Origin of the sequence: Granulicoccus phenolivorans DSM 17626 = NBRC 107789 = JCM 15570 (genome assembly GCF_000423085.1) — a bacterium.
GTDB classification, from domain to species: Bacteria; Actinomycetota; Actinomycetes; order Propionibacteriales; family Propionibacteriaceae; genus Granulicoccus; species Granulicoccus phenolivorans.
In genome coordinates this window covers 1-88652 of sequence record NZ_AUHH01000015.1, presented here as the reverse complement: position 1 = coordinate 88652, position 88652 = coordinate 1, and the positions used below count along the sequence as shown (strand labels likewise).

Below are 88652 nucleotides of genomic sequence, written 5' to 3'. Positions count from 1 at the left end.
CGCGGGTGTGGCCGGTGAGGGGGTCGCCGACCGGTTTCCCGGTGGCTGGGTCCCACAACCTCACTGTGTGGTCATCGCTGCCGGAGGCGAGCAGGGTCTGTCCGTTCGGGAGCGGTAGCACCGCCAACGCCTTCACCCTGTCACTGTGGCCGGGCAGGATCGCCTGGACGGGGTACCGCCGAGTCGCGGCCCACACGGGCCACCATGGCTGATCCAATGGGGCTTCAGTATCTGTGGGGTTCGCTGCGACTCGGAACATGGCCAGCCGTCGCACAGCAGCACGTTGCGACGGTGGTGTTGCCTGCAACTGCTCCGCCGCATAGATGCTTGCCGCGATGCGCGAGGGAAGGGGCCCCCACCCGAATAGGGAGCGCATGGCATCCTGTGCTACTGCACGAGGGGCGAGGGCATCCAGGGCGGGTGCCCGGTCGAGTTGCTCCCAGGCCGACCGTCCGGCGGCGACGCAGTGTGCAGATGTGTAATGCTGCCAGTACGGATTTGTCGGTGTCGCCGGATCGACTTCGATGATTGCCCGCCCGACAATCTGGGCATGTCGCACCGCGGTCTCGTCCGGATTCGCGGTGAGGTGTTCGGCGAAGGTGCGATGAGCCAGGCGATACACGGTTTGCTCATGCTCGACGTCGAGCGCCAGGTAGGGCGCAGCCACGTCGATCAGCCGATGGACACTCTCGTCCGTTATGGCGCTGGATTCGCCGACCGACGATGCCACGGCAGCCCAGACACCCTCCCGAATAGGCAGACCACGCCCCTGCGCCAACGCAAGAGCCAGCAGGAGCGACCGGAACTGGGGATCCTGATTCGCGAACCGGGCCACCGCACCAGCGAAAACCGAACGATGGTCCAGGCCGAGGCGGGAGACCAGGTCAGGAGCGACGACCAGCTCGGGCCGCTGCAGGAGTTCGTAGGTGGCCAGTCGTGCATACAGGACTTCCTGATCGACTCCTGCGATCGCCTGCGCAGCACTGGTGACTTGCTCATCCGTCACGGTCTGCTCAGCAACGAGAGAATTCAGTCGGCGCTTCACGTACTTGACGATCAGATCCGGATCACGCTCCACCCGAATCGTGTGCTCGTCGGTGACACCGAGCGTGTTGAGGAGATTCCGGTCCATTGGGTCAGGTTGGTCGGGGCCTTCTCGGGTTGACCTGCGGGTGCCTACGACGAGCGTGACTCGGGGGCTTGCTCCGATGCGGCGTAACGCGGCACCCACGTCCAGGGGGGCCACCGCCTCGTCCAGGGCATCGACCACGATCCGGACATTCTGGGGCAGGGTGCTCAACGCCTTGAGAAACTCGTCGAGTTGCATCGTCAGCGGCAGCGTCGGGGATGGGGCCATGAAACCGAGTGCGCCGCACAGGCGCACCAGCACTTCACCCAGGCCCAACCCGGTGAGCTGCAGGGCAGCATCCACGTGGGGTACCTCACCGACGATGTCGTCGAGGAGTCTATGCCTGCGTAGAACCGCGGCTACCGCGGGACGACTCCGCACGACCAGGTCGCCGAGCAGTGCCGACTTTCCGGAGCCGGCGCGTCCGGTCACCACCACCAGACCACCAGCGGACATGCGGGTCAGCAGATCCCGGCGTTCGGCGTCGCGGCCGGTGAAGTGCCACGTGATCTCGCCGAGCGTGTCGGCACCCAGTTCGCCGCCCTGAGCTTTGGTCACGAAATGCCGGCGCTCATCCTCCGGAAGGTCGGCCAGGACCAAAGCCAGTTCGTTGCGTGCGTCCAGGGGCCCGGTGAATCCCTCCGCCAACGGGACCGCGCGTCGCAGCACGGTCTCCGGCTTGAGCTCAAGCACCCGCCGCGCGCCGCCGGTCGCGGACCACAGCTCGTCAACCAGCTGTGTCAGCGGAATCGCCGCGTTACCGGCGAAGTTGTGTTGGAGAGTCACCGCTAGGTGACGGGTGAATTCGCCCAAGTTGGTGCTGGATGCTGCGGACGTGCCCAGGATGGCAATGCGTCGGGGGCCGGCGCGATCATCCAATGCGCTGCTGAGGAGCTCCACGAACCGAGCCGATTTGCAGGCGTCGATAATCACCCAGAGCCAGGTGGTCTCGGGAGTCCTGGCCTCCCAATCGGTAATAGCGGCCGCCATCTTGGCGGGACTGATGCCGCTCTCGCCCACGACTTCCGGACTCCGGGCATGCGCGAGGGCCGCCTTGCGGCTAGTAGCCCAGCCATGACCGACCCAGTAGAGGACCGTGGGCCCCGAGCTGGCCTCCGCACCTGACCACTGGTGGAACCGCGCCTCGACCGCGTCCGCACCGCGGTCCGTCATCGGGCCCTCCCAGGGCCTGAGCTGCTCAACGCCGAAATCGGCCAGCAGTCGGGCCACCTCCGTGACCTCGGCTGTCGCGTCCAGCTTGCCGAAGTGGTCGAATTCTCCGAAATCGAACGCGAACAGTTCCACCCGCTCCGTCACGAGAAGACCGCCCCAGAGGGCATTGTCGAATCCTTCGGGCTTGCTCCCCGCGCACCTGGCTTGTGCCGCACCGACAATGCCATCAGAGTCATGGGCACATCGTAAGTGGTCAGTCATCTATGGGCGCCGGAATCGCGGCAGGGTGCACAGGGAACCCAGCCCTCGGTGGCGTCCGGGTCCCTGATAGAGGATGTCGTGACGAGTCGGTCTCTGGTGGCTGCTGGTGAGGCTTCGCCCGCGAGCTGCCTGATGCGGGTCATCGGGATCGAGATCAATGACTCCCACGGAGAGAGGAGGGGACATGAACATGGGGACCACCGACTATGCCGTTGCTCCCGGCGAGTATCTGGAGGAGTGGATCGAGGATCAGGGTCTGTCCCAGCAGCGCGTCGCCGACCTTCTCGACGGCAGCCGCACGCAGGTCAGCGAGATCGTGCATGGTCGGGCGCCGATCACCAGTGAGACCGCCGTACGCCTCGAGCGCGTCGTCGGCATCCCGGCCGGGACCTGGCTCCGGTACGAAGCCCTGTACCGCGCCGACCTGGCCCGGCTCGCCGACGAGCCGGACCTGGCCCGCTGACGTCGAGGAGATCGAGCCGGCGGCAGCCGCCTCTCTTGCTGCCTGGGGGCGACGGAGGCCACCAAGCTCGGCAATGGATGGTGTCACCAGTGATACCATCGAGGCTATGGCCATGACGTTGCGTCTTTCGGACGCCGAAGCAGACGCCCTGCGGCGTCGGGCCGAGCAGGAGTCCCGGTCGATGCAGGACATCGCCCGGCAGGCGGTGCGCGAGTACATCGAGAACCACAGCCGCGCCGATCTGCTGGACCAGGTGCTCGACCAGGAATTGCCCCGCTACGCGGAAGCCTTGGAGCGGCTCGGTCAGTGATCTACCTGACGCTGCCCGAGCTGATCCACGTTGCTGAGCGCACCCTCGGCTCGCCGGTGCCCGTCCGAGATCCGGGCCTGTTGCAGTCGGCGTTGGCGCGGCCACAGGCCACGGCCTTCGGCGTGGACGCGTATGCCACGTTGGAGGAGAAGGCGGCTGCGTTGTTGCATTCGCTTGCTCGGAACCACGCGTTGGTGGATGGAAACAAGCGGCTCGCGCTGGCGGGCACGATCGCGTTCCTCGGTGTCAACGGGCATCGGCTCACGCTGACCAACGATGAGGCGTACGACCTCGTGATGGCCGTGGCGACGGGGGAGCTCGACGAGATCCCGGCCCTGGCGAACCGGCTCAGGAGCGGAAGCCGACCCTGGTAGGCCTCCCCCGGAGACGGGGAAGGAAAGTCAGGACTGCGGCACCGCTGCGAGGGAAGCGCGTCGACCGCCGCGAGATCACCGTGGACGGGTCGGAGGCTGCGAACCCCGCCCTGCGACTGCGGCCACGGGGGACACGGGTCCCTGATAAGTGCGCTTATCAGGGCATGGAAGCACCTGGGTGTCGCGTGACATGAACCTCACTGATGCGGCCACCCTGAGCCGGGGACCTGATCATCGGGACCTGATCAACGAGTACTGCGCAGGAGGGTCGCACTCCGCGCGCCTGCTCGGCCCGGGCACGCCGGAGGCATGACTGTCCCCGCTGCGCCCGCGCTCTGGTTGGACTGGTGTGCGGTCACCGGCACCGACCCCGCCTCCCGCGACACCGAGGTTCAGTCCCGGTTCGCCCGGCGGGTGAGTGCACCCCGGCGCGTCCTCAACCTGCTCCGCGCCCGGCACGAACCCGTGATGGCGCCGGCCTGGCCCGACGCACTCGACGGTCCCGAGGCGCTGCAGCGGGTGCTGGATCGCGGCGGCGCACTGGCCGGGCGCCGGGACACCGGTTGCATCGAGCGACTTCGCCTGCGACGCCTGCTCTTCGCCGCGGTGCTGCTGGCACCACCGGTCCAGGGCGGCCTCGGACTCACAAGGCAGACGGCGCTGGACCTGACCCCGGCCGGGTTGCACGCCCGTCCGGTCTCGCCTCGGGATCACTGCCGAGGCCACGTCCTGCCCACAGCTGCACTGTCTGGATGTGGCTGCACATCGTCGGCACCAATGCCGGCTGGACACATCGTTCGGTCCGGCTGCTGCTCCACGAACCCAGCCCGATAGCCAGTGGGGAGTGGACCATCTTCATAGCCGGCCCGACCCGAGCCCGGACTGGCAGACCTGTCCTGGCCTGCTGCCTTGCATCGACAGATGGGGCTACCTCGATCCGTACGCGTCCCTGCACCCGGCGTCGTTATCAGCGCTGATCCCGGCGATCACGGATCTGGGATCACCCGTTGTTGTGCGCACAAACCAACCTGTTTCGGTCCTCCGTCTCGAACCGCGAGCGGTCTCAGCAGAGGAGGAACAGGCCATTTTTTCGAACGCGCAGACGAGGTCAACGCACGGGTCAAAGCACCCCTTGATGGAGTTGGCCGAGCCGGACCGCGCTCAAATGACGTTGAGGGCAGGACTAGTCCCTAGCCTTGCGAGCGACGTCAAGGGCGTGGCGAACCTTGGTGACGTCTATTCCTGAGGCCTCGAACACCGATAGAACCTCATCGCCGTCGAGCCCAAGGTTGAGGGACTTGGAGAGTCCGAGCCGCAAGACCGGCACCAAGCGCTCGTCTTCACCAGAATGGACTAGCCAGAGGCATGCCATAATCCAAGCATCGGCTGTACAACCGAACCAAGCTCTAGCGAGATGGAACTTGACCGTACGCGGAGCTAGACCGAGCTTGATCCACAGCGGGCGCGAGATGGCGTCCTTGCCTCGCAGCAGTTTCCAAAGAGACTCATGGTCGAGGGTGGTCAAAGCGTCCCTGGGAACAGCGGATCTGGTCTGAACGGAAATGCAGAGATCCTCTACCAGAAAGCTGAGCGCTGCTTTCGCCACGAAGACTACGGATACCTCGTGATCGTCGGCAGGGGAGATCAGCGCCAGTTCGCCGAGCGATTCAGCGTAATTGCCTCCCCACATTAGCGAGTCGACCAGCCCGAAGCGGGGATGGTTGTGGTTCATCCCGAGCTGGATCGCTCTCCGATACCAGCCCGCCCCTCGGGGATCCCCGAGATTCCAATAGGCCTGACCAATGCGATATGCAGCCTCGGGGTCTGCTTCGAGACCCCCCGACGGGATCGAAACTTCGCCTTCCGCAAGCCGTGCCGCACCGACAAAGTCGCCCCTATAGAAATGCTCGCGCGTCGCACGAGTCAGCAGTCGGGCAGCTCCCACGGGGTCTCCAGCATCGATGAAGGATTGTGCGTTCATCTCTGCTCGCTGCACCTGCTCGGCGGCAGTCTTTGCATCCTCCGGCAGGACGCCCCTGCGGATTTCCTTCAAGGCTTGAGTAGACACCCCAGCGAAGTGCGCCTCCTTGAGGCGATCTAGTGCATCTGTTGTCATACCTACGGGCGAAGGTAACGTGTGCTGATTGATACTGAACTGCCACCGGTGTACCTGATCCAAATACTCCTCGTCCAACTCACCTGGCTCGAGCTTGATTTCGGTCCCTCCGGCGGTGATTTCCTGTGGCCACTGACCTGCGGCCGGTGGCCCTAAGCTGGCTGCGAGTTGGGCCATCTGGGGTGGAAGCTTCATCATAAGAAAAACCACCCCACCGGCGGCCAGTGACGCAACTGCGGAGTTCATACCGTGGAGGTCAGGCCTAAAAGACTCATCGTGCAGGATGAACGGCTCTATCTGTAGTCCGACCTCCGCCCAACGCGAGCTCGCACTGAAGACCCAGATCTGCATGCCCGCTGGCGGCACTCTGTTCAACCGCAAGTATTCATAGTCTTCTGGGGTAAAGGGGTTCCCCTGAGTGCCAAGGGTGACCGCATAGGCCATAAATGTCTTGGCCGCCCAAGCCGATAAGAGTCGCTGATCATCCCGGTCCAATCGGACTGGCCGATTATCGAAAATCAGTGGAGCCAGCAACGACTTCGCCTTCTCTTCAAGGCCGCTCATCCAGCCCCTGTTGCAGTCGGTACACACGAGGATCGTTACCTTCGGCAGAAACGGTGCTACGTCTGGTAGGAACTCGGGTGTCACCTCGTACGTATCGTCTTGGTTGAGGGTCACCCTCCCGCGTACATTCTTCAGCCGGTCCCCCGCATAGCCATCGAGAAGATTCTGGGCCGCAGGGGTTTTGTGCAACCACTGGGCCCACACGTGCTCCTTGCTTGCCCCACTCGTGGAACCACAGAAGGGGCATTCAAACCTTCGCCGGGCCGAAGGTGTTTCCGACGTTTGTGCTCGCTTTGTCGCCATCAAGGCGAAGTCTAGTGTTTAGCTACGCCTCCTCGGCTGCATTCATCACCGGCAGAATACGTGCCCACCGGGCCCAGCCCGCGCGGCCAAGAATCACGGCCATGGGAGTGCGCGATCGGTCAGTGGTTCCACGAGTCCTCGATTGATCGACCTTCCCGAGCCTCGATTGCCACTGAGCCTTTGCCTGACCCGGTTGATTCTCGCGTCATCCCTCCCGTCTCGACCGGTTCTCATAGGCGGTGAGGTGGGCGAGGGCATCGGCGAGGTCCGACCGAGCGAGTCGTGCGTAGAGGTTTGTGGTGCTCAGACTCGAGTGCCCGGCCATGTCCCGCACCGTCGACAACGGCAACCCCGAGCGAATCCAGTTCACGATCGCGGTCGCCCGCAGATCGTGGAAGTGCGTGCCTTCCAGGCCGAGCTCGGTCATCAGCTTCGGCCACCGGACTGCGTCAAGAAAGTTCGTGTGATACAGCCGGCCCCCGAGCTCACCGGTCAGCACCAGGGCCTGCCGCGGCCGTCCCGGCACCCGGCGCGACAGGATCTCCCACGCCTCGCCGACGATCACCACCTGACGACTGCGACCCCACTTCGGCGGCCCGAGTGTGCCGGCCGACCAGGCCTGTCGCACCGTCAGCACCTGTTGTTCCAGGTCGACATCCAGCACTCGCAGTGCCAGGAGCTCGCCGGCCCGCAGCCCGAGGCTGGCCGCCAACCGCACATAGTCCCCGTAGTACACCTTCACCGCGGCACACCGATCCGCGACCAGATCCACCTCCGCCGCCGTCAGCGTCGGTATCGCCCGTTCGGGATCGGGTCTCGGACGCTCCGCCGCCCGGACCGGATTCGCGTCCATCTGACGCCACTTGATCGCATGCCGGTAGAACCGTGACAAGCAGTTCAACGACCCTGACACCGACGAGGACGACACCCCGGTACTCGACCATTCCGCCGCAGCTGCCTCCACATGACCGGTATGAATCTGTGTCATCCGCCGATGCCCCAGGGACGGCAGTACGCGCTGCCGCAGATGCGACCGGTACGTTGCCGCCGTCGAGGGCGACAAGGTCGCCAGCACCTGGCCCTGGGTCCTTGTCACGAACTCGGCCAGCGTCTCAACGGTCACGGCGGGCTGGTCTCGTTCGGCCTTCTCCCACCTCGTCGCCTCGCGTTTGGTGGCGAAGGTCTTGGTGCGCTCCCGACCGTTCGGCAGGTAGATCCGCCCCCGCCACATCTTGCCCCGCTTGCTGGCCATCGTGCTTCCTCGGATGAAGACGTTCACGTCGGGGGTGAGCCGCCGCATCCGACAACTGGCTGCGACCGAGGTCAACGCACCTCCTCTCATCAAGACTGCCACGTGCCCGCGGCCACCCCCGGCATCTGCGCCTCCGGCACCAGCGCTCATCAACGGCGCCGGGAACTCCGTCGTCCGCTCGCTCCCGGTGGGACGATCAGGTCAGGTGCGGTGAGCGAGACTCGCGATTACCTGGGGGAGGGACGACCGCCCCCGCGCGGAGGCTGGCGGCGTTCCCATCCGACCCCGCAGTAGCGCTTCGACCACTGCCGGGCCCTGACGGGGTACGGGGCCCGGGCCTGACCGGCCAGCCGTCCGCGCGGCGGTGGCACCCTGGAGACATGACAGCGTCCGCGGCTCCCGCGCTCTGGCTGGACTGGTGCGCGGTCACCGGGACCGATCCCGCGTCCCGTGACGCCGTGGTCCTGTCCCGCTTCGCCGCCCAGGCCGGCGCGCCGCACCGGGTGCTCCGTCGGCTCCGTGCCGGACAGACGCGCCCCGTGGCCCCGAGCTGGCCGGCTGCTCTCCGGGATCCGCCCGCACTGCACCGGCTGCTCGAGCGCGGCACCGTCCTCGCCGGCCGTGGGGACACCGGCTGGATCACTCGGCTGCGCCTGTACCGGCTGATGTTCGCCGCGGTCCTGCTCGCACCGCCCGGCCAGGGCGGTCTCGGCTTCACCCGCCGGGCCGCCCTGGACCTGACACCCGCGACCCTCCGGGCGGCCCGCCCACGCGTTGGTACCACCGCGAGCGCCAGCTCCTGTCCTAGATGCACGGTGTGGTCCTGGCTGCACATCCTCGGCACGCACACCGGCTGGACACACCGCTCGGTCCGGATGCTGCTCCACGAACCCGAGCGCCTCAGCGGCGGAGGAGTGGGCCACCTGCACGCCCGGCCGGATCCGAGCCCGGACTGGACGACCAGCCCGGCCCTGCTGCCCGGCCTCGACCGCTGGGGCCATCTCGATCTGTACGCGTCCCTGCACCCGGCCTCGCTGTCGGCGCTGATCCCGGGCATGACCGATCTCGCCAGCGCGCCCGAGGCAGCGCCATCCGAGCCGCCCGAGCCGCGCCCGGTGCGCCACTTCTCGGCCGCGGAGGAACAGGCGGTGCTGGATCGTGCCGACGCGGTCAACGCCCGGATCGCCGCGCTGCTGAAGGACGACCACGCATCCGTCCTGGGAGGCTCCGGTCACACGTGAGTTGCTGATCCGGACCCGCGCCGATCACGGCCGGCCGGGGTTCCCTCGTGACCGGATGACTGCAGTTCTCCGCCGGTGGGCTGGGACGGTGAGCTCATGGATGGCCCGGGGACGTCCGGGTCGCGGCCTGCGGAGTGCCGCCCAACCCGTGGCCGACCGGGGCCGAGGCGTGGATCCGCTCCCCTCGGTCCGAAGGTCGCGATGTCCCGGTCAGGTCGCTCGGAGCGGAGCGGCGCCCGGGCCGGCACTCGGCGGGATCGGCAGGGACAGCGAGTCCAGCAGCGGTTTGAAGTGGGCCGAGTCTTCGAGGTGGTGGCCGATGTCGGCGGCGAGGGCGATCTTCACGAGGAACGCGCGGGCCAGAAAGTCGCGGATTTCGGGATAGCCGGCCCCGGTGCGCCGCAGCAGCCCGATGATCTCGTGCATCCCGGTGCGGACCGCAGCGCCGATCGCGGGGCTGTCGGCCGCCGCGAAGGCCTGGAGGACGATCATCAGTTCGGCCCGGTGGGTGGCCATCAGGTCCGGATACCGCTGATCGATCCGGCCGGCGTCGAACGACGGCTGGGTCAGGGCGGCGAGACATTCCGCGAGGTTGTGCAGGGCAGCCCGGTGTGCTTCGAGGAAGGCGTTCTCCTTGGTGCCGAACACCTGGCTGATCCGCGGCTGGGTCACCCGGGCCTCCGCGCCGATGTCGGCGAGCGTGGTGCCGCTGTAGCCCTTCACGCTGAAAGTACGGATCGCGGCCCGGACGTACTCCTGGTACCGCGCAGTCCGGGTTTCTGCCGCCTCCTCTGGTTCGCTCACCGGTTCACCCTAGAACGCATTCCTGCCCATACACAGGTGGATGCCCTGCATCATGAGGGCAGTCCCCGGGGGATCGTCAGCGGATTCTCCCGGCGAGGATGCCGAGGATCAGGTCGCGCCGTTCCGGACTGATCGGGGGAGCAGCGGCCGCGGCCTTCTTGGCCGCCGCGGTGAGTTCGGCGAAGGCCCGCTCGTCCGCTGAGTTCCGGCGCATCGCATCGAGGTCGCTGATCCGGACCACGTACTTGTTGCCGTCCTTGCGGTGCGGGAGCGTCCCGGCCCGGACCCGGCGACGCAGGGTGTCGATGGATCCGTACCGGCGGTTGCCGGCGCGATCGCGGATCTCCGAGGCCCGGGCCAGATCGATGGTGTCGGTGTCGAGGTGAGTGTCGGTGTCGAGCTGGGTGTCGGTGTCGAGCTGGGTGTCGGTGCGGGGGGCGGGGGAGTGCATGGCGATGTCCTTGCGACGAGCTTCCGTACACCCGATCTGCAGCTTCCGCAGGCTCCGCGGTATCCCGAGCTTGTGCGCGGGCCGAACTGGTCGCCCCGGCTCGGGGCCGCCTCACGTGTACGAATGAGGCAGTATCTATCCTAGGCGATCCGCTATCGATTGCCCAGATAAATACGTGATTCATTCATGCGATAGGCTCGGTGAGCCCTCACCGGAACCCGGGGTCCACCCGTTCGTGGTCGACACCCCGCCGCCCGCGCTTCCCCTCGCTGACCGGCATGATGCGCGGCGTCATCAACGCCCGGATCACCCGGCGCTGACCGGCCAACGGCAGGGCCTCCCAGGAGGAGCGGACGTCGTCGGACGCGGCGAGCTCGACCACCAGGGGATCAGTCGCCGCGAGCGTCTCGAGTCGCTTCTTCGCGGCGTCGATCAGGGGCTGGATCCGGTCCTCCTGGTCGAACAGGATGTCCATCCGCTTGCGTGCGGCGGCCTGTTCCCGCACTTTGGCGAGGTACGACCGGTGCTCCTCGATCTCCGCGAGCAGGGCGAGGCGCTCGGCATCCACCCCGTGATCCGCCCGGCCCGTGGTGGCCAGGAAGTCGGGGCGCTGGAGCCGCTGGAGGAGAAACTCGGTCACCACCTCATCCAGGTGATCCTTCTTCATCGCGACATGGAATCCCGTCCGGCCCGGGACACCGCTGCATACGTAGGTGTTGTAGTGCTTGCGCGGCAGCGCGGTGCCATCGGTGGCGAACTGCGGGCGTCCCTGGTTCTGTTTGCCGACGCGCGCGCCCGCACCACAGACCCCGCAGACCGCGATCCCGGCGAGCAGATGCCGGGCGGGCCAGTCGTTGGTCCGGCGCCGGGACTCGCTGTTCAGCTGGGGCAGCAGCTTCGTCTCCCACACCTCGGGATCGATCAACGGCGGCCACAGGGCATCGGAGACCACCTCGCCCCGGAACTGACGTTTTCCGGCGTAGGCGGGTTTCCCGATCATCTCCTTCACCGCCGGCGGCGTCCAGCCGTAGTGCCGGCGGCGTTCGGTGTGGGACGGCCGTCGCGGGGGAATGCCCCGCTCGTTGAAGTTCTTGGCGATCGCATAGAACGTCTCCCCGGCCAGAAAGCGCCGGGCCGCCTCCTGGACCACCGGGGCCTGCTCCGGGTGCGGCTCGATCCGGAGCAGTCGCCGGGTCGTCTCGTCGTAGACCCGTCGATAGCCGTAGAGGTTCTTGCCGTGGGGTCGGCCCTGCTCGGCCGCGGCCTTGACCGACCGGCGGATCCGCGCCGAGGTCTTGGCCGATTCGTACTCGGAATCGACCGCATCCTCCAGCAGGCTCTTCCGGTCGCGGGCAGTCGTGGGGTCGTATTCCCGGCCGTGGGTGGTCACGAAGATGACCACGGCGTGCTGCTCGCACAGACCGATCAGGCGGACCCATTCGTCGACCCGGCGCGAGCCGCGGCTGGACTCCCAGAGAACGAGGAGTCCGGCGTCGAAGCTCCCGGACTCGAGATCGGCGATCAACCGGTCGAACCCGGCACGCAGCTTCTTCGAGTAGCGGCTCGCACTGATGTCGTCGTCCCGGTAGGGGTCGGGATGCACGATCCAGCCGTGACGTCGCACGGCCTCGACGTTCTCGGCATGCTGCTCGTCCGGTGACTTTCCGCGCCCGTCGCGGTCCCGGGACACCCGAAGATATTCACGCGCCACTCTGGTGGAAATGCCTAGGCTGTCATCGTCTTCCCGCATACGGAACACCCACCTCCCTTGTAAACGATATCTGGGGCCAACCTCACGCTGCTGCTGGCCTTCGTGCTGGGAGTGTGCCGCTGGATCGGGGTTCGCGGCTGGTGGCTGCGACTGGTCGGGGGGCTGTGTGTCGTCGTCTTCATCGCGCTGTGTCGCACCGAGCCGAGCGTCCTGCGGGCCGCGGCCATGGGAGTGGTCTCCCTGGCCGCGCTCGGCGTACACGCCACCTCGGGCAAGGGCATGCGCCACCTGGCCGCCGCGATGGTCCTGCTGTTGCTGTTCGATCCCTGGCTGGCCCGCTCGATCGGGTTCACCCTGTCGGTGCTGGCCAGTGGCGGGATCATCTGGTGGTCCCGGCGGTGGACCGGCGCCCTGCACTGGCTCCCGCGCCCGCTCGCCGAAGCCATCACGGTTCCGCTCGCCGCGCAACTGGCCACCCAACCGGTGGTCACCGCGATCTCGGGCCAGGTGAGCATGGTGGGACTGCTGGCCAATGCGCTGGCCGGTCCGCTGGTCGGCCCGGCAACGGTGCTCGGCTTCGCCGCAGCGGGGCTGTCGCTCGTGCTGGCCCCGGCGGCTGCCCTGATCGGCTGGTGCGGCAGCTGGTTCGCGCAGGGGATCATCTGGATCTCCCACGCCGGAGCCGCCCTACCCGGAGCCAGTTGGCGCTGGCCGGCCGGCACCTGGCCGCTGATCCTGGTCGTGGTCGCGTGCCTGTTCCTGGCCCGGGTGATGCCGGTGCTGCTGGGGCGCCGCCTGGCCGTGCTCCTCCTCGCGGTGGGGGTGGTCGTCGCTGTGCTGCGTACGCCCACCCCACCGGGCTGGCCCGGCCCGTGGTCGGTGGTGATGTGTGATGTGGGGCAGGGTGACGCCCTCGTGCTGCGAGCCGGTGACCGGGCGGCGGTCGTGGTGGACACTGGCCCCGAGCCGCGGCCGGTGCAGGCCTGCCTGGATGCGCTGGGAATCATCGAGGTGCCCCTGCTGGTGCTCACCCACTACCACGACGACCACATCGGCGGACTCTCCGGCGTGTTGGCCGGGCGGCGGATCGGCAGTGTGCTGGTCAGCCCGCTGGAGTCTCCGGCGGCCTCGGTCGCCGCCGTACGACGATTGCTGCCGGTCGTGCCCGTCCCCGCCCAACCGGGAGCGGTGCTGCGGATCGGCGAGGTCACCTGGCACACCCTGGGGCCGGTCCGGGTCAGTACGCCGGTCGGCGGCGCGGGCGAGTCGGCGGAGGAGAACGACTCGAGCGTCGTCGCCATTGCGGCCACCGGTGGCATCCGGATTCTGCTCACCGGCGACGCCGAGCCCCAGGCGCAGCAGGCCGTCGCCCGCACCGCGGGCCCGGTGCCCGTCGACATCCTCAAAGTGGCCCACCACGGCTCCGGGCGTCAGGATCCGGCGCTGAATCGGGCCACCGGCGCGCGCATTGCCGCGGTGTCGGTGGGGGAGAAGAACTCCTACGGCCACCCCAGTCCGAAGACCGTGCACCTGCTGCAGAGCGCGGGCATGACCCTGGTGCGTACCGATCAGCAGGGCTCCCTCGCCTTCACCCGACCCCACCCCGACCAGCCCATCCGGATCATCGCTCAACGATAGGAAGCACCATGCTCACTCGCCCCCATCGCCTCGTCCCAGGTCCCCGCCGCGCCGGTCGGCTGGCCGGTCTCGCAACACTCGCCGTGCTCGGCACCGGTCTCGCCATCCAGCCGGGTGGTCCGGCGTACGCCGCCGACGGCGACGGCTTCGGGCCACACGGCATCCAGGTCACCACGAATACCGGCCGTACCGAGCTGGGGCAGTACCATCTGGGCGATCGGATGGTCTGGTGCATCGACCTGGATGCCCAGGGTCCCCGGCAGGCCTCGGGCTGGACGCAGCGCGACGGCGACATCCGCAAGCAGACCGGGTGGGGGTCCGATGCCGGGGCCGCCGCCATCAATGGGGCGACGTTGACACCTGAGGAACTGACCGAGTTGGCTGCGATTGTCGACTGGGCAACCACCGGGGTCACCGATCAGCTCAGCGCCGCCGCGGTGGATCACGCGGTCCGGCTGCGCACGGTGGGGGACCAGCGGCAGCGCGACCGGGAGGCCGAACGTTGGCGCGCCGCGGTGGCCCAGCATCCCAGCCTTGCCGACTCTCTGCGCCGGGTCGAGGACGTTGCCGACCGCGCCGGTACGCCCACCGCCACCCTTGTCGAGGTCACCGGCGACGTCATCGTGGTGGTGCTGGCCAGTCCCACCGGGCGCCCGCTGCCCCAGCAGGCCGTCCGGGCTGACGGCCAGGGCCGCGACCACGCCGCCAGCACCGACGACTCCGGACGGGTCCGGATTCCGGTGACCGCTCAGCCGGGCACCCAGAGCGTCCGGATCGCCGTCGAGACGGCCGCGGAACGTCCGCAGTTCTTTGTGCCGACCGACTACGAGCGGGCCGGTTCCGGCGACTCGCGGGTCCAGCGGCTGATCGCAAGGGGCGAACGGCGTCAGGTGTCCCTCGAGGTGGCCTTCGCGAATCCCACGCCGACCCCGACGCCGGCCCTGAGTCCTACGCCGACGCCGAGTCCCACGCCGATCCCGAGTCCGACTCCGACGCCGAGTCCCACGCCGATCCCGAGTCCTACGCCGACCCCGAGTCCGACTCCGACGCCGAGTCCCACGCCGATCCCGAGTCCGACCCCGACGCCGAGTCCGACGCCGACCTCGAATCCTGCTGCGCCTGCGCCGACCGCATCCGCGGAGACCACGGCATCGGTACCGGCCCCGGCACCGGCTACGGCGCCCGAGCCGTCGGTGATCGCGCCGACCTCGGCCAGTGTGGCCGCGCCACCGGTCCGCACGTCGGTCGCGCCGGAGGTCCGCGGCGCCGAGCCGGTCCCGATCAAGCAGACTGCGCCCGGCGGGAAGCTTGCTCGCACCGGTGCCTGATCGGCGGCCGCTCGGGGCGGGACTGCTCGGCGCAGGGCTGGTCGGGGTGGGACTGCTCGGCGCAGGGCTGGTCGGGCAGGGGCCGGTCGAGCAGTGCAGCCCGGAAGCACAGCGGCCCGCACCTGCAGCGCAGGTGCGGGCCGGGCCCCGGGGGTGGGTGTCAGTGGCCGGTCTTTGCCAGTTTGCCGCCGGTCTCGGTGTTCTTCTCGGTGGAGCGCCCGTCATCGGCGCGCACGCCCTTGTTGTCGGTGGTCCGGCTCTCGCCCGCGTCGGTACCGGTGGTGCCCTGGTTCTTCGGATCGACGCCGATGGTGTACCCGGCCGGGGAGCCGAAGACCTGGTGGCCGGAGTGGCTGGTCAGGGTCACCTCGGACTGGAAGCGTCCCGGGCCGTGGTAGGTGCAGGAGACGGTGACCTTCCCCGCCTCGGCGCCGGTGAATCGGACCGTGCCGCCGTCGACGGTCCCGCCATCGGCGGTGGCGGTGCAGGTGGCAGCACCACTGCCCGGAGCGGTCTCGAAGGTGACGGTGAAGTCGGACTTCTTCTTCTCGCCCTGGATCAGCACATCACGGCCGGCCTCGTTCTTGGTCTGGCTCATCCGCGCGCTGGTCACCTCGACGGTGTAGGTGTATCGCTCACCGGCGGCAACCCGACTCGGGGTGATTGCTGCCCCGGTGAACGCAATGCCATCAGTGAGCTGCACCTTCGGGTCGGCGGTTCCGGGGGATGCCGGGGCCCCGGGGGCGGGGGCACCGGTGGGGCCGGTGGTACCGCTCGGGGACGTGCTGGGCGCCGGGCTCACCGACGGAGTCGGGGCTGCGCTGGTGGTCTTGCTGGGGGCCGGGCTCGCGGTCTTGCTGGGGGCCGGGCTGGTGGTCTTGCTGGGGGCCGGGCTCGCGGTCTTGCTGGGGGCCGGGCTGGCGGACTTGCTGGGGGCCGGGCTGGCGGACTTGCTGGGGGCCGGGCTCGCGGACTTGCTCGGGTCCCCGGTCCCGGCACCGACAGTCAGGTCTTCCTGGTAGACCGGATTGTTCGGGTCCTTGGCGTTGACGAAGCGCAGCGGGTACTTCCCGGCGGGCACGTCGGTGCGCCAGTAGAGCAGCGCGGAGTTGGTGGAGGCCTTTACCACGCCGTTGTCCTTGCCGAGGATGGGGTCGGTGAGGTTGATCGTCTTCCAGTCATTGCCCACCTTGAGCTGGGCAAGATACTGGTCCCCGGGCAGGCCCTGGCTCAGCGTGGTGAGCATGTGATCGGTCTGCCGTACAGTCTTCGCATAGCGGGCCCGGGCGGAGTTCACCCCGAAGTACGAGACGCGATCACTCAGCGCCACCAACTTTCCCGGATCGGTGGTGTCGGCCGGCTGCACCACGAAGTGCTCTCCACCGGTCAACGGCACCGGGAGCTTCTTGATCGTCACCTGGGCTTCGGCCCGACCCGACTTGTCGGTGGTGATCTTCACCGGGTCGGACACCTTCACCAGCTTGGGCTTCTTCGCCGCGTCCTGGTCCACCTTGAAGGCGGCCAGCGAGATCGTCGTGTTCGGGCTGCCCATCACCAGCGCCTTCACCGCAGAACCCTCATTGATTCCGCCATGGGCTGCGCCGGCCGAGATCGGATAGCTGATATCGCAGCGGGCCGTGGCGCACAGCTTCTGCGCGTCCTTGGAGACCGCCGCCTCGGCCGGGGTGCTGAGCACCACGGCGGCGACCCCGACGGTGAGCGCCACGGTGGCAACGGCAGGAACCACCCTGCGCAGCATCTTCTTCGACATCACGGCCCTTTCGCCACGTCCGATTACACCGATCACGCTAGGCAGGAGCGGTCCGAACCACCCACTTCGAACCGGCGGAAAGATCCGGGCCTCGCGGCGGCCCGTCGCGGCGCAGCCGACCCGCAGCCGGCCCTGTCCTTGCCGCGCAGCCGGCCCTGTCCTTGCCGCGCAGCCGACCCTGTCCTCGCCGCGCAGCCGAACCAGTCCTCGCCGCGCGGCCAAAACCGGCCGTCGCCGGACAACCGGACCGGCCATCGCTGGCATGTCGTCCGGCCGCGTCAGTGGGCACTGGCATGCTTGGCACGTGGCAGCAACACGGACAGCCGGCAGGCGAACCCAGCAGACCTCGCCGTTCGGACAGGTGATTCTGGTGACCGGACCCGAGACGCTGCTGGCCGACCGTGCCGTGGCCGAGGCCCTTCAGCGCTGTCGCGCCGAGGACCCGGATGTCGACGTCAACCAGATCGACGCCATCGAACTGAACACCGGTCTGCTCGCCACCCTGACCGGGGCCTCCCTGTTCGCGGCGCGCAGTGCCCTGGTCGTGCGCGACGTGGGAGCCCTGCCGGCCGAGGTCCATCCCGCGATGATCGATCTCGCCGCCCACCCACTGCCCGATGCCGCCATCATCCTGGTGCACGGCGGGGGACAGAAGGGGCGCGGTCTGATCACCAACCTCAAGAAGGCGAAACCGACGGTGATCGACTGTCAGCCGTTGAAGCCGCGCGAGCTGGCCGATTTCGTCACCGGCGAGGTACGCCGCCATCGGTCCCGGATCGAACCCGATGCGGTTGCCCCGCTGCTGGAGTCGGTGGGCAGCGATCTGCGTACCATCGCGGCTGCGATCGACCAACTGATCGCGGATTCGGCGGAGGACCACATCAGCGTGGCACTGATCCGCCGCTATTTCGCCGGCCGGGCCGAGGTGACCAGCTTCAAGGTCGCCGACGCCGTCGTCGAGGGGCGTACCACCGAGGCGTTGGAGCAGCTGCGCTGGACGCTGTCGACCGGTACGGCACCGGTGCTCATCACCAGCGCCCTGGCCGCCGGCCTGCGTGGCCTCGGAAAGCTGATGGACAGCCCCGGCGGCCTCAGCGACAACGATCTGGCGCGCGATATCGGGGTTCCGCCGTGGAAGCTGAAATCCATGCGACGTCAGATCCGGCGCTGGGATCCGCGGACCCTGGCCACCGCCATTCGTGCGGTGACCCGGGCCGACGCCGACGTCAAGGGTGCGGCCGTGGATCCGGAGTATGCCCTGGAGCACTGTGTGATCGTGGTGTCGCAGCTGGCCGCCCGCACCTGAGCAGCACCGCCTGATCCGGACTCACCAGCGCGGATCCGGTCCCAGCACAGCGGATCCGGGCACAGCACAGCGCCCCGCCACCAGTGACCTGGCGGGGCGCCCACTGTGTATGGAGTTGTCGACCCGGCCCGCGAGCCGGCGCCCGCGGGTCAGGATCGGGTCGCGCAGATCAGAGCGCGGCGGCGGTGGTGGAGATGGCGGCCTTGCGGTTGGCGGCCTGGTTCTTGTGGATGACGCCCTTCGACGCGGCCTTGTCGAGCGCGCGGTTGGCGGCCTTGGCGTACGCCTGGGCCTTCTCGGTGTCCCCGGCGGCGACGGCGTCACGGAAGTGGCGCACCTGGGTACGCAGCGCCGACTTGACGGCCTTGTTCCGCTGACGCGCCTTCTCGTTGGTCTTGATCCGCTTCATCTGGGACTTGATGTTCGCCACTGGGCAAGCCTCTAACTGGTGAGTGAGTGAATATGGATGCGTACGGCGGTGAGCCAACGCGACGGTCCACGATACGCCGAAACCGCCGAGGAGACCAAATCCTCAGAATTCCCGCCCGCGCAGGCGATCCAGGGCCCGGCGGTCCTTCTTCGTCGGTCGTCCGGCACCGGGGTCGCGGCGGGCCATCGGAGCCGACAGGTACGCCGGCCGCTCGGGAGAGTGGTCGATGTAGCACGTCTGCGCGACCGGCGCCCCCACGCGCTTGGTGATCAACTGGGTCACCTCGAACTCCCTGGTCCAGCCCGGCAGCCGCCAGGTGATCCGGTCCCCGATCCGGACCTGCTGGGCCGGCTTCACCGGCGCATCGTTGACCCGGATATGGCCCCCCTTGCACGCGTTGGTGGCCAGCGATCGGGTCTTGAACAGCCGCACCGACCACAACCACACATCCAGCCGTGCCACCACGCCTCCCGCCCGATCGGGGATCGCTCCTGCGGCGTCCCGGGATCGTTCCAGTTAAGCACGGCGTCGGCTGCCGGCGGATCGGGTCCGCAGACGCCGCTCATGTGTCCGGATGGCGATCGCCGGACCCCGCAGCAGCAGGGCCCGGCGATCGGGCCGGCTTCCCGGCCGGTCGGCCGGACGCCGTGGCTCAGTCGAGGCCGTGCAGCGCCTTGTACTCCATGGCGTAGGCGATCTTGCCCGGCTTGGCATCCGCGTACGGCTTGCTCAGCTTGGCCCACTCGCCGCCGGTGGCCGGCTTCCCGTTGTTCCACTGGGTGTAGGTACCCAGCTGCTCGCGGGTGAAGCCGCCGTACACCTGCGCACCGGCCGGCAGCGCGACCTGGGTGCGGGTCACCTTCTCCACCGCGTTCAGGTAGCTGGCGGAGTCGTTGTTGTCCCAGTTGGCGAGCTCGGGATGCGACTCCCGCAGCCAGGCGCCCCAGTAGAACTCCTGGAACGGGATGGCGCCGTCGGTGCTGTAGCCGATGTCGCGGGAGAAGTACATCAGGCTGCGGTACTTGTCATTGGCGAAGTTGGCCAGGCCGACACTCTTCGGCAGCTTGTTGAAGTTGACGTCGTTGCCGTTGACGTCCTTCAGCCAGACCCACTTGCGGGCGACCATCTCGTCGCGGAACTTCGAGGTCGGGTAGCTGGACAGGTTGCCGGTGACCAGCAGCCGGATGTGAGCATCAGGGCCGCCGTCGGCCATCTCGGACAAGGAGGTGAGGGTGTGGTGGCCGTCGGTGAGCCACAGGCTGCCGCCGGGGCCGATCACCACGGTCTTCATCAGCGCCTTGCTCTCCGCGGTCTCCTGACCGGGCTGGAGCTCGCAGGTGAACGTGCTCGGGTCATCGAGGCGGGCGTTCGGCTGCGCCGCCGTGGCGTCGAGCAGGCCCGAGGCCTCGCACCAGTCGGCGAACTTCTTGTTCACCTTGTCCTTGCCCAGGGTGTAGCGGCCCAGCTTGTAGTACACCTCGTCGTAGCCGAGGGAGGGCTGGGTCGGGTGCACGTCGCCGATGCGGACGTCGACGATGTCACCGGCCTGCGCGCACAGGTAGTCCTGAACGGCAACCTTGCCCTGGTCATGCCCGCAGAAATCGGGCTTGAGCCCGGGCGCACCCGGGGCTGCGGGTGCGGCGACGCCCTGCAGGGCGAGCCCCAGGGTGACCACCAGGCCGGCGATCGCCGTGGAAACGCGGCGCAACTTCATCTGTTCTCCTTGTGAGATCGATCCGTCGGACGCCGCGCAGAAGTCACAGGCGTCCGCCCGTCAGCCCACAGGAGAAAGCGGAACAACAGGCGTCGACCGGATGAACACTCGGGGAGCGCTCGGGGTCACCTCGCGGACGACGCGCCGGGTGGCCGCCTCACCCGACCACGATCCGTACGCTCTGCTCCCCGCTGTTGACGGTGACCCGCGCCTCACCGGAGCCGCTGTCGGTGCTGGCCAGCACGGCGTACTCACCCGGGGTGGGCACCTCGACCCAGAAGGAACCGTCGTCATCGGTCAGCAGGGCGATGTCGGGCAGCGCGGCCGGGCCCGCCCCCAGCGCCACCCGGGCGCCGGGAACGGGCCGACCCTGCGCATCGACGACGACGCCCCGGATCCGCAGCGGGTCGTGGATGCGTGCAGGCATGCTCAGTTCTTCCAGTTCTGCAGGTTGGTGAAGACCCCCGAGGTGATCCGGGTGCCGGAGTTGCTGGTGGACCCACCGTACGCGTGGATCGCCACGCCGTAGCGGCTGCCGTTGTCGATCACGTACACCGCACTGCCGCTCTGGCCGCCGGCGGTGTCGATGGTGTAGTAGATCTTGCGCGCCCCCAGGGCGGCGATCCCGCTCCAGTGGTACCACTGGGTGCCGCTGGGCTTGTCCCCGGGATATCCGGAGATGTTGAGCGTACGGCCATTGAGGGTGGCGTCGGACCACGCGGCAAACCCGTACCAGCCGGTGGTGGAGCCAAGGTTGGTCGGCAGGATCATCGCGCCGTAGTCGTACTCCTGATTGGCGCTGTTGGTCCAGCCGGTGACGCTGCGCAGGTTCGACCGCGGCACCACGACCTTGCCGTAGGGCAGGGTGTTGCCGTTGCGGCCCGGCATCACCTCGATGCTTTTCACCCAGCCATGGCGGGTGGTGCCGGGGGCCTGGATGAACACGCAGTGGCCGGCGGTCACCATCGTCTTGGGGCCGATGAACCAGCCGGTGCCGAGCCACTTGCTGTTGTCGTTGGCGGTGATCAGCAGGGAGGCGTTGGCCCGCCAGGGGTAGTCGGCGGTGTTGTTGATCTGGATCCGGTTGTCCGGCAAGAACACCGTCTCGGCCGAGGCGCCGTAGGTCGCCTCACCGATCGGGCGCAGGGCGGAGGTGTCGGGGGCGGTGTCCTCGGCGGCAGCCATCTCGTACAGCGTGGCGGCGGCGGCCTCGACGTCGCCCGCGGTGGCGGCGGTCCCGCCGGCCCCCGTCTCGGGTGCGTCGGAGAGCTGGTCGACGGTGGTGTCCTCGGCGTCGGCCTCGGGCTGTACCGGTTCGTGGGGATTGGTGTTCTCGGTCATCTCAGATCCTTCGGGTGTGGCGGCATGGTGCCGCGGCAGGGGTCAGCAGCGCGTCGAGCGGTGCGCACATGAGGGGGACTGCGCCGGGCGTCGGGCCGGCGCGTCGTCGGCGGGGCCAACAGTGGCTGTCCCGGCCGTGGGGCGGCGTACGCCCGGACGGGGCCGGGGCGTGTCACCCGAGTGGTTGTGCCATCAAAATTAGGGGCTCGACCGGAGGTCTCGAAAGTCTGCGTAAAGGGTGCTTGTGCGAACCGGCGGGAGCAGGCAAAGTGAGAAGCCCCGCTGTCTTGAGGGCACTTTGCCCGGATTTCGCTGCGGAATCCGGGGCCACGCGGGCCCCGGCACCAACTCCGGCGTGAATCATCCGAGCGCACCCGACCGCCGGGTCTAGGCTGTGGTGTTGCGCTGGATCCATCTGCCGGCGTCGACGTCCGCGACGGTGCGGTTGATTCCGCCCTCCGGGCCGTACGCCTACTCCGGGAGAAGCCATGACCCAGCCGACCGGCGCCCCAGCCGTCCGTGCCACCCCGGGAGGGCTGCGCGAACTCACCATTCGCGGCATCGTGATCGGGGGCCTGATCACCCTCGTCTTCACCGCCGCGAACGTCTACCTCGGCCTGAAGGTCGGGCTCACCTTCGCCACCTCGATCCCGGCGGCGGTCATCTCGATGGGGATCCTGCGCAACTTCCGCAACCACACCATCACCGAGAACAACATCGTGCAGACGATCGCCTCGGCGGCCGGCACCCTGTCGGCAATCATCTTCGTGCTGCCCGGCCTGGTGATGATCGGCTGGTGGACCGGCTTCCCGTACTGGACCACCGTGGCGATCTGTGCGGTCGGCGGCGTCCTCGGGGTGATGTATTCGATCCCGTTGCGCCGGGCGCTGGTCACCGGTTCCGATCTGCCCTATCCCGAGGGTGTCGCCGCCGCCGAGGTGCTCAAGGTGGGTGACACCGCCGGCGGGGCCCAGGCCAACAAGCGCGGCCTGCACGTGATCGTGGCCGGTGGGCTCTCCTCGGCCGGCCTGGCGCTGCTGTCGGCGATGAAACTGGTGGCCGGCGGGGTCTCGACGGTCTTCCGGGTCGGCGCCGGGGGCACCATGTTCGGCGCCTCGCTCACGCTGGCTCTGGTGGGGGTCGGTCACCTGGTCGGGATCGCGGTCGGGATCGCCATGATCGTCGGGGTGCTCATCGCGTACGGCGTACTGCTGCCGATTCGGTCGGCCGGGGTCCCCGGACCGCTGGCGGACGTGGTCGCGAGCACCTTCTCCGGTGATGTCCGGTTCATCGGCGCCGGCGCGATCGGCATCGCCGCGATCTGGACCCTGATCAAGATCATCCGGCCGATCGCGACCGGGATCACCGAGGCTGCGGCCTCCGCCCGGCTGCGGCGCAGCGGACACCAGGTCGCGCTGACCGAACGCGACATCCCGATCCGCATCGTCGGGATCGTCATCCTGGCCTCGATGGTCCCGATCGGCCTGCTGCTGTGGAGCTTCCTGCGCGGTACGCCGCTGGCCGGCGACGCCACCTCGTTGATCACCGTCAGCATCATCTTCATCCTGCTGATCGGCCTGATCGTCGCTTCGGTGTGCGGCTACATGGCCGGCCTGATCGGCGCCTCGAACAGTCCGATCTCCGGTGTCGGCATCCTGGTGGTGCTGGCCGCCGCCGTGCTGTTGCGGGTGACCCACGGGGTCGGCACCGGGGACGAGGTGACCGCGATCGTGGCGTACACCCTGTTCACCGCGGCGGTGGTCTTCTCGGTGGCGACGATCTCCAATGACAACCTGCAGGACCTGAAGACCGGCCAGCTCGTCGGCGCGACCCCGTGGAAGCAGCAGGTCGCCCTGATCATCGGGGTGGTCTTCGGCTCGCTGGTGATCCCGCCGATTCTGGACCTGATGCAGACCGCCTTCGGCTTCCAGGGCGCCCCGGGAGCCGGACCGAACGCGCTCGCCGCACCGCAGGCAGGGCTGATCTCCGCCCTCGCCCAGGGGGTGTTCGGCGGCAGCCTGGACTGGGGACTGATCGGGCTCGGCGCCCTGATCGGGGCCGGCGTGATCACCGTCGACGAGGTGTTGCGCGCCGGCAGCAAGGGCCGGTTCAGCCTGCCCCCGCTGGCGGTCGGGATGGGCATGTACCTCCCGATCCAGCTGACCCTGACGATTCCGCTGGGCGCGCTGATCGGGCTGTTGTACAACCGCTGGGCCGAACGCACCGGCAAGAACGTGGAGGGCAAGAAGCGCACCGGCATCCTGCTGGCCACCGGACTGATCGTCGGGGAGAGCCTGTTCGGGGTGGTCCTGGCCGGCGTGGTCGCCGCCACCGGCAACGAGGCGCCGCTCGCGGTGGTCGGCAGCGGGTACCCCGAATGGCTCAGCTCGACGCTCGGGGTGCTGGTGTTCCTCGGGATCATCTGGGTGCTGTACCGCTGGATCCGTCGGATCACCGCCCGCGACGACGAACTCGACGCGGGCTGAGGAGCCGGGTCGGGTCAGTTCAGTCCGGCGTACGCGCTGAGCTTGCCGAGTGCCTGCGGCGCGTCCCGGGAGAGGCGCCGCAGGGCTGCCGCGACCTCGGGGCGCTCGCGATCCGCCGGCTGCAGCCGGGCAGGATTGAGCGACGTGGTCTGCGCCCACCGGGCAATGTCGGGTTGTGCCAGGAACGCCGCCGAGGCCCGGGCGCCGAGCACCTGCATCGCGCACCAGCTCGCCAGGGTGTCCGGCAGGGGCGACGGCGGACACAGCCGGTTCTTCTCCGCGTCGTCGTCGCGGGTGGCCTCGACATACCCGACCAGGGCGGCGCTGAAACACGGAAAACCGGCGCGGGAGGTCTGCAGCCGGATCACCTCGCCCCAGATCGGCACCAGCGGCGGGTACGCATGCCCGATCGCGGCACAGTGCACGATCAGGGCATCCTGCGGGATCGGCACCCGGGTGGACCCGAACTCCAGGAACCCCGGTGAGACACGCGTCAGATGGCCGTGCCGGACCACCCGCGGGATGGATCGCAGCAGGTCGAGTTCCCACTGGGCCAGCGTCGGAGACTTCGCCATGGTCGGCGTCGCCGCCGGGTCTATCCGGAGCATGATGCCGGCCGCCTCCAGGCGTACGAAGAAGTCGTCGACCGAGGTGGAGGCCGCCGCTGCCGTCCAGGTGTCGGCGGCCATGGTGAGCATGATTCCCGGATCGGGCTGGACCACGGCCCGGTTCAGCATCCACGGTTCCCGCGACCGCACCCAGGTGATCGCCTCCGGTGGCACCCCGTGGCGCAGCAGCCAGACGCAGGCGTCGGTGGCGGTCTTCCCGGCTCCGGCGATCACGTACGCCGGCAGCCGCGGACCCCGATCCGGCAGCGTGTTGACCGGCTCGACCCAGGCACCGGGAGCCACCTCGAACGGCGGCGGGGACGACGCGGGAATCGTCGCGGCCCGGTAGGTCGCATCCACCACGCGCGCCCCGTCCAGCGTGTGCTCGCGCCCGTCCGCGGTGCGGAACGCGGCCCCACCGGTCCAGGTCGCACCACCGTGGAACTCGACGCGTCCGCTCGCGCACAATCGATCCAGGGTGTCCTCGAAGTACCGGAGGACCTCGGCCCCGGTGGCCCGCTCGGCCAGCCCGATCTCGGGTCCTGCGGTCTGCAGCCGGCCGGTGCCCAACTCGGTGGAGGCGACGCCGTAGAAGCACGAGGCCTGGTGCAGCCGGACGAACGGGTACGCCGCGCGCCAGTGGCCGCCGGCCCCGGAGTGTTTGTCGATCAGCACGACCCGGGCGTCGCAGTGGTCCAGCAGGGCATCAGTGAACGCCAGGCCCGCTGCGCCGGCGCCGACGACCAAGTAGGTCACATACGCTCAAGCGTACGCCCGGGCGCCGGGCCCGGCTCAGACCAATTGGGCCTTCTTCTTGGCCCGCGAGTGCATGTACCACGCGGCCAGTCCGCCACCGATGGCACCGCCCAGGTGCGCCTGCCAGGAGACATTGCTGCCGACGCTGGGCATCACGCCCCACAGCACGCCGCCGTAGACCACCAGCACCACCACCGAGACGATGATCGACCTGACCTCGCGGGCGAAGACCCCGCGCAGAATCAGGTACACCAGCCAGCCGAAGACCACCCCGGAGGCGCCCACGATCACGTGATGGGCCGGGGTGAGGAACCAGGCGAACAGGCCGGAGAACAGCACCGAGAACGCGGTGGTGATCAGCAGCCGCCAGGACCCGCCGCGGCCGACCAGGATCAGGAACCCGAGCACGAGCAACGGCAACGAGTTCGCCGCCAGGTGCCCGAACCCGGCGTGCAGGAACGGGGCGAAGGGAATCCCCAACAGCCCCAACGGCTCCCAGGAGTGAATGCCGAACTGATCCAGCACCTCGGTGTTGCCGAACGGATTCAGAATCCTCGAGATGACGAAATCGATGATCTCGAGGACCCAGAGGAACAGCACGGCGCCGATCATGAAGAACAGGGCGCCCTTGGGGGTCTCGACCTTGGCACGGGACTCAGCGGGGGAGTTCATACGCTCCATTGTCCCCGAATCCGGGCCAGGACCAACTGACAAACGTGGTCGCCCCGGCCGTGTGTGGAAAGATGGTGTGTCCACGCAGCCTCGCGTCTCGAGTGCCTGCGCGAAGGCTCAGCAAAGGGAGACTGGATTTACATGGCCGCATCCGCCCCGGTGGCCGGACACACCGATCCGGCGATCATTCGCAACTTCTGCATCATCGCCCACATCGACCATGGCAAGTCGACGTTGGCCGACCGGATGTTGCAGATCACCGAGGTGGTCCAGGCCCGCGACATGCGTGCCCAGTATCTCGACCGGATGGACATCGAGCGCGAGCGGGGCATCACGATCAAGTCCCAGGCCGTCCGGATGCCGTTCGTCAGCGCGGGCAAGTCGTACGTGCTGAACATGATCGACACCCCCGGACACGTCGACTTCACCTATGAGGTCTCCCGCTCCCTGGAGGCCTGTGAGGGCGCGATTCTGCTGGTCGATGCGGCGCAGGGGATCGAGGCGCAGACTCTGGCCAACCTGTATCTGGCCATCGACGCCGACCTGACCATCATCCCGGTGCTGAACAAGATCGATCTGCCCAGCGCGCAGCCGGAGAAGTACGCCGCCGAGCTCGCCGGGATCATCGGCTGTGACCCGTCGGAGGTGCTGCGGGTGTCGGCGAAGACCGGGGCCGGCGTACGCGAGCTGCTCGACGAGATCGTCCGGCAGGTCCCGGCACCGGTCGGCGATGCCGAGGCCCCGGCCCGCGCGCTGATCTTCGACTCGGTCTACGACACCTACCGCGGCGTGGTCACCTACGTCCGGGTCGTCGACGGCGAACTGTCCCATCGGGAGAAGATCCTGATGATGTCGACCAAGGCCACCCATGAGGTGCTCGAGGTCGGCGTGATCTCCCCCGAACCGATGAAGGTCGACCGGCTCAGCGTGGGTGAGACCGGGTACCTGATCACCGGGGTGAAGGAGGTCCGCCAGTCCCGCGTCGGCGACACGGTGACCAGCGCGAGTCGCCCGGCGGTCGAACCCCTGTCGGGCTACCAGCACCCCAACCCGATGGTGTACGCCGGCCTCTACCCAATCGACGGCGACGACTTCACCGAACTGCGCGAGGCGCTGGACAAGCTCCAGCTCAACGATGCGGCGCTGGTCTACGAACCCGAGACCTCCGGCGCGCTCGGCTTCGGTTTCCGGGTTGGCTTCCTCGGCCTGCTGCACATGGAGATCGTCCGGGAACGCCTCGAGCGCGAGTTCAACCTGGATCTGATCTCCACCGCGCCGAACGTGGTCTATCGCGTCGAGATGGAGGACGGCTCGGAGCACGTGGTCACCAACCCCAGCGAGTACCCCACCGGCGGGAAGATCGCCCGGGTCTTCGAGCCGGTGGTCAAGGCGACGATCCTGGCGCCGGCGGAATACATCGGCACGATCCTGGAGCTGTGCCAGACCCGCCGCGGCGTACAACAGGGGCTGGACTACCTGTCCGAGGACCGGGTCGAGATCCGCTACATCCTGCCCCTGGCCGAGATCGTGTTCGACTTCTTCGACGCGCTGAAGTCCCGCACGAAGGGCTACGCATCCCTGGACTACGACGAAGCGGGCGAGCAGGAGGCCGATCTGGTCAAGGTCGACATCCTGCTGCACGGCGAGCCGGTGGACGCCTTCTCCGCGATCGTGCACAAGGACAAGGCCTACAGCTACGGCGTCCAGATGGCCGGCAAGCTCAAGGAACTGATTCCGCGGCAGCAGTTCGAGGTCCCGATCCAGGCCGCGATCGGGGCCCGGGTGATCGCCCGGGAAACCATCCGGGCGATCCGCAAGGACGTGCTGGCCAAGTGCTACGGCGGCGACATCTCCCGCAAGCGCAAGCTGCTGGAGAAGCAGAAGGAAGGCAAGAAGCGGATGAAGATGGTCGGCCGGGTCGAGGTGCCCCAGGAGGCCTTCGTTGCCGCGCTGTCCACCGGTGAGACGAAGTCGGTGGGGGAGAAGAAGAGCTGACCGGGGCCGGCGCGGCCGCCGGTGACCTACTTCGAGCCGTACATCTGCTCCGGGGTCATCAGCCGTTCACTGTTCTCGACCAGGTCGCCGGCCGGGGTGACCGTTCGGTAGAAGCAACTGCGGTACCCCTCGTGGCAGGCCGGGCCGGACTGCTCGACGACCACCACGACCGCGTCCTGGTCGCAGTCGATGCGCAGTTCGACCAGCTTCTGCATATTGCCCGAGGTCTCGCCCTTCTTCCACAGCTCGTTGCGCGACCGCGACCAGTAGTGCACCCGCCCGGTCTCCCGGGTTAGCCGGAAGGCCTCCTCGTTCATGGAGGCCACCATCAGCACCTGGCCATCGGCGGCATCCACGGTGACAGCGGTGATGAGCCCGTCGTGCTTGGCGAAATCCGGCTGCAGGTCTGTGCTGGTCATGGCCGAAACGATAGGCCCTGCCGCCGCATCCGCGCCCGGCATTCCGCGCCGGGAAGCGGCCGGGGCTCGCTACGGTGGGGCCGTGAAACGTCTGGTTCTGGTCGCCCATGCCTATGAGGCGGCTCATCTGCCCGCCGACACCGATCTGGTTCTCACCGGGGTCGGGATGACCCAGGCCGCGGTCGCGACCACCCGGGCCATCCTGGAACGCTGTCCGGATCCGGCCGCCCGGGCGCAGTGGCAGGTGGTCAACCTCGGCTCGGTCGGCGCGCTCACCGCCGGGCTCGCCGGGATCCACGAACCGTCGGCGGTGATCAACCGTGACGTCGATGAGGCGGTGATGCACCAACTCAAGCTGCCGGTGCACAACCGGATCGACCTGGCCGGGACCGGCCCGGTGCTCGGCACCGGCGACTCCTTCGTGGCCGGCGGCGAGGCCCGGGACCGACTGCTGGAGCGCTGCGAACTGGTCGACATGGAGGGCTACGCCATCGCCTATGCCTGCCAGGAACTGGGCGTCGGGCTGCGGATGATCAAGCACGTCTCCGATGCCGCCGACGAGGCCGCGCTCGCCTGGAAGGACCTCGTGGACGTGTCGGCCCGCGCGCTCGCGCAGGCCTACGCCGCGCTCTGACCGCCGGTGTGTGCGGATCGTGTGGCTACTTTGCGGTAGAACGGCGTCTGGGGCCGTTCCGGACCATCGAGCAGCACAATCCGCACACCATTCCGCGGTACCGAGCCGCAGCGGGCCGCCCGGGTGGGCGGCCCGCCGTGGGATCAGTGCTCCAGCACCCCACCGGCACCGGCGCCGGTGAGCGAGCGGACCTCCATCTCCCGCGACACGGCGGTGTTGTCCTCCTTGGACAGCACCGAGCCCAGCCAGCCGAGGAAGAAGCCGATCGGCACCGACACCAGCGCCGGATTGTCCAGCGGGAACCAGGCGAAATCGACATTCGGGAACATCGCGGTCGGGGCACCCGAAACGGCCGGGGAGAAGATGATCAGCACCAGGGCCGAGATCACGCCACCGTAGAGCGACCACACCGCACCCTGGGTCTTGAACCCGCGCCAGTACAGCGAGTAGAGGATCGAGGGCAGGTTCGCCGAGGCCGCCACCGCGAACGCCAGCGACACCAGGAAGGCGACGTTCTGGTTACGGGCCAGGATCCCGCCGACGATCGCCAGGATGCCGATCACGACCACGGTGACCCGCGCGACCTTGACCTCCTTGGCCGGGTCGGCCTTCCCCTTCTTCAGCACGTTGTTGTAGATGTCATGGGCGAAGGAGGCCGACGCGGTGATCGTCAGGCCCGCCACCACGGCCAGGATGGTCGCGAACGCGACGCCGGCAATCAGTGCCAGCAGCACGGTGCCGCCCAGCTCGAAGGCCAGCGCCGGGGCCGCGGCGTTGGCCTTGCCCGGCAGGGTATTGATGACCTCCTTGCCGACCAGGGCGGCGGCGCCGTAGCCCAGCACGATGGTCATCAGGTAGAACGCCCCGATCAGCGCGATCGCCCAGGTGACCGAGCGCCGGGCCTCCTTGGCGGTGGGCACGGTGTAGAAGCGCATCAGCACGTGCGGCAGCCCGGCCGCCCCGAGCACCAGCGCCACCGACAGCGAGATGAAGCCGAGCTTGTTCGTGCCGTAGCGGCCCATCGGCTGCAGCAGCGCCTCACCGGTCCCGGGCTTGAGGCTGTTCACATGATCGACGGCATTCTGCAGCAGGTTCGACAGGTTGAACCCGAACAACCCCAACACCCACACCGTCATCACCAGCACGCCCACGATGAGCAGCACCGCCTTGATCATCTGCACGTAGGTGGTGCCCTTCATCCCGCCGATCATCACGTAGGCGATCATCAGGACGCCGACGATTCCGATCACCACGCTGATCATGGTGTCATCGGTGATCCCCAATAGCAGCGCGACCAGACCGCCCGCGCCGGCCATCTGGGCCAGCAGGTAGAAGAACGACACCAGCAGCGTCGAGATCGCGGCGGCCATCCGCACCGGGCCCTGCTTCATCCGGAACGACAGCACGTCGGCCATCGTGTAGCGCCCGGTGTTGCGCAGCGGCTCGGCCACCAGCAGCAGCGCCACCAGCCAGGCCACCAGGAAGCCGATCGAATACAGCAGGCCGTCGTAGCCGTAGAAGGCAACCGATCCGGCGATGCCGAGGAAGGACGCCGCGGACAGGTAATCACCCGCGATGGCCAGGCCGTTCTGGCGGCCGTCGAACCGGGCGCCGCCGGTGTAGAACTCACCGGTCTTCTTCCTCCCACCGGAGGAGACGCGAATGACGATGGTCAGGGTGATGACCACGAAGGCGGCGAAAATCGCAATGTTGATCGCCGGGTTGCCGAGCTGGGTGGTGGCCAGCGGAAGCTGCGGAATCATCGGGTACCTCCGGTCTCGGAGTCGGTGGCCCGGTCCTGGTCGGAGCCGGTCTGCGTGCCGTGGGCGTTCTCGAGGGCGCTCTTGAGATGCGTGGCGATCGGGTCGAGGGACTTGTTCGCGTGGCGGATGTACAGCGCGGTGATCAAGAAGGTCGTCACGAACTGGCCGAAGCCCAGAACCAGGCCGATCGTGATGGCGGAGCCGCCGATCCGCTGGCTCATGAACTCGATCGCGTAGGTGGACAGCAGCACGTAGCCGAAGTACCAGATCAGAAACGCCAGGGTCATCGGGAATGCAAAGCTGCGGAACCGGCGGCGGAGTTCACCGAATTCCGGGGAGTCGCTGATCGCGACGTAGTCGGCCTCCGCGATCGCCCGGTGGGTATCGGGCGACAGCGCCGGCAGCGGGGTGTGATGTGGGGGAAGATGACGCTCGGCGTCATACTCCTGCTCATGGTCATGAGTGGTCATCCGGATCCCATCGTCGTTGATGTATCGGTTGCTGGCGGTCAGAAATTCTAGATCTGAGAAGTAGCTGAGGGAGGCAAAAACGTGACAATCCATGTGATGTCGTTGCACACGTCCCCGCTGGATCTGCCCGGCCGGGGGGACGCCGGTGGGATGAACGTCTACGTCGCCCAACTGGCGCGCCAGCTGGTCGCCCAGGGGGAGCAGGTCATCATGTACGCCCTGCGCCGCCGCTCGGATCAGGCCGCAGTGGTCGACCTGCCGGACGGCAGCCGAGTCCATCACCTCGACCTCGGGGCGATCGGCCGGGCCAAGGAGGACCTGCCGGCCTATGTCGACGCCTTCGCCGCAGCCTGCGGGGACCTGGTGGCCGCCGACCCGAGCCCGGGGATCCTGCACGCGCACTACTGGCTCTCCGCTGTCGCCGGCCGGCAGATCGCCGCACGCACCGGGCTGCGGCTGGTCACCTGCCTGCACACCACTGCCCGCGCCAAGAATGAGCGGCGGGGCCCGGGCGACGTGATCGAACCCGAATCCCGCGCCCGGGCCGAGCAGGCCGTGATCGCCGAGACCGACGCGTTGGTGGTCAACACCGTCGCCGAAGGGGAGCAGCTCACCCGCCTGTACGCCGCGGACCCGGCTCGGATCGCGGTGATCGCGCCCGGGATCGACCCGGAGATCCACCACCCGCCCAGCCCGGACCCGAGGGACATGGTCGCCCGGGACCCGATGCGGGTGCTGCTCGCCGGACGGCTGCAATCGCTGAAGGGACCGCAGGTACTGATCGCCGCCCTCGCCCTGCTCCGGGACTCCGGCCGGGATGTGGTGGCCCGGATCATCGGTGACGGCGCCCCGGAGTTCGTCGCCGGGCTGCGCGCCCAGATCGCCGCGGCCGCCCTGACTGACCGGGTGGAACTGCTGCCGAGCCGACCGGCCGCAGCCCTGGCCGAGCAGATGCGGGCTGCCGACGTGGTGGCGGTCCCGTCGAGTTCGGAAACCTTCGGCCTGGTCGCACTGGAGGCCCAGGGCTGCGCAACCCCGGTGGTGGCGACCCGGGTCGACGGACTCGAGGTGGCGGTCCGCGACGGCCGGACCGGGCTGCTGGTCGACTCCCGCGACCCCGCCGCCTGGGCCGCCGCGCTCGGCGCCCTGGCCGACGACCCGGCGCGGCGGCGCACGCTCGGCCGCGCAGGCGCGGCGTACGCCGCCGGGCACAGCTGGGCCCGGGTCGCCCGGGAGCATCGGGCCCTGTACGCCCGGCTCACCCGGGCGGCTACTGCGGCCCAGTGACTGCAGGCAGCATCGGTTGCGCCGCAGACCCCTTTTCGGGGCCGAATTCGAAACCGATGTCGCCTGCCTGTCAGGTCGGCGAACCACAGGTCCAGGTCGGCGAACTACAGGTCCAGGTCGGCCACGATGGCCGCATGGTCGGAGGCCTCCTCGGCCTTCTTGGTCAGCGTCGGATAGATCTCCCACGGGTTCTGCGTCCGCGGCCCGCGATACACGCCCTTGCGGCACACCTGCCCGCCCCGGGCCCGGGCGAACAGCTCCGGCGACAGCAGCACATAGTCGATCTTGTCCTTCTCGTTGCCCGACCCATAGGTCCCGCGGCGCGGTCCCCAGACGAAGTCGGGATGCTCGGAGATGTCGCGCAGATCGGTGCCGGTGAGCAGCGGATCGAGCGAGCCTCCGCCGGGGGAGTCGTTCAGGTCACCCAGCACCGCCACCCGAGCATGACCCGCGGCGATCAGCCCGCGATAGATCTCGGCGACCGCGGTGGCCTGCCGGCGGCGCTTGAGGGCCCCGGTCCGGTCGCCGGGGGAGGCGTAGCCCTTGGATTTGAAGTGGTTCAGCAGCACGATCAACTCGCCGCCGGCCGGGGTGGCCAGGTGGTATTCGGCGCAGTCGCGGCTGAAGATCACGCCCTGGGCGTCGGTGTCGAAGATGTGGGTGCGGATGGTCTGCAGCGCATACGCGGGGCGGGTCAGCAGGCCGACGTCGATGCCGCGGGGATCGTTGCCGTCGACGACCATTACCTGTTCGTAGGGGCGACTGCCGACCTGGCGCAGCAGCGAGGTGGAGAACAGTTCCAGACTCACCCGGTTCTCGGCCTCGATCACCCCGAGCACGTCGGCACCCAGGTCGGCGATCACCTGGGCGGTGTGCCGCATCGCCAGTTCGTTGACCTCGGCGCGGGTCAGTTCCACCCAGCCGATCCAGTCGGCCCGACCGGTGGCGACCACGGTGACCGGCCCGGTCTGCGGGCGGCGTACCAGTTGTCCGCGGATCCGGCGGAGCACGGCGTAGGTGCTGGTGTCGGCGTGCAGCAGCCCCAGCACCTCGAGCAGTTCGAGGATGCGGGCCTGCTTGCCGACATAGCTGTCGAGTTGCAGCAGCTGTTGCAGTTCGGCATGGGCAGCCAGGATCGGTGCGGCCTGGGCATCGGTCAGGTTCATCGCCCGGGGTCGGGAGAAGAGGTTTTCCACGTTGTAGGAGGCAAGGATCATGACGGGCTCCTCGGGACGGGTCTGCCTCCAGTGTGATCGGCCGCCCGGTCCCCGGTCTGTCCGTTCTTCGGGGGTCCGGCCCCCGCCCCGGGCCGGGAAAGCGACGGAGCCGTCACCCTACGGCGACGGCTCCGGTCCGAAACTCAGTGTGGGCGCGGCTCAGCGCTCTTCCTCACCCCGGATGAAGGCTTCCAGGGTGTCCCGGGCCTCGTTGTCGGGGCGCTGCACCGGCGGGGACTTCATCAGGTACGACGACGCCGACAGCAGCGGGCCGCCGATGCCGCGGTCCAGGCCGATCTTGGCGGCGCGGACGGCGTCGATGATCACCCCGGCGGAGTTGGGGGAGTCCCACACCTCGAGCTTGTACTCGATCGACATCGGGGCGTTGCCGAACCCCTGGCCCTCCAGCCGGACGAACGCGAACTTGCGGTCCTCCAGCCAGCCGACGTAGTCCGACGGGCCGATGTGCACGTCCCGCTCATCGAGGGTGTTCTTGATGTTGGAGGTGACGGCCTGGGTCTTGGAGATCTTCTTGGACTCCAGCCGGTCGCGCTCGAGCATGTTCTTGAAGTCCATGTTGCCGCCGACGTTCAGCTGGTAGGTCCGGTCGACGGTGTAGCCGCGCTGCTCCATCAGCCGTGCCATCACCCGGTGGGTGATCGTGGCGCCGACCTGGGACTTGATGTCGTCACCGATGATCGGCAGGCCGGCCTGCGCGAACTTGTCGGCCCACTCCGGGGTGCCGGCGATGAAGACCGGCAGCGCGTTCACGAACGCACAGCGGGCATCGATCGCGCACTGGGCGTAGAACTTGTCGGCCTCCTCCGAGCCCACCGGCAGGTACGACACTACGACGTCGACCCGGGCATCCTTGAGGGCCTGGACGACATCGACCGGTTCGGCGGCGGACTCGGTGATGGTCTCGCGGTAGTAGCGGCCCAGGCCGTCCAGGGTGTGGCCGCGCTGGACGGTGACCCCCGTGGTGGGCACGTCGGCGATGTGGAAGGTGTTGTTCTCCCCGGCAATGATCGCTTCGCTCAGATCGAGGCCGACCTTGGCCTCGTCGACATCGAAAGCGGCGACGAAGTTCAGATCACCCACGTGGTAATCGCCGAAGCGCACGTGCATCAGGCCCGGCACCTCTTCGGTGTCTGCAGCATCCTTGTAGAACTCGACACCCTGCACCAGGGACGAGGCGCAGTTGCCGACGCCCACCAGCGCGACGCGGATCTCGTGCGAGCGCGCGGGGGTTTCAGCGGATTCACTGGACAACGGGGGATCCTCCTTCGAGGCGTCCGGAGCTGGACGCAGCGTCGGCCAGCATAGTTGAAATTTCATACCGGACGCCTAATCGTTCAGTCCCCGAAATCAGAGGTCGACCGCCGACAGCATCGGTCGGGCGGCGCCGTTGTGGCCGGGATCTCGTCGGTTTGTCGCGGCAACTCCTGGAAACTCATCCCCCCGATCAGATGGCCCGGCGTTTACTTTGAGATGACAACGCAGTTGCACGCCGGGTCTGCGTACCCCGGCCCCCACCACAAAGTGCGCCCCGTCAAGGAGACAGGATGAGTACTGTGAAAGGCGGCGCCACGACGGCAGTCGTGGATCCACTCAAGCCCCACATCAAGCCCAAGACACTGATCGGCTACGGCATGGGCGATGCCGGGTGCAATATCGCCTTCCAGATGACCGGCCTGTTCCTGCTGGTGTTCTACACCGATGTGGTCGGGATCCGTCCCGAGCACTCGGCCATCATCTTCCTGGTCATCAAGATCTGGGACGCCTTCGCCGACCTGTTCGCGGGCCGGATGGTCGACTCCACGATGACCCGCTGGGGCAAGTTCCGCCCGTTCATCCTGTGGTACTCGGTCCCGCTGCTGCTGTCGAACCTGCTCTGCTTCTGGATCCCCGTGGACGGCTACGGCGCCAAGCTCGCCTGGGCGACCATTTCGTACGCCCTGATGGGCCTGCTGTACTCGATGGTGAACATCCCCTACGGCTCGCTGGCCGGCGCCATGACGCAGAACCCGGTGGATCGCTCCAAGCTGGCCGCCTCCCGGATGGTCGGTTCCGGCTTCACCATCCTGATCCTGGCGGTCGTGCTGGCTCCGCAGATCAAGGCGGCGGAGAACCTGCAGACCACCTTCCTGGTCACCGCCCTCATCTTCCTGGTGGTCGGCACGATCTTCTTCATGACCTGCTTCTTGACCACCGAGGAGATCGTCGAGCGCGAAGTCGAAAAGGTCACGCTGAAGGAAACGGTGATGACCGTCGGCAAGAACGGCCCACTGCTGCGGCTGTGCCTGTCCTCGCTGGCGTACCTGACCGGGCAGAACGTCGTCTCCGGTACCGCCATCTACGTCGCCAACGACATGCTCGGCAAGATGACCACCGGCAACTGGATGGCCACCGTCGTCACCATCATCACCACCGGCGCGGTGCTCTACATGGGTCCGTTCGGCCCGATGCTGACCAAGAAGCTGGGCAAGAAGCGCTCCTTCCTGGGGTCGGCCCTGCTGGCGGCCGCCGGCGCGGTGATTTTCTGGATCGCCAACGTGCTGCTGAACAACCTGGCCCTCTCGCTGATCGGCCTGTTCATCGTCGGCGCGTCGATGGCCATGCTGAACACCATGACGTGGGCGCTGGAGGCCGATACCGTCGAATACGGCGAATGGAAGACCGGCATCCGCACCGAGGGCGCGACCTACTCCGCCTTCTCCTTCACCCGCAAGGTCGGTCAGGGCATCGGCCTGTCGCTGTCCGGGCTGGTGCTGTCCTGGTCGCTGTACGACGCCGGCCTGAAGAAGCAGGGCCTGCCGCAGAGCCCCGAGACGCTGAACTCGATGGCGATGTGGTTCGTGATCTTCGCCGCCGGTTGCTTCATCATCGCCGCGCTGATCATGGCCAGCTACCCGCTGACCGAGACCCGGTTCCAGGAGATCATGCGCGACATCCAGGATCGGCGGGCCAAGGGCATCCATCTCGGTGCCCAGACCGCGCAGCGGGCGCACGGTGGCACCGACACCGACGCCGAGGGGCCCGGCTCGCAGAGTTGACCCACGCGACTGATCCACTCCACCGCGGCCGGCAGGTTCTCCTGCCGGCCGCGGTGCGTCCGGCGGTGGCGGGGGTAAGGTCGGGCGCATGCCTTCGGTCACCCTGGCCGGCGAGGCCGTCCCCGAGGACGGTTCGCTGCCTCCCGCTGCGCTCGCCGAGGTGGCCCACACCCCGCTGAGCATCTATCTGCACGTCCCCTTCTGCAGCACCCGGTGCGGCTACTGCGACTTCAACACCTACACCTCCGACGAACTCGGCCCCGGCGCCTCCCGCGCGGACTACCTCGATTCGGCGCTGGCCGAACTCGACCTGGCGGCCCGGGCGCTGGGGGGTACGTCCGCGCCCCCGGTGTCGACCATCTTCATCGGGGGCGGTACGCCGACGCTGCTGCCGCCGGCCGACCTGGCCCGGTTCGTGGCGGGAGTCGCCGACCGATTCGGGCTGGAACCTGACGCCGAGATCACCACCGAGGCCAACCCGGAAACCGTCGGCCCGGCCGAACTCGCCGCCCTCCGCGCCGGCGGGCTGAACCGGATCTCCTTCGGGATGCAGTCGGCCCGCACCCATGTCCTGCAGGTGCTGGACCGGGTGCACACCCCCGGCGGCGCGCTGCGGGCGGTCCGGGATGCGCGCGCGGCCGGGTTCGACAACATCTCCCTGGACCTGATCTACGGCACCCCCGGCGAGTCCGCGGCGGACTGGCAGGCCTCGCTGGATGCCGCGCTGTCGGTCGAGCCGGACCACCTCAGCGCCTACTCGTTGATCGTGGAGGAGGGCACCCGACTGGCCGGTCGGATCCGCCGCGGCGAGTTGCCCGAACCCGACGAGGACGACCTCGCGGACAAGTACCTGCAGGCCGAGGACACCCTGAGCGCGGCCGGCTACGGCTGGTACGAGGTGTCGAACTGGGCCCGGACCCCGCAGCATCGGGCCCGGCACAACCTGGCGTACTGGCGCGGGCACCACTGGTGGGGGATCGGGCCGGGCGCGCACTCCCACATCGGCGGGGTCCGGTTCTGGAACGTCAAACACCCCGCCGCGTACGCCGGGCGCCTGGCCGCCGGGCGGCCCCCGGCGTACGCCCGGGAGGTGCTGGACGCCGACACCCGCCGGATCGAACGGATCCTGCTGGAACTGCGGCTGGTCGACGGGCTCGACCCGGCGCTGCTGACCGACTCCGAACGGGCCCGGATGAGCCGCCCGATCGAGACCGGCCTGGCCACCCTGACCACCGGCCCGACCGGTGACCGGCTGGTACTGACCCGGACCGGCCGACTGCTGGCCGACGGCGTCATCCGGGACCTGCTCGACTGAGATCCCCGCACACGCCGCCGCGGCTCCCGCCCGCCCCCGGGGTCGCGGCCTAGGCTCGGCCCGGTGAGTGTGAGTGATCGGTATCGCGGGGACGTGCTCAAGCCCGGCTGGCAGCGGGGCAACCGCCCGCAGGCCACCGACCTGGTGATCGCCAAGGACCTGGTCGTCGAGGAGCCCAGCAGCGGTTTCGTCGGCGCGGTCGTCGGCAGCGAGAACGGCCTGGTCATCCTGGAGGACCGCCGCGGCAAGCGTCGCTCCTTCCCGCTGGGCCCCGGCTTCTGGGTCGACGGGAAACCGGTGAACCTGCTCGCCCCGAAGCGGAAGGCGGCCGCCCCGCCGAAGAGCCTGACCCATACCGCGTCCGGATCGCGTCGGCTGCCGGCGAACCACCAGTCCAAGGTGGCTCTGCCCAGCCGGCTGTACGTCGAGGGCCGCCACGACGCCGAACTGATCGAGAAGATCTGGGGCGACGACCTGCGCTATGTCGGCGTCGTGGTCGAGTACCTCGGCGGCATCGACGACCTGCCGGCGATCGTCGCCGAGTTCGCGCCCGAGCAGGGCCGGCGCCTGGGCGTCCTGGCCGACCATCTGGTGCCCGGCTCGAAGGAGCAGCGGATCGCCGACGAGGTCGCCCGCGGCCGGTACGCCGACTGGGTGCTGGTCACCGGCCACCAGTTCATCGACATCTGGGAGGCGGTCAAACCCGAACGGGTCGGCCTCAAGGCATGGCCGCACATCCCCAAGGGCACCGATTGGAAGTCCGGGATCTGTGCGCACCTCGGCCTCAAGCACCGCAACCAGGCCGACATCGCCAAGGCCTGGCAGGCGATCCTGGCCCGGGTCGACTCCTTCCAGCACCTGGACCGGCGCCTGGTGACCGAAGTCGAGCGGCTGATCGACTTCGTCACCGAGGACCATCCGATGGACTGAGCGGGCGAGCGATTGCCGCGCCGTCGCTGAACCCTGGCACAATCGAGGCCATGCAGACCGACGAAGTCCTCGACCTTCTTCGTGACGTGGCCGACGAGGTCGTCCGGCCCCGCTTCCGCAAGCTGGCCACCGACGAGATCGCGGAGAAGAACCCCGGCGATTTCGTCACCATCGCCGACCGGGAATCCGAGGACCGGATCGAGGCCGCGCTGCGCGCCGCCTACCCGCAGGCAGTGATCGTCGGGGAGGAGGCGACCGCCGCCGATCCCGGCCTGCTGACCGGGCTCGCCCACGCCGAGCACGCCTTCGTGATCGATCCGATCGACGGCACCAAGAACTTCGTCAACGGCAAGGACGACTACGCGGTGATGGTCGGGGAGGTGCAGCGCGGGGAAACCGTCCGCGGCTGGATCTGGCAGCCCGAACACCAGGTCGCCTATGTGGCCGAGAAGGGCGCCGGGGCCCGCCGCAACGGGGAACCGCTGCACGTGGGCACCCGGGATCGACAGACGATCTCCGGGGCGACCTCGCACCGCCGCTGGATCGGACAGCAACCCGCCGGGGTCGCCCAGCCGATCGGGCTGACCTGGCTGTGCTGCGGGGTCGACTATCCCAAACTCATCGAGGGCGCGGTGGACTTCATCCTCTACCGCGGCATGAAGCCCTGGGACCACGTCCCGGGCACCCTGCTGCTCACCGAGGCCGGCGGGGTGGCGCGCAGTTTCGACGGTGAGGACTATCGGGCCGTCTCCCACGTCCCGCCGCTGCTGGCCGCCGCCGACGCGGAGATCTGGGAGCTCGCCCGCGCCGGTCTGCACACCTGAGGCTCAGATCAGCGGGAGGCGCTTGGGGATCCCGGCGTAGACCTGACGGACCCCGGGTTCGATCGCGGCCCAGGGCAGCGGCCACTCGCCGCGGTGCTCCGCCTCCGCCAGCGGTACGCCGTCGGCCGCCAGTTGCTGCGCGAGGAACCGGGTCTGGGCGAGATCGCCACCCTGGGTGTCGAGGAAGCGCGCATCGACCGGGGCGCCGTGCCCGGGGACGATGATCGCGTCGCCGGCCAGCCCCATCAACTGTCCGACCGCATCCACCCAGGACCCGAGGTCGGCGTCCGGGCCGATCTGCGGGGTCGGCTGCTCCTCGGGCAACGACTCCACCAGGTCCCCGGCGAAGATCACCGTCGGCCGCTCGCCCTCGCCCGGGACCAGCGCGACCAGGTCGGAGCGACTGTGACCCGCCCCGACAAAGATCAGCTCGACCCGGCGGTCACCCAACGCAACGACCCCGGCCAGGGACACCGGATGCTCCGGCGCCCGCAGCTCGGCGGCGGTGAGCCCCGCGCGGGCCAGGCCGGTCTGCAGCTCCGGGTCCGGCGCGGCCGCCAGGTCGACCAGCGACTCATGGCCGTACCCGGGCACGTCCACCCCGGCCAGCCCGAACCAGTGATCCCGGTGCCCGTGGGTGATCACCGCGGCCACCAGCGGCACGTCGGTCACCTCGGCGACCCGGGCCCGCAGCCGCGCCCCCTGGGCCGGAGTCGAGCCGGTATCGATCAGGACGGCGGCCTCGCTGCCCACCACCAGCCCGATCGTCACCGTGTCGGGTTCGGCGGTGAGCAGGTGGACGCCGGCGGCCACCTCCCGCCATGCGCTCTCGGATTCGGTCGGTGTGGTGTGTGTTGCCATAAGGATTACACTGGCACTCGGTACCGGTGAGTGCCAAGCCGCATCGAGCCGGGAACGACAGGAGGGAACGATGGACGACCGCAAACGTCAGGTGCTGCGCGCCATCGTGACCGATTACGTCGATTCGCGCGAGCCGGTCGGCTCGAAGGCGCTGGTCGAGCGGCACAACCTCGGGGTCTCCCCGGCCACCATCCGCAATGACATGGCCGTGCTGGAGGAGGAGGGCTACATCATGCAGCCGCACACCTCCGCCGGCCGGATCCCGACCGACAAGGGCTACCGGCTGTTCGTCGACCAGTTGGCCGAGATCAAGCCGTTGTCCGGTGCGGAGAAGCGGGCGATCACCACGTTCATGTCCGGTGCGGCCGACCTGGACGACATCGTCGCCCGGACCGTACGCCTGCTCGCCCGGGCCACCCAACAGGTCGCGATCGTGCAGTATCCGATCCTGTCGAACTCCTCGGTCCGCCATATCGAACTGCTCTCCCTGTCCCCGGACCGCACACTGGTGATCGCGATCAGTTCCACCGGCAAGGTCGAGCAGCGCAACCTGCTGCTCAACCTCGGCGAGGACGACCTGACCCGGGTGAAGAACCGGATCAACAAGGCCGTCGTCGGCCTGGCGACCGCCGAGGCGCTGACCGTGCTGGAGACCCTGGGGGAGCAGTTCGATCCGCCGCTGCGGCCCAGCGCCCGGGTGGTGGTGGCCGCGGTCATCGAGATGCTCGGCCTGGCCGGCGACACCCGGGTCGTGGTCGGCGGCGTACCCAATCTCACCCGGTTCGGGGAAGACTTCGAGTCGACCATCGCGCCGGTGCTGGAGGCCCTGGAGGAGCAGGTGGTGCTGCTGCGCCTGCTCGGGGAGGCGGCCTCCGGGGACGAGGTGACCGTCCGGATCGGGCGGGAGAACCCCTTCGAGCAGTTGCAGTCCACCTCGATGGTGGCCGCCGGATATGGGAACGCCCCGGACACCTGGGCCACCCTCGGTATCGTCGGCCCGACCCGGATGGACTATCCCTCGACAATCGCCTCGGTACGCGCGGTCGCGCGCTACGTCGGCCGGTTCCTCAGTGAAGGATGATGGACACGCATGAGTTCTGACTACTACCAGACCCTCGGGGTGGCGCGCGATGCGTCGGCGGAAGCGATCAAGAAGGCGTACCGCCGCCTCGCGATGCAGTATCACCCCGACGTGAACACCGAGCCGGGTGCGGATGAGAAGTTCAAGTCGATCCAGGAGGCCTATGACGTGCTCTCCGACGACCGCAAGCGTTCGATCTACGACCGGGGCGGTGACCCGCGCGGCAATGGCGGGATGGGTGGCGGTTTCGGCGGGTTCGACGCCTCCGGTGGCTTCGACTTCACCAACCTCGTCGATGCGATGTTCGGCCAGCAGGCGCCGCGCGGGCCGCGGTCGCGTACCCGACGGGGCCAGGACGCGCTGATCCGGGTCCGCCTGGAGCTGTGGGAGGCCGCGTTCGGGACGGTCAAACCGCTGAACGTCGAGACCGCGGTGGTCTGCCCGAAGTGTCAGGGCACCGGTGCGGCCGACGGGACCCAGCCGGAGCAGTGCAAGACCTGTAAGGGCGCCGGCGATGTGACCCGGGTACAGCGGTCCTTCCTCGGTGATATCCGCACCGTGCAGCCGTGCCCCACCTGTCACGGGTACGGCAGCGTGATCGCGCACCCGTGTGGTGAGTGCGACGGCGAGGGCCGGGTCCGCAGCACCCACGAGATCAAGGTCAAGGTGCCCGCCGGCGTCGACAACGGGATCCGGATCCGGCTCGACTCGCACGGCGAGGTCGGCCCCGGGGGCGGTCCGGCCGGCGATCTCTATGTGGAGGTGCAGGTGGCCGAGCATCCCCGGTTTCGTCGCAATGGGACTGCTCTGGAGATGGTGGTGAAGGTGCCGATGACCGCGGCGGCACTGGGCACCGAGGTACGCCTGGACACTCTGGAGGCCGAATGGCCCGACTCCGCCGAGGAGGATCGCGCGCTGGAGGTGGACGTGCCGGCCGGGACCCAGTCCGGGCACCGGATCGCCGTGCCCGGGCGCGGGATCGCGTCGCTGGACGGTCGCGGCCGCGGTGAACTGGGGATCACCTTCCTGGTGCAGACCCCGACCGACCTGACCGACGAGCAGAAGGATCTGCTGCGCCAGCTCGCGGTGGCCCGGGACGAGGAGCAGTTCGAACCGGTACCCGACCGGCACGAGAAGAACTTCTTCGAGCGCGTCCGGGATGCCTTCAAGTCGTGACCCGGCCGCTGTTCCTCACCGAGTTGCCCGAGCCGCTCCCGGCGGTCGGGCAGGCGGTGCCGCTGCGCGGGGACGAGGGCCGGCACGCCGCGGTGGTACGCCGGATCGAACCCGGTGAGGTCGTCGACCTGGCCGACGGCGCCGGACGGGCGGTCACCGGGCCGGTGACCGAGGTGACCAAGCAGGGCATCACCATCGAAGTGGCGGAGGTCCGGGTGGCCGCCGCGCCGGCCCCGGAGGTCTGGGTCGCCCAGGCCCTGGCCAAGGGCGACCGCGGCGAACTGGCCGTGGAGATGCTGACCGAGGTCGGCGTCGCCGGGGTGTACGCCTGGCAGGCGAACCGGTCGATCGTGAAATGGTCCGGGGACCGGGCGGCGAAAGCGCTGGGGAAATGGGCGAACACCGTCCGGGAGGCCACCAAACAGTCGCGGCGGCTGTGGATCCCGCAGGTGCGCGGGCCGCTGACCACCAAGCAACTGGTCGCGGAGTTCGCCGGTTTCGACGCGGTGTATGTGCTGCACGAGGACGCCACCGACCCGCTGTCGGCGGCCGAACCGGGGCAGCGGGTGCTGCTGCTGGTCGGTCCCGAGGGCGGGATCGGGGACGACGAGCTCGGGCTGTTGACCGCCGCCGGGGCCCGGACGGCCGTGATCAGCGACGGGGTGCTGCGTACCTCCACCGCGGGCGTGGTCGCGGTCGGTCAGCTGCGCCGGCCGGACTGATTGCCGCGGACGCAGTGCGCCGCGCCGATTTCTGGTCGACCTCGTTTCTGGTCGACCTCGTTTCTGGTCGACCTCGTTACTGGTCGACCCCGTCGGTCGGGCGCACCGTGATCAGGACTCCACCCTGCGGGCGCATCGCGGCGAAACTGCGGGCCCGCGGTGGTCTGCCGGACAGCTCGAACGGGCCGGTCCGCAGCAGGTGCGCCAGCATCACGGTCAGTTCGACCGTGGCCAGGTGGGAGCCGGCGCAGCGGTGCGCGCCGCCGCCGAAGGGGAGGTACTCCGGCGGGGGCCGGTGGCCGCCGGCGAGCCAGCGCTGGGGGTCGAACCGCTCGGGGGCCTCGAACACCCGCGGATCGCGGTGTGTCACATACGGACTGAAGATGACCAGGTCGCCGGTCCGCACCAACCGGTCGGCGAAGCTGAAGTCCCGCTCGGCCCGGCGGGCCGACATCGCGGCCGGCGGATACAGCCGCAGGGTCTCACTGATCACTGCCGCCACCGTCGGCAGGGCCCGCAGGTCGGCCGGGGTCGGTGCCCGGTCGCCGAGCAGCTCCCGGACCTCTGCTCGCGCCCGGGCCTGCCACTGCGGGTGGGTCGCCAGGGCGTACACCGCCCAGCCCAGCGCGGCACTGGTCGTCTCGTAGCCGGCCGCGATCAGGGTCACTGCCTGGTCGCGTACCTCCAGATCGCTGAGCCCCGAACCGGTGCCGTCGCGGCCGGCCACCAGCGCGTGCAGGACCGATTCGACGTCGCCGGCACCGCGCCGGGCCTCGGCAATCTGTCGATACACGTAGGCGTCGAGCCGGTCCCGGGCGGCCATCGCGCGCCGCCAAGCCGGAGTCCGCAGTCGCGCCTGCCAGGTCACCAGTTGCGGGAGACGATCGACCAGATCGAGCAGCGGCTGCAGCGTTTCCCCCAGCCAGTCCGCATCCGCGGCCATGGTCGGCCCGAACAGAGAGCGCAGCGTCGAGCGCCGGATCGCCCGGCGGAACAGGGCGTACGCATCAACGGAGTGCCCCGGCCGGAGCTCAGCGACGGCCTCGGCCGCGGTGTGGGCGATGACCTCGAGATAGCCGTCCACGCTGCGCGGGGACAGGGCCGGCCGGATCAGCGCGCGGCGCCGGGTGTGGTCGGGCCCGTCGGAGACAACGACCGAGGTGGGACCGTCGACCGGGACCAGTCCGGCGAAGGCCTCGCCGACGGAGAACCACTCGTCGTGCGCGAGGATCAGCGCATTGGCCTGCGGCCCCAGCAGGTACGCGTACCGGTCGGCCCCCAACCGGCTGCGCAGCACCGGGCCGCGGCGCAGCGACAGCCGGAGCAGGATCTCCAGGGGCCAGTAGCGAATCGCGGAGGTGGTCATGGCCTCACGTTACGACCATTCACGGGCTGTTCCGGGCCGGGCCCCCGACGCGGGTCGAGTAGGCTCAGCGGCCATGACCGCTCGCGATTTCGCCTTCTCCGTCGGCACCACTCTGCCCGGCGGGGGTGGGCGGACCGGCGTGATCTCGACCCCGCACGGCCGGATCCGGACCCCGGCGTTCATCGCGGTCGGCACCAAGGCGACGGTCAAGGCGGTACTGCCGGAGTCGATGGCCGACCTCGGCGCCCAGGCCGTGCTCGCGAACGCGTACCACCTGTATCTGCAGCCCGGCGCCGACATCGTCGATGCCGCCGGCGGTCTGGGCCGGTTCATGAACTGGCCCGGCCCGACGTTCACCGACTCCGGCGGTTTCCAGGTGATGAGCCTGGGGGTCGGGTTCAAGAAGGTGCTGGCGATGGACGCCATCTCGGTGACCAGCGACGAGGTCATCGCCGAGGGGAAGGAGCGGATGGCGACCGTCGACGACGACGGGGTCTGGTTCAAATCCCATCTGACCGGGGACCTGCATCGGTTCACCCCGGAGGTCTCGATGCGGGTGCAGCACCAGCTCGGCGCCGACATCATTTTTGCCTTCGACGAGCTGACCACGCTGATGAACACCCGCGCCTACCAGGAGGAATCGCTGGAGCGGACCCGGCGGTGGGCCGAACGGTGCATCGCCGAGCACGTCAAGCTGACCGCCGAGCGGGTCGGCAAGCCCTACCAGGCGCTGTTCGGGGTGCTGCAGGGCGCGCAGTACGAGGATCTGCGGCGCAAGGCCGCGCGAGATCTGGGCGCGATGGACTTCGACGGGTTCGGCATCGGGGGTGCGCTGGAGAAGGAGAATCTCGGCACGATCGTGGGGTGGGTCTGCGAGGAACTGCCCGAGGACAAGCCGCGCCACCTGCTCGGCATCTCCGAACCCGACGACTTCTTCAACGCGATCGCCGCCGGCGCGGACACCTTCGACTGCGTCCAGCCGTCCCGGGTCGCCCGTAACGCGGCGATCTATCACCCCGACGGGCGATTCAACATCAACACTGCCGCGAACCGGCGCAACTTCGACCCGATCGACCCCGACTGCGATTGCTACACGTGTCGAAACTACTCCCGGGCGTACCTGCACCATCTGTTCAAGGCCAAGGAGATGCTGTCCTCGACGCTGGCCACGATCCACAATGAGCGCTTCACCGTACGCCTGGTCGACTCGATCCGGGACGCGATCGAGGCCGGGGACTTCGACGCGTACCGGACGGAATTCCTCGGCCGGTTCTACGCCAAGCAGCGCGCGGCCCAGCCGGCGGCCGGGGGCGAGGACTGATGCGGCTGATCGCTGACGTCGACACCGGCATCGACGACGCGTTGGCGCTGGTCTGGCTGGCCGCGCAACCGGAGGTGGAGCTGGTCGCGGTGACCACCTGCGCGGGAAACACCGACGCCGACCAGGCCGCGGCGAACTCCCTCGGGGTGCTGCAGGTGTGCGGCCGCGACGATGTCGAGGTGGCCGTGGGGGCCCGGGCGCCGCTGCGCGTACCGCTGGTGACCGTGCCGGAGACGCACGGCCCGACCGGTCTCGGGTACGCCCGGCTGCCGGAGCCGAATCGCGCGCTGTCGCCGCGGCCGGCGCTGGAGGTCTGGCTGGAGGAGGTACGCCGCCACCCCGGCGAAACCACGCTGCTGCTGACCGGGCCGGTCACCAACCTCGCCGTCGCGCTGGACGCCGAGCCCGACCTGCCGGACCTGCTCGGGTCGGTGGTCATCATGGGCGGCGGGTTCGACCATCCGGGCAACACCACCCCGAGCGCGGAGTTCAACGCCTGGGCCGATCCGCACGCGTTGGCGCGGGTGCTGGCCGCTTGGCAGGGCCGCCCGGTGGACCGGCTGCCCGTGCTGTGCTCGTTGCAGGTCACCGAACAGATCGTGATCACCCCGCAGCAACTGACCGCGATGACCGCTGCGCTGGACGCGGCGCCGGTGCCCCGGCTGCTCACCGACGCGTTGCGGTTCTACTTCGAGTTCCATGAGGAGTACGGCTACGGGTATTTGGCGATGATCCATGATCTGCTCGCCGCGCAGGTGGCCGCGGGCGCGTTGGCGGTGCCGACGACCCCGCAATGGGTCGGGGTGGAGACCGAGTCGGAGCTGATGCGGGGCACGACCGTACGCGACGCCCGGCGGTTGTGGGGGTATCCGCCGAACGCCCGGATCGTCGATCGGGCGGATCCCCATCGGGTGCTGGACCTGCTCGCCGCGGCCATCGCCGCACTGGGGGCCGGCGAGCGCTGAACCCGACGCTCTGGCCCGGTGCCCTCAGGCTTGGTGCAGTCGGGCCCGGTGCGTTCAGGCCCGGTGTGCTCAGGCCCGGTGCAGGCGGGCCTGGTAGCTCGGCTCGGCCACTTTCAGGCGCCGAATCGCCAGCGCGGTGAGTGGCATCACGGCGTACTGGACGATCACCTTGTAGAGGAATCCGAAGAAGGTGTAGTTCGCCCACTGGCCGATCGTGGAGATCCCGATCGCGGTCGCGGCGACGGTGCAGAACACGATCGTGTCCACGGCCTCACCCAGGCCGGTGGCGCCGGCGAGTCGGCCGAGCAGACCGCGTTCCCCGTGCCGGCGTTTGCCCAGCCACATGGTCAGGGAGTTGAGGGACTGGCCGGCGGCGTACCCGAGGAGGCCGGCGAGGACGACCTGCCAGACCGGGCCGAGGGCGGTTTCCAGGGCGTGTTGTTTGGCCACCCCGTAGTCGTCGGTGAAGCCGGGCAGCACGATGATCAACTGGTAGACCCCGACCGAGGTCACATTCGCGACGAAACCGGCGATGATGGCCCGGCGGGCGGCGTTCGGGCCGTACACCTCGGTGATCACGTCCCCGAGGATGTAGGCCAGCGGGAACAGGAAGAAGGCGCCGTCGGTGATCACCGGGCCGATCATGACGCCCTTGGAGGCGCCGATCCCGGACAGGATCACCACGATGGTCACCCCCGCCAACAGGTACGCGTAGAAACGCGAGCCGGTCTCGGCGTACACCAACGGGCGGGAGGAATCTGTCACGGCCGATCAGTGTAGGCCCGGGCCGTGGATGCGGCGCATCGCGACCGGCGGGCGCCTGCGGGAGCATTTCGCTGCGCGGATCGGGGCCGGCGTCGCGGGAAGCGGCACGCTCCGGCTCTGGCGGCCATCATTCCGGTGCAGGGTTTCGGGGCGGCCGGGTGTCAGGTCCGGGGTGGGCCTTCCTGCGATGCATGTTTCGGCCGGGGCTTTCCTGCGATGGGTTCGTGTGTCGTGCAGGTTGAAATGCTTGCCGCGTTTGCTGCAGCAGGCGCCGGAGGGATGCTGTGTCGCCGGGTGGTGGATCGCGTCGCGGGAAGGGCCGGGCGTGCGGTTGCTGTCGCGGGAAGGGCCGGGCGTGCGGTTGTGTCGCGGAATCGTCGGCCGCGGTCACTGGGTCGGATAGCGCTCGCGGATCTGCTCGTAGGAATCCGGGGAGCCGAACTCGCTGGGGATCACCCACATCAGCGAGCAGTAGTCCCGGGCCAGGGTGTCCATCGGCCAGGTCAGTTCGTGCCGGGTCAGTTCGTCGACATCGAGGACGTCCACCCCGCGTTCCAGCCCCAGCAGAGCCCCGGTGAGTGCCGCCACGGCGTACGGGTCACCGGCGGAGCGGGTGCGGGGACGCAGGGCGCTGGGTGACTGACCCCGGAAGTGGCGGTGCAGGTACAGCGCACCGATCAGCACCGATCCCGCGGAGGGGTCGGGGGAGAGCTCGGCCAGGCGCTGGGCCGACCAGGGCTCACTGTCGGCGAGCACGCTGATCACCCGGTCGATCAGTTCACAGCCCGGATGCTCGCGCATCAGCCAAGAGGTGGCGGTCGCGGGATCCAGTTCCTGGGCGCCCTCGCGGAAGACCGAGGTGAGGTGGGCCCCGACCATCACGCCGAGAAAACTGGTCGAGATCAGCGCATCGGCATTGCCATGAGTGAGGGCCGCGGACAGGGCGCACCACTGGGAGACCTCGGCGGGGCCGGCCACGATCGCGGTCCCGGCCAGCGGAAGGCAGCGCAGCAACGGAACCGAGGAGGTGTCCTCGTTCGCCGCCCACTGCCGACCGACGGTCAGCCCGGGGAGCGCCTGCTCGCTGGGTCGATCCTGGCCGCGCGGCGCATTGAGCACCGTGACCCGACTGACCCACCCGCTGAGCAGGTCCGGACGTTTGACCAGGCCCTGCATCGCCGCCCACCGCAGCACCGCACTGGACACCTCCGGCATCGGGTCGCGCGCGCCGGAATCGTTGCCCAGCCAGGCCTCGTAGCGGATCAGGGCATCGACGGTCAGGCAGGTCTGTTGGACCGCGGGCCCGGACTGCAGGACCCGCTGGGTCGGGTCGCGGACATCGCCGAGCAGCAGGCCGAGCAACATGCCCCGGTACGCGTTGCTGAACGCTTCGGGGTACGCCGGAGGATAGTCCGGCTCATCGCCGGTGTCCCTCGGATCAAAGGGATCCTCAGCCATGCAATAACGGTATGCGAGGTGGCGCTGCGACGCGCCGGTTCGGCGAATTGCGCATCGTCCAATTTCGCCGGACAGCAGTGGCAGGATTGATCCATGAGTGAGTTCGACTACGAGATTCCCGACGAGTCCGAGCAGCTGGATCAACTGGATGCCGCAGACAGCCTGATCGAGCGCGGCGTCGGCGATCCCCTGGACGAAGGCATCGTGCCCACCGACCGGTGGTCGCCGGCCCAGGGCTTCGGGAACACCCCCGCCGAGGCGTTGCAGGGCGAGACCATCGAGATCCGGTTGCCCCAGGAAGAGCCCGAGCCCATCGACACCTGGTCGGAGGACGAAGAGGAGGCCGAACACGAGGAGGGTCGCGAGGTCGGGGCCACCCGGGCGGGGCGACTGGTCGACACCAACCACGGTTACCCCGGCGAGGACCGGGAGTCCGAGTTGCTCGCCGAGGACGTCGGCATCGACGGCGCCGGCGCCACCGCCGAAGAGGCCGCGATGCACGTGATCGAGGACGACCGCCGGGCGCTGTGAGTTCAGGCCGCCGCCGGCGTGGCGGCCGGCGCTGACCGGCCCTGCCGCAGCGCCAGCGCCTGCCTGATCCACGGCAGGGCCCGCTCGGCCAGGTCCTCCCAGGTCAGGCGCAACACCAGCCACCCGGCCACCGCCAGATCGTTGGATTTGGCCCGGTCGGCGAGGAACGCCGCGTGACTGCTGTGGTACTGCCACCCGTCGATCTCGATCGCGATCCGCCACTGCGGGAAGACCAGATCCACGATCCAGCCCTGCTCGAGTACCCGCACATTGGTCCGCCAGCCGGTGATTCCCGCCGCGCGCAGGATCCGGTGCAGCCGGCGCTCCGCTTCCGACCAGGGGCGATCGCGCGAGTCCTCCAGAATCTGTCGCCGCAGCAGGTTGTGGCGGCGCCCGGGCATCGCGGCCAGTGCTTCCCACATTCGGGCCCGCGCCGCAGCGCCCTGCTGGGTCCCGCTGTGCCGCAGCACCTCGTCGACCACCGAGCCGCCGAGATCGGGGATCAGATCGACCGCGGTGTAGGCCGGTGTGGTGAACCGCAGTGGGCCCTCGGCGAGGAAGTCCAGCGGCACCGATCGCTGCACCGAACGGATGTGCGCACTGCCGAACCGGCGTCTGCTCGCCACGGTGAGGCGGGTCGGCGGCGCATCGGGTCGCCACCCCAGCCAGCGCGCGCCCGGACCCACCACCACCGCATCGGGATCGACCTGCGCGACGGCCCGCAGCAGGGCCTCGGCACTCAATTCGGAGGCGTAGATCCCGGGGAGCAACCTGATCAGGTCACCCTTGCGCAGCCCCGCCTGGATGCGGGCACGGTCCTGCTTCATGAAAAGTATCTCCACACCCGGAACAGGCCGATTTTTCGGGCGATTTGTGAGGGGCTACTTCGCATCGTGTGCGGATCGTGATGCTACTTTCCGGTAGATCGCTGTTGTGGGGCGTGAGGGACCATCGAGCAGCACGATCCGCACACGGGCGGCCGGTCAGCTGAGCTTGAAGTGGTTCGTCAACTCGATCGGGCGCATCGTCATGCACCGATAGTCGATCAGCACGAGCTTGGACCGGGCACTGTCCCCGCCGACCACATACCGACTCGCCGCCAGGGCCCGCTCCCAGATCAGGATGGTGCGGGTGATCACCGCCATCAGCACCGGCTGCTCACTGGTGACCAGACCGAGAAAGCGCGGGGCCTTCTGGACACACATCCCGTCCACGACCTCGAACAACTGGTGGAAGTCGACCAACGGCCGCAGCCGGAAGGTGCGCAGCAGGCACTCCGCGGCGAGCCGGTTCGGCTCGGTCTCGAGCATCTGCTGATGGGTCTGGAACACGGCTCCTCCTGCGTCTGGGCGTCGAGCGTACCGGGCACCCGGAAAACACGGTGCCCGTGTGCGGCGGGGTCTCCTACAATGAACCTCATCGTTACTAGCGGGAGGCTCACAATCAGACCACATCAGGTGGACACGCCGGGTTACGGCGAGCCCGGCAGCCGCCGGATCACCATTCCGGCCAGCATCGACATGGTGAAGGTGCTCGGTCCGGCCGATTCCTTCCTACGCATTCTGGAACGTGAACTCGACGCCGACATCCATGTCCGGGGTAACGAGATCACCCTGACCGGTACCTCCGAAGCCCTGGTCCAGGGCGCCGACGCACTGACCGAGATGGTCACCGTGATCCGCACCGGCCAGGGGCTGACCGAGGATGCCGTCGAGCGGATCCTGGCGATGATGGCCGCCGATATCGACGACCGGCCCGCCGACGTGCTCACCCAGAACATCCTGTCCACCCGCGGCAAGACCATCCGGCCCAAGACGCTGAACCAGAAGCGCTACGTCGACGCGATCGATCAGCACACCGTGGTCTTCGGGATCGGCCCCGCCGGAACCGGGAAGACCTATCTGGCGATGGCCAAGGCGGTCCAGGCGCTGCAGCGCAAGGAGGTCAACCGGATCGTGCTGACCCGCCCGGCGATCGAGGCCGGCGAGCGACTCGGCTTCCTGCCCGGCACGTTGAACGACAAGATCGATCCCTACCTGCGCCCGCTCTACGACGCCCTGCACGACATGGTCGACCCGGAGTCGATTCCGCGGCTGCTGACCGCCGGCACGATCGAGGTCGCCCCGCTGGCCTACATGCGTGGACGGACCCTCAACGATGCCTTCATCATCCTCGACGAGGCCCAGAACACCTCGATGGAGCAGATGAAGATGTTCCTGACCCGCCTCGGCTTCGGGTCCAAGATCGTGGTCACCGGTGACGTCACCCAGGTCGACCTCCCCGGCGGCGTACGCAGTGGGCTGCGCGGGGTCCAGGCGATTCTGGACGGGGTGGAGGACATCGCCTTCTGCAACCTGACCAGCCACGACGTCGTGCGGCACAAGCTGGTCGGCCGGATCGTCGCGGCCTATGACCGGTTCGAGGCGATCGACCTGAGCCCGCGACCCGACCGGTCCAAACATGAGGACCGCAGGAACGACGACCGCCGCACCGAGGCGGGGAAGGCCCGGGGGGAACGACGGTGAGCATCGACCTGAACAACGAGTCCGGTCATCAGGTCGACGAACAGCGCCTGCTGGAACTGGCCACCTTCGTGCTCGACGAACTGCGGATCCATCCCGAATCGGAACTGTCGGTGCTGCTGGTCGACGAGCCGACGATGACCGCCTACCACGAGAAGTGGATGAACGAGCCGGGACCGACCGATGTGCTCAGCTTCCCGATGGACGAGCTGCGGCCCCCGCGCGACGATGACGATGAGCCCCCGCTGGGCGTCCTCGGCGATGTCGTGCTCTGCCCGCCGGTCACCGAGCGGCAGGCCGCCGAGAACGGGCGCGAACCGCAGGAGGAGGCGGAGTACCTGCTGGTGCACGGCATGCTGCACCTGCTCGGCTACGACCACGGCACCGAGGCCGAACACGCGGAGATGTTCGGCCTCAAGGATCGGCTGATCGCCGCCTGGGAGAGTGCGCAGCGCCCGTGACCCAATTCGATTGGATCGCGGTCGCGGTTGCGGCCGTCCTGACCGTGCTGGCCGGCCTGATGACCGCCGGAGAAACCGCGCTGTACCAGTTCTCCAAGGGCCGCGCCCAGGAACTCGTCGACCAGGGGGTGGGCGGCGCGAAACGGGTCCTGCTGATCACCGAGGACCCGCCGCCCTACCTGAACACCTCCCTGTTCGTCCGGGTCCTGCTGCAGGCCTCGACCGCGGTCCTGGTCGCACTGGTCGTCTTCGACAATATCGGCGAGCTCTGGCTGCGGCTGCTGCTGGTGATCGGGATCATGGTGCTGGTCGACTACATCGGCTGGGGAGTCGCCCCGCGTACGCTCGGGCGCCAGCATGCGACGAAGGTGGCGGTGGCGTACTCGGCGCCGTTGAGCCTGCTCACCACCGTGCTCGGACCGCTGCCGCAACTGTTGATCCTGGTCGGCAACGCGCTGACCCCGGGGCGGGGGTACGCCGACGGCCCGTTCACCAGCGAGGCCGAGTTGCGCGAGCTGGTGGACCGGGCCGTGGACACCGACGTGCTGGAGAAACCCGAGGGTCAGATGATCCGCTCGGTGTTCGACCTGGGCACCACGATCGTCAAGGAGGTGATGGTCCCGCGCACCGATGTGGTGTTCATCGAGCACGACAAGACGCTGCGGCAGGGACTCTCGCTGATGCTGCGCTCGGGGTTCAGCCGGATTCCGGTGATCGGCGACGACGGCCTCGATGACGTCCAGGGGGTGCTGTTCTTCAAGGACCTGATGAAGCGGGTCTACGACAATGCCGACTCCCAGAAGTCCGAGCGGGTCGCGTCGGTGATGCGCCCGGCGGCGTTCTGCCCCGATTCCAAGCCGGTCGCCGAGCTGATGCAGGAGATGCAGGCCAACCGCAGCCACATGGTGATCGTGATCGACGAGTTCGGCGGGGTGGCCGGCCTGGCCACCATCGAGGACATCCTGGAGGAGATCGTCGGCGAGATCGTCGATGAGTTCGACGAGGAGGAGCTCGCCCCCTCCGAGGAACTCGGGCCCGAGCGCTACCGGGTCTCGGCGCGGCTGTCGGTCAGCGACCTGGGCGAACTGTTCGGCCTCGACCTCGATGACGAGGACGTCGACTCCGTCGGTGGGCTGATGGCCAAGGAACTGAACAAGGTCCCGATCCCCGGCTCGGAGGTGGTCGTCCACGGGCTGGAACTGACCGCCGAGCGGGGCACCGGGCGGCGCAACCGAATCCGTACGATCATGGTGACCCGGGCCGATATCGGGGAACCCGGAGTGGATGCGGCAACCGAACTGGCGGCCGAATCGGCCGAACGGAGGACGTGATGAGCGGACAACAGGATCGGCCGGACGCCGACGAACTGGATCTGGACGAACGCCGGCTCCCGGCCTCGGCGCTGGCCGCGGTCGACCCGGAGGTGTACGCCCGCAACGCGGCGACCCCGGAGGGGTTCCGCTCGGGCTTCGCCTGCTTCGTCGGGCGGCCCAATGCGGGCAAGTCGACGCTGACGAATGCGCTGGTCGGCTCGAAGATCGCGATCACCTCCTCCAAGCCGCAGACCACCCGGCACGCGATCCGGGGCATCGTCGACCGCCCGGACGCCCAACTGGTGCTGATCGACACGCCCGGCCTGCACAAGCCGCGGACCCTGCTGGGGGAGCGACTGAACGATCTGGTGCACGAGACCTGGGCCAGCGTCGATGTGATCGGGGTCTGCCTGCCCGCCGATCAGCGGATCGGGCCGGGCGACTCCTACCTGATCAGCCAGATCGCCGAACTCACCCGGCGCCCCAAGCTGGTCGCGCTGGCCACCAAGACCGACCTGGTCTCGCCGGACCGGCTGCGGCAGCATCTGCTGTCGATCCAGGAGCACGGCGCGAAGCTCGGCATCGAGTGGGAGCACATCGTGCCGGTCTCGGCGGTGTCGGGGGAGCAGGTCGACGAGGTCTCCGACGTGCTGGTGTCCCTGTTGCCGGAGGGGCCGCGGTACTACCCCGAGGGCGAGATCACCGACGAGCCGACCGAGACCCTGGTCGCCGAGCTGATCCGCGAGGCCGCGCTGGAGGGCGTACGCGAGGAACTGCCGCACTCCATCGTGGTGACCATCGAGGAGATGGGCCTGCGGGAGGGGCGCGCGGAGGACAAGCCGTTGCTGGACATCTACGCCTCGCTGATCGTGGAGCGCGATTCCCAGAAGGGCATCATGATCGGCCACAAGGGGTCCCGGTTGCGGGAGGTCGGAACGACCGCGCGGCTGCAGATCGCGGCTCTGCTCGGGACCCCGGTGCACCTGGATCTGCGGGTCAAGGTGTTCAAGGAGTGGCAGCGCGACGCGAAGTACCTGAACCGGCTGGGCTTTTGAGCCGGGTCAGGCCGGGCCGGTGATCAGCGCCCAGGCCTGATCGGCTCGTTCGGCCGGGTCGAGATCGGTGTCGCCGGTGAGCAGGGCGGTCAGTCCGCCGGCGATCCAGCGGGCGTGAATCTCCGGGGGGACCCGGTCGTACCCGGGCGGGCGGGCGCCGGCCCGGAAGCGGTCGGTCAGTTGCTCGGTGAGCAGGTGCTGCAGTCGGGCGGTGGCGGCTTCGGTTTCGGCCTCGGTCAGGCATGCCCACAGGTCGGCCTGGTTGCGGGCGATGGTGAAGACGGCGGTCAGTTCGGGCGGGGTCTGCGTCGGATCGGCGAAGGGGCAGTCGCCGAATGGTTCGACCAGCGCGCGCAGGTCGTCGATCAGGGCGTCGCAGATCAGCTCGCGCAGGTTCGCATAGTGCTGGTGCACCGTGCTGCGATTGACCCCGGCGGCCTGGGCGACCCGGGCGAACGTCAGCGGCTCGCGCTCGGTCAGCAACCGGCGTACCGCTGCCTGTAACTGGGCCCGGGTTCGCATCGACCGGGGATCGTCCGCATTCGCCATGGGCCCAGCATACCCGCAACCCAACATATGACGGATAGACAACAGATGTTGGATATCCGACAGATGTGGGTTATCATGGTTCCCATGAAGATCGAGATCTATGCCGATGTGTTGTGTGCGTGGGCGTACGTGGGCAAGCGTCGCCTGGAAGGGGCCCTGGCGATCCTGCGGGACGAGCACGGGGTGGAGCCCACCGTCGTGTGGCGGCCCTACCTGATCGATCCGACGGCGCCGGCGGTCTCGGAGGACCTGCGGGTGGCCCTGCAGGATCCGGCGATCGACGCCGCGCTGCAGCAGTGTGAGCCCGGGCTCAGCACCTGGGAGAACCGGTTCCGGGTGCGGGACCTGGCTCGCGAGGAGGGGCTGGGCGACGACTTCGGCGCGCAGTGGCGGACCAGCAGTTGGGCCGCGCACCGGATGATCACCGCGGCGGCCGAGCACGGTCCCGCGGTGCAGGACGAGGTCGTGGAACTGTTCCTGCGCAGCCACTTCGTGGCCGGGCGCGACATCAACGACCTGTCCTTCCTGCGCGAGGTCGCCGAGGCGTACGCCCTGCCGCAGCCGCTGGCCGGCTCGGGGCGGACGGCGCTGGTGTACATGGAACGCGGCGTCGACCCCGAGGAGCCGCTGGAACGGCGCACCCGGGAGGCGCTGCTGACCGGGCGGGCGATCGAGGTCGCCTCCTCGCCCACGTTCGTGGTCAACGGCCACAGTGCCCTGTCCGGCGCGCAGCCGGTCGAGGTACTGGTCGAGCACTTCCTCACGGCCGCGGAGCGGGAGGCTGCCGACCAGCCCGAGGTGGTACGCCGCTTCCGGCTCGCCGAGTCGCTGCTCGACCAGCGTGATCCGCACGGGTGCCGCTACCTGCTCAAGCCGCTGCGGCCGGAGTTCGACGGGGACCGGAACCTGGAGCAACTGACCGCCCGGGCGCTGGCCGCGTCGGCGAGCCTGGGCCCGGCCCGGGAGAAGCTGGAGCAGCTGGTCGAGGCGTACCCGAGCGATGCGTACCTGCATCTGCTGCTGGGCAAGACGCTGAAGCGGCTCGGTGACCCCGAGTACGCCCGGCATCTGGCGCTGGCCGGGGAACCGGACCAGGGCACCCGGGGGCCGGTCGAGGTCGCCGATCAGGTCGTGTAGTCGGCGTTGATCCGGACGTACTGGTCGGTGAGGTCGCAGCCGTAGACGGTGCTGCGGGCCTCACCGGCCGGGTCGGTGATCCCCAGGTCGACGGAGATGACGACCTCCTCGGCCCGCATGATCTCGGTCAGTCGGGCCAGGTCCTGCTGTCCGTCGGCGGCGATCGGATAGACCTGCTGGTCGCCGAAGGCGATGCTCACCCGCTCCGGGTCGATGTCGGTGTCGTCGAACAGTTTGCCGATCGCCATCGCCACCCGGCCCCAGTTCGGGTCGGCGCCGTGGACCGCCGTCTTCACCAGCGGCGAGTTCACCACCGCCTTCGCGGCCCGCTTGGCCTGGGCCTTGTCCCGGGCGCCGGTGACGGTCACAGTGAGCAGCTTGGTCGCCCCTTCGCCGTCGCGGGCGAGCTGCCGGGTCAGGTCGAGCAGGACGCTGCCCACGGCGTCGGCGAGCGCGGTGTGCTCGACCGGTCCCGCGGCGCCGGAGGCCAGGATGATCGCGGTGTCGGAGGTGGAGGTGTCGGTGTCCACGGAGAGGCTGTTCAGGGTGTCCTCGACCGCGGGCCGGAAGAGCGCATCCAGCTCGGGGGCGGCGATCTCGGCGTCGGTGAACAGGTAGACCAGCACGGTCGCCATGTTCGGTTCCGACATGCCGACCCCCTTGGCGATCCCGAGGACCCGGGCGGGCCCGGCGTACGCCTGGGCGAGCTTGGGATGGGTATCGGTGGTCATCATCGCGGTCGCCACCGCCAGCGGTGTGGCCGCCCGGGAGTGCTCCGCGGCCGCGGCGAAATGGTCGCGGAAGACCGGCATCGGATACTGCCGGCCGATCACCCCGGTGCTGCAGATCAGCAGCGATCCCTCCGGCAGCCCGTACGCCGTCGCCGCCAGGTCGGCCACCTCGGCGGCATTGCGGGCCCCCTCGGCGCCGGTGGCGACATTGGCGTTCTTGGCGACGGTGACGATCCCGCGCGCGGTCCCGGCGGCGGCGCGGTGCTTGCTGAGGGTGACGCTCGGGCCGGCGAACAGGCTTCGGGTGAACATCGCCGCACAAGCGGCCGGGCGGTCGGCGAGCACCAGCGACAGATCGTCGCCGGTCTCACGCAGCCCCAGGGCCGCGACCCGGGCGGTGAAGCCCGACGGGAAGGTCCACTCCGATTCGCTCATGGAGGTCATCCTGTCGGCTGCGCGGTGGGCGTTCAACCGATTTCGGCGATCTCGGCGTCGCTGAGGCCCAGCAGGTACAGCACCGCGTCGACCCGGGGCACCGTCAGCGCCGCCGGGGCCTGCTCGCGGACGATCGGCTTCGCATTGAACGCGACCCCCAGGCCCGCGGTGGCCAGCAGCTCGAGATCGTTGGCGCCGTCGCCGACCGCGATCGTCCGCTCCAGCGGGATGTCGTGATCGAAGGCCACCCGACGCAGCGTCTCGGCCTTCCATTTGCGATCCACGATCCGGCCCAGCACCCGCCCGGTGAGCACACCGTCGGCGATCTCGAGCTGATTGGCCTCGACGTGATCGATCCCGAGGCGTTCGGCGGTCGGGGCGATGATGTCGGTGAAGCCGCCGGAGACCAGCGCCACGGTGTGGCCCAGCCGCTTCAGCGTACCGACCAGGCGCTCCGCACCCGGGGTGAGGCGCAGTTCGGTGCTGACCTCGGTGATCACCGTCGCGGGGAGGCCGGCCAGGGTCGCGACCCGCTCGCGCAGGGATTCGGCGAAGTCGAGTTCGCCGCGCATCGCCCGGTCGGTGACCGCGGCGACCTCGGCCTCGCGGCCGCAGCGGCGGGCCAGCAGCTCGATCACCTCGTCCTGGATGAAGGTGGAATCCACATCGCTGACCAGCAGCCGCGGGCCCGGGCCGACGAAGGCGGCGTCACTGACCACCACGTCGACGCCGAGATCACAGGTGTGGATCGCCTGCCGCAGGTCACTGACCGCGGCGTCGGCGACGTCGTAGGCGACCGCGGCGGTCGGGCCGGTGGACAGGGTGGTGGTGGTCAGGATCCGGGCGCCGGCGGTGGTGAGGATGCCGGCCACCTCGGTGAGGGCCTTCTCCGGCAGGAACTCATCGAGCACGGTCACCCGGGCAGTGGCGGGGGGCAGGGGAGTGGAGTCAGTCTGCGACACGTGCGCCACTCTAATCGGCCCGCTCGGTGCGGCGAGCGGGGCTGCGTTCACCGGTTCGGGGTGCGGCCGGTGGCGGCAGGACTGCCGCTAGAGTTCGGACTATGTCCAAGGTCTTGTCCCATCTGCCGGTCGGTGAGCGCGTCGGAATCGCGTTCTCCGGTGGCCTCGATACGTCCGTTGCCGTCGCCTGGATGCGCGAGAAGGGTGCCGTCCCGTGCACCTACACCGCTGACATCGGGCAGTACGACGAGCCCGATATCGCCTCGGTCCCCGGGCGCGCCGGCGCGTACGGGGCGGAGATCTCGCGGCTGGTGGACTGCCGCGAGGCGCTGGTCGAGGAGGGCCTGATCGCGCTGCAGTGCGGCGCCTTCCACATCCGGACTGCGGGCAAGCTCTACTTCAACACCACCCCGCTGGGGCGCGCGGTGACCGGGATGCTGCTGGTCCGCGCGATGAAGGAGGACGGCGTCGACATCTGGGGCGACGGGTCCACCTACAAGGGCAACGACATCGAGCGGTTCTACCGCTACGGCCTGATGGCCAACCCGCAGCTGCGGATCTACAAGCCGTGGCTGGACACCGACTTCGTCAACGAGCTCGGCGGCCGCGACGAGATGAGCCAGTGGCTGTCCGAGCGCGACCTGCCCTACCGCGACTCCAAGGAGAAGGCGTACTCCACCGACGCGAACATCTGGGGCGCCACCCACGAGGCGAAGAAGCTGGAGAGCCTCGACACCGGCTTCGACATCGTCGAACCGATCATGAGCGTCCCGTTCTGGCGCGACGACGTCGAGATCGCCACCGAGGAAGTGACGCTCACCTTCGAGGGCGGGCGGCCGGTGGCGATCAACGGGGAGACCTTCGAGTCGGCGGTGAACCTGGTGTTGAAGGCGAACGAGATCGGGGGTCGGCACGGGCTGGGCACCTCCGACCAGATCGAGAACCGGATCATCGAGGCGAAGTCGCGCGGCATCTACGAGGCCCCCGGGTTCGCGCTGCTGCACATCGGGTACGAGCGGTTGGTGAACGCGATCCACAACGAGGACACCATCGCCAACTACCACAACGAAGGTCGCCGGCTGGGGCGGTTGATGTATGAGGGTCGCTGGCTGGATCCGCAGTCGCTGATGCTGCGCGAGTCGCTGGTGCGTTGGGTCGGTTCGGCGGTCACCGGCGAGGTGACGGTGCGGTTGCGCCGTGGGGATGACTACCAGTTCGTGAACACCACCGGCCCGAACTTCTCCTACCATCCGGACAAGCTGTCCATGGAGCGCGTCGGCGATGCTGCGTTCGGTCCGGAGGACCGGATCGGGCAGCTCACCATGCGCAACCTCGACATTGCCGATTCGCGGTCCCGGCTGGAGCAGTACGCCCAGCAGGGGATCGTCGGCGGGGCGACCGCGGAACTGGTCGGTCGGCTGGACGCCGGTGGCGCCCGGGCGATCGCGGGCGGGGTCGGACCCGATGATGAGCAGGAGGCCCTGGACCGGGCCGCGATGGAGGCCGGCACCGACTGAGCCGGCGCAGGTTCGATGGGATGGGGTGGCCCGGCGGTTCGATCCGCCGGGCCGCACCGGTTCCGGGACGGGAGAGCTGGTTCGGGGACTGCTTGGTCCGATCTGCTTGGTCCGATCTGGTTGGCTGGTGACTATGCGCACGTTGATCCACCCGGTGCTGAGTACGGCGATCGGGATGTCGTTGGTGGTCTCGACCGCTGGGCGCCCGCTGTCCGGCCCGGTGGTCGACAGCCTGCGCGGGATCTCCTTCGGGGTGTTCGTGCTGGTGCTGATCGGAGCCTTCGTGGCCCGGGGGTGGGGGGCTCGGTACCTCCCCACGCGCGGACCCGGCCTGCGGGTGGTGATCGGCGTGATTGTGGCCGTCGCGGCGATGATCGCGGTGTCGGCGGGATTCACGTTCCTCGGACTGCCGGTGTTCGCCAGCGTCGGAGCCGCGATTGCGATCGGTGGATTCGCCCTGTATCGACTCGTCCGCGACGACGGGTTGGCGTCCGGTTTCGGGGTGGGCATCGCGCTGGCCGGGGTGGTCACGCTGGTGATGGCCCTGGTGCCGGCCCTGGCCTGGTACGCCAGCATCGGCGCCGTGGTGGCGGGGTTCCTGGTGCAGGGGCTCGGCGTCGCGCTGTGTGTGCGGCTGCTGCGGCGGGGCTGAGCCCGCGGCGGGGTGGCGGCACGGGATCTGGGCGGTCTCGCGCCGTCACCGTCGTTCTGGATGTAGCAAACCCTCCCCAGAGCCCAGCAAACCTACCCTGACTGGCCACCGAGGAAATCTGCTGCATCCGGAACGACGATGTGGCCGGGTGACCCCGGGCTGGGTGGGTGTGTGGTCATGGCGTGTTCACGCAGAGTTGGCTGTGGATAGGTCGGTGGCCGGGTGTTCGGGGGCGGGGTCGGGCAGGATCGGCGGGTCTGTGCTGTCGAGCCAGGAGCCGGCGTCGGTCGGGTGATCCAGCTTCGCTCTGGTGCACCCGGCTTCTGGGCGCACTGAAGCTGCCCACCCCGGGGTGACGCTCGATGCCCCCGCTGACGCTTGATGCCCCCGCGGGGGCTCGGTGACCGGCCGGCCGCGTACCCGGGGTGACGCTCAATGCCTCCGCTGACGCTGGACGCCCACGCTGACGCTCGGTGACCGGCTGGCCGCGTACCCGGGGTGACACTCGATGCCCCCGCTGACGCTCGGTGCCCGGCCGCGTGCCCGGGGTGACGACTGGTGCCCCGGGCTCCGGTTCGCCGGGTTCGGCTGACCTCGATCTGTGGACTGACCCACAATCGGCAACCCGGCGGTGCCCGCCGCCCCTGTGCACCCCGGGGAATGCGTGCTATTGTCACCGACGTGGCACAGGTGTTCATCCTCCTCGGTTGCCGCAGCGAGGCCCACTAATAGGGCTCAGGCTTCCTCGCTGCGGAGTTTTCTCGCGCCACCGGCCCGAATGGAAAACCGTCCACGACCCGAGGAAGATTGAGTGATGACGAAGAATCGTTTTGGCACCCGGCCCCAACCCAAGCCGGTCCAGCAGCCGAGCCCCATGCCGTTCCACCGCTACACGGCGTTCCAGCCGGTCGATGTGCCCGATCGCACCTGGCCGACCAAGAAGATCACCCAGGCTCCGCGCTGGCTGTCCACCGACCTGCGCGACGGCAACCAGGCCCTGATCGACCCGATGACCCCGGCCCGCAAGCGCCGCATGTTCGACATGCTGGTCCAGATGGGTTACAAGGAGATCGAGGTCGGCTTCCCGTCCGCCTCGCAGACCGACTTCGATTTCGTGCGCCAGCTGATCGAAGAGGACGCCGTCCCCGACGACGTACACATCTCCGTGCTGACCCAGGCCCGCGAAGACCTGATCGAACGCACCGTGCAGTCGCTGGTCGGCGCCCACAAGGCGAACATCCACATGTACAACGCGACCGCCGAACTGTTCCGCCGCGTGGTGTTCAACATCGATGAGGAAGAGTGCATCGCGCTGGCCCAGCGCGGCACCGAGACCATCATGAAGTACGCCGAGGAGATCCTGGGCGACGTCGAGTTCGGCTACCAGTACTCCCCGGAGATCTTCACCCAGACCCCGACCGACTTCGCCGTCGAGGTCTGCAACGCCGTGATGGACGTCTGGCAGCCCGAGGAGGGCCGCGAGATCATCCTGAACCTGCCGGCCACCGTCGAGATGTCGACGCCGAACACCTACGCCGACCAGATCGAGTACTTCTCCCGCAACATCAACAACCGGGAGAACGTCGCCATCTCGCTGCATCCGCACAACGACCGCGGCACCGCCGTCGCCGCCACCGAGCTCGCCCTGATGGCCGGGGCCGACCGCGTCGAGGGCTGCCTGTTCGGCCACGGCGAGCGGACCGGCAACGTCGACCTGGTCACGCTGGGGATGAACCTGTTCAGCCAGGGCATCGACCCCAAGATCGACTTCTCCAACATCGACGAGATCCGTCGCACGGTGGAGTACTGCACCGGCCTGCCGGTCCACCCGCGCCACCCGTACGCCGGGGACCTGGTCTACACCGCCTTCTCCGGCTCCCACCAGGACGCCATCAAGAAGGGCCTGGAGGCGCTGGACAAGAAGGCCGAGGCCGAAGGGAAGAGCACCCACGAGATCGCCTGGGAGGCCCCCTACCTGCCGATCGACCCGTACGACGTCGGCCGCACCTACGAGGCCGTGATCCGGGTCAACTCCCAGTCCGGCAAGGGCGGGGTGGCGTACATCATGAAGGCCGAGCACGGCCTGAACCTGCCGCGCCGGCTGCAGATCGAGTTCTCCCGGGTGGTGCAGCAGGCGACCGACCAGTCCAGCCACGAGATCAGCCCCGCCGAGCTGTGGGACATCTTCGAGAAGGAATACCTGCACCCCGACGGTCCGCTGCAGGTCCAGGGCGTCTCCACCAAGAACAACGGGATCGACACCGTCGACGCCGATGTGACCATGAACGGGGAGAAGTTCACCATTCACGGCGAGGGCAATGGTCCGGTTTCGGCGTACGTCGACGCGCTGTCCAGCTTCGGGCACCGGGGCGTACGCGTGCTGGACTACACCGAGCACGCCCTGTCGGCCGGCGGGGACGCCAGGGCCGCCGCGTTCGTCGAGTGCGAGATCGGCGAGGGGGACGACGCCCGGATCATGTGGGGCGTCGGCATCCACGAGAACATCATTACCGCGTCGCTGACTGCGGTGAACAATGCCGTGAATCGCGCGATCCGCTGATTCCGGCCCGAGACGTGCCGGATCACTGCGATCCAGCGATACCGGCATGACCTGATGCTGCGGGCGGCGCGATCCGCCGACCTGAGCCTGCACATTGCCAACGCCCCGGGGTGATCCCCCGGGGCGTTTGTGTTGCCCGGCGGTCGGGGTCAGCCCCGTCGTGCCGGGTCCCGGCCGGCCAGCCCGAGCAGCCGATCCAGCGGGGAGGCGTCCGACGGAACCGCTACCACCGGGCCGTACAGCCCCTGCCGACTCGCCACCGTTTCCGGGGTCGACATCGCTGCCGCGAACCCGGTGCAGATCTCGGCATCGGTGGTGGTGGCGGTGAACTCCTGCCCGGTCGCGCGGGCCAGATCCCAGCCGTGCAGGACCAGTTCGTCCAGGGCGACCACGGCGAGATCGGCCGATGCCATCCGGACCCCGCCCGCCTCGGACTCGCCGACCCAGGCGGCCGGATCCCGCCACGCGGCGACCAGGGTGTCCAGATCGGTGGCCAGCCGGGTGCGCCAATCCGCGGGGAGTTCGTCGGGCGCCGGCCCGGCCGGCGGCGGTTCGTGCCGCGCGGTGTGGGTGAAGGCCGTTGTCAGCCCGAGGATGTGGCGGACGAGGGTGCGTACCGTCCAGTCCTGACAGGGGGTCGGGTCGGCGAGCTGGTCATCGCGTACGCCGGCCGCCACCCGGGCCAGCTCGGCGGCGGCATCGGCCAGGTCGAATCCCGGACCGGCAGCCGCGTACGCCCGCAGCCGCTCGGCTACCTCGACCGGCCGGCTCTTGGCGACCAGATGACCACCCGGCATCACGTCCGCGGCGACGCCGAGCCGCTCCCGGGCCACCCGGACCTGGAAGTCGGCGGGAAACAGCCGATCATCGGCCCCGACCAGGACATGCAGCGGCACCGGCGGCCAGGCCTCGAACGCGCACGGCTGCCCGAACGGTGTCTCGGCCGGGCCACGGTCGGCGCCCAGCATGCTCGCCCGCACATGCTCGGGAATGTCGTGCAGGAAGACCTCCTCGACATCGAACTCGTTCGATCGCCCGGCCGCGGCGTTGGCGGCGGCCTGCGCCGCTTCCTGCCCGGTCGCCGCCCACCACGCGCCCGGGGTTTCGCCCGGCAGCGGGATCATTGCATTGAGGAACACGATCGCCGAGAGTCGGTCGCGCTTGCCGATCATCGGGGCGGTGAACCCGCCCAACGACTGCGCCACCAGCACCACCTCGTCCCGGTCGCCGATCGCAGCATCCACGATGGCGGCGTACTCGGGCAGGCCGAGCGCGGGATCGTCCTCGGCGATCTCGACCGGGATGGCGGTGTCTCCCCGGCGTTCGAGTTCCGCGGCGACCTCGCGCCAGTAGACCTCGCCGGCGCCACCGGCGCCGGGAATCAGTACGAATGTGGTCATCGGGGGTCCTCACCTCGTCGTGATACTCCTAACTTAGGACTATCGATCCCGAATAGCAATGCCTACTACTGATTGCGAAGTAACCTGGGGTCATGATGCGTGAGTCGCGCCGGTACGACGACGCCTGCGGTGTCGCCCGCGCCCTCGACGCGGTCGGGGAGCGCTGGGCGCTGCTGGTGGTCCGCGAACTCAGCCTGGGAGCGCGTCGGTTCGGGGAACTGCGCAGCGGGCTGCCCGGGATCAGCCCTAACGTGCTCTCCCAACGCCTGCGCGAACTCGAGGCCGCCGGGCTGCTGCGCCGCTACGAGCTCGATCCGCCGGCCAACACCACCGTGTACGAACTGACCGAGGCCGGGCTCGGCCTGGATCCCGTGTTGCAGGCCCTGGGTCGCTGGGGCGCCACCCGACCGGTGACCACCGATCGGCCGCTGGGCACGATTCCGTTCCTGCGCAGCCTGCGCGTGCTGGTGGTGCCCGAGGCGCCCGACACCGAGTTCGGCCTTGAGATCGGTGCGGAGCAGTATGTGGTCCGCATCGCCGGGGGAGTCGGGCAGGTCGCCCGGGGGCGTACCGAGGAGGTGCCGGTCACCCTGGTGGGGGACGTGCCGACCCTGCAGCAGGCCTTGTTGGGTGGGGCCGGGCTGACCGGCTTGATAGCGGCGGATCGGCTGCAGGTGCGCGGCGATCGCGCCCGGGCGGAGCGCCTGCTGCGGTTGTTCCGGTTGCCGGGCTGATCCGGGGTCAGCTGCGCCCGGCGCGGGCGATGGCGGCGTCCAGATGCTCGCGCAGGGCGGTGAGTTCGGCCACCAATTCACCCCGGGAGACCGCCTGATCCTCGCGGTTCAGGTCGACCACGACCGAGCCGGCCGGTTCGATGCTGGCCTGCTTCACCTCACCGATCGTGTCGGCACCCTGGTTGTGCAGGGCATGCCGGAGCTCGCCGCGGGTGATCCCGAGCCGATGCAGGGCTCGCTCGTCGAGGCGGCCGTCGGTGATCACCGTGGTGGGGCGGCCGACCAGGAGCCGTTCCAGTCGGGGGGAGCGGTGCATGGCCCAGTCCACGACGACGTTGGTCAGGACCAGCACGATCGCGCCGAGCAGTCCGCCGGCGACGGTGTTGTCATTGCCGATGATGGCGTTCTGCACCACGTTGCTCAGCAGCAACACGACCACCAGGTCCATGCTGTTCATCTGGGCCATCAACCGTTTCCCGAACAGTCGGATGATCAGGGCGATCCCGGCGTACACCAGGATGGTTCGGGCGATCTTCTCCCAGACCGACATGTCCATCACCGCAAGGTCGTGCCACATGGCGGAGTCCTCTCCTCGGCCCGACGGGCCACAGCGCTGACGCTAGCCCCGGACGCTGCCGGGTGGGGAGAGAATCAGACCGTGTCGGTACGCCGGCGGTCCAGCGCGACCAGGACCAGGGCCAGCACCAGTCCGACCGCGGTGAAGCCGATGGACACCAGCAGCGCGTTCGCCGTCGCGGACACATAGCCCTCCGGGCTCGGGGGCACCGAGGCCAGCGTCGCGAAGAAGACCGCACCGACGATGGCCAGGCCGGCCCCATTGCCCAGCCGCTGCATGGTGGCGACCAGTCCGCTGGCCCCACCGGCGTCCTGCGGCGGGACGGCGGCCAGGGCCACATTCAGCGTCGAGGTGATCGTCAGGCCCACGCCGACCCCCATCACGAACAGCGGCAGCGCCAGTTGCCAGGCGTTCAGGTCCCCGGCCGGGACGGCCAGCAGGACACCCCAGATCCCGGTGATCCCGCCGACCATCAGCGCCGACCCGAGGGTGACGGTGTGCAGGCCCAGCCAGGGCAGGATCCGCACCAGGGCCCAGGAGCCGACGATCGAGCCGAGCGCCTCGGGCAGGGTGAGCAGGCCCATCTCGAAGGCAGAGCGCCCGAGCCCGCTCTGCCACAGCAGCGCCAGCACATAGAAGATCGCGACGAACCCGGCAAACTGGACGAAGCTGATCACCGCAGGGACGGTGAACCGGGGCAGCGCGAACAACCGCGGCGGAACCAGCGGCAGCCGACCGGACCGGTCCACGTGCGACTCCCAGAACAGGAACCCGACCAGGACTGCGATCCCGCCCAGCATCACCAGCCACAGCCACCCCGGCCAGCCGAGATCCTGCCCGATGATCAGCGGCACGAACAACCCGGCCAGGGCCACGATCAGCAGGGCCAGCCCGAACGGGTCCGAACCGCCGGCGCTGCGTGCTGCGCCCGCCTCGCGCGGCAGCCAGCGCAGCGCACCGAGCACGATCGCCAGCCCGAGGGGCGCATTCACCAGGAACACCGACCGCCAGCCGAGTTCGCCGGGCAGTGCGTCGACCAGGATGCCGCCGAGCAGGGGCCCGATCGCGGCCGCCACCCCGATCGTGGCGCCCATGATCGCGAAGGCCCGGCTGCGCGCCGGACCGGAGAAGAGTCGGCTCAGTGTGGCGCCGATCGCCGGGTAGAACATGCCGCCGGCGACCCCCTGGGCGATCCGGAACAGCACCAGTTGGACCTCGTTCTGGGCGAAGCCGCAGGCGATGCTGGTCAGCACGAACAGGGCGACGCCGGTGATGAAGACCCGCCGGTGCCCGATCCGGTCCCCGAGCCGTCCGGCCGGGACCAGCGCGATCGCGTACGCCAGGGCCCAGCCGGCCATCACCCAGGACACGCCGGCGGGGGTCAGCCGGAGTCCCTCGCGGATCGCCGGGAGGGCGACGTTGACGATGGTGGAGTTGAGCAGTGACAGCGCGGTCGCGGAGATGAGGATCCCGGCACCCCACCACGGGTTGCGCGGACGCGGACCGGCCGTTGCCGAATCGGCTGTACTCATCGAACCACTCCCATGCGCGCACCGACACCAGCGGCGCTGAGCCTAGCCTCATCGGCAGGAAAGGCCCAGTCGGGCCGGATTCGAGCGATCCCCATCCGGCAATACCGAACTGGTATGATTCTGGTATGACTGTTCAGATGACCATTCGCGTGGATGACGATCTTGCCGACTTCGTCGACCGGGCAGCCGCGGCAGGCGAGGGCAGCCGGGCCGACGTGATCAATCGCGCACTCAGGCGGGAGATTCGGCGTCGCGCCGCGGAACAGGACGCCCGGATCTACGCTGCCGAGGTTGATCCGGATCTCGAGTCTGATGAGTACGCCGCCTGGGCCTCCCGCAATGCCGGCCAGGCATGGTCGGAACTCGACTGATGCATCTGATCTGGCTGGCGCGGGTCGACAAGGTCCGCCCCGTGCTCGTGCTGACTCGCGAAGAAGTTCGAGCCGTGCGCCGACTGGTCACCATCGCTCCGATTACCAGCACCGCGCGCGGGCTGCGCAGCGAAGTGCTCGTCGGACCGGCCAACGGACTCGACCGCGAGTGCGTCGTCAACCTGGACTCCATCACCACGGTGCCCCGAGAGGCGTTACTGCGGCCCGTCGGTGCGCTGTTGCCCGCCCAGGAGCAGGATCTGACCCGCGCCCTGCACGAGGCCTTCGACCTCGAGGACTGACCGACACGTCGAGGATGCGCCGGGGCCACACGGCCCGAGTGTCAGCTCGTCGGCTCAGCGACCTCGTTCGGGATGGCCCCGCCGAAGCGCCGATCCCGCCGGGCGTAGATCTCGATCGCTCGCCACAGATCGCGGCGGTCGAAGTCGGGCCACAGGGTGTCCAGGAAGACCATCTCGGCGTACGCGGACTGCCACAGCAGGAAGTTCGAGGTCCGCTGCTCACCGGAGGACCGCAGGAACAGGTCGACATCGGGAATCTCCGGCTCATCGAGGTAGCGCCGGAACGACTTCTCGCTGATGTGCTTGGGATCCAGCCGACCGTCCTTGGCCGCCTGGGCGATCTCGCGGACCGCGTCGACGATCTCGGCGCGCCCGCCGTAGTTCACGCAGAACTGCAGGGTGAGCACGTCGTTGTCCTTCGACTGCTCCTCGGCCTCCTCGAGCTCCTTGATCACCGAGGCCCACAGCCGCGGCCGTCGCCCGGCCCACCGGATCCGGACGCCCATCGCGTCCAACTGGTCGCGGCGGCGGTGGATCACGTCCCGGTTGAAGCCCATCAGCCAGCGCACCTCGTCGGGGGAGCGTTTCCAGTTCTCGGTGGAGAAGGCGTACGCCGACAGGTACTTGACCCCGATCTCGATCGCGCCCTCGATCACGTCGAACAGTGCGTCCTCCCCGCGGGCATGGCCCTCGGTGCGCTTGAGCCCGCGCTGTTTGGCCCACCGGCCGTTGCCGTCCATCACGATGGCGACGTGCTGCGGCAGCACCTCCGCCGGAATCGCGGGTGGGGTCGCACTGCTGGGATGGGGGAGCGGGCCCCGTTTCGGCGGGCGTACACGCTGCTTGGCCATGGCCCGACTCTAGTCGTCACTCACCCGGGGCAGCGGGTCATCCACTCCGGGATACGACTCCTGGGCGCCCGGGCGCAGGCAGGCGTACGCCCCGACCCGGGCGGCGAACCGGGCCGCCTCGACCAGGGATTCCCCGCGGGTCAGCCCGGCGACCAGGGCTCCGACGAACGCGTCCCCGGCGCCGGTGGTGTCGACCGCGTCGATCCGCGGGCTGGGCACCCGGACCACCGGGTCCCCGGCGCCGGTGCCTTCGGTGACCGTTCCTTTGGTGATGGTGCCTTCGGCGACCGTTCCTTTGGTGATGGTGCCTTCGGTGACCGTTCCTTTGGTGATGGTGCCTTCGGCGACCAGGGCCCCCTCTGCGCCGAGGGTGATGACCACCGACGCGAACCCCACCTCACGCAGCGTCGTCGCCGCCGCCTCCGCGGAGACCGGCGCCGGCGCCCCGAGCGCCGCCAGCACCAGCCGCGCCTCGTGCTCATTGACCACCAGCGGATCGGCCCGCAGCAACGCCTCCCGCGGCACCTCCCGGGCCGGGGCCAGATTCCAGATCAGTCGACCCCGCGCCAGTTCGCTCGCCCGGACCAGGGCGTCGGTGGGAATCTCGGCCTGCAGCACCACGAAGTCCGCCGCCGCGATCCGATCGGCCACCGCGTCCAGTCGGTCCGCGGTGACGGCGGCGTTCGCGCCGGGGGTGATGATGATCGTGTTCTCCCCGGCATCGTCGACAGTGATCAGCGCCATTCCACACGGGCCCGGCACCACCGCCAGGTCCCGCAGGTCGACCCCGGCCGCGCGCAGTCCGGCCAGCGCGAGGTCGGCGTACGCATCATCGCCGACGGCCCCGAGGAAACCGACCGAGGCACCGAGCCGGGCCGCGGCGACCGCCTGGTTGGCACCCTTGCCGCCGGAGTAGGTGTGTGGCCCGGACCCGGTCAGCGTCTCCCCGGGCTGCGGGATCCGCGACGTGCGGACGGTCAGGTCGACGTTGATCGACCCGATCACCAGTACCTGTGCGGACATGGCCCTCCTTCGGTCGGGGCCATCCTGGCACGGCGCCCGCCCCGGTCACGGTCCGGGGCTCGCACCGGGCGGCCGCGTGGCCCGATCCGGGTTCGGGCTCAGGCCACCTGGTAGATGCGGATCTCCGGGTCGGCCTTCCAGAGCGGCGAGAGCCCTCCCACGACGTCCTTGGTGAACAGGTCGCTGGACAGGTAGGCCTGCGCCTGGTCGGTCGTGTCGAAGCCGTGCAGCACCTGCACGTCCTCGTCACGAACCAGCAGTTCCTTGCTGGATGCACCGGGGATGGTGTCCAGGAAGGGCTGCTTGTACTCCTGGTAGACGCCCGCCGCGGCGGGGCGGTCGGCGTCGTCGATCTTCAGGGTGACTTCGAGATAGGCGGCCATGGTGTGCCTCACTTTCGTTCAGAAGCGTGCGCACCCAGCAGGTCGCCGGGCGCCCCTGAAGGCTAGGAGTGGGCTGCGGGTTCCAGTAGATCGCCCGCGCGAATGCAGCCATAGCCGAACGCTATGGACGAGTGTCCGGATGGGTGGGACGGATGGCGGCTGCTCCCGGGTCGACACTCGGCGGAATCGGCAGATGCAGCGAGTCGAGCAGCGGCGCGAAGTGGGCCGATTCCTCGAGGTGATCGCCGATGTCGGCGGCGAGCGCGATCTTCACGAGGAACGTGCGGGCCAGAAAGTCGCGGATCTCCGGATAGCCGGCGCCGGTGGACTGCAGCAGCGCGATGATCTCGTGCATCCCGGCGCGGGCCTCGGTGCCGATCGCGGGGCAGTCGGCCGCCGCGAAGGCCTGGAGGACGATCATCAGTTCGGCCCGGTGGGTGGTCATCAGGTCGGGGTAGGCCTGACCGATCCGGCCGGCGTCGAACGACGGCTGGGCCAGGGTGGCGAGGCAGGGCGCGAGGTTGTGCAGGGCAGCCCGGTGCGCTTCGAGGAAGGCGTTCTCCTTGGTGCCGAAGACCTGACTGATCCGCGGTTGGGAGACGTGGGCCTCGGCGCCGATGTCGGCCAGCGTGGTTCCGGTGTAGCCCTTCACGCTGAAGATGCGGATCGCGGCCCGAACGTACTCCTGGTAACGCGCATTCGTGGCCCGGTCCGGCCCGTCGGGTTCGCTCACCGTTTCACCCTAGGGCGCATTCCTGCGCATACATAGCTGGATGCCCTGCATCATCAGGGCGGCCGATCTGTCCGGGATGCCGAATGTGTATGGCATCCAATTATGTTTAAAGCTTGTTCAACCATGATTGGAGGAGTAGTTTGAACGCATTCGGCCGCCCACCGGGCGCGCCCGTCCCGCATCAGTACGGAGGCCCTTGTGACTCTTACCCAGGCAGACACCGACGTCCTGCCCGACCCCGCGCCGTTGGCCGGGAACGGTCGACTCCGGGTGACCAGCGGTCGCGACACCGAGCACGTGTACGCCGCCACCGGCCGGGCCACGGTCCGCGTCCCGCTGGCCGGCGCCGATGACGTCGACCGGATCGTGACCACCGCGCGCCAGGCCTTTCAGGAATGGAAAACCGTCGCGGTGACCGACCGGCGGAGGCTGATGCTGGCGCTGGCCCGGCTGATCCAGGAGCACGCCGAAGAGCTCACCTCGATCCAGATCATCGAGAACAGCACCCCGCAGATGGTGTCCGGCATGTTCCCGTCGGTGGCCGCCGACTATCTGGAGTACTACGCCGGCTGGCCGGACAAGGTCACCGGTGACGTGAATCCGGTCTGGCCGGTCGCCGCGCTCGACTACAGCGTCCTGGAACCGTACGGCGTGATCGCCGGCATCATTCCCTGGAACAGCCCGCTGGCCACCGTCGGCCAATTCGCCGCGCAGGCGCTGGCCGCCGGCAACTGCATCGTCGTCAAGCCGCCGGAGCTCACCCCATTCACCGCGATCCGGTTCGCGGAACTGGCGCTGGAGGCCGGCTTCCCGCCGGGCGTGGTCAACGTCGTTCCCGGCGATGGGGCCGTGGGGTCCGCCCTGGTCGCCCACCGCGGGATCGACAAGATCCACTTCGTCGGCAGCGGCCCGACCGCCACCAAGATCATCCAGTCCGCCGCGCAGAACCTGACTCCGGTCGCCACCGAACTCGGCGGCAAGAGCCCGAACCTGATCTTCGGCGACGCCGACCTCGATCAGGCGGTCGGGATCGCGCTCGGCTCCTGCATGATGGTGACTGGACAGGGCTGCTACAACGGCACCCGGCTGCTGGTCGAATCCAGCGTCTACGACGACGTACTCGAGCGGATCCGGGCGATGAGCGCCGGCTTCGCGCCCGGCGACCCGACCTCGCCCACCACCGTCCTCGGTCCGGTGATCACCGCCGGTGCGCGTGACCGGATCATAGGGGTGATCGATCGGGCCGCCCGCGACGGCGCCACCCTGGTGACCGGCGGCAAGGCCCCCGGTGGCGACCTGGCCGACGGCTTCTATATCGAGCCGACCGTGTTCGCCGACGTCGACCCGGCCTCGGACCTGGCCCGCAACGAGGTCTTCGGGCCGGTGCTGGCGGTGCTGAAGTTCGACACCGAGGAACAGGCGCTGGCGCTGGCCAATGACACCGAGTACGGGCTCGCGGCGTACGTGCAGACCGGGGATGTCCGTCGGGCGCATCGGCTGGCCGCCGGACTGGACACCGGGATGGTCTGGGTGAACGGTGCGGGCAACCTGTCGCCGTCGATGCCGTTCGGCGGGGTCAAGGCCAGCGGCACCGGCCGCGTCGGGGGTCTGGCCGGGCTGGAGGAGTTCAGCCGCCGCAAGAACGTCTGGCTCGCCCTCTGACCCCAGTGCCTCAGCTGGTGGGTCGCTGCTTGGGATCGCTGAAGATGCTCACCGCGCGCGGCTGGCGTACGCCGTCCACCTCGAGGGTGACCAACTCGTTGTAGAACGCGATCCGGCCCTGGATCGCGCCGACCGCCGGAGTCGGCTCGCCGTAGCACCAGGCGACGTTCTCCTTGCCGGGGCGGGACCAGTACGCGGTGGTGGCGCCCTTGTACGGGCAGCGGCTGTGGTTCGCCGAGGGGGTCAGCAGCGACAGGTCGACGTCGGCCTCGGGCAGGTAGTACCGGATCGGCAGGCCGGTCTCGAACAACAGAACCGGGTCGGTGCTGTCGGCCAGCACCGTGTCCCCGTCCAGCACCCGGATATGCCGGGAACTGGGCAGCGCATCGACCCGCTTGTGCGGATCCCGGGGATGCTCGATGACCTCCTCGTCCTCCTCGGTCCAGCGATCCAGGACACCGGGCTGCCAACTGACCACGACCCGATCGGGCAGCTCGGCCAGGGTCCAGGCCGCGTGCTCGAGCACCCGGTCACCCGCCACCACATCGAAGAATTGGGTGACCTCGCCGTGCGGCCCGTAGAAGGGATGGGTGTGCGCCGGCGGCTCGGCGGGGCGGAAGGCGTCCCGGTCGGTGTCGGCCCAGTCGTACGCATAGTTCGGAACCGGAAACTCCGGCGCCCAGAACAGCAGTGCGGCTCGGGTATCGACGATGGGCTGCTCGTTCAGCCAGCCCCGGATCCAGCGTTCGCTCGGTTCGGTCCGCATAGGGCGAGTCTACTGGTGGCAGAATCGAGCAGTGCCCACCTATCGTGATGAAGCTGTCGTGCTGCGGACCCACAAGCTGGGCGAGGCCGACCGGATCATCACTCTGCTGTCCCGGCGGCACGGCAAGATCCGGGCCGCCGCGAAGGGCGTACGCCGGACCAGCTCCAAGTTCGGCGCCCGACTGGAGCCGTTCAGTCACATCGATGTCCAATTTGCCACCGGACGTACCCTCGACATCGTGACCCAGGTCGAGTCGTTGCATGCCTACGGGCCGAAACTCACCACAGATCTCCCGCGCTACACCGCCGGGGAGGTGATGCTGGAGACCGCCGACCGGCTGGTCGCCGAGGAGGGGGATCCCTCCACCCAGCAGTTCCAGCTCCTGGTCGGCGCCCTGCACGTGCTGAACATGGGCACCCGGGCCGGTGTCCGGCCGCCGACGATGATCCTGGACTCCTACCTGCTGCGCGCCCTGGCCATCGCCGGGTACGCCCCCTCCTTCGGTGACTGCGCCAAATGCGGACTGGAAGGGCCGCACCGGGCGTTCTCCCCGGCCCTGGGCGGCGCGGTCTGTACCGGTTGCCGCCCACCCGGCTGTGCGGTTCCGCGGCCGGAGACCCTGGCCCTGCTCGGGGCGCTGCTGTCCGGCCGCTGGGAGGAGACCGCCGACGTGGCACCGGAAGTCCTCACCGAGGCCGACTCGCTCACCGCCGCGTTCCTGGGCTGGCAACTGGATCGACAACTGCGATCATTGGCCCATGTCCAGTACTGACGGCCCGCTCGACCCCGGCTCGTCGGGATCGGTGCACCCACAGGGCCCGGTGTCGGTACTTGACCACCCCCGAGCGCAGCGTCCGCGGATCGGCCGCAACCGGCCGACCATCACCGTGATCGCGGTGGTCGCGGCCCTGCTGATCGCGGCCATCATCGCCTGGGTGATCGTGTTGGTGCCCGACGCGACCGATGGCGGGACCGGGGTCGGTGACCCGTACTTCCCACGGATGGGTGGCGGCGGGTACGATGCCGAGAAGTACGCCATCGACGTCTCCTGGGACGACACCCACGCCCTGTTGTCCGGCACGACCACGATGACCGCACGAGCCACCAAGGATCTGAGCGCGGTCCATGTCGACCTGGCCCTCAAGGTCGATCGGGTCAGCCAGGGCACGACGGTCACCGAGTACACCCAGGACGGCCAGGACGTCCGGGTCAAACTGGCCGAGCCGGTGCGCGCCGGGCAGGAGTTCGCGCTGACCCTAAGCTATGCCGGAAATCCGGGCCTGGTCAGCGGGGACGGGGGCTTCTATGACACCAACGGCGAGATCGTGGTCGCCGACGAGCCCTCCTCGGCACCGCTGTGGTTCCCGTCCAACGACCACCCCTCCGACCCGGCGCTGATGGACGTCACGCTGCGCGTACCGACGGGCAAGCAGGCGGTCAGTGTCGGCCGACTGGACTCCCACACCACCGAGGGCGGCCGGGACGTGTGGCACTGGGTGAGTTCCCAGCCGATGGCGACCTATCTGAACTTCTTCGCGATCGGGGACTTCCGGATCGAGCAGGGGGTGGTGGACGGCCGCCCTTACGTCTACGCGGTCTCCAACCAGCTGCCGAATGCCGATGAGTTGATGACGACGCTGCACGACACCGCCGGCATCGTCAAGGAGCTGGAGAACCTGTACGGGCCCTACCCGTTCACCGAGATCGGCGGCGTGGCCGCCGGGGCCGACTTCGATTTCGGCGGACTGGAGATCCAGACGCGCCCGCTGTACCAGGCCGATGCCCTGCAGGCCGACTCCCGGCAACTGATGGTGCACGAACTGGCCCACATGTGGTTCGGCAACAATGTCACCCTGCGGGGCTGGAAAGACATCTTCATGAATGAGGCGTTCGCGACCCATGCACAGTGGATGGTCGGCGAACAGGCCGGCGACGGACCCGCCAATGACTATCTGAACGGCTACTACGACCAACTTCCCGACGACATCTGGCAGTTGAAGATCAGCGATCCGGGTCCGGATGACCTGTTCGACGAGGCGGTCTACGTCCGCGGCGCGATGACCATGCAGGCGCTGCGCAATGTGATGGGCGACGACGCGTTCCTGGCCATGTGCCGGGAGTGGGCCCAGCGCCCGGGATCACGGAGCCTGGCCGAGTTCCGCGTCTTTGCTCAGCAGCACGCCTCGACCGACCTGTCCGGGTTCTTCACCGCGTGGGTGGACACCCCGGCCAAACCGGAGCGGACCCCGCAGAACGGCTTTATCGCGTAGCCCCGACCGGTGTCAGGTGGCGCGCGGTGGGCCCAGCGACGTACGCACGGTCAGTTCGCCGGCGATCACTTCCCGAACCGGGGGCATGCCCGGAGTCGACATCAGCTCCAGCATCAGCTCGGCTGCTCGCCGGGCGACCGCGGCCACCGGCAGTCGCACGGTCGTCAGGCCGATGAGATCCAGGCCGGGCTCGTACCCATCGAACCCGACCACCGAGAGGTCGTCGGGCACCCGGACGCCCGACTCGCGGGCGGCGAGCATGGCCTGGAACGCAAGCTCGTCCGAGGCGCAGACCAGGGCGGTACAGCCGGCCGCGAGCGCCCGGGCCACGGTGTCGGCCGGCAACCGCAACTCCAGCGTGGTGACCGGCACCGTGTCCACCGCGACCCCGCGTTCGCGCAGTCGAGCAACGAGGGCCTCGATCCGCACTCCCTGGGTCTGTCCACTGGCGAACGGACGCCCGACCGCCAGGACCCGCCGGTGACCGGCCGCGGCGACGGCGTCGGCCATCAGGCGCCCATGGGTCACTTCGTCGTAGCCCACGCCGGACAGCTCCGGCGTTGACTCGGGGTGACCCACGCGCATGATCGGCAGGCGCCCCACATAGGGCAACACCTGCTCCGATCGGATCGAGCCGTTCGCCAGCATCAACCCACCCAACGGGACGCCCAGCACCCGGCCCAGGATCGCTTCGGCCTCCGCGACCTGCATCGCCGCCGGCACCGCGGTTGCGAGCACATCGCTTTCCGATGCACGCAGATGTTTGCCCAGTTCGCTGAACAGTTCCCCGTACACCGCGTTGCGCGCCCCGCGAATGATCAGACCGACGGTCCGGGGGCTGTGGCCGGCGAGCCGCGCGGCCCCCCGATCGGCGACGTAGCCCAGTTCGCGTGCCGCTGCGGTCACTTTGTCGATCGTCGCCGCGCTCACCCGGGCCTGGCGCAGCAGCGCCCGGGACGCCGTCGCGCGGGACACGCCCGCGCGGGCGGCGACATCCTCGAGGGTCGGGACGGCATGGCTGACCATGGCAGTCATTGTGCCGTCCGGAACCGCTATTGGGGGACAGCGACGGTGGAATCGACCGGATTCGCCCTCCTCGTGGCTCGGTAGGCGGCCAGGAGCCAGGGCCAGTCGGTCTGGATGACATCCACGCCGAGATCGAACAGCGGCCCATAGCCCGCGTCCGGTGACTCGAACAGCGCCGTATGGTCGTCCCAGCGTCCGAACAGGGGGGAGTCCTCCAGGATCACCTCCGCGTTCACCATGGCGAATACCCCGGCTGCCCGGATCTCGGCGATGAAGCCCCGGTCGCAGAACGGGTGGTCGCGGTCCTCGGCGATCAGCTCCAGTCCGATCAGGTTCAGGTCCGGATCACCCAGGTGGGCCAGGGCTTCTTCGGGGGTGCGAACCATCAGACAGAAGGGGAACTTCACGTCGAAGGCGCGGGCAGCGTCCACCAGCTCGGGGAGCGGATCGCACTTCACGGTCATCTGGTCGGCCATGTCGAGGGCCGCCAGCACCTCGAGTTCGTCCGGCCAGTTGAACCAGGACCGGTCGACGTTGAACAGCACGTCGGTGCCCCGGAACTGGCCGAACAACTCCGACGCCCGTTCGACGCCCACGTGCCGGTTGCGCCCGGTCGAACGGAAGTACGGCATGGCGTCGATCTGGGCCGAGGTCATCCGGCGTACGTTGTGCTGGACGCCCATCAGCGGCAGCTCGTAACCGTCGTGGATGCAGTAGAGCACGCCGTCGAGGCTCTGGGCGACGTCGATCTCGACCACCTCGGCGCCCGAGGCGATCGCCGCGCGCACGGCGTTGGCCGTGTTCTCGATGAGCAGGCCCGCGTGGGTGCCGCGGTGGACCATGATCAGGGGACTCTGCTGCTCGAAGGCCCGGTTCCAGCGAGCATTGATCCGGGCGTACCGGGCTTGGCCGAAGGTCACTTCACGACCTCCGCGACAGTCTTCGGCGCGGCCGGTTCCGCCGGGCCCGCGGTGGTGTCTGCCTTGGCGCGGCCCTTGGGCGCGCCCCGGCGTCCGGATTCCTTGGTCGGGTCCTTCAGCAGGCGACCGTAGACCAACCACATGGTCGCGCCGGTGATCAGCATGAGCAGCACCGTGTAGACGAACACGTTGGCCTGGGCATCCAGGTTGACCTCCGAACTCGTCTGCGCCGCAATGACCAGGCCGAGCGGCTGGAAGGACGGGTGGGCCAGGAAGACCGCCGTGTCATAGTCGTCGAGCAGGCCGTTGAAGTTCAGGGCGGTGATGGCGGCGGCGACCGGCAGGACGGCCGGGAACAGGATCCGCCGGAACACGGTGAAGGTGGAGGCCCCCATGATCTGGGCCGACTCCTCCATGGAGACGTTCACGCCGGCGTAGGCCGACTTCATCATCCGCAGGGTGAAGGGGATCTTCCCGATCACATAGGCGACGAGCAGGATGAACACGGTCCCGGTCAGCACCACCCCACCGATCAGCGGATTCGGAGTGTTGAACGTCAGCAGCAGGCCCAGCGCGATCATCGTCCCCGGCAGCACCCACGGGATGTGCAGCAGGTACTCGGTGGTCACCGTCACCACGTTGCGGAACTTCTGCAGGAACCGGGCGGTGATGCCCACGATCAGGATCACGATGAGGGCGGTCGCGGCGGCGTACGCGACCGAGACGAGGAAGGGCCGCAGGGCGTCGGCACCGGAGAGTACCCGGATGTAGTTGTCGAGGGTGATCGAGTGCAGTCCCAGGGTCCCGCGGGCCGCGTCGGTCCCGTTCAGGAAGGAGAAGAGCACGACGACCACGACCGGGATCGCATAGATCACGAACAGCAGCCACGCCACGATGTGCACGACCGCGTTGCCGACCGGGTTCGCGATCCGACGCTTGGCCAGGGGGGTCGCGACGCGGGTCAGGGAGTAGTAGGTGCCCGAGGATTCGAGCCGATTCATGATCGCCAGCATCACCACCGTCACCGCACCCAGGAACAGGGCCAACAGGGCGGCCAGATCGCGGGAGGTCTGGGTGTTGGAGAATGCCAGGATCATCGGGCTGATCGTCTGGAAGTTCCCGCCGATCACCTGCGGCGCCGACAGCGCGCCGAGGCCGGTCAGGAAGGTCAGGATGGTGGTGGCGAACAGCGCCGGCTTGATCTGCGGCAGCACCAGCCGGCGCAGGATGGTCCACTCGGAGGCGCCCATCATCGTGGCCGACTCAAGCACCTGTTGGTCGACCTTGTTGATCGCCGCGGACACGAACAGCAGGTGGTTGGTCGTGCAGGCGAACGTCATCACGAACGCGATCGCGACCAGGCCACCGAACCACTCCCCGGAGTAGCCCAGGCCGCCGAACAGCGCCTCGAACACTCCGCCCTTGCCGTAGACCGACTTGTACGCGGTGACCAGCACGACGCCGCCGTAGAGGAAGGTGGTGGCATACCCCAGCCACAGGATGCGCGACCCGGCCACCTTGAAGTACTGCGTGACCAGTGCGATGAACACCCCGACCAGGTTGACCGTCACCGACAGCAGGAACGCCAGCAGCACCGAGTTGAACAGCGATTGCATCGCCCGATCGGAGGCCAGCAGCTTCTGGAACGCGTTGCGGCCCGGCTTGGGCTGGAAGGACTCGACGAGCAGGCCGACGTTCGGGACGATGAGAAAGGTCACGATGAACCAGGCCAGGAACACCCACAGCACGATGACGAACGGCGAGCGGAACATCAGCGCGGTCTTTTTCATGATTCGTCCTCCAGCTTCGGTGCCTCGGCGTACTGGCGCAGGAAGCGCGGATCGATCAGGACCTGCACCGCGTCGCCGACCTCGGCGTGCGTGCGGCCGTCCTCCTTGTGCAGCAGGCGTACGTCACTGTCGAACATGCGCACCTCGTACTCGGTGTGGCGGCCGTAGTAGCGCAGCGACGTCACCACCCCCGGCAGGCCGCGGGTCTCGTCGGTGCCGACGATCAGCAGGGGCTTGTCGGCCCGGATCACCGCGGGTCGGGTGGGGTCGATCGTCGCGGGGACGTCCAGGCGGGCCAGCAGGCCGGGGTTGATGATGCTGCGGTCACCGATGAAGCCGCTGACGAAGTCCGTTGCGGAGGCATCGTAGATGTCGCGGGGAGTGCCGACCTGCTCGATGCGACCGAGGTTGAACACTGCGATCCGGTCGCTCATCGTCAACGCCTCGTCCTGGTCATGGGTGACGTAGACGGTGGTGATGCCCAGGGAGTTCTGGAGATCCTTGAGCTGGTGCCGCAGCCGGATGCGCAGCTTGGCGTCGAGGTTGGACAGGGGTTCGTCCAGCAGCAGAATGTCCGGTTCCAGCACGAGCGCGCGAGCGATCGCCACCCGCTGTTGCTGACCTCCGGAGAGGGCAGCGACGCTCTTGGTCAGCTGGTCACGGGTGAGTCCGACCCTGTCGGCGGCCGCATCGACCTTGGTGGCGACCTCGGGGTCCTTGACCTTCTTGACGCGCAGGCCGAAGGCGATGTTCTCGAAGACGTTCATCGTCGGATAGAGCGCGTAGTTCTGGAACACCATCCCGATGCCGCGCTTTTCGGGCAACTCGCGGGTGATGTCGCGACCGTTCAGGTTGACCGTACCGGCGGCCGGAATGTTGAATCCGGCCAGCGTACGCAGGGCGGTCGTCTTCCCCGAACCCGAGGGGCCGAGCAACGTGAAGAACTCGCCCTCATTGATCTCCAGGTTGAGGTCGGGGATAGCGGTGAAGTCACCGAACTTCACGGCGACCCCTTCGAAGCTGATCACATCTGGTCCCTTCATGTGCGTCAGGTGGGCTGCGGCGAGGCGGGGTCGGCGCTGCGACCCCGCCCCATGGGTGATGCGGGTGGCGGGAAACCGGTCAGTTGAGGTACTCGAGGGTGATCTTTTCGACCCAGGCGTCCATGTTCTGACCGACCCAGGTCCAGTCGATGTTCTGCACCTTCAATCCCTTGTGCAGCTCGACGACGGCGGGGTCGGCGTTGGCGACGGCGTCGGAGTTGGCCGGCAGGGAGGTGAACTCCTTGCTCCAGGCGCCCTGCACCTCGGCGCCGCCGAACCAGTCGATGAACTGCTTGGCGCGCTCGGCCTTCTTGCTGCCCGCCACCAGAGCGACCTGCTCGGTGGCGAAGGGTGCACCGATCGCCGGCTGCATCAGCTGGACCTGGATCTGGTACTGCTTCTCCCGCTGGATGACACCGGAGGTGAACATCTGACCGGTGATGACCTTGCCGTCGGCCATCTGCTTGAACAGGTCGACTCCCTTTTCGGCCTTGCGGCCGTTCGCGAAGTAGGCCTTGATGGCGTTCCAGCCCTCGGCAGAGATGCCGTTCTCACCGCGGTCGTCGCGGTAGCGGCTCAGGATGCCCGCGATCGCCAATTGGGTGGTGGCGCCGGTGACACTGGTCGGGACCTCGTACTTGTCCTTCCACTCCGGCTTGCTCCACAGGTCGGACCAGTCGGCGGGCTTGAGCGCGGCATCGGCCTTGTAGGGGAGCACGATGCCCTGCTGGACGATGGGCCAGTAGTAGCCCTTCCCCGACGGGTCGCCCTGGGCGGGGTCGGTCTTGTCCGACCACGACGGCTTGTACGCCTCCACCGCGCCGGCGGCGACGATCTGCTCGAGGTAGAAGTTGTTCAGGCCGAAGACCACGTCGGCAACCGGATTGGCCTTCTCGTTGATGATCTTGTTCTTCACGTCGCCGCCGCCGGCCTGGACCACCTGGATGTCGAACCCGGCAGCCTTGGCCCGATCGACGAGCCAGGCGTCCCGGCCGTCGGAGCCGGAGTTGGTGTAGACGATCAGCGTGTCACCGGAGGCGGGGCCGCCGGAGCCGCTCGCACCTGGGGTACCGGAGCCACAGGCCGTGACCAGCAGCAGGGCAGCGGCCACCAGGACTGCCAAAGTCGTGCGGAACATCGAAATCTCCTCTGCAAGAGACGGAAGCGGGAGCGCTCTCGCACGTCATCCTGGGCAGTCGATATGGCGGCTGGGCCGTGGAAATGGAACGGGAAGGTGACGTTGGGGCAAACGATCGGTGCGACCCCCGGCGCGGACCCGGGCGCCGGGGCTCAGCCGTGTGACCACGGAAACTCATGGTCGGGGAGGATGTTCCGGGTGGGTACGCGCAGCGGTGAGCGGTCACTCATGGCGGGTGTCGGCCGGGCGAATGCGGACGTAGGTTCGATCATCGGGCCCGTGCGCGCCCGGCTTGGGCGCCTTGCCCATGCCGGCCAGTCGGTCGAGGCAGGCGGGGTCGGCCAGCAGGGCCTCGGCGAGTTCCCGTTCGGCTGCTGCCAGGGACGCCGCGGGCACGGGGTAACCGTCGCTGGTGAGGACGACCTCGGTGGCGTCGGTGACGTCGACCACCGCCAGATGCTCCGCGGGGATCGGGGTGCCGTTGAGGACGCCGTAGCCCCAGGGGCCGGGCTGGTTGGCCAGGGACCGCTGGGCGTGCAGCAGAGGGAAGGTCGCGGTCAGTCCCGGGTCGGTGGTGATGATGTCCTCGAGGCCGGCACCGGCGGCGAGGTGGGCGTGATTGACCGCGGACCGGAACAGCGTCATTGCGTCGTCGACCCGCTTGGTCGGGACGTGGTGCACCCCGTCGACGGCCCAATTCACATCACCGACCCGCCAGATCTCCCGGCGCGTGCGGCTGAAGATCGCGAGCACGGCGCCGGCTCGGGTGGGCAGGGCGGCGAGAATGGCCAGCGCCTCGGTGGCGGCGATGTCCGGCGGGAGCGCGGTGATGGCATGGGCCAGTTGGGTGGAGTGGCCGGCGACCTCCCCGGGGGCCAGGTCACCCTGGGGGTCGGACATGCCGTCGATGACCGCGACGAAGTCATCGGTGATGACCAGTGCGTCCTCGCACGGGCGATCATCCGACTTGGGAGTGATGGCGTACTCGACCACTCCGCGGCTACCACTGATGAAGGTGTGCTGCATGGACCGAGCAGAACATTCCGAGGTGCCGAGGAGGTTACGGGAGCGCTCTCGCACGGCGGGCCCCCGAAGTGTGTCGGGCACACTTCGGGGCGCTGCGCTTCACCCTCGCAGGTCGAAGCCGAGATCGAGCACCTTCGCGGAGTGGGTCAGCGCACCCACCGCGATGAAGTCGACTCCGGCCGCGGCCACCGCCGGGGCATCCGGCAGGGTCAGCCCGCCGCTGGCCTCGGTACGCACATCGGCGGCCCGGCACAGCTCGACGCACTCGGCCATCTGTTCCGGGGACATGTTGTCCAACAGGATCAGGTCGGCACCGGCACTGATCGCCTCCCGGGCCTGCTGGATCGTGTCGACCTCGATCTCCACGCTGACGTGCGGCGCGCGTTCCCGGACGGCACGGAAGGCGCCGGCGACCGACCCCGCTCCGGCCACATGGTTGTCCTTGATCAGCGCCGCATCGCCCAGGCCCATCCGGTGATTCACCCCGCCGCCGCAGCGCACGGCGTACTTCTGCAGCACCCGCAGCCCGGGCACCGTCTTGCGGGTGTCGCGGACCCGGGTCGGGGTGCCGGCCAGGGCATCGGCCCAGGCGGCGGTCGCGGTGGCCACTCCGGACAACTGCGAGGTCAGATTGAGCATCGTCCGTTCGGCGGTCAACAGGCAGCGCAGCGGCCCGGACGCGGTCAGCACCACATCCCCGGGCTGTACGCGATCCCCGTCGGCGGCCACCAGGGTCACCTCGACCGGCACCTGCTGTCGCTGGGCCAGGGTGTGGATCACCGCCGCGCCGACCGGAACCGCCGCCAGGCAACCGGTCTGCCGCGCCACCACATCGGCCACCCCGGTTGCATCCGCCCCCAGGGTCGCCTCGGTGGTCACATCGGGCCCCCACTGCAGATCCTCGTCGAGGGTCCGATTGATGACCTCCAGCACATGACTCGGATCGAGCCCGCCGGCCACCAGCAGGTCGCTGATCTCGACCGGCCAGGGGAACCGCCGCCCGCTGAACAGCGCGTCGGCCGGCAGATCGAGCGGCTGGTTGTGCACGCTCAGCGAGCCGTCCGGTTCCAACGTCAGCGCCAGGTGGCGTACCCAGCGCTGCACCGATTCGGGGAAGTCCGCACGGCGATGGCACCCGCGCGATTCGGTGCGGGCCAGGGCCGCGGTCGCGATCAGGGTGGCCACGGTGTGCAGATTGGTCGCATCCAGTGTGGGGTGGTCCAGGGCCCGGTCCGCGCTCGCGGCCGCCGCCGGCGTCGGCATCGTGGCCAGTTCGGTGAGCGCGGCGGTCAGTGACTCGGCGGTCCGCAGCACGGCGACCGAGGAGGCCATCACCTGCTGGATCGCCTCCGTCGCGGTCCGCGGGACCACCGCCCCCGACTCGGGCTGGAACGCCGGCGTCAGTCGCGGACCCAACTGGCTCGCCAGCAGCGCGCCCCAGTGGTCCCCGGCCACCAGGGCCTCGGTGACCGAGTTCGAGGCCAGCCGATTGGCGCCCTGGACGCCGGTCGCGGCGACCTCGCCGATGGCGTACAGGCCGGCCAGGGTGGTCCGACCGGACAGGTCGGCGGCGATGCCGCCGCACAGGTAGTGCGCCCCGGGCAGCACCGGAATCGGCTGGGTGACCGGATCGACGCCGCGTTCGCGGCACATCGCCAGGATGCTCGGGAACTGGCGCTGCCACTTGTCGGTGCCGAACGCGGTCGCGTCCAGGAACAGGTGCGGTTCGCCGGTCCGGGCCAGGTGGGCCTGCATCGCCGCCGACACCACGTCGCGCGGGGCGAGGTCGGCCATCGGATGCAGCCCGGTCATCACCCGATTGCCCGCGTGATCGATCAGGTACGCCCCTTCGCCGCGCACCGCCTCGGAGATCAGCACTCCGCGGTCCCCGGGCACCCGGTGGGCATCGGGCACCACCAGCAGGGTCGGGTGGAACTGGACGAACTCGATGTCGCGGATCAGCGCCCCGGCCCGGGCCGCGATCGCGATGCCGTCCCCGGTCGCCCCGAGCGGGTTGGTCGTCTGCGGCCACAGCTGGCCGACCCCACCCGAGGCGAGCACGACCGCGCGGGCATGAATGTCCCCGATGCTGCCGTCGGGGCCGAGCACCCGGACGCCGCAGGCGACCCCGTCGGAATCGGTCAGCACATCGATCACCCGGGTCTGCTCGGCGAGGGTGACCGAGGAATTCGGTGTGGTGAGGGTGCGATCCAGCGCCGCCGCCAGGGTCCGCTCGACCTCGTGGCCGGAGGCGTCGCCGCCGGCGTGCAGGATCCGGCGGTGATGATGGCCGCCCTCCAGGTGCAGGTCGTAGGACCCGTCGTGAGCCCGATCGAACTGCGCACCCAGGTCGATCAGCCGCTGCACCGCGCGCGGGGCGGACTCCACCAGTTCGCGCACCACGCCGGGCTCGCACAGCCCGGCGCCGGCGGTCAGCGTGTCGGAGTAGTGTAGATCGGTGGAATCGCCCGCGTCCCACACCGCGGCCAGGCCACCCTGCGCCCACGCCGTGGCCGAGTCGGTGACCGTCCCGCGGGTGATGAGTACCGTCGGGATCCCGGCGGTGGCCAGGTGCAGCGCGGCCGAGAGTCCGGCCGCCCCGGTCCCGACGATCACCACATCGGTCTCGGTGACCGAGGTCGGATCCGGTGCCGGGATCCGCCGGGGGAGGCGTACCGGTTCGTTCACGCTCATTCCCCCGAACCCGGGTTGCCGATCGCGACCATCCGCTCGACGGCCCGCTTGGCCCGGGCGGCGGTCGCCCGGTCGACGAAGACCTCGTCGGTGCCCTCGGTGAGCGCCCGCAGCACCTTCGGCGGGGTGATCATCTGCATGAACTTGCACGCCGCCTGCGGGTTGACCGGCTGGAAGTCGGTGTCCGGGTTGGCCTTGCGCAGCTGGTGCAGCATCCCGATCTCGGTGGCGACCAGGACCTTCTTCGCGTGGGTGGCTCGCGCCTCGTCCAGCATTCCGCCGGTGGACAGGATGTGCGTACGGCCCTTCGGCAGGGCGCCGGTGTCGTTCAGCCACAGCGCCGAGGTGGTGCAGCCGCACTCGGGGTGGACGAACAGCTCCGCCTCGGGGTTGTCCTCGACCTGCTGCACCAGGTTCTCCGGGCTGATGCCGGCGTGCACGTGGCACTCGCCGAGCCAGATCCGGATGTTGGTCCGGCCGGTCTGCCGGCGTACGTGGGCACCCAGGAACTGGTCGGGGCAGAACAGGATCTCGGTGTCGGCCGGGATCGAGTTCACCACGTCGACGGCGTTGGAGGACGTGCAGCACACGTCGGTCTCCGCCTTCACCTCGGCGGTGGTGTTGACGTAGGAGACCACCACGGCACCGGGATGCTCGGCCTTCCAGGCGCGCAACTGTTCGGCGTTGATGGTGTCGGCCAGCGAGCAGCCGGCGTTCGCGTCGGGGATCAGCACCCGCTTGTCGGGGGAGAGGATCTTCGCGGTCTCGGCCATGAAGTGCACCCCGCAGAACACGATCGTGTCCGCCTCGACCTCGGCGGCGATCCGGGACAGGGCGAGGGAGTCACCGACATGGTGGGCGACATCCTGAATCTGCGGCAACTGATAGTTGTGCGCCAGGATCACCGCGTTCTGCTGCTCGGCGAGCCGGCGGACCTCCTCGGCCCAGCGTCGCAGTTGCTCGGGCGACCAGGACCGCCAGTCGGTGGCCAGTTCGGCGGGGCTGAGCCGAGTGGCTTCATTGAGCTCGGTCATTTCCTTCTCCTTCGGTTTTCGCCTATCGGTCGAAAACTGTCTTTGAACGATAGCATGCCCGTGTGGTCAGGCAACTAGTCCGGGACGAAACCGGGGTGGCGAAGTATCGACACGAGGCATTGGCGGTCGTTCTCCAGGTCCGCCCGGGGACGCCGCGACCCCAGTTGTCGGTGCTGATGCTGCGCCGGCGCCGCGATCCGTACGCCGGCGCCTGGGCGTTGCCGAGCGGACCGGTGGAGGCGACCGAGACGGTGGGGGCGTCGGTGCGGCGGCACCTGGCGGCGAAGGTGGACCTGACCCAGATCGCCCACCTGGAGCAGTTGCGGACGCTCAGCGACCCGGGCCGCGACCCGTTCGAGCGCACCATCGCGACCGCCTATCTCGGCCTGGTGCCCTGGACCAGCGACCCCGAACTGCCCGCCCACGGAGCCTGGTGGCCGGTCGGCGCGCTGCCCGAGGTGGCCTTCGACCATCGCCCGGTGATCGCGGAGGGGGTGCGCCGACTGCGCGCGAAACTCTCCTACACCAACATCGGGTTCGCCCTGGCCGCCGACGAGTTCACCATGGCCCAGTTGCGCCGGGCGTACGCGATCGCGCTGGACCACGAGGTCTCCTCGACGAACCTGCAACGGATCCTGCTGCGGCGCGGTCAGCTTGAGCCGACCGGGGACGTCAGTGCGTCCGGCGAGCAGGGCGGTCGGCCGGCCAAGCTGTTCCGGTTCACCAGTCGCGAACTCGAGGTCACCGATCCGTTCGCGATCCTGCGCCCCAACGAGTGACGAGCAGCGTTCCCGCGACAGGTTCGGAGCGGGTGGGCGTTCCTGCGACAGGTTCGGAGCGGGTGGGCGTTCCTGCGACAGGTTCGGAGCGGGTGGGCGTTCCTGCGACAGGTTCGGAGCGGGTGGGCCGTCCCGCGACAGGTTCGGACCGAGTGGGCGTTCTCGCGACAGGCTCGTACATTCCGCGGGTCGACAATCATCCCGCACCCGGTGCACCACTCGCGGGAACCTCTTGCTGTCGCCGGATTGCCCGAGCCGTCGCCGGAAGCCCACGCACGCCACTTGCTGTCGCCGGATTGCCCGAGCCGTCGCCGGAAACGCCGCTCGCATCCTGGGGCAGCGGGAT

General features: G+C 69.0%; 80 protein-coding genes and 1 pseudogene. 36 read left to right on the top strand and 45 right to left on the bottom strand.

Features of this window, described 5'->3' with window-relative positions; translation table 11 throughout:
* Positions 1-2434, bottom strand: a 2434-nt coding sequence (locus G531_RS0107985) for an ATP-binding protein (RefSeq protein WP_162143156.1), incomplete at its 3' end; no start/stop codon positions are given.
* A 313-nt stretch (positions 2435-2747) separates the two neighbouring features.
* On the opposite strand from G531_RS0107985, the gene G531_RS0107980 reads away from it, so the two are divergent.
* The 3 genes from G531_RS0107980 to G531_RS0107970 all read left to right on the top strand — a co-directional run bounded on the left by G531_RS0107980 (position 2748) and on the right by G531_RS0107970 (position 3710).
* Entirely contained in the window at positions 2748-3026 is a 279-nt protein-coding gene (locus tag G531_RS0107980) for a HigA family addiction module antitoxin (RefSeq protein ID WP_026926844.1), read from the top strand.
* 106 nt (positions 3027-3132) lie between these two features.
* Positions 3133-3336, top strand: coding sequence for a DUF6290 family protein (locus tag G531_RS0107975; protein ID WP_026926843.1), 204 nt, complete (start codon positions 3133-3135; stop codon positions 3334-3336).
* The gene (locus tag G531_RS0107970; protein ID WP_026926842.1) at positions 3333-3710 is read left to right on the top strand and encodes a type II toxin-antitoxin system death-on-curing family toxin; all 378 of its coding nucleotides are present in this window, start codon (positions 3333-3335) and stop codon (positions 3708-3710) included. Before G531_RS0107975 ends, G531_RS0107970 begins: the two co-directional genes overlap by 4 nt.
* Before the next feature lie 1183 nt (positions 3711-4893).
* Here G531_RS0107970 and G531_RS0107965 read toward each other — a convergent pair.
* Complete coding sequence (locus G531_RS0107965; protein WP_145978549.1) at positions 4894-6390, bottom strand: hypothetical protein; 1497 nt, start codon at positions 6388-6390, stop codon at positions 4894-4896.
* Between the two features lie 508 nt (positions 6391-6898).
* Entirely contained in the window at positions 6899-8020 is a 1122-nt protein-coding gene (locus tag G531_RS0107960) for a tyrosine-type recombinase/integrase (protein WP_162143155.1), read from the bottom strand.
* A gap of 305 nt (positions 8021-8325) precedes the next feature.
* Here G531_RS0107960 and G531_RS0107955 point away from each other — a divergent pair, with 305 nt between their 5' ends.
* Complete coding sequence (locus tag G531_RS0107955) at positions 8326-9186, top strand: hypothetical protein (protein ID WP_026926839.1); 861 nt, start codon at positions 8326-8328, stop codon at positions 9184-9186.
* A 210-nt stretch (positions 9187-9396) separates the two neighbouring features.
* Here the strand turns inward: G531_RS0107955 and G531_RS0107950 are convergent, their stop codons facing one another.
* The 3 genes from G531_RS0107950 to G531_RS0107940 form a co-directional block, all read right to left on the bottom strand.
* Positions 9397-9990, bottom strand: a complete 594-nt coding sequence (locus tag G531_RS0107950) for a TetR/AcrR family transcriptional regulator (protein WP_026926838.1) — start codon at positions 9988-9990, stop codon at positions 9397-9399.
* Between the two features lie 76 nt (positions 9991-10066).
* Positions 10067-10441: a hypothetical protein gene (locus tag G531_RS0107945; RefSeq protein ID WP_026926837.1), complete on the bottom strand. Its 375-nt coding sequence runs from the start codon at positions 10439-10441 to the stop codon at positions 10067-10069.
* Positions 10442-10649: 208 nt separating this feature from the next.
* Positions 10650-12131 carry a recombinase family protein gene (locus G531_RS0107940; RefSeq protein ID WP_026926836.1) on the bottom strand — a complete coding sequence of 494 codons (1482 nt, stop codon included), beginning with the start codon at positions 12129-12131 and terminating at the stop codon, positions 10650-10652.
* 87 nt (positions 12132-12218) lie between these two features.
* Here G531_RS0107940 and G531_RS21290 point away from each other — a divergent pair, with 87 nt between their 5' ends.
* Entirely contained in the window at positions 12219-13790 is a 1572-nt protein-coding gene (locus tag G531_RS21290) for a ComEC/Rec2 family competence protein (protein WP_281177485.1), read from the top strand.
* An 8-nt stretch (positions 13791-13798) separates the two neighbouring features.
* Entirely contained in the window at positions 13799-15118 is a 1320-nt protein-coding gene (locus G531_RS26905) for a hypothetical protein (RefSeq protein ID WP_026926835.1), read from the top strand.
* A 160-nt stretch (positions 15119-15278) separates the two neighbouring features.
* Here G531_RS26905 and G531_RS24475 read toward each other — a convergent pair whose 3' ends face one another.
* The gene (locus G531_RS24475) at positions 15279-16889 is read right to left on the bottom strand and encodes a hypothetical protein (protein ID WP_026926834.1); all 1611 of its coding nucleotides are present in this window, start codon (positions 16887-16889) and stop codon (positions 15279-15281) included.
* A 370-nt stretch (positions 16890-17259) separates the two neighbouring features.
* Here G531_RS24475 and holA point away from each other — a divergent pair, with 370 nt between their 5' ends.
* Positions 17260-18195 (top strand): DNA polymerase III subunit delta, encoded by a 936-nt coding sequence (gene holA / locus G531_RS0107920; RefSeq protein ID WP_245630408.1) that lies wholly within the window; start codon positions 17260-17262, stop codon positions 18193-18195.
* 169 nt (positions 18196-18364) lie between these two features.
* On the opposite strand, the gene rpsT is transcribed toward holA, so the two are convergent.
* From rpsT to G531_RS0107895, 5 genes are all read right to left on the bottom strand, one after another.
* A complete protein-coding gene (gene rpsT / locus G531_RS0107915) occupies positions 18365-18625 on the bottom strand; it encodes a 30S ribosomal protein S20 (protein ID WP_026926832.1) in 261 nt (86 codons plus the stop codon).
* Between the two features lie 102 nt (positions 18626-18727).
* Positions 18728-19087, bottom strand: a complete 360-nt coding sequence (locus G531_RS0107910) for an RNA-binding S4 domain-containing protein (RefSeq protein ID WP_026926831.1) — start codon at positions 19085-19087, stop codon at positions 18728-18730.
* 190 nt (positions 19088-19277) lie between these two features.
* A complete protein-coding gene (locus G531_RS0107905; RefSeq protein WP_145978550.1) occupies positions 19278-20339 on the bottom strand; it encodes a ParB/Srx family N-terminal domain-containing protein in 1062 nt (353 codons plus the stop codon).
* Between the two features lie 157 nt (positions 20340-20496).
* Complete coding sequence (locus G531_RS0107900) at positions 20497-20766, bottom strand: carboxypeptidase-like regulatory domain-containing protein (protein ID WP_026926829.1); 270 nt, start codon at positions 20764-20766, stop codon at positions 20497-20499.
* Between the two features lie 2 nt (positions 20767-20768).
* A complete protein-coding gene (locus G531_RS0107895) occupies positions 20769-21680 on the bottom strand; it encodes a trypsin-like serine peptidase (RefSeq protein ID WP_026926828.1) in 912 nt (303 codons plus the stop codon).
* A gap of 488 nt (positions 21681-22168) precedes the next feature.
* On the opposite strand from G531_RS0107895, the gene G531_RS0107890 reads away from it, so the two are divergent.
* Complete coding sequence (locus G531_RS0107890; RefSeq protein ID WP_026926827.1) at positions 22169-24166, top strand: OPT family oligopeptide transporter; 1998 nt, start codon at positions 22169-22171, stop codon at positions 24164-24166.
* Positions 24167-24180: 14 nt separating this feature from the next.
* Here G531_RS0107890 and G531_RS0107885 read toward each other — a convergent pair whose 3' ends face one another.
* Together G531_RS0107885 and G531_RS0107880 are read right to left on the bottom strand one after the other, a co-directional pair.
* Positions 24181-25530, bottom strand: coding sequence for an NAD(P)-binding protein (locus G531_RS0107885; RefSeq protein WP_026926826.1), 1350 nt, complete (start codon positions 25528-25530; stop codon positions 24181-24183).
* Positions 25531-25566: 36 nt separating this feature from the next.
* Positions 25567-26202, bottom strand: coding sequence for a rhomboid family intramembrane serine protease (locus tag G531_RS0107880; protein WP_245630409.1), 636 nt, complete (start codon positions 26200-26202; stop codon positions 25567-25569).
* A 141-nt stretch (positions 26203-26343) separates the two neighbouring features.
* Between G531_RS0107880 and lepA the strand changes: the two genes are divergently transcribed.
* Positions 26344-28197, top strand: a complete 1854-nt coding sequence (gene lepA, locus G531_RS0107875) for a translation elongation factor 4 (RefSeq protein WP_035758271.1) — start codon at positions 26344-26346, stop codon at positions 28195-28197.
* A 26-nt stretch (positions 28198-28223) separates the two neighbouring features.
* On the opposite strand, the gene hisI is transcribed toward lepA, so the two are convergent.
* Positions 28224-28616, bottom strand: a complete 393-nt coding sequence (gene hisI, locus G531_RS0107870) for a phosphoribosyl-AMP cyclohydrolase (RefSeq protein WP_035758268.1) — start codon at positions 28614-28616, stop codon at positions 28224-28226.
* An 82-nt stretch (positions 28617-28698) separates the two neighbouring features.
* Here hisI and G531_RS0107865 point away from each other — a divergent pair, with 82 nt between their 5' ends.
* Positions 28699-29250 (top strand): nucleosidase, encoded by a 552-nt coding sequence (locus G531_RS0107865; RefSeq protein WP_026926822.1) that lies wholly within the window; start codon positions 28699-28701, stop codon positions 29248-29250.
* Positions 29251-29393: 143 nt separating this feature from the next.
* Here the strand turns inward: G531_RS0107865 and G531_RS0107860 are convergent, their stop codons facing one another.
* Positions 29394-31013 carry a solute symporter family protein gene (locus tag G531_RS0107860; RefSeq protein ID WP_035758265.1) on the bottom strand — a complete coding sequence of 540 codons (1620 nt, stop codon included), beginning with the start codon at positions 31011-31013 and terminating at the stop codon, positions 29394-29396.
* Positions 31010-31483: a DUF485 domain-containing protein gene (locus G531_RS21280; RefSeq protein WP_081683940.1), complete on the bottom strand. Its 474-nt coding sequence runs from the start codon at positions 31481-31483 to the stop codon at positions 31010-31012. Before G531_RS21280 ends, G531_RS0107860 begins: the two co-directional genes overlap by 4 nt.
* Positions 31484-31579: 96 nt before the next feature.
* Here G531_RS21280 and G531_RS21275 point away from each other — a divergent pair, with 96 nt between their 5' ends.
* Positions 31580-32770, top strand: coding sequence for a glycosyltransferase (locus G531_RS21275; RefSeq protein ID WP_051215230.1), 1191 nt, complete (start codon positions 31580-31582; stop codon positions 32768-32770).
* Between the two features lie 104 nt (positions 32771-32874).
* Here the strand turns inward: G531_RS21275 and G531_RS0107845 are convergent, their stop codons facing one another.
* Positions 32875-33987, bottom strand: coding sequence for an endonuclease/exonuclease/phosphatase family protein (locus tag G531_RS0107845; protein WP_026926820.1), 1113 nt, complete (start codon positions 33985-33987; stop codon positions 32875-32877).
* A 159-nt stretch (positions 33988-34146) separates the two neighbouring features.
* Positions 34147-35259, bottom strand: coding sequence for an inositol-3-phosphate synthase (locus G531_RS0107840; RefSeq protein WP_051215229.1), 1113 nt, complete (start codon positions 35257-35259; stop codon positions 34147-34149).
* A 293-nt stretch (positions 35260-35552) separates the two neighbouring features.
* On the opposite strand from G531_RS0107840, the gene G531_RS21270 reads away from it, so the two are divergent.
* The 4 genes from G531_RS21270 (at position 35553) to G531_RS0107820 (ending at position 40112) form a co-directional block, all read left to right on the top strand.
* On the top strand, positions 35553-37043 hold the full coding sequence (locus G531_RS21270; RefSeq protein WP_081683938.1) for a glycoside-pentoside-hexuronide (GPH):cation symporter: 1491 nt from the start codon (positions 35553-35555) through the stop codon (positions 37041-37043).
* Between the two features lie 88 nt (positions 37044-37131).
* A complete protein-coding gene (gene hemW, locus G531_RS0107830) occupies positions 37132-38358 on the top strand; it encodes a radical SAM family heme chaperone HemW (RefSeq protein WP_026926818.1) in 1227 nt (408 codons plus the stop codon).
* 63 nt (positions 38359-38421) lie between these two features.
* A complete protein-coding gene (locus G531_RS0107825) occupies positions 38422-39288 on the top strand; it encodes a DUF3097 domain-containing protein (RefSeq protein WP_035758262.1) in 867 nt (288 codons plus the stop codon).
* A 50-nt stretch (positions 39289-39338) separates the two neighbouring features.
* Positions 39339-40112: an inositol monophosphatase family protein gene (locus tag G531_RS0107820; protein ID WP_026926816.1), complete on the top strand. Its 774-nt coding sequence runs from the start codon at positions 39339-39341 to the stop codon at positions 40110-40112.
* A gap of 3 nt (positions 40113-40115) precedes the next feature.
* Here G531_RS0107820 and G531_RS0107815 read toward each other — a convergent pair whose 3' ends face one another.
* Positions 40116-40973, bottom strand: coding sequence for an MBL fold metallo-hydrolase (locus tag G531_RS0107815; RefSeq protein ID WP_081683937.1), 858 nt, complete (start codon positions 40971-40973; stop codon positions 40116-40118).
* 70 nt (positions 40974-41043) lie between these two features.
* On the opposite strand from G531_RS0107815, the gene hrcA reads away from it, so the two are divergent.
* From hrcA to G531_RS0107800, 3 genes are read left to right on the top strand one after another with little or no spacing between them, the layout of a single operon-like run.
* Positions 41044-42054 carry a heat-inducible transcriptional repressor HrcA gene (gene hrcA, locus G531_RS0107810; RefSeq protein ID WP_026926814.1) on the top strand — a complete coding sequence of 337 codons (1011 nt, stop codon included), beginning with the start codon at positions 41044-41046 and terminating at the stop codon, positions 42052-42054.
* A 9-nt stretch (positions 42055-42063) separates the two neighbouring features.
* Positions 42064-43230 carry a molecular chaperone DnaJ gene (gene dnaJ / locus G531_RS0107805; RefSeq protein ID WP_026926813.1) on the top strand — a complete coding sequence of 389 codons (1167 nt, stop codon included), beginning with the start codon at positions 42064-42066 and terminating at the stop codon, positions 43228-43230.
* Complete coding sequence (locus G531_RS0107800) at positions 43227-43952, top strand: 16S rRNA (uracil(1498)-N(3))-methyltransferase (RefSeq protein ID WP_026926812.1); 726 nt, start codon at positions 43227-43229, stop codon at positions 43950-43952. The genes dnaJ and G531_RS0107800 overlap by 4 nt, the downstream gene beginning before the upstream one ends.
* Before the next feature lie 76 nt (positions 43953-44028).
* Here G531_RS0107800 and G531_RS0107795 read toward each other — a convergent pair whose 3' ends face one another.
* The gene (locus G531_RS0107795; RefSeq protein WP_035758258.1) at positions 44029-45318 is read right to left on the bottom strand and encodes a cytochrome P450; all 1290 of its coding nucleotides are present in this window, start codon (positions 45316-45318) and stop codon (positions 44029-44031) included.
* A 73-nt stretch (positions 45319-45391) separates the two neighbouring features.
* On the opposite strand from G531_RS0107795, the gene tgt reads away from it, so the two are divergent.
* Positions 45392-46639, top strand: a complete 1248-nt coding sequence (gene tgt, locus G531_RS0107790) for a tRNA guanosine(34) transglycosylase Tgt (RefSeq protein ID WP_026926810.1) — start codon at positions 45392-45394, stop codon at positions 46637-46639.
* Positions 46639-47604, top strand: a complete 966-nt coding sequence (locus G531_RS0107785; protein ID WP_026926809.1) for a nucleoside hydrolase — start codon at positions 46639-46641, stop codon at positions 47602-47604. Before tgt ends, G531_RS0107785 begins: the two co-directional genes overlap by 1 nt.
* 69 nt (positions 47605-47673) lie before the next feature.
* On the opposite strand, the gene G531_RS0107780 is transcribed toward G531_RS0107785, so the two are convergent.
* Positions 47674-48369: a queuosine precursor transporter gene (locus G531_RS0107780; RefSeq protein ID WP_026926808.1), complete on the bottom strand. Its 696-nt coding sequence runs from the start codon at positions 48367-48369 to the stop codon at positions 47674-47676.
* 387 nt (positions 48370-48756) lie between these two features.
* Complete coding sequence (locus G531_RS0107775) at positions 48757-49827, bottom strand: ADP-ribosylglycohydrolase family protein (protein ID WP_026926807.1); 1071 nt, start codon at positions 49825-49827, stop codon at positions 48757-48759.
* A 93-nt stretch (positions 49828-49920) separates the two neighbouring features.
* Here G531_RS0107775 and G531_RS0107770 point away from each other — a divergent pair, with 93 nt between their 5' ends.
* Positions 49921-50358: a DUF5709 domain-containing protein gene (locus G531_RS0107770; protein WP_026926806.1), complete on the top strand. Its 438-nt coding sequence runs from the start codon at positions 49921-49923 to the stop codon at positions 50356-50358.
* A gap of 2 nt (positions 50359-50360) precedes the next feature.
* Here G531_RS0107770 and G531_RS24470 read toward each other — a convergent pair whose 3' ends face one another.
* Both G531_RS24470 and G531_RS0107760 read right to left on the bottom strand, forming a co-directional pair.
* A complete protein-coding gene (locus G531_RS24470; protein WP_051215226.1) occupies positions 50361-51185 on the bottom strand; it encodes an endonuclease domain-containing protein in 825 nt (274 codons plus the stop codon).
* 156 nt (positions 51186-51341) lie between these two features.
* Complete coding sequence (locus G531_RS0107760) at positions 51342-51689, bottom strand: hypothetical protein (protein WP_026926805.1); 348 nt, start codon at positions 51687-51689, stop codon at positions 51342-51344.
* A gap of 78 nt (positions 51690-51767) precedes the next feature.
* On the opposite strand from G531_RS0107760, the gene G531_RS21260 reads away from it, so the two are divergent.
* The 4 genes from G531_RS21260 to era are packed head-to-tail and all read left to right on the top strand — an operon-like array spanning position 51768 to position 55709.
* The gene (locus tag G531_RS21260) at positions 51768-52883 is read left to right on the top strand and encodes a PhoH family protein (RefSeq protein WP_051215225.1); all 1116 of its coding nucleotides are present in this window, start codon (positions 51768-51770) and stop codon (positions 52881-52883) included.
* The gene (gene ybeY, locus G531_RS0107750) at positions 52880-53341 is read left to right on the top strand and encodes an rRNA maturation RNase YbeY (RefSeq protein WP_026926804.1); all 462 of its coding nucleotides are present in this window, start codon (positions 52880-52882) and stop codon (positions 53339-53341) included. Before G531_RS21260 ends, ybeY begins: the two co-directional genes overlap by 4 nt.
* On the top strand, positions 53338-54672 hold the full coding sequence (locus G531_RS0107745) for a hemolysin family protein (protein ID WP_026926803.1): 1335 nt from the start codon (positions 53338-53340) through the stop codon (positions 54670-54672). Before ybeY ends, G531_RS0107745 begins: the two co-directional genes overlap by 4 nt.
* Entirely contained in the window at positions 54669-55709 is a 1041-nt protein-coding gene (gene era, locus G531_RS0107740) for a GTPase Era (RefSeq protein WP_026926802.1), read from the top strand. Before G531_RS0107745 ends, era begins: the two co-directional genes overlap by 4 nt.
* A gap of 6 nt (positions 55710-55715) precedes the next feature.
* Here the strand turns inward: era and G531_RS21255 are convergent, their stop codons facing one another.
* Positions 55716-56258 carry a TetR/AcrR family transcriptional regulator gene (locus tag G531_RS21255; RefSeq protein ID WP_051215224.1) on the bottom strand — a complete coding sequence of 181 codons (543 nt, stop codon included), beginning with the start codon at positions 56256-56258 and terminating at the stop codon, positions 55716-55718.
* A gap of 84 nt (positions 56259-56342) precedes the next feature.
* On the opposite strand from G531_RS21255, the gene G531_RS21250 reads away from it, so the two are divergent.
* Positions 56343-57395, top strand: a complete 1053-nt coding sequence (locus G531_RS21250) for a DsbA family oxidoreductase (protein WP_051215223.1) — start codon at positions 56343-56345, stop codon at positions 57393-57395.
* On the opposite strand, the gene argJ is transcribed toward G531_RS21250, so the two are convergent.
* Together argJ and serB are read right to left on the bottom strand one after the other, a co-directional pair.
* Positions 57383-58561: a bifunctional glutamate N-acetyltransferase/amino-acid acetyltransferase ArgJ gene (gene argJ / locus G531_RS0107725; protein WP_026926801.1), complete on the bottom strand. Its 1179-nt coding sequence runs from the start codon at positions 58559-58561 to the stop codon at positions 57383-57385. The genes G531_RS21250 and argJ overlap by 13 nt on opposite strands.
* A gap of 32 nt (positions 58562-58593) precedes the next feature.
* The gene (serB, locus tag G531_RS21245; RefSeq protein WP_245630410.1) at positions 58594-59523 is read right to left on the bottom strand and encodes a phosphoserine phosphatase SerB; all 930 of its coding nucleotides are present in this window, start codon (positions 59521-59523) and stop codon (positions 58594-58596) included.
* A gap of 101 nt (positions 59524-59624) precedes the next feature.
* Here serB and argG point away from each other — a divergent pair, with 101 nt between their 5' ends.
* The 3 genes from argG to leuA all read left to right on the top strand — a co-directional run bounded on the left by argG (position 59625) and on the right by leuA (position 64252).
* Positions 59625-61040 (top strand): argininosuccinate synthase, encoded by a 1416-nt coding sequence (gene argG / locus G531_RS0107715; protein WP_026926800.1) that lies wholly within the window; start codon positions 59625-59627, stop codon positions 61038-61040.
* 133 nt (positions 61041-61173) lie between these two features.
* Positions 61174-61692 carry a hypothetical protein gene (locus G531_RS0107710; protein ID WP_026926799.1) on the top strand — a complete coding sequence of 173 codons (519 nt, stop codon included), beginning with the start codon at positions 61174-61176 and terminating at the stop codon, positions 61690-61692.
* Between the two features lie 814 nt (positions 61693-62506).
* Positions 62507-64252: a 2-isopropylmalate synthase gene (gene leuA, locus G531_RS0107705; protein ID WP_026926798.1), complete on the top strand. Its 1746-nt coding sequence runs from the start codon at positions 62507-62509 to the stop codon at positions 64250-64252.
* A gap of 149 nt (positions 64253-64401) precedes the next feature.
* Here the strand turns inward: leuA and G531_RS26445 are convergent, their stop codons facing one another.
* A complete protein-coding gene (locus tag G531_RS26445; RefSeq protein ID WP_211221799.1) occupies positions 64402-65652 on the bottom strand; it encodes a TIGR03086 family metal-binding protein in 1251 nt (416 codons plus the stop codon).
* 92 nt (positions 65653-65744) lie between these two features.
* Between G531_RS26445 and G531_RS0107690 the strand changes: the two genes are divergently transcribed.
* Positions 65745-66386 carry a winged helix-turn-helix transcriptional regulator gene (locus G531_RS0107690; RefSeq protein WP_051215221.1) on the top strand — a complete coding sequence of 214 codons (642 nt, stop codon included), beginning with the start codon at positions 65745-65747 and terminating at the stop codon, positions 66384-66386.
* A 7-nt stretch (positions 66387-66393) separates the two neighbouring features.
* On the opposite strand, the gene G531_RS0107685 is transcribed toward G531_RS0107690, so the two are convergent.
* Complete coding sequence (locus G531_RS0107685) at positions 66394-66963, bottom strand: DUF421 domain-containing protein (protein WP_026926796.1); 570 nt, start codon at positions 66961-66963, stop codon at positions 66394-66396.
* A 74-nt stretch (positions 66964-67037) separates the two neighbouring features.
* On the bottom strand, positions 67038-68495 hold the full coding sequence (locus G531_RS21235; protein ID WP_035758253.1) for an MFS transporter: 1458 nt from the start codon (positions 68493-68495) through the stop codon (positions 67038-67040).
* A gap of 137 nt (positions 68496-68632) precedes the next feature.
* Here G531_RS21235 and G531_RS0107675 point away from each other — a divergent pair, with 137 nt between their 5' ends.
* Entirely contained in the window at positions 68633-68866 is a 234-nt protein-coding gene (locus G531_RS0107675; protein ID WP_169796220.1) for a YlcI/YnfO family protein, read from the top strand.
* Positions 68866-69168 carry a type II toxin-antitoxin system PemK/MazF family toxin gene (locus tag G531_RS0107670; protein ID WP_026926794.1) on the top strand — a complete coding sequence of 101 codons (303 nt, stop codon included), beginning with the start codon at positions 68866-68868 and terminating at the stop codon, positions 69166-69168. The genes G531_RS0107675 and G531_RS0107670 overlap by 1 nt, the downstream gene beginning before the upstream one ends.
* 41 nt (positions 69169-69209) lie before the next feature.
* Here G531_RS0107670 and G531_RS0107665 read toward each other — a convergent pair whose 3' ends face one another.
* The 4 genes from G531_RS0107665 to G531_RS0107650 all read right to left on the bottom strand — a co-directional run bounded on the left by G531_RS0107665 (position 69210) and on the right by G531_RS0107650 (position 72158).
* Positions 69210-70019 (bottom strand): isoprenyl transferase, encoded by an 810-nt coding sequence (locus G531_RS0107665; protein ID WP_081683934.1) that lies wholly within the window; start codon positions 70017-70019, stop codon positions 69210-69212.
* Between the two features lie 9 nt (positions 70020-70028).
* Entirely contained in the window at positions 70029-71042 is a 1014-nt protein-coding gene (locus G531_RS0107660; protein WP_026926792.1) for a ribokinase, read from the bottom strand.
* 98 nt (positions 71043-71140) lie between these two features.
* Positions 71141-71425, bottom strand: coding sequence for a hypothetical protein (locus G531_RS0107655; RefSeq protein WP_026926791.1), 285 nt, complete (start codon positions 71423-71425; stop codon positions 71141-71143).
* A 121-nt stretch (positions 71426-71546) separates the two neighbouring features.
* Entirely contained in the window at positions 71547-72158 is a 612-nt protein-coding gene (locus G531_RS0107650; RefSeq protein WP_026926790.1) for a TetR/AcrR family transcriptional regulator, read from the bottom strand.
* 198 nt (positions 72159-72356) lie between these two features.
* Between G531_RS0107650 and G531_RS0107645 the strand changes: the two genes are divergently transcribed.
* Positions 72357-73820 (top strand): aldehyde dehydrogenase family protein, encoded by a 1464-nt coding sequence (locus G531_RS0107645; protein WP_026926789.1) that lies wholly within the window; start codon positions 72357-72359, stop codon positions 73818-73820.
* Between the two features lie 10 nt (positions 73821-73830).
* Here the strand turns inward: G531_RS0107645 and G531_RS0107640 are convergent, their stop codons facing one another.
* A complete protein-coding gene (locus G531_RS0107640; RefSeq protein WP_026926788.1) occupies positions 73831-74586 on the bottom strand; it encodes a DUF427 domain-containing protein in 756 nt (251 codons plus the stop codon).
* Positions 74587-74617: 31 nt separating this feature from the next.
* Here G531_RS0107640 and recO point away from each other — a divergent pair, with 31 nt between their 5' ends.
* Together recO and G531_RS21230 are read left to right on the top strand one after the other, a co-directional pair.
* Positions 74618-75358 carry a DNA repair protein RecO gene (gene recO / locus G531_RS0107635; RefSeq protein ID WP_026926787.1) on the top strand — a complete coding sequence of 247 codons (741 nt, stop codon included), beginning with the start codon at positions 74618-74620 and terminating at the stop codon, positions 75356-75358.
* A complete protein-coding gene (locus tag G531_RS21230) occupies positions 75345-76856 on the top strand; it encodes a M1 family metallopeptidase (protein WP_081683933.1) in 1512 nt (503 codons plus the stop codon). Before recO ends, G531_RS21230 begins: the two co-directional genes overlap by 14 nt.
* Before the next feature lie 12 nt (positions 76857-76868).
* Here G531_RS21230 and G531_RS21225 read toward each other — a convergent pair whose 3' ends face one another.
* The 9 genes and pseudogenes from G531_RS21225 to nadA form a co-directional block, all read right to left on the bottom strand.
* Positions 76869-77882, bottom strand: coding sequence for a LacI family DNA-binding transcriptional regulator (locus G531_RS21225; protein WP_051215219.1), 1014 nt, complete (start codon positions 77880-77882; stop codon positions 76869-76871).
* 26 nt (positions 77883-77908) lie between these two features.
* The gene (locus tag G531_RS21220; protein WP_051215218.1) at positions 77909-78802 is read right to left on the bottom strand and encodes a glycerophosphodiester phosphodiesterase family protein; all 894 of its coding nucleotides are present in this window, start codon (positions 78800-78802) and stop codon (positions 77909-77911) included.
* Positions 78799-80592: an ABC transporter permease gene (locus G531_RS0107615; protein ID WP_026926786.1), complete on the bottom strand. Its 1794-nt coding sequence runs from the start codon at positions 80590-80592 to the stop codon at positions 78799-78801. The genes G531_RS21220 and G531_RS0107615 overlap by 4 nt, the downstream gene beginning before the upstream one ends.
* Positions 80589-81635 carry an ABC transporter ATP-binding protein gene (locus tag G531_RS0107610; protein ID WP_211221798.1) on the bottom strand — a complete coding sequence of 349 codons (1047 nt, stop codon included), beginning with the start codon at positions 81633-81635 and terminating at the stop codon, positions 80589-80591. Before G531_RS0107610 ends, G531_RS0107615 begins: the two co-directional genes overlap by 4 nt.
* A 79-nt stretch (positions 81636-81714) precedes the next feature.
* The gene (locus tag G531_RS0107605) at positions 81715-82773 is read right to left on the bottom strand and encodes an extracellular solute-binding protein (protein ID WP_026926784.1); all 1059 of its coding nucleotides are present in this window, start codon (positions 82771-82773) and stop codon (positions 81715-81717) included.
* Between the two features lie 222 nt (positions 82774-82995).
* Positions 82996-83799 (bottom strand): hypothetical protein, encoded by an 804-nt coding sequence (locus tag G531_RS24465; RefSeq protein WP_051215217.1) that lies wholly within the window; start codon positions 83797-83799, stop codon positions 82996-82998.
* A gap of 99 nt (positions 83800-83898) precedes the next feature.
* Positions 83899-84774, bottom strand: a complete 876-nt coding sequence (gene nadC / locus G531_RS26440; protein ID WP_211221800.1) for a carboxylating nicotinate-nucleotide diphosphorylase — start codon at positions 84772-84774, stop codon at positions 83899-83901.
* A 63-nt stretch (positions 84775-84837) separates the two neighbouring features.
* Positions 84838-86493: pseudogene (gene nadB, locus G531_RS26435) on the bottom strand (L-aspartate oxidase); the annotation flags it as partial.
* Positions 86490-87527 carry a quinolinate synthase NadA gene (gene nadA / locus G531_RS0107590; RefSeq protein ID WP_026926782.1) on the bottom strand — a complete coding sequence of 346 codons (1038 nt, stop codon included), beginning with the start codon at positions 87525-87527 and terminating at the stop codon, positions 86490-86492. The pseudogene nadB and the gene nadA, both read right to left, overlap by 4 nt.
* A 62-nt stretch (positions 87528-87589) precedes the next feature.
* Here nadA and G531_RS0107585 point away from each other — a divergent pair, with 62 nt between their 5' ends.
* Positions 87590-88306 (top strand): NUDIX hydrolase, encoded by a 717-nt coding sequence (locus G531_RS0107585; RefSeq protein ID WP_145978552.1) that lies wholly within the window; start codon positions 87590-87592, stop codon positions 88304-88306.
* Positions 88307-88652 lie beyond the last annotated feature (346 nt).

Bases quoted from the DNA above. Each gene is read 5' to 3' on its own strand.
- G531_RS0107660 (WP_026926792.1), bottom strand. From the start codon at position 71,042: ATGTCCGCACAGGTACTGGTGATCGGGTCGATCAACGTCGACCTGACC.
- G531_RS0107665 (WP_081683934.1), bottom strand. From the start codon at position 70,019: ATGGCCAAGCAGCGTGTACGCCCGCCGAAACGGGGCCCGCTCCCCCAT.
- G531_RS24475 (WP_026926834.1), bottom strand. From the start codon at position 16,889: ATGTCGAAGAAGATGCTGCGCAGGGTGGTTCCTGCCGTTGCCACCGTG.
- G531_RS0107975 (WP_026926843.1), top strand. From the start codon at position 3,133: ATGGCCATGACGTTGCGTCTTTCGGACGCCGAAGCAGACGCCCTGCGG.
- G531_RS0107815 (WP_081683937.1), bottom strand. From the start codon at position 40,973: ATGGCAACACACACCACACCGACCGAATCCGAGAGCGCATGGCGGGAG.
- G531_RS0107605 (WP_026926784.1), bottom strand. From the start codon at position 82,773: ATGTTCCGCACGACTTTGGCAGTCCTGGTGGCCGCTGCCCTGCTGCTG.
- G531_RS0107945 (WP_026926837.1), bottom strand. From the start codon at position 10,441: ATGCACTCCCCCGCCCCCCGCACCGACACCCAGCTCGACACCGACACC.
- G531_RS21255 (WP_051215224.1), bottom strand. From the start codon at position 56,258: ATGGCGAATGCGGACGATCCCCGGTCGATGCGAACCCGGGCCCAGTTA.
- G531_RS0107785 (WP_026926809.1), top strand. From the start codon at position 46,639: ATGCGGCTGATCGCTGACGTCGACACCGGCATCGACGACGCGTTGGCG.
- G531_RS0107905 (WP_145978550.1), bottom strand. From the start codon at position 20,339: ATGAAGTTGCGCCGCGTTTCCACGGCGATCGCCGGCCTGGTGGTCACC.
- G531_RS0107775 (WP_026926807.1), bottom strand. From the start codon at position 49,827: ATGGCTGAGGATCCCTTTGATCCGAGGGACACCGGCGATGAGCCGGAC.
- G531_RS21230 (WP_081683933.1), top strand. From the start codon at position 75,345: ATGTCCAGTACTGACGGCCCGCTCGACCCCGGCTCGTCGGGATCGGTG.
- G531_RS24470 (WP_051215226.1), bottom strand. From the start codon at position 51,185: ATGAAGCAGGACCGTGCCCGCATCCAGGCGGGGCTGCGCAAGGGTGAC.
- G531_RS0107890 (WP_026926827.1), top strand. From the start codon at position 22,169: ATGACCCAGCCGACCGGCGCCCCAGCCGTCCGTGCCACCCCGGGAGGG.
- G531_RS0107710 (WP_026926799.1), top strand. From the start codon at position 61,174: ATGCGCACGTTGATCCACCCGGTGCTGAGTACGGCGATCGGGATGTCG.
- tgt (WP_026926810.1), top strand. From the start codon at position 45,392: ATGACCGCTCGCGATTTCGCCTTCTCCGTCGGCACCACTCTGCCCGGC.
- G531_RS0107965 (WP_145978549.1), bottom strand. From the start codon at position 6,390: ATGAGCGGCCTTGAAGAGAAGGCGAAGTCGTTGCTGGCTCCACTGATT.
- G531_RS0107640 (WP_026926788.1), bottom strand. From the start codon at position 74,586: ATGCGGACCGAACCGAGCGAACGCTGGATCCGGGGCTGGCTGAACGAG.
- G531_RS0107980 (WP_026926844.1), top strand. From the start codon at position 2,748: ATGAACATGGGGACCACCGACTATGCCGTTGCTCCCGGCGAGTATCTG.
- G531_RS0107655 (WP_026926791.1), bottom strand. From the start codon at position 71,425: ATGGCCGCCTATCTCGAAGTCACCCTGAAGATCGACGACGCCGACCGC.
- G531_RS0107895 (WP_026926828.1), bottom strand. From the start codon at position 21,680: ATGACCGAGAACACCAATCCCCACGAACCGGTACAGCCCGAGGCCGAC.
- G531_RS0107900 (WP_026926829.1), bottom strand. From the start codon at position 20,766: ATGCCTGCACGCATCCACGACCCGCTGCGGATCCGGGGCGTCGTCGTC.
- G531_RS0107685 (WP_026926796.1), bottom strand. From the start codon at position 66,963: ATGTGGCACGACCTTGCGGTGATGGACATGTCGGTCTGGGAGAAGATC.
- G531_RS26445 (WP_211221799.1), bottom strand. From the start codon at position 65,652: ATGACCACATTCGTACTGATTCCCGGCGCCGGTGGCGCCGGCGAGGTC.
- G531_RS0107770 (WP_026926806.1), top strand. From the start codon at position 49,921: ATGAGTGAGTTCGACTACGAGATTCCCGACGAGTCCGAGCAGCTGGAT.
- hisI (WP_035758268.1), bottom strand. From the start codon at position 28,616: ATGACCAGCACAGACCTGCAGCCGGATTTCGCCAAGCACGACGGGCTC.
- G531_RS26905 (WP_026926835.1), top strand. From the start codon at position 13,799: ATGCTCACTCGCCCCCATCGCCTCGTCCCAGGTCCCCGCCGCGCCGGT.
- G531_RS0107615 (WP_026926786.1), bottom strand. From the start codon at position 80,592: ATGAAAAAGACCGCGCTGATGTTCCGCTCGCCGTTCGTCATCGTGCTG.
- G531_RS0107690 (WP_051215221.1), top strand. From the start codon at position 65,745: ATGATGCGTGAGTCGCGCCGGTACGACGACGCCTGCGGTGTCGCCCGC.
- hrcA (WP_026926814.1), top strand. From the start codon at position 41,044: ATGGACGACCGCAAACGTCAGGTGCTGCGCGCCATCGTGACCGATTAC.
- G531_RS0107860 (WP_035758265.1), bottom strand. From the start codon at position 31,013: ATGATTCCGCAGCTTCCGCTGGCCACCACCCAGCTCGGCAACCCGGCG.
- leuA (WP_026926798.1), top strand. From the start codon at position 62,507: ATGACGAAGAATCGTTTTGGCACCCGGCCCCAACCCAAGCCGGTCCAG.
- G531_RS0107845 (WP_026926820.1), bottom strand. From the start codon at position 33,987: ATGATCCTTGCCTCCTACAACGTGGAAAACCTCTTCTCCCGACCCCGG.
- nadA (WP_026926782.1), bottom strand. From the start codon at position 87,527: ATGACCGAGCTCAATGAAGCCACTCGGCTCAGCCCCGCCGAACTGGCC.
- G531_RS21250 (WP_051215223.1), top strand. From the start codon at position 56,343: ATGAAGATCGAGATCTATGCCGATGTGTTGTGTGCGTGGGCGTACGTG.
- G531_RS0107955 (WP_026926839.1), top strand. From the start codon at position 8,326: ATGACAGCGTCCGCGGCTCCCGCGCTCTGGCTGGACTGGTGCGCGGTC.
- G531_RS24465 (WP_051215217.1), bottom strand. From the start codon at position 83,799: ATGCAGCACACCTTCATCAGTGGTAGCCGCGGAGTGGTCGAGTACGCC.
- G531_RS0107795 (WP_035758258.1), bottom strand. From the start codon at position 45,318: ATGACCACCTCCGCGATTCGCTACTGGCCCCTGGAGATCCTGCTCCGG.
- G531_RS21270 (WP_081683938.1), top strand. From the start codon at position 35,553: ATGAGTACTGTGAAAGGCGGCGCCACGACGGCAGTCGTGGATCCACTC.
- dnaJ (WP_026926813.1), top strand. From the start codon at position 42,064: ATGAGTTCTGACTACTACCAGACCCTCGGGGTGGCGCGCGATGCGTCG.
- G531_RS0107675 (WP_169796220.1), top strand. From the start codon at position 68,633: ATGACCATTCGCGTGGATGACGATCTTGCCGACTTCGTCGACCGGGCA.
- G531_RS21235 (WP_035758253.1), bottom strand. From the start codon at position 68,495: ATGAGTACAGCCGATTCGGCAACGGCCGGTCCGCGTCCGCGCAACCCG.
- argG (WP_026926800.1), top strand. From the start codon at position 59,625: ATGTCCAAGGTCTTGTCCCATCTGCCGGTCGGTGAGCGCGTCGGAATC.
- G531_RS0107670 (WP_026926794.1), top strand. From the start codon at position 68,866: ATGCATCTGATCTGGCTGGCGCGGGTCGACAAGGTCCGCCCCGTGCTC.
- G531_RS0107610 (WP_211221798.1), bottom strand. From the start codon at position 81,635: ATGAAGGGACCAGATGTGATCAGCTTCGAAGGGGTCGCCGTGAAGTTC.
- G531_RS21225 (WP_051215219.1), bottom strand. From the start codon at position 77,882: ATGGTCAGCCATGCCGTCCCGACCCTCGAGGATGTCGCCGCCCGCGCG.
- hemW (WP_026926818.1), top strand. From the start codon at position 37,132: ATGCCTTCGGTCACCCTGGCCGGCGAGGCCGTCCCCGAGGACGGTTCG.
- G531_RS0107880 (WP_245630409.1), bottom strand. From the start codon at position 26,202: ATGAACTCCCCCGCTGAGTCCCGTGCCAAGGTCGAGACCCCCAAGGGC.
- G531_RS21275 (WP_051215230.1), top strand. From the start codon at position 31,580: ATGTCGTTGCACACGTCCCCGCTGGATCTGCCCGGCCGGGGGGACGCC.
- G531_RS21280 (WP_081683940.1), bottom strand. From the start codon at position 31,483: ATGACCACTCATGACCATGAGCAGGAGTATGACGCCGAGCGTCATCTT.
- argJ (WP_026926801.1), bottom strand. From the start codon at position 58,561: ATGAGCGAATCGGAGTGGACCTTCCCGTCGGGCTTCACCGCCCGGGTC.
- G531_RS21260 (WP_051215225.1), top strand. From the start codon at position 51,768: ATGAACCTCATCGTTACTAGCGGGAGGCTCACAATCAGACCACATCAG.
- lepA (WP_035758271.1), top strand. From the start codon at position 26,344: ATGGCCGCATCCGCCCCGGTGGCCGGACACACCGATCCGGCGATCATT.
- G531_RS0107820 (WP_026926816.1), top strand. From the start codon at position 39,339: ATGCAGACCGACGAAGTCCTCGACCTTCTTCGTGACGTGGCCGACGAG.